At 69.8% G+C, this 113,563-nt stretch carries 100 protein-coding genes, 4 pseudogenes and 1 riboswitch (1 of these 105 cut by a window edge); of the genes and pseudogenes, 54 read left to right on the forward strand and 50 right to left on the reverse strand.

The window, feature by feature from the left end; translation table 11 throughout:
• Positions 1-137: 137 nt before the first annotated feature.
• Together NMN56_RS21935 and NMN56_RS21940 are read right to left on the reverse strand one after the other, a co-directional pair.
• A complete protein-coding gene (locus tag NMN56_RS21935) occupies positions 138-776 on the reverse strand; it encodes a TetR/AcrR family transcriptional regulator (RefSeq protein ID WP_274041015.1) in 639 nt (212 codons plus the stop codon).
• A 5-nt stretch (positions 777-781) separates the two neighbouring features.
• A complete protein-coding gene (locus NMN56_RS21940; RefSeq protein WP_274041014.1) occupies positions 782-2,686 on the reverse strand; it encodes an MDR family MFS transporter in 1,905 nt (634 codons plus the stop codon).
• A gap of 275 nt (positions 2,687-2,961) precedes the next feature.
• On the opposite strand from NMN56_RS21940, the gene NMN56_RS21945 reads away from it, so the two are divergent.
• Positions 2,962-4,173, forward strand: coding sequence for a pyridoxal phosphate-dependent aminotransferase (locus NMN56_RS21945; protein WP_274041013.1), 1,212 nt, complete (start codon positions 2,962-2,964; stop codon positions 4,171-4,173).
• Between the two features lie 96 nt (positions 4,174-4,269).
• Positions 4,270-4,680: an SCO4983 family protein gene (locus NMN56_RS21950; protein WP_274041012.1), complete on the forward strand. Its 411-nt coding sequence runs from the start codon at positions 4,270-4,272 to the stop codon at positions 4,678-4,680.
• A gap of 87 nt (positions 4,681-4,767) precedes the next feature.
• Here NMN56_RS21950 and NMN56_RS21955 read toward each other — a convergent pair whose 3' ends face one another.
• The gene (locus tag NMN56_RS21955) at positions 4,768-6,618 is read right to left on the reverse strand and encodes a phosphoenolpyruvate carboxykinase (GTP) (RefSeq protein WP_274041010.1); all 1,851 of its coding nucleotides are present in this window, start codon (positions 6,616-6,618) and stop codon (positions 4,768-4,770) included.
• Positions 6,619-6,979: 361 nt separating this feature from the next.
• Between NMN56_RS21955 and trhA the strand changes: the two genes are divergently transcribed.
• Positions 6,980-7,744: a PAQR family membrane homeostasis protein TrhA gene (trhA, locus tag NMN56_RS21960; protein ID WP_274041009.1), complete on the forward strand. Its 765-nt coding sequence runs from the start codon at positions 6,980-6,982 to the stop codon at positions 7,742-7,744.
• Between the two features lie 49 nt (positions 7,745-7,793).
• On the opposite strand, the gene NMN56_RS21965 is transcribed toward trhA, so the two are convergent.
• The 6 genes from NMN56_RS21965 to NMN56_RS21990 form a co-directional block, all read right to left on the reverse strand.
• Positions 7,794-8,465, reverse strand: a complete 672-nt coding sequence (locus NMN56_RS21965) for a response regulator (protein ID WP_274041008.1) — start codon at positions 8,463-8,465, stop codon at positions 7,794-7,796.
• Entirely contained in the window at positions 8,371-9,798 is a 1,428-nt protein-coding gene (locus tag NMN56_RS21970; RefSeq protein WP_274041007.1) for a sensor histidine kinase, read from the reverse strand. The genes NMN56_RS21965 and NMN56_RS21970 overlap by 95 nt, the downstream gene beginning before the upstream one ends.
• Positions 9,799-9,842: 44 nt before the next feature.
• Entirely contained in the window at positions 9,843-10,622 is a 780-nt protein-coding gene (locus NMN56_RS21975; RefSeq protein ID WP_274041006.1) for an ABC transporter permease, read from the reverse strand.
• Positions 10,619-11,539 carry an ATP-binding cassette domain-containing protein gene (locus NMN56_RS21980; protein ID WP_274041005.1) on the reverse strand — a complete coding sequence of 307 codons (921 nt, stop codon included), beginning with the start codon at positions 11,537-11,539 and terminating at the stop codon, positions 10,619-10,621. Before NMN56_RS21980 ends, NMN56_RS21975 begins: the two co-directional genes overlap by 4 nt.
• A 92-nt stretch (positions 11,540-11,631) precedes the next feature.
• Positions 11,632-13,572, reverse strand: coding sequence for an N-acyl-D-amino-acid deacylase family protein (locus NMN56_RS21985; protein WP_347178633.1), 1,941 nt, complete (start codon positions 13,570-13,572; stop codon positions 11,632-11,634).
• On the reverse strand, positions 13,506-14,960 hold the full coding sequence (locus NMN56_RS21990; protein WP_274041003.1) for a type III PLP-dependent enzyme domain-containing protein: 1,455 nt from the start codon (positions 14,958-14,960) through the stop codon (positions 13,506-13,508). Before NMN56_RS21990 ends, NMN56_RS21985 begins: the two co-directional genes overlap by 67 nt.
• Before the next feature lie 184 nt (positions 14,961-15,144).
• Here NMN56_RS21990 and NMN56_RS21995 point away from each other — a divergent pair, with 184 nt between their 5' ends.
• From NMN56_RS21995 to NMN56_RS22020, 6 genes are all read left to right on the forward strand, one after another.
• Complete coding sequence (locus NMN56_RS21995) at positions 15,145-16,404, forward strand: sugar kinase (protein WP_274041002.1); 1,260 nt, start codon at positions 15,145-15,147, stop codon at positions 16,402-16,404.
• A 37-nt stretch (positions 16,405-16,441) separates the two neighbouring features.
• Positions 16,442-17,215 carry an IclR family transcriptional regulator gene (locus tag NMN56_RS22000; RefSeq protein ID WP_274041001.1) on the forward strand — a complete coding sequence of 258 codons (774 nt, stop codon included), beginning with the start codon at positions 16,442-16,444 and terminating at the stop codon, positions 17,213-17,215.
• Positions 17,212-17,625, forward strand: a complete 414-nt coding sequence (locus NMN56_RS22005) for a RidA family protein (RefSeq protein WP_274041000.1) — start codon at positions 17,212-17,214, stop codon at positions 17,623-17,625. The genes NMN56_RS22000 and NMN56_RS22005 overlap by 4 nt, the downstream gene beginning before the upstream one ends.
• 291 nt (positions 17,626-17,916) lie before the next feature.
• Complete coding sequence (locus NMN56_RS22010; protein ID WP_274040999.1) at positions 17,917-19,377, forward strand: GntP family permease; 1,461 nt, start codon at positions 17,917-17,919, stop codon at positions 19,375-19,377.
• Positions 19,378-19,526: 149 nt separating this feature from the next.
• Positions 19,527-20,441 carry a S1 family peptidase gene (locus NMN56_RS22015; RefSeq protein WP_274040998.1) on the forward strand — a complete coding sequence of 305 codons (915 nt, stop codon included), beginning with the start codon at positions 19,527-19,529 and terminating at the stop codon, positions 20,439-20,441.
• Positions 20,442-20,561: 120 nt separating this feature from the next.
• On the forward strand, positions 20,562-21,437 hold the full coding sequence (locus tag NMN56_RS22020; protein WP_274040997.1) for a S1 family peptidase: 876 nt from the start codon (positions 20,562-20,564) through the stop codon (positions 21,435-21,437).
• Between the two features lie 241 nt (positions 21,438-21,678).
• Here the strand turns inward: NMN56_RS22020 and NMN56_RS22025 are convergent, their stop codons facing one another.
• Positions 21,679-22,734, reverse strand: coding sequence for a chitinase (locus NMN56_RS22025; RefSeq protein WP_274040996.1), 1,056 nt, complete (start codon positions 22,732-22,734; stop codon positions 21,679-21,681).
• A gap of 229 nt (positions 22,735-22,963) precedes the next feature.
• On the opposite strand from NMN56_RS22025, the gene NMN56_RS22030 reads away from it, so the two are divergent.
• Complete coding sequence (locus NMN56_RS22030; protein WP_274040995.1) at positions 22,964-24,271, forward strand: Nramp family divalent metal transporter; 1,308 nt, start codon at positions 22,964-22,966, stop codon at positions 24,269-24,271.
• A gap of 138 nt (positions 24,272-24,409) precedes the next feature.
• Here the strand turns inward: NMN56_RS22030 and NMN56_RS22035 are convergent, their stop codons facing one another.
• Both NMN56_RS22035 and NMN56_RS22040 read right to left on the reverse strand, forming a co-directional pair.
• Complete coding sequence (locus NMN56_RS22035; protein WP_274040994.1) at positions 24,410-24,715, reverse strand: Rossmann-fold NAD(P)-binding domain-containing protein; 306 nt, start codon at positions 24,713-24,715, stop codon at positions 24,410-24,412.
• Positions 24,712-25,707: a hypothetical protein gene (locus tag NMN56_RS22040; RefSeq protein WP_274040993.1), complete on the reverse strand. Its 996-nt coding sequence runs from the start codon at positions 25,705-25,707 to the stop codon at positions 24,712-24,714. The genes NMN56_RS22035 and NMN56_RS22040 overlap by 4 nt, the downstream gene beginning before the upstream one ends.
• 508 nt (positions 25,708-26,215) lie before the next feature.
• On the opposite strand from NMN56_RS22040, the gene NMN56_RS22045 reads away from it, so the two are divergent.
• From NMN56_RS22045 to NMN56_RS22075, 7 genes are all read left to right on the forward strand, one after another.
• On the forward strand, positions 26,216-27,463 hold the full coding sequence (locus NMN56_RS22045) for a hypothetical protein (RefSeq protein ID WP_347178634.1): 1,248 nt from the start codon (positions 26,216-26,218) through the stop codon (positions 27,461-27,463).
• The gene (gene cpaB / locus NMN56_RS22050) at positions 27,460-28,200 is read left to right on the forward strand and encodes a Flp pilus assembly protein CpaB (RefSeq protein ID WP_274040992.1); all 741 of its coding nucleotides are present in this window, start codon (positions 27,460-27,462) and stop codon (positions 28,198-28,200) included. The genes NMN56_RS22045 and cpaB overlap by 4 nt, the downstream gene beginning before the upstream one ends.
• Positions 28,201-28,218: 18 nt before the next feature.
• Positions 28,219-30,045, forward strand: coding sequence for a CpaE/TadZ family protein (locus NMN56_RS22055; RefSeq protein ID WP_274041086.1), 1,827 nt, complete (start codon positions 28,219-28,221; stop codon positions 30,043-30,045).
• Positions 30,046-30,048: 3 nt separating this feature from the next.
• Positions 30,049-30,591: a TadE/TadG family type IV pilus assembly protein gene (locus tag NMN56_RS43050; RefSeq protein WP_274040991.1), complete on the forward strand. Its 543-nt coding sequence runs from the start codon at positions 30,049-30,051 to the stop codon at positions 30,589-30,591.
• A gap of 196 nt (positions 30,592-30,787) precedes the next feature.
• On the forward strand, positions 30,788-32,140 hold the full coding sequence (locus tag NMN56_RS22065) for a TadA family conjugal transfer-associated ATPase (RefSeq protein ID WP_274040990.1): 1,353 nt from the start codon (positions 30,788-30,790) through the stop codon (positions 32,138-32,140).
• Positions 32,141-32,142: 2 nt separating this feature from the next.
• The gene (locus NMN56_RS22070; protein ID WP_274040989.1) at positions 32,143-33,093 is read left to right on the forward strand and encodes a type II secretion system F family protein; all 951 of its coding nucleotides are present in this window, start codon (positions 32,143-32,145) and stop codon (positions 33,091-33,093) included.
• A 3-nt stretch (positions 33,094-33,096) separates the two neighbouring features.
• Positions 33,097-33,987: a DUF5936 domain-containing protein gene (locus tag NMN56_RS22075; RefSeq protein WP_274040988.1), complete on the forward strand. Its 891-nt coding sequence runs from the start codon at positions 33,097-33,099 to the stop codon at positions 33,985-33,987.
• Positions 33,988-34,003: 16 nt separating this feature from the next.
• Here NMN56_RS22075 and NMN56_RS22080 read toward each other — a convergent pair whose 3' ends face one another.
• Genes NMN56_RS22080 through NMN56_RS22090 form a run of 3 tightly spaced genes read right to left on the reverse strand, consistent with a single transcriptional unit; the run spans position 34,004 to position 37,491 of the window.
• Positions 34,004-34,669, reverse strand: coding sequence for a hypothetical protein (locus NMN56_RS22080; protein ID WP_274040987.1), 666 nt, complete (start codon positions 34,667-34,669; stop codon positions 34,004-34,006).
• Positions 34,666-36,954: a DUF6571 family protein gene (locus tag NMN56_RS22085; protein ID WP_274040986.1), complete on the reverse strand. Its 2,289-nt coding sequence runs from the start codon at positions 36,952-36,954 to the stop codon at positions 34,666-34,668. The genes NMN56_RS22080 and NMN56_RS22085 overlap by 4 nt, the downstream gene beginning before the upstream one ends.
• Positions 36,955-36,990: 36 nt before the next feature.
• On the reverse strand, positions 36,991-37,491 hold the full coding sequence (locus NMN56_RS22090; RefSeq protein WP_274040985.1) for a hypothetical protein: 501 nt from the start codon (positions 37,489-37,491) through the stop codon (positions 36,991-36,993).
• A gap of 307 nt (positions 37,492-37,798) precedes the next feature.
• Here NMN56_RS22090 and NMN56_RS22095 point away from each other — a divergent pair, with 307 nt between their 5' ends.
• Positions 37,799-38,401: a DJ-1/PfpI family protein gene (locus tag NMN56_RS22095; RefSeq protein WP_274040984.1), complete on the forward strand. Its 603-nt coding sequence runs from the start codon at positions 37,799-37,801 to the stop codon at positions 38,399-38,401.
• A gap of 192 nt (positions 38,402-38,593) precedes the next feature.
• On the opposite strand, the gene NMN56_RS22100 is transcribed toward NMN56_RS22095, so the two are convergent.
• Entirely contained in the window at positions 38,594-39,853 is a 1,260-nt protein-coding gene (locus tag NMN56_RS22100) for a peptidoglycan DD-metalloendopeptidase family protein (protein ID WP_274040983.1), read from the reverse strand.
• 5 nt (positions 39,854-39,858) lie between these two features.
• A riboswitch (cyclic di-AMP (ydaO/yuaA leader) is annotated at positions 39,859-40,065 on the reverse strand.
• A gap of 1,261 nt (positions 40,066-41,326) precedes the next feature.
• On the opposite strand from NMN56_RS22100, the gene NMN56_RS22105 reads away from it, so the two are divergent.
• The 5 genes from NMN56_RS22105 (at position 41,327) to NMN56_RS22125 (ending at position 43,864) form a co-directional block, all read left to right on the forward strand.
• Entirely contained in the window at positions 41,327-41,500 is a 174-nt protein-coding gene (locus tag NMN56_RS22105) for a hypothetical protein (protein ID WP_280842680.1), read from the forward strand.
• Between the two features lie 197 nt (positions 41,501-41,697).
• The gene (locus tag NMN56_RS22110) at positions 41,698-41,901 is read left to right on the forward strand and encodes a hypothetical protein (protein ID WP_274040981.1); all 204 of its coding nucleotides are present in this window, start codon (positions 41,698-41,700) and stop codon (positions 41,899-41,901) included.
• 35 nt (positions 41,902-41,936) lie between these two features.
• A complete protein-coding gene (locus NMN56_RS22115) occupies positions 41,937-42,488 on the forward strand; it encodes a pilus assembly protein TadG-related protein (protein WP_274040980.1) in 552 nt (183 codons plus the stop codon).
• Positions 42,489-42,555: 67 nt separating this feature from the next.
• Positions 42,556-43,107, forward strand: a complete 552-nt coding sequence (locus NMN56_RS22120; protein ID WP_347178635.1) for a hypothetical protein — start codon at positions 42,556-42,558, stop codon at positions 43,105-43,107.
• Between the two features lie 28 nt (positions 43,108-43,135).
• Positions 43,136-43,864 carry an OmpA family protein gene (locus tag NMN56_RS22125; protein WP_280842679.1) on the forward strand — a complete coding sequence of 243 codons (729 nt, stop codon included), beginning with the start codon at positions 43,136-43,138 and terminating at the stop codon, positions 43,862-43,864.
• 15 nt (positions 43,865-43,879) lie between these two features.
• On the opposite strand, the gene NMN56_RS22130 is transcribed toward NMN56_RS22125, so the two are convergent.
• Together NMN56_RS22130 and NMN56_RS22135 are read right to left on the reverse strand one after the other, a co-directional pair.
• A complete protein-coding gene (locus NMN56_RS22130; RefSeq protein ID WP_274040977.1) occupies positions 43,880-44,074 on the reverse strand; it encodes a hypothetical protein in 195 nt (64 codons plus the stop codon).
• A complete protein-coding gene (locus tag NMN56_RS22135) occupies positions 44,064-44,876 on the reverse strand; it encodes a DUF5753 domain-containing protein (RefSeq protein WP_430542673.1) in 813 nt (270 codons plus the stop codon). Before NMN56_RS22135 ends, NMN56_RS22130 begins: the two co-directional genes overlap by 11 nt.
• 365 nt (positions 44,877-45,241) lie before the next feature.
• Between NMN56_RS22135 and NMN56_RS22140 the strand changes: the two genes are divergently transcribed.
• A complete protein-coding gene (locus tag NMN56_RS22140) occupies positions 45,242-45,793 on the forward strand; it encodes an ATP-binding protein (protein ID WP_274040976.1) in 552 nt (183 codons plus the stop codon).
• Here NMN56_RS22140 and NMN56_RS22145 read toward each other — a convergent pair.
• From NMN56_RS22145 to NMN56_RS22155, 3 genes are all read right to left on the reverse strand, one after another.
• Entirely contained in the window at positions 45,771-45,944 is a 174-nt protein-coding gene (locus NMN56_RS22145) for a DUF6126 family protein (RefSeq protein WP_274040975.1), read from the reverse strand. The two genes, NMN56_RS22140 and NMN56_RS22145, sit on opposite strands and share 23 nt — an antisense overlap.
• The gene (locus tag NMN56_RS22150; RefSeq protein WP_430542675.1) at positions 45,941-46,666 is read right to left on the reverse strand and encodes a helix-turn-helix domain-containing protein; all 726 of its coding nucleotides are present in this window, start codon (positions 46,664-46,666) and stop codon (positions 45,941-45,943) included. The genes NMN56_RS22145 and NMN56_RS22150 overlap by 4 nt, the downstream gene beginning before the upstream one ends.
• A gap of 256 nt (positions 46,667-46,922) precedes the next feature.
• A complete protein-coding gene (locus tag NMN56_RS22155; RefSeq protein ID WP_274040974.1) occupies positions 46,923-48,140 on the reverse strand; it encodes a winged helix DNA-binding domain-containing protein in 1,218 nt (405 codons plus the stop codon).
• A 163-nt stretch (positions 48,141-48,303) separates the two neighbouring features.
• Between NMN56_RS22155 and NMN56_RS22160 the strand changes: the two genes are divergently transcribed.
• Positions 48,304-49,065, forward strand: coding sequence for a hypothetical protein (locus tag NMN56_RS22160; RefSeq protein WP_280842678.1), 762 nt, complete (start codon positions 48,304-48,306; stop codon positions 49,063-49,065).
• On the opposite strand, the gene NMN56_RS22165 is transcribed toward NMN56_RS22160, so the two are convergent.
• The 3 genes from NMN56_RS22165 to NMN56_RS22175 all read right to left on the reverse strand — a co-directional run bounded on the left by NMN56_RS22165 (position 49,062) and on the right by NMN56_RS22175 (position 51,004).
• A complete protein-coding gene (locus tag NMN56_RS22165) occupies positions 49,062-50,048 on the reverse strand; it encodes an LppU/SCO3897 family protein (RefSeq protein WP_280842677.1) in 987 nt (328 codons plus the stop codon). The genes NMN56_RS22160 and NMN56_RS22165 overlap by 4 nt on opposite strands.
• A gap of 382 nt (positions 50,049-50,430) precedes the next feature.
• Positions 50,431-50,667 (reverse strand): hypothetical protein, encoded by a 237-nt coding sequence (locus NMN56_RS22170; protein WP_274040971.1) that lies wholly within the window; start codon positions 50,665-50,667, stop codon positions 50,431-50,433.
• 40 nt (positions 50,668-50,707) lie between these two features.
• Entirely contained in the window at positions 50,708-51,004 is a 297-nt protein-coding gene (locus tag NMN56_RS22175) for a hypothetical protein (RefSeq protein ID WP_274040970.1), read from the reverse strand.
• Between the two features lie 83 nt (positions 51,005-51,087).
• On the opposite strand from NMN56_RS22175, the gene NMN56_RS22180 reads away from it, so the two are divergent.
• Together NMN56_RS22180 and NMN56_RS22185 are read left to right on the forward strand one after the other, a co-directional pair.
• The gene (locus NMN56_RS22180) at positions 51,088-52,059 is read left to right on the forward strand and encodes a helix-turn-helix domain-containing protein (protein ID WP_274040969.1); all 972 of its coding nucleotides are present in this window, start codon (positions 51,088-51,090) and stop codon (positions 52,057-52,059) included.
• Positions 52,060-52,074: 15 nt separating this feature from the next.
• The gene (locus NMN56_RS22185) at positions 52,075-52,827 is read left to right on the forward strand and encodes a prepilin peptidase (RefSeq protein ID WP_274041083.1); all 753 of its coding nucleotides are present in this window, start codon (positions 52,075-52,077) and stop codon (positions 52,825-52,827) included.
• A 184-nt stretch (positions 52,828-53,011) separates the two neighbouring features.
• On the opposite strand, the gene mgrA is transcribed toward NMN56_RS22185, so the two are convergent.
• Positions 53,012-54,097, reverse strand: a complete 1,086-nt coding sequence (gene mgrA / locus NMN56_RS22190; RefSeq protein WP_274040967.1) for an L-glyceraldehyde 3-phosphate reductase — start codon at positions 54,095-54,097, stop codon at positions 53,012-53,014.
• Between the two features lie 105 nt (positions 54,098-54,202).
• On the opposite strand from mgrA, the gene NMN56_RS22195 reads away from it, so the two are divergent.
• The 4 genes from NMN56_RS22195 to NMN56_RS22210 all read left to right on the forward strand — a co-directional run bounded on the left by NMN56_RS22195 (position 54,203) and on the right by NMN56_RS22210 (position 59,470).
• Positions 54,203-54,964 carry an isoprenyl transferase gene (locus NMN56_RS22195; RefSeq protein WP_274040965.1) on the forward strand — a complete coding sequence of 254 codons (762 nt, stop codon included), beginning with the start codon at positions 54,203-54,205 and terminating at the stop codon, positions 54,962-54,964.
• Between the two features lie 330 nt (positions 54,965-55,294).
• Entirely contained in the window at positions 55,295-56,620 is a 1,326-nt protein-coding gene (gene phoH2, locus NMN56_RS22200) for an RNA 5'-3' helicase PhoH2 (protein WP_274040964.1), read from the forward strand.
• A gap of 441 nt (positions 56,621-57,061) precedes the next feature.
• A complete protein-coding gene (locus NMN56_RS22205; RefSeq protein ID WP_274041082.1) occupies positions 57,062-57,805 on the forward strand; it encodes an aggregation-promoting factor C-terminal-like domain-containing protein in 744 nt (247 codons plus the stop codon).
• Positions 57,806-58,036: 231 nt separating this feature from the next.
• Positions 58,037-59,470 carry an AI-2E family transporter gene (locus NMN56_RS22210; RefSeq protein ID WP_274040963.1) on the forward strand — a complete coding sequence of 478 codons (1,434 nt, stop codon included), beginning with the start codon at positions 58,037-58,039 and terminating at the stop codon, positions 59,468-59,470.
• Between the two features lie 132 nt (positions 59,471-59,602).
• On the opposite strand, the gene NMN56_RS22215 is transcribed toward NMN56_RS22210, so the two are convergent.
• The gene (locus NMN56_RS22215) at positions 59,603-61,411 is read right to left on the reverse strand and encodes an alpha/beta hydrolase (protein ID WP_274040962.1); all 1,809 of its coding nucleotides are present in this window, start codon (positions 61,409-61,411) and stop codon (positions 59,603-59,605) included.
• Between the two features lie 230 nt (positions 61,412-61,641).
• Between NMN56_RS22215 and NMN56_RS22220 the strand changes: the two genes are divergently transcribed.
• From NMN56_RS22220 to NMN56_RS22245, 6 genes are all read left to right on the forward strand, one after another.
• Positions 61,642-63,087, forward strand: a complete 1,446-nt coding sequence (locus tag NMN56_RS22220) for a catalase (RefSeq protein ID WP_274040961.1) — start codon at positions 61,642-61,644, stop codon at positions 63,085-63,087.
• Positions 63,088-63,362: 275 nt separating this feature from the next.
• Positions 63,363-63,887 carry a PadR family transcriptional regulator gene (locus tag NMN56_RS22225; protein ID WP_274040960.1) on the forward strand — a complete coding sequence of 175 codons (525 nt, stop codon included), beginning with the start codon at positions 63,363-63,365 and terminating at the stop codon, positions 63,885-63,887.
• Positions 63,884-64,630 (forward strand): ABC transporter ATP-binding protein, encoded by a 747-nt coding sequence (locus tag NMN56_RS22230; protein WP_274040959.1) that lies wholly within the window; start codon positions 63,884-63,886, stop codon positions 64,628-64,630. The genes NMN56_RS22225 and NMN56_RS22230 overlap by 4 nt, the downstream gene beginning before the upstream one ends.
• Complete coding sequence (locus NMN56_RS22235; protein ID WP_274040957.1) at positions 64,627-66,963, forward strand: FtsX-like permease family protein; 2,337 nt, start codon at positions 64,627-64,629, stop codon at positions 66,961-66,963. The genes NMN56_RS22230 and NMN56_RS22235 overlap by 4 nt, the downstream gene beginning before the upstream one ends.
• A 226-nt stretch (positions 66,964-67,189) precedes the next feature.
• Complete coding sequence (locus tag NMN56_RS22240) at positions 67,190-68,149, forward strand: SPFH domain-containing protein (protein WP_274040956.1); 960 nt, start codon at positions 67,190-67,192, stop codon at positions 68,147-68,149.
• Positions 68,146-68,385 carry a type II toxin-antitoxin system antitoxin gene (locus tag NMN56_RS22245; RefSeq protein ID WP_274040955.1) on the forward strand — a complete coding sequence of 80 codons (240 nt, stop codon included), beginning with the start codon at positions 68,146-68,148 and terminating at the stop codon, positions 68,383-68,385. Before NMN56_RS22240 ends, NMN56_RS22245 begins: the two co-directional genes overlap by 4 nt.
• A gap of 147 nt (positions 68,386-68,532) precedes the next feature.
• Here the strand turns inward: NMN56_RS22245 and NMN56_RS22250 are convergent, their stop codons facing one another.
• Positions 68,533-69,498: a LysR substrate-binding domain-containing protein gene (locus NMN56_RS22250; RefSeq protein WP_274040954.1), complete on the reverse strand. Its 966-nt coding sequence runs from the start codon at positions 69,496-69,498 to the stop codon at positions 68,533-68,535.
• A 131-nt stretch (positions 69,499-69,629) separates the two neighbouring features.
• Here NMN56_RS22250 and NMN56_RS22255 point away from each other — a divergent pair, with 131 nt between their 5' ends.
• From NMN56_RS22255 to NMN56_RS22280, 6 genes are all read left to right on the forward strand, one after another.
• Positions 69,630-70,184, forward strand: a complete 555-nt coding sequence (locus NMN56_RS22255) for a peroxiredoxin (protein ID WP_274040953.1) — start codon at positions 69,630-69,632, stop codon at positions 70,182-70,184.
• A gap of 6 nt (positions 70,185-70,190) precedes the next feature.
• Complete coding sequence (locus NMN56_RS22260; RefSeq protein ID WP_274040952.1) at positions 70,191-70,721, forward strand: alkyl hydroperoxide reductase; 531 nt, start codon at positions 70,191-70,193, stop codon at positions 70,719-70,721.
• A 265-nt stretch (positions 70,722-70,986) separates the two neighbouring features.
• Positions 70,987-72,510: a GntP family permease gene (locus tag NMN56_RS22265; RefSeq protein WP_274040951.1), complete on the forward strand. Its 1,524-nt coding sequence runs from the start codon at positions 70,987-70,989 to the stop codon at positions 72,508-72,510.
• Positions 72,511-72,569: 59 nt separating this feature from the next.
• Positions 72,570-73,907, forward strand: coding sequence for a four-carbon acid sugar kinase family protein (locus NMN56_RS22270; protein WP_274040950.1), 1,338 nt, complete (start codon positions 72,570-72,572; stop codon positions 73,905-73,907).
• Positions 73,908-74,253: 346 nt separating this feature from the next.
• Positions 74,254-75,294, forward strand: a complete 1,041-nt coding sequence (pdxA, locus tag NMN56_RS22275) for a 4-hydroxythreonine-4-phosphate dehydrogenase PdxA (RefSeq protein ID WP_274040949.1) — start codon at positions 74,254-74,256, stop codon at positions 75,292-75,294.
• Positions 75,284-76,141, forward strand: a complete 858-nt coding sequence (locus tag NMN56_RS22280) for a DeoR/GlpR family DNA-binding transcription regulator (protein WP_274040948.1) — start codon at positions 75,284-75,286, stop codon at positions 76,139-76,141. Before pdxA ends, NMN56_RS22280 begins: the two co-directional genes overlap by 11 nt.
• Before the next feature lie 87 nt (positions 76,142-76,228).
• Here the strand turns inward: NMN56_RS22280 and NMN56_RS22285 are convergent, their stop codons facing one another.
• From NMN56_RS22285 to NMN56_RS22320, 8 genes are all read right to left on the reverse strand, one after another.
• The gene (locus NMN56_RS22285; RefSeq protein WP_274040947.1) at positions 76,229-78,661 is read right to left on the reverse strand and encodes a SpoIIE family protein phosphatase; all 2,433 of its coding nucleotides are present in this window, start codon (positions 78,659-78,661) and stop codon (positions 76,229-76,231) included.
• Positions 78,662-78,710: 49 nt separating this feature from the next.
• Entirely contained in the window at positions 78,711-79,409 is a 699-nt protein-coding gene (locus NMN56_RS22290) for a class I SAM-dependent DNA methyltransferase (RefSeq protein WP_274040946.1), read from the reverse strand.
• 106 nt (positions 79,410-79,515) lie between these two features.
• A complete protein-coding gene (gene fomD, locus NMN56_RS22295) occupies positions 79,516-80,211 on the reverse strand; it encodes a cytidylyl-2-hydroxypropylphosphonate hydrolase (protein WP_274040945.1) in 696 nt (231 codons plus the stop codon).
• A gap of 104 nt (positions 80,212-80,315) precedes the next feature.
• Complete coding sequence (locus NMN56_RS22300; RefSeq protein WP_274040944.1) at positions 80,316-81,719, reverse strand: class II fumarate hydratase; 1,404 nt, start codon at positions 81,717-81,719, stop codon at positions 80,316-80,318.
• 61 nt (positions 81,720-81,780) lie between these two features.
• Positions 81,781-82,101: a hypothetical protein gene (locus NMN56_RS22305; protein WP_274040943.1), complete on the reverse strand. Its 321-nt coding sequence runs from the start codon at positions 82,099-82,101 to the stop codon at positions 81,781-81,783.
• Between the two features lie 24 nt (positions 82,102-82,125).
• Positions 82,126-83,115 carry an RpnC/YadD family protein gene (locus tag NMN56_RS22310; protein ID WP_274040942.1) on the reverse strand — a complete coding sequence of 330 codons (990 nt, stop codon included), beginning with the start codon at positions 83,113-83,115 and terminating at the stop codon, positions 82,126-82,128.
• A gap of 158 nt (positions 83,116-83,273) precedes the next feature.
• Positions 83,274-86,822: an NACHT domain-containing protein gene (locus NMN56_RS22315; protein WP_274040941.1), complete on the reverse strand. Its 3,549-nt coding sequence runs from the start codon at positions 86,820-86,822 to the stop codon at positions 83,274-83,276.
• A 181-nt stretch (positions 86,823-87,003) separates the two neighbouring features.
• Positions 87,004-88,704, reverse strand: coding sequence for a fumarate hydratase (locus NMN56_RS22320; protein WP_274040940.1), 1,701 nt, complete (start codon positions 88,702-88,704; stop codon positions 87,004-87,006).
• A 168-nt stretch (positions 88,705-88,872) separates the two neighbouring features.
• Here NMN56_RS22320 and NMN56_RS22325 point away from each other — a divergent pair, with 168 nt between their 5' ends.
• Together NMN56_RS22325 and NMN56_RS22330 are read left to right on the forward strand one after the other, a co-directional pair.
• Positions 88,873-89,628, forward strand: a complete 756-nt coding sequence (locus NMN56_RS22325) for a DUF1707 SHOCT-like domain-containing protein (protein ID WP_274040939.1) — start codon at positions 88,873-88,875, stop codon at positions 89,626-89,628.
• 234 nt (positions 89,629-89,862) lie between these two features.
• Positions 89,863-90,222: a WhiB family transcriptional regulator gene (locus NMN56_RS22330; RefSeq protein WP_274040938.1), complete on the forward strand. Its 360-nt coding sequence runs from the start codon at positions 89,863-89,865 to the stop codon at positions 90,220-90,222.
• Positions 90,223-90,517: 295 nt separating this feature from the next.
• Here NMN56_RS22330 and glpX read toward each other — a convergent pair whose 3' ends face one another.
• Positions 90,518-91,552, reverse strand: a complete 1,035-nt coding sequence (glpX, locus tag NMN56_RS22335; protein WP_274040937.1) for a class II fructose-bisphosphatase — start codon at positions 91,550-91,552, stop codon at positions 90,518-90,520.
• A gap of 204 nt (positions 91,553-91,756) precedes the next feature.
• On the opposite strand from glpX, the gene NMN56_RS22340 reads away from it, so the two are divergent.
• Positions 91,757-92,362, forward strand: coding sequence for a DUF4245 domain-containing protein (locus NMN56_RS22340; RefSeq protein ID WP_274040936.1), 606 nt, complete (start codon positions 91,757-91,759; stop codon positions 92,360-92,362).
• A gap of 299 nt (positions 92,363-92,661) precedes the next feature.
• Here NMN56_RS22340 and NMN56_RS22345 read toward each other — a convergent pair whose 3' ends face one another.
• The 4 genes from NMN56_RS22345 to NMN56_RS22360 form a co-directional block, all read right to left on the reverse strand.
• Positions 92,662-93,255: a malonic semialdehyde reductase gene (locus NMN56_RS22345; RefSeq protein WP_274040935.1), complete on the reverse strand. Its 594-nt coding sequence runs from the start codon at positions 93,253-93,255 to the stop codon at positions 92,662-92,664.
• A 160-nt stretch (positions 93,256-93,415) separates the two neighbouring features.
• On the reverse strand, positions 93,416-93,673 hold the full coding sequence (locus NMN56_RS22350) for an exodeoxyribonuclease VII small subunit (RefSeq protein WP_274040934.1): 258 nt from the start codon (positions 93,671-93,673) through the stop codon (positions 93,416-93,418).
• 9 nt (positions 93,674-93,682) lie between these two features.
• Positions 93,683-94,897 (reverse strand): exodeoxyribonuclease VII large subunit, encoded by a 1,215-nt coding sequence (gene xseA / locus NMN56_RS22355; protein ID WP_274040933.1) that lies wholly within the window; start codon positions 94,895-94,897, stop codon positions 93,683-93,685.
• A 47-nt stretch (positions 94,898-94,944) separates the two neighbouring features.
• Positions 94,945-96,351: an APC family permease gene (locus NMN56_RS22360; RefSeq protein ID WP_274040932.1), complete on the reverse strand. Its 1,407-nt coding sequence runs from the start codon at positions 96,349-96,351 to the stop codon at positions 94,945-94,947.
• Between the two features lie 171 nt (positions 96,352-96,522).
• Here NMN56_RS22360 and NMN56_RS22365 point away from each other — a divergent pair, with 171 nt between their 5' ends.
• Positions 96,523-97,539 carry a 4-hydroxy-3-methylbut-2-enyl diphosphate reductase gene (locus tag NMN56_RS22365; RefSeq protein ID WP_274040931.1) on the forward strand — a complete coding sequence of 339 codons (1,017 nt, stop codon included), beginning with the start codon at positions 96,523-96,525 and terminating at the stop codon, positions 97,537-97,539.
• Between the two features lie 134 nt (positions 97,540-97,673).
• On the opposite strand, the gene NMN56_RS22370 is transcribed toward NMN56_RS22365, so the two are convergent.
• Positions 97,674-98,390 carry a DUF6542 domain-containing protein gene (locus NMN56_RS22370; protein ID WP_274040930.1) on the reverse strand — a complete coding sequence of 239 codons (717 nt, stop codon included), beginning with the start codon at positions 98,388-98,390 and terminating at the stop codon, positions 97,674-97,676.
• Between the two features lie 197 nt (positions 98,391-98,587).
• Between NMN56_RS22370 and ychF the strand changes: the two genes are divergently transcribed.
• Positions 98,588-99,676, forward strand: a complete 1,089-nt coding sequence (gene ychF, locus NMN56_RS22375; protein WP_274040929.1) for a redox-regulated ATPase YchF — start codon at positions 98,588-98,590, stop codon at positions 99,674-99,676.
• 559 nt (positions 99,677-100,235) lie between these two features.
• Positions 100,236-100,627, forward strand: a pseudogene (locus NMN56_RS22380) (transposase); the annotation flags it as partial.
• Between the two features lie 546 nt (positions 100,628-101,173).
• Here the strand turns inward: NMN56_RS22380 and NMN56_RS22385 are convergent.
• The gene (locus NMN56_RS22385; protein WP_274040928.1) at positions 101,174-102,139 is read right to left on the reverse strand and encodes a helix-turn-helix transcriptional regulator; all 966 of its coding nucleotides are present in this window, start codon (positions 102,137-102,139) and stop codon (positions 101,174-101,176) included.
• Positions 102,140-102,235: 96 nt separating this feature from the next.
• Between NMN56_RS22385 and NMN56_RS22390 the strand changes: the two genes are divergently transcribed.
• Both NMN56_RS22390 and NMN56_RS22395 read left to right on the forward strand, forming a co-directional pair.
• Positions 102,236-102,601, forward strand: a complete 366-nt coding sequence (locus tag NMN56_RS22390) for a VOC family protein (RefSeq protein ID WP_274040927.1) — start codon at positions 102,236-102,238, stop codon at positions 102,599-102,601.
• Between the two features lie 85 nt (positions 102,602-102,686).
• Positions 102,687-103,498, forward strand: a pseudogene (locus NMN56_RS22395) (IS481 family transposase); the annotation flags it as partial.
• Between the two features lie 612 nt (positions 103,499-104,110).
• Here the strand turns inward: NMN56_RS22395 and NMN56_RS22400 are convergent.
• The 3 genes from NMN56_RS22400 to NMN56_RS22405 form a co-directional block, all read right to left on the reverse strand.
• The gene (locus tag NMN56_RS22400) at positions 104,111-104,968 is read right to left on the reverse strand and encodes an IS630 family transposase (protein WP_430542677.1); all 858 of its coding nucleotides are present in this window, start codon (positions 104,966-104,968) and stop codon (positions 104,111-104,113) included.
• Between the two features lie 33 nt (positions 104,969-105,001).
• A complete protein-coding gene (locus tag NMN56_RS43300) occupies positions 105,002-105,154 on the reverse strand; it encodes a hypothetical protein (protein ID WP_430542678.1) in 153 nt (50 codons plus the stop codon).
• A gap of 92 nt (positions 105,155-105,246) precedes the next feature.
• Positions 105,247-106,455, reverse strand: a complete 1,209-nt coding sequence (locus tag NMN56_RS22405; protein ID WP_274040926.1) for an amidohydrolase family protein — start codon at positions 106,453-106,455, stop codon at positions 105,247-105,249.
• A 108-nt stretch (positions 106,456-106,563) separates the two neighbouring features.
• On the opposite strand from NMN56_RS22405, the gene NMN56_RS22410 reads away from it, so the two are divergent.
• The gene (locus tag NMN56_RS22410; protein WP_274040925.1) at positions 106,564-107,178 is read left to right on the forward strand and encodes a TetR/AcrR family transcriptional regulator; all 615 of its coding nucleotides are present in this window, start codon (positions 106,564-106,566) and stop codon (positions 107,176-107,178) included.
• A gap of 602 nt (positions 107,179-107,780) precedes the next feature.
• Here the strand turns inward: NMN56_RS22410 and NMN56_RS22415 are convergent.
• The 3 genes and pseudogenes from NMN56_RS22415 to NMN56_RS22425 form a co-directional block, all read right to left on the reverse strand.
• Positions 107,781-107,936: pseudogene (locus NMN56_RS22415) on the reverse strand (ISKra4 family transposase); the annotation flags it as partial.
• Positions 107,937-108,208: 272 nt separating this feature from the next.
• A complete protein-coding gene (locus NMN56_RS22420; RefSeq protein WP_274040923.1) occupies positions 108,209-108,913 on the reverse strand; it encodes a TMEM175 family protein in 705 nt (234 codons plus the stop codon).
• Between the two features lie 350 nt (positions 108,914-109,263).
• Entirely contained in the window at positions 109,264-109,668 is a 405-nt protein-coding gene (locus tag NMN56_RS22425) for a hypothetical protein (RefSeq protein WP_274040922.1), read from the reverse strand.
• Between the two features lie 602 nt (positions 109,669-110,270).
• On the opposite strand from NMN56_RS22425, the gene NMN56_RS22430 reads away from it, so the two are divergent.
• Positions 110,271-110,657 (forward strand): hypothetical protein, encoded by a 387-nt coding sequence (locus NMN56_RS22430; RefSeq protein WP_274040921.1) that lies wholly within the window; start codon positions 110,271-110,273, stop codon positions 110,655-110,657.
• 86 nt (positions 110,658-110,743) lie between these two features.
• Here NMN56_RS22430 and NMN56_RS22435 read toward each other — a convergent pair whose 3' ends face one another.
• Positions 110,744-111,271 (reverse strand): hypothetical protein, encoded by a 528-nt coding sequence (locus tag NMN56_RS22435; protein ID WP_274040920.1) that lies wholly within the window; start codon positions 111,269-111,271, stop codon positions 110,744-110,746.
• A 384-nt stretch (positions 111,272-111,655) separates the two neighbouring features.
• Between NMN56_RS22435 and NMN56_RS22440 the strand changes: the two are divergent.
• Positions 111,656-111,871 (forward strand): annotated as a pseudogene (locus tag NMN56_RS22440) (non-canonical purine NTP pyrophosphatase); the annotation flags it as partial.
• Between the two features lie 1,659 nt (positions 111,872-113,530).
• Here NMN56_RS22440 and NMN56_RS22445 read toward each other — a convergent pair.
• Positions 113,531-113,563, reverse strand: partial view of a hypothetical protein gene (locus NMN56_RS22445; RefSeq protein ID WP_274040918.1) — the 3' end only. 498 nt of this gene lie beyond the right edge of the window; the window shows 33 of its 531 coding nt (coding positions 499-531); the start codon falls outside the window, past its right edge; it ends in the stop codon at positions 113,531-113,533.

Consider the following 113,563-nt stretch of genomic DNA (forward strand, 5'->3'; position numbering starts at 1 on the left):
TTGCCGGGGGGCGGAGCCCCCCGACGCCCGGCCGGCGAGGCCAACGGGGAAAGGGGCGAAGCCCCATATACAAGACAACAGCAACCTGGGGTGAAACCACAGAAACCACAACGGGGCACGGGGCGAAGCCCCAACAATCAAAGAGTGAGCCCGCGTTCGAGAACACCCAGCGCACGAGCAACCAACGCCCGCAAATCCTCAAGGTCCCCCGACATCCCACTGTCGACCCAAGAGAACATCGCCTCGGTGAGCGCCCCCAGCATCGCCGCGGTGACGATCCGCAGTTCGAGATCGTCGACGGCCCTCCCCGTCCGCTCGGACAGCGCATTCATCAAGACCTGCGCGGTATCGGCTGAGTGCTCACTCATGCGTCCACGCAGCGCCGGCACCTCCCGAATAAGCCGAATACGCTGAAACGTCTCGGCCGCGTCGGTCTCGTAGACCCGCGACAGCGACGAGGAGAGCGCTTCACGCAACGCCGTCACGGGTGACTCACCGGGCGGCCGGTCGCGCAGCGACTGTTCGACCATCGGGTCGTACTCGTCGGTGAGCACGATGTCTTCCTTGGTGGGGAAATACCGGAAAACGGTACTGGGAGAGACCTCCGCCTCTTCCGCGATCTGGTCGACAGGGGTCGCGTCATACCCCTGGGCCTCGAAAAGGCGGTAAGCGGTCCGCCGGATGGCCTGACGGGTCTGAATCTTCTTCCGCTCGCGCAGGCCAAGCTTCGCTGTGGGGACGGCTGCGTCGGCGGATTCTGTAGGTGCGGGGGCCATGGATGTCATTGTCGGGCATCCCCCTCGCGCGAGGCCATGTCCGCGTCACCCTCCCGCCGTACTGAGCTGGGGCGGTTGGCATCGGCGGAAGGAACATCGGCGGACCCCGCGTCAGCGGGTGGGGCACCGCCGGAGGGAACATCGGCGGACCCCGCGTCAGCGGGTGGGGCACCGCCGGAGGGAACATCAGCGGATCCCGCGCCAGCGGGCGGGACATCGGCGGATCCCGCGTCAGCGGAAGGGACATCGGCGGGAGGAAGACCAGCGAACCCCGCATCAGCCGAAGAGCCATCGGCGGAAGGAACATCAGCGGGCGGGCCATCAGCGAACCCTGTACCACCGGAAGGAACATCGGCGGACCCCGTACCCACACCAGCGCCCCCACCCACACCAGCACCCCGCCCCACACCCCGCAACAACGCCCCCACAACCACAGCCCCCACCAACGCCCCACCCCCACACACCATCAACACCTGGCTCATGCCGTCGAGGAAGGCCGCGTCGGCCGAAGCGGCGAGGCGGGGCGCGTCGAACTTGTCGGCGAGGAGATGCGCGGCGACCACCGAGTCGCCGGCGGAGTCCGCAGCACGCGCGGGCAGCCCATCGGGAAGCGCCCCGAGATCCAACCGCGACCCGTACACCTGCGAGAGCAGGCTCCCGAGCAGCGCGATCCCCAGCGCCGTCCCCATCTGCCGCACGGTCATCAGCAGCCCGGACCCGCTGCCCGTACGGTCGGCGGGCAGCGAGGTCAGCGCGGCATCCATGCCAGGGACCATGGCGAGCCCGGTGCCCAGCCCCGTGATGGTGAGCCACGTAGCGGCGAGGGCGTAGCCGTCGCCGGGTTCGGTACGGGCGCCGAGGAACGCGGCGAAGGCGAGCACGACGAGCCCGGCGCTGATGACGAGCCGGGCGCCGAACCGCCCGGAGAGCGGCGGCGCCACGCGGGCCGCGACCACGACCCCGGCCATCAGCGGCAGCAGCCGCAACCCCGTACCGAGGGCGTCATGGCCGAGGACGGCCTGAAGGTACTGCGGCACGATGAACAGCAGTCCGGACAGCACCAGCGTGACGAGGGTGACGGACAGACAGCTCCAGCGGAAGCCGGGGGAGCGCAGCAGGTCGAGGTCGAGCATGGGGCGCGTGCCGCGCTTGCGCCCCGCCCTGCGTTCGCGCAGTACGAGGGCCGCCATGAGCAGTACGGAGGCAGGGAAGAGGCCGACGACGAGCGGGTCGCTCCAGCCGCGCACGGGGCCCTCGATGATGGCGTAGACGAGCGAGCCCAGACCGGCGATGCCCAGCAGCGTGCCGAGCGGGTCGACGCGGGGCGCCGCGGGGTCGCGGGACTCGGGCAGGAGCAGCACGCAGGCGAGGATGCCGAGGGCCGCGAGCGGCACGTTGATGAGGAAGACCGAGCCCCACCAGTAGTGGTCGAGCAGCCAGCCGCCGACGATCGGGCCGAGCGGCATGCCTCCGGCGACGGCGGCCGTCACGGCGCCGATGGCCTTGGTGCGCTCCTTCTCGTCGGGGAAGAGCGACGGCAGTACGGACAGTACGAGCGGCGAGATGAGCGCGGCGCCCAGGCCCATTCCGGCGCGTGCGGCGATGACCCAGGCGGGGCTGTCGGCGAGCGTGCCGAGCAGGGAGCCGACGAAGAAGACGCCGAGCCCGGCGACCAGCATGCGCCGGCGTCCGTAACGGTCGCCGAGGAGACCGGCGGGGAGCATCGTCGCGGCGAAGACGACGACGTACGCGTCGACGATCCACTGCATGTCGCCGGTGTCGGCGTGGAGTTGGCCCGCCATCTCGGGCAGCGCGACGTTCAGGATCGTCAGATCGAAGCCGAGGGTGAGCATGCAGGCGCCGAGCGCCACGAGCGCCCACCAGCGGCGCGGGTCCTGGGTTCCGGGCATGGCGCTGCCTCCGCTTCGTCACCGTCACATCACGCCGCGTCCGTCTCTCTCACGGCGATGACAGTAACTCTCAAAAGAAAGTAACCGTCAATAGCGCGACCGGCTCGCACACCACAGACGGCACCCACACCGGCCGGCCCCGGCACCAAGGGCGGCTCCGGCGCCGAGGGGCAGGCCCGCCACCAGGGCCGGGCCCGCCAGCGGCGGAGCCCCTGGCCGCCCGGGGTGAGGGAAAACACGGGGCGCCCCGCGAGGCCCCCGCTTAGGGTGGCGACATGCAGGTGATCCAGTCGACGAAGCTCGCCAATGTCTGTTACGAGATCCGGGGCCCGGTCCTGGAGGAGGCGATGCGGCTGGAGGCGGCGGGGCACCAGATCCTGAAGCTCAACACCGGCAACCCGGCAGCCTTCGGCTTCGACTGCCCTCCCGAGATCCTGGAGGACATGCTCCGCAACGTCGGTACGGCGCACGGCTACGGCGACGCCAAGGGCCTGCTCTCGGCACGCCGCGCGGTCATGCAGCACTACCAGACGCGGGGCATCGAGCTGTCCGTCGAGGACATCTACCTCGGCAACGGCGTCTCCGAGCTGATCCAGATGTCCATGCAGGCGCTGCTGGACGACGGGGACGAGGTGCTCGTCCCCGCACCCGACTACCCGCTGTGGACCGCCTCGGTGTCCCTCGCCGGCGGCACAGCCGTCCACTACAGGTGCGACGAGCAGTCCGACTGGATGCCCGATCTGGCCGACGTCGAGCGCAAGGTCACCGACCGCACCAAGGCGCTCGTCATCATCAACCCGAACAACCCCACGGGTGCGGTCTACGACGACGAGATGCTGCGCGGCCTCACGGACATCGCGCGCCGCCACAACCTCGTGGTCTGCTCCGACGAGATCTACGACCGCATCCTGTACGACGGCGCCACCCACACGCCGACCACGGTCATCGCGCCCGACCTGCTGACCCTCACCTTCAACGGCCTCTCGAAGTCGTACCGGGTCGCCGGATACCGCAGCGGCTGGCTGGCGGTCTGCGGGCCCAAGGCGCACGCCGGGAGCTACATCGAGGGCCTCACCATCCTCGCCAACATGCGCCTGTGTGCGAACGTGCCGGCGCAGCACGCCGTCGCCGCCGCGCTGGGCGGGCGCCAGACCATCGAGGATCTCGTCCTGCCGGGCGGCCGTCTGCGCGAGCAGCGGGACACGGCGTACGAGCTGCTCACGCAGATTCCGGGGGTGAGCTGTGTGAAGCCGAAGGGCGCCATCTACGCTTTCCCCCGGCTCGACCCGAAGGTCTACAAGATCAAGGACGACCGGCAGATGGTGATCGATCTGCTGCGCGCCGAGAAGATCATGATCGTGCACGGCACCGGGTTCAACTGGCCCGAGCCCGACCACTTCCGCATCGTCAATCTGCCGGGCGTCGCCGAACTCACCGAAGCGGTGACCCGCATCGGCCGCTTCCTGGACGGTTACGGGCAGCCGTGACGCCGTGCGCGTGCCGTGCGCTCTGAATTCCGGACAACTTTAGACTGCGTCTAAGTTAGGATGGCTTCCTGCACGCACGAGCCAGGAGGCACATCCATGTACGAACCGATCCGCACCAAGTCGGTCCACAGCCTGGCCGACCGCAGTGCACAGGACGTTCCTGGGCGCTCGCGCGAGGAAGAGCTCGACATCCGGCTCGCCGGGCATCTGACGGCGCTCCTGACGGTGACCGACGAACTGCGCGTTCTGCTGCCTGAGCCGGCGCTCGACGACGCGGCGCGTGATCTCGCCGCGCACGTCGCGCGGCTCGCGGGGCGTGCCCCGCTGAGGGCGGAGCCCACCGCGCGCAGCGCGGAGCCTTCGCATGTCGCCTCGCTCCACGCGCGGGCCCGCATGCTCGCGGGGAACGCACTGTCCGTCGCGCTCTCGCGGGGCGACGAAGCGGCGGCTGCGCTCGCAGCGGCGCGCATGGACGCGCACGAGGCGGCGTCCCCGGTCCCCGCCTGAGACCGCCGCCCGGACCACAGGACAGCGGCCCGCCCCGGACCCCCGCTCGGGGGCCCGGGGCGCTGTCGTACGCGGGGCCGGGAGGGGCTAGCCCAGGCGCTTCACCAGGGACCTGTACTCGTCCCAGAGCGCGGTGGGCGTGTGGTCGCCGAAGGTGTTGAGGTGCTCGGGGATGAGCGCGGCCTCGTCGCGCCAGACGTCCTTGTCGACGGCCAGGATGAAGTCCAGCTCCGCGTCGGTGAGGCCGAGCCCCTCCGTGTCGAGTGCTTCCTTGGGCGGGACGACGCCGATGGGCGTCTCGACGCCCTTCGCCTCGCCGTTGAGGCGCTCGACGACCCACTTGAGGACGCGGCTGTTCTCACCGAAGCCGGGCCAGACGAACTTGCCCTCGTCGTTCTTCTTGAACCAGTTGACGTAGTAGATCTTCGGCAGCTTCGAGGCGTCGGCCGCGTTCTGTCCGACCTTGAGCCAGTGGCCGAAGTAGTCGCCCATGTTGTAGCCGCAGAAGGGCAGCATCGCGAAGGGGTCGCGGCGCAGTTCGCCGACCTTGCCCTCGGCGGCTGCCGTCTTCTCGCTGGCGACGTTGGCGCCGAGGAAGACGCCGTGCTGCCAGTCGAAGGACTCGGTGACCAGCGGTACGGCGGTGGCCCTGCGTCCGCCGAAGAGGATCGCCGAGATCGGCACGCCGCGCGGGTCCTCCCACTCGGGCGCGATGATGGGGCACTGCCCGGCGGGCACGGTGAAGCGCGCGTTGGGGTGCGCTGCCGGGGTGCCGGACTCGGGCGTCCAGGCGTTGCCCTTCCAGTCGGTCAGGCGTGCGGGCGTCTCCTCGGTCATGCCCTCCCACCACACGTCGTCGTCCTCGGTGAGCGCGACGTTGGTGAAGACCGAGTTGCCCCAAAGGGTCTTCATGGCATTGGCGTTGGTGTCCTCGCCGGTGCCGGGCGCGACACCGAAGAAGCCGGCCTCGGGGTTGATGGCGTAGAGGCGGCCGTCGTCGCCGTACCGCATCCAGGCGATGTCGTCGCCGATCGTCTCCACCGTCCAGCCCGGGATCGTCGGCTGGAGCATCGCGAGGTTGGTCTTGCCGCAGGCCGAAGGGAACGCCGCGGCAACGTACTTGACGGCCTCGGTCCCGCCGCGCGGCGGCGTCAGCTTCAGGATGAGCATGTGTTCGGCGAGCCAGCCCTCGTCGCGCGCCATCACGGAGGCGATGCGCAGCGCGTAACACTTCTTGCCGAGCAGCGCGTTGCCGCCGTAGCCGGACCCGAAGGACCAGATCTCCCGGGTCTCCGGGAAGTGTGAGATGTACTTCGTCGAGTTGCAGGGCCACGGCACGTCCTGCTCGCCCTCGGCCAGCGGGGCGCCGAGGGTGTGCACCGCCTTGACGAAGAAGCCGTCGTCGCCCAGCTCGTCCAGCACATCCTGGCCCATACGGGTCATGGTGCGCATGGAGACGGCGACATAGGCGGAGTCGGTGATCTCGACGCCGAGCGCGGAGAGCGGGGAGCCGAGCGGGCCCATGCAGAAGGGGACGACGTACATCGTGCGTCCGCGCATCGCACCGCGGAAGACGCCGTTCTCACCGGTGAAGACGGCGCGCATCTCCGCCGGGTCCTTCCAGTGGTTGGTCGGGCCCGCGTCCTCCTCCTTCTCGGAACAGATGAACGTGCGGTCCTCGACGCGTGCCACATCGGAGGGATCCGAGGCCGCGTAGTACGAGTTGGGCCGCTTGACCGGGTCGAGCTTCTTGAAGGTGCCCTTTGCCACCAGCTCTTCGGCCAGGCGCTCGTACTCCGCTTCCGAGCCGTCGCACCAGACGACGGCGTCGGGCTCGGTGAGGGCGGCGATCTCGTTCACCCAGGAGATCAGCTCCTGGTGACGGGTGGGAAGGGTCGAAGGGGACGAAGAAGAGGGAGCCGCAGAACTGCGCGCCACGATCGCTCCAGACGGTTGAGGGTTTTGGTGCGGATACAGGCACCTATATCCGCTTCTGCTTGCTGTCTCTCAGTGCCGCCCCTTGGGGGCCGCGACCCGGATGCTGTCGTGGCAGGTGACTCGTTCGCTCATCCGGTGCCGCTTGTGCTCATCTGATCATGCGAGCCTAGAGGCTATCTGTCCAGATGTGAATCGTGTGTCCGTCACCACGTCGGCACGGGTGTGCACGGCGGGTGAACACGCGGGCGTGCGCCGGGTACCCGCATGGCGCGGACGTACGACAGGTTCCCGGCCGCGTGGTGGCGGGTGTCACCGTCGACGGGGCAACGGACACCTGCGGCACCGTAGATACGATGGCGTGATGACAGCCTCCGAGCCCTCGCCCCCGGAGCGGCTCCCGTCCCCGGAGCAGCATGTGACCACGGAGCAGCACGCGCCCCCCTCAGCGGCTGCCGGGAGGCTCTCCGCCTCGGCAGCCAGTGCCGCCCAGGTCATCAAGCCGAAGCTGCGCGGTTGGCTGCACGCCGGGATGTTCCCCGCCGTGCTCTTCTCCGGCGTCTTCCTGACCGCTCTCGCCGGCAGCACACGCGGGCGCATCGCCTGTGCCGTCTTCACGCTCTCCGCCTGCCTGCTCTTCGGCATCAGCGCGCTCTACCACAGGGGCGACTGGAGTCCGCGGGTCAACGCGGTGCTGCGCCGCCTCGACCACGCCAACATCTTCCTGATCATCGCGGGCACCTACACACCGCTGACGATCCTGCTGCTGCCCGACGGCAGACGCGATCTGCTGCTGTGGGGGATCTGGGCGGCGGCGGCCGTCGGGATCGCCTTCCGTGTGCTGTGGGTCGGAGCACCGCGCTGGCTCTATACGCCGTGCTACATCGCAATGGGCTGGGCCGCCGTCTTCTTCCTGCCCGACTTCATGCGCCAGGGCGGCATCGCGGTGTTCGTCTGCGTGATCGTCGGCGGGCTGCTCTACAGCGTCGGCGGCGTCATCTACGGCATCAAGAAGCCGAACCCGTCCCCGCGTTGGTTCGGCTTCCACGAGGTCTTCCACTCCTTCACGCTGGCCGCCTTCGCCGTGCACTACGTGGGCATCTCCCTGGTGGCCTACCAGCACACGTGAGCGCAGGCGTACGTGCGCCCCTCAGGCTGAACGGCCCGGCCGACCACGGTCATTCGGGCCGGACCAGCCCGGTGTTGTAGGCGAGGATGACCGCCTGCACGCGGTCGCGGACGCCGGTCTTGGCCAGGACGCGGCCCACATGGGTCTTGACCGTCGACTCGGCGAGGGACAGCCGCGCGGCGATCTCGGCGTTGTTCCAGCCGCGTCCCACGGCGACGAGTACCTCGCGCTCGCGCTCCGTGAGGACGGTGAGGCGCGGGTCCTGGCGCGGGGGAGCGGAGCCCGGTTCCCTGGCCGGGAGCCGGTCGGCGAAGGCGTCGAGCAGCCGGCGGGTCAGCGCGGGCGCCACCACGGCGTCCCCGCTCGCCACGGCGCGGATGCCGGAGAGCAGGTCGCCGGGCTGGGCGTCCTTGACGAGGAACCCGCTGGCCCCCGCGCGCAGCCCCGCGTACGCGTACTCGTCCAGGTCGAACGTCGTGAGGATCAGCACCCGCGAACGGCCGCCCGTCGCGACGATGCGGCGGGTCGCCTCGATACCGTCCAGGCCCGGCATCCGCACATCCATCAGCACGACGTCCGGCTGGAGTTCGGCGGCCATCCGTACGGCCTCGGTACCGTTCGCCGCCTCACCGAGGAGCGTCAGGTCGTCCTGGCTCTCCAGGAGCATCCGGAAGCCGAAGCGCTGGAGCGCCTGGTCGTCCGCGATCACCACTGTCGTCACTGGCCCCGTCCGTCACTGTCGTTGCGCCCGCCGCCGAGCGCGGCAGCCACAGGTGGACCCGCCAGCCGCCCGCGGGCAGCGGGCCCGCTTCGAGTGTGCCGCCGTACGCGCGTGCGCGCTCCCGCATCCCGCCGATCCCCTGTCCCGCGCCCGTTCCGGACGGCGCCCCGTGCCCGGAGGTGCCCGTGTCCACGACGTCCACGCCGATGCCGTCCGCCGCGTGGGTCACCGTGACGGTGGCGCGCGCTTCGGGGCCACCGTGCTTGAGGACGTTGGTGAGCGCCTCCTGCACGACGCGGTAGACGACGAGCTGCCGCCCCGCCGACTGCTCCCCGCCCTCTCCGGGTGACCCGTCCACCGCCGTACGGACCGTCAGCCCGGCGGCACGCACCCGGTCCAGGAGCGGTGCCAGCTCCACCAGGCCGGGTTGCGGGCTGAGTTCAGCTCCCTGAACGCCCTCGCGCAGTACGCCGAGCAGGCCGCGCAGATCGCCGAGTGCCTGGCGGCTGGTGGCCGCGATGACCTCAAGTGCCTCCCGCGCCCGCTCGGGCGACCGCTGCGCCGCGTACGAGCCGCCGTCGGCCAGCCCGGTGATCACCGACAGGTTGTGGGCCACGATGTCGTGCATCTCCCGCGCGATCCTGGCCCGTTCGGCCGCCGTGGCCAGCCGGGCCCGCTGGTCACGCTCGACCTCCAGGCGCGCGGCCCGCTCCAGCAGCGAGGCCAGGTACTCGCGGCGGGTACGGACCGCGATGCCCAGCGCCGTGATGGCGACCACGATGGCGACCACGGGAACGTAGGCGGTGAACGGGTCCGAAGGCGGCCGATACGCCAGTTCGGCCACGACCGAGACGGCGATCACCGCGCCCGCCCACGCCAGCCGGGACAGCGGCGCGCGCAGCGCCACCCCGTACAGCGCGACGCCGATCGCGGCCGAGGCCGGCAGGCCGAGCCCCAGCAGACCGGCCACGAACAGCGGCACGGACACGGCGCAGAACACCGGGAAGGGCCGCCTGCGCCGCCACAGCAGCGGCAGCACCAGCCCCGCGGTCAGCAGCCATCCGACGGCCTCCGGCATCGCCCACGGGGGCGGCCCGAACCGCCCCTGCTCCAGGTCGTCCCGCCAGCTGCCGTCCACGAGTTGGCCCAGTCCGGGCAGCGCCACGAGCACCGGCAGCAGCAGGTCCCAGAGCCAAGGATGACGTGCCTCGAAGGACCGCACGCGCCGCAGGGCGAGGTGGATCTGCCGCGTCTGCGGCTGCCCGCCGTCCGACCCCTCGTCCAGCCCCATGCCCCACCTCTCCCCGCCCTGCGACGATGCTGCCGCATCCACGGCACGCCTTCCTCCCGTACGCCGTCCTTCCGTACACCGTCCCCTCATACGTCGCGCCGCTTCAGCAGCAGCCCTGCCGCGCCCAGCGCAGCCGCCGTCCACGCCGTCAGGGTGGCCAGCCCGGTCAGCGGGCTGAGGGAGTCGGGCTGTGGCAGCGCGGCCATCAGCCCCTGGCCCGCCGGCAGCGGCGTGCAGCGCACCACCGTGTCCACCCACTCGTACGGCAGGGTGCCCGCGAGCTGCGGCAGCACCGTCAGCAGGACGACGAACGCGCCGATACCCGCGGGAACACCCCGCGTCAGCGCCCCCAGCGCGAGCCCCAGCACGCCGAGCAGCGCGAGGACGGCGGCCGACCCGAACAGTGCCCGCAGCACGCCCGGATCCCCGTACGAGGCGGCGAGGGCGGTCCCGGACAGGAACAGCTGCGCCAGCCCGAACACCCCGAAGGCCGTGACCAGTACGGTCCCGAAGACGACCGCACCGAACACCGCCGCCTTGGACCACAGCACGGGCAGCCGGCGCGGCACGGCGGTCATGCTGGCGCGGATCATGCCGGTCGAGTACTCGCCCGCCGTCACCAGCACGCCCAGTATCGGCAGCACGAGCTGCGCGAAGTTGAGCCCGAACAGGCTGAGTTCGACCGGATCGGAGGGCCCGCGCGGCCCGTCGCCCGCCGAGACGGCGATGACCACGCCGACGACGGCGGTCAGCACCACACAACCGCCCAGCGCGTACCACGTCGAGCGCAGCGTCCACAGCTTCGACCACTCGGCGCGCACCACCCGGAACGGCGTGATCCGGCAGTCCGCCCCTACGGCGCTCATACCGCGACCCCCTGCGCGGCGGCCGGGTACTCGACCGACTCCCGGGTCAGCTCCATGAACGCGTCCTCCAACGAGGCCGCGTGCGGGGTCAGTTCGTACACCGGGATGCCGTGCCGCGCGGCCGTCGTACCGATCAGCTCGGCGTCGGCCCCCGCCACCTGCAGCGTGCCGTGGCCCTCACCGGTGATCTCGACGCCGGGTCCCCGCAGCAGTTCGGCCAGCAGGGCCGCCCCGGGGGAGACGACCTTGACGGTGCCGAGCCCCGCCTCCCGTACGAACCTGTCCACCGTCGTGTCCGCCAGCAGCCTGCCCCGGCCGATGATCACCAGGTGCTCGGCCGTCTGCGCCATCTCGCTCATCAGATGCGAGGAGAGCAGGACCGTACGCCCCTCGGCCGCCAGGGACGTGAGCAGGCGGCGCACCCACAGCACGCCCTCGGGGTCGAGGCCGTTGACGGGCTCGTCGAGCAGAACGGTGGCCGGGTCGGCCAGCAGCGCGACCGCGATGCCGAGCCGCTGGCCCATACCCAGCGAGAACTTCCCCGCCCGCTGCCGCGCCACCTCCCGCAGCCCCACCATCCCGATCACCTCGTCCACCCGGCTGCGCGGTATGCCATGGGTGTGGGCCAGTGCCCTCAGATGGTGGTGCGCCGAACGCCCGGCGTGCACGGCCCTGGCCTCCAGCAGCACCCCGACCTCGCGCAGCGGCGCGGCGAAGTCGGCGTACCGCTTGCCGTTGACACGCGCGTGACCCGCCGTGGGCGAGTCCAGGCCGGTGATCAGCCGCATCGTGGTCGACTTCCCGGCACCGTTGGGCCCCAGGAACCCGGTGACCGTCCCCGGCTCGACCGTGAAGGTCAAGCCGTCGACAGCGGTTTTGTCTCCGTAGCGCTTCGTGAGCTGATGAACCTCGATCATGCGACCGACGCTACGGAGCCCAGCGCCCACGGGCGTCCGCCCGCAGCCGCATGTGCCGGCACCCGGGTGGTACCCGGGTACGACACGGCCCGCTACGGCTCCCGGCGCACCGCCCGTCCGGCCAGCACATCCGTGCGCGCCCCGTCCTCGATGACAGGGCGCCCGTCGATGAGGACATGGGGGATACCGGTCGGCAGCGTGCGGGGCTTCTCGAACGTGGAACCCGCCGCCACCGTCTCCGGATCGAAGACGACCAGATCGGCCCGGTACCCCTCGCGCACCAGACCGCGGTCCTTGAGCCGCAGCCGCGCCGCCGCGCGCCCCGTCAGATGCGCGACACACTCCTCCAGGCTGAGCACGCCCAACTCCCGTACATAGCGCCCCAGATACTGCGGAAACGTCCCATACGCACGCGGGTGCGGCTTGTCGCCCTGGAGGATGCCGTCGCTGCCGCCCGTGTGCACCCGGTGCCGCATGATCGCCTGGACGTTCTCCTCGTGCCCCACGTGCTGGAGGATCGTCGACCCGAGCCGGTCCTCGACCAGCAGCCGGTGCGCCGTCGTGAACGGCTCCTCACCCCGCAGCGCGGCCGAAGCGGCCACCGTACGGCCCACGTACTCCGCCAGCGACGGATCGCTCACGCCCGAGATCTCGATCGCGTCCCACTCGATCGGCACACCGTGACAGCCGTCAGCGCCCTCGACCTCCATCACCTGCCGGATACGGGCCGTCGTCACCGGATCCGCCAGCCGGGCCAGCGCCGCCTCGGGCCCGCCCTCGTTCGCCCAGCTCGGCAGCATCGCCGCGAGGGTCGTACAGCCCGGCGTGTACGGATACGTGTCCAGACTGATGTCGGCCCCACCGGCCAGCGCCCTGTCCAGAAGCGCCAACAGATCGGGCCCCTTGCCCTTGTTCACCCCGAAGTTCATGGTGGCGTGCGCGAGATGCAGCGCACAGCCCGCCTCATGGGTGAGCGTGACCATCTCCTCGTACGCCTCCAGCGCGCCCGCGCCGTACGAACGGTGGTGCGGGCAGTAGTACCCGTCGTAAGCGGCCACCACCCGGCACAGCTCCGTCAGTTCGGAGTCCGAGGCGTACATGCCCGGCGTGTACGTCAGCCCCGACGACATGCCGACGGCCCCCTGCTCCATGCCCTCGGCGACCAGCCGCTTCATGTGCGCGACCTCGTCCCCGGTCGCGGGCCGGTCGGCCCACCCCATCGCGAGCATGCGTACCGAGCCTTGCGGAATGAGGTATGCGGCGTTCAACGCCGTGCCCTGCCGGTCGATACGGTCCAGATACCCGCCGACCGTGCTCCAGTCGAAGTCGATGTCACCCCCGTCCCCGTTCCACCCGGTGATGGCGCTCCGGATCGCCTCCCGCGTCGCATCGTCCACCGGCGCATACGACAGCCCGTCCTGCCCCAGCACCTCCAACGTCACACCCTGCGCGGCCTTCGCCTCGTGCGACGGATCCCGGAGCACGGCCAGATCCGAATGCGCATGCATATCAATGAACCCGGGCGCCACCACATGCCCGTCCCCCTCAATGACCCGCGCACCCCCCAGCCGCTCTCCACCCTCGCGGGCGATCCCGGCGATACGGCCGTCTTCGATGCCGACATCCGCCTTGTACGCGGGGCCGCCCGTCCCATCGACGACGGTCGCCTCACGAATTACCAGGTCCATATCCGGTTCACCTTTCGGGTGGTGGAGCTCCCCTGCAGCCCCGTCCAATGCGCTAGTTCCGCCCTCCCCCACCCCCCGGCCGGGAGGCCCCCTCAGGACGGCCTCGAACGTGCCCTCCCTCGGGAATGACTTCAGGGTGGGCCCGGATACGGGCGGGGGAGTCCAGAGGGGGCGGAGCCCCTTTTGGCGGGGGGCAGTTGGGGGGCGGAGCCGCCCCAACGCCCGGCCGGCGAGGCCAACGGGGAAAGGGGCGAAGCCCCATATAAAAAAAGCGGGAGTTAAAAATAGGTGCGGACGAAATCCACAACAACCCCATCCCCGGAAACAACCGGCAAAACCTGCCACTTGTCAAACATCGTGCAGGGATGGGACATCCCAAGTCCGACCCATTCCCCCACCTCCAGGTCGACGCCCTCCCCCGTCCGCACCCACATGTGCTGATCACTCATCGACGTCACGTCGACACCCGCACCGGACCGCACAGAACCATCGAGCCCACGCACGGCGTGGGCGACCGGCATCTGAAGGTCGTACGCCGCATCCCGCTTACCGGCGTTGAGAAACGCCTGCCCCGCCTCGGGCCGCGAAACAACCTGCGCCCACAAGGTGAAAGCGGCCCGCAACCCACCCTCATCGGGCACCCGGTTGAACGGCGTCAACTCCCGGTAATGACCGTCGTCATGAGAGACATACGCACCGGACCGCAACAACTTCAGCACCGGCTTAGACAGCGCGGGAATCTCCGCGAACACCGTGGCGACCGCGTCGAACCAGGCACTGCCCCCCGCACTGACCAAGATCTCGTCGGGCCCCTCGGCCGAACCGGGCCCCTCGGCCGAACCGGACCCCTCGGCCGAACCGGACCCCTCGGCCGAACCGGACCCCTCGGCCGAACCGGGCGAACCGAACCGCCCGGCGAACCGCCCGGCCTCGTCAAACGCAACGGCGAGAGCGACAAGCCGCCGCAGCCAAGCGGTAACCGTCTCCAGCGAGGCCCCAGGAACCTCACCCTCGTACCCGGCAACGCCGACAAGCCGCAACGTACCGGCATCGGCAACCGCGTCAGCGACGGCGGCGCACTCGGCCTCCGAACGCGCCCCGGTACGGGCGCCGTCCCCGGCGCCCAGCTCCACCACGACATCGACGGGCCGCACGGCGCCGGCCGCACGCAGCGCCTCGTCCATGAGCCGCACGCCGGCCACGGAATCGACGTAGCAGGCGAAGCGGAACGCCGGGTCCCGGTCCAACTCGCCCGCGAGCCACCGCAGCGCCGCCGCGTCGACCAGCTCGTTGGCCAGGAAGATGCGGGGGATGCCGAAGGCACGCGCGACCCGTACCTGGTGCGGCACCGCGAGGGTGATCCCCCACGCGCCGTGCTCCAGCTGGCGCGCGAAGAGCTGCGGCGCCATGGACGTCTTGCCGTGCGGCGCGAACGCGAGCCCGTGCCGCGCGGAGTAGCTCTCCATCGCCGCGAGATTGTGGTCGAGGCGCTCGGCGGACAGGGCGAGGACGGGCGTGGTGAAGCCACCGGAGAAGAGGTCACGCCGCTCGGCCGCGAGGCTGCCCAGCGTGGCGCCGGGGCCCGTGTCAGCGGGCAGGCCCTTGAAGCGGTGGTCGGCGGGCTCGTCCGCGATGCGGGCGACGGCCGCTTCGACGGTGGCGAGGGCTTCAGCGGGAACGGCAGCGACGGCTCTGTCGGCGGCGGGGTCGACGGCGTTGTCGGGGGCGGCCATGCGGGCTCCGTGGAAGTTTGTGTTGCAGACATTGCAACGGCCATTGCGTATAACGCTTAATGCTGTCTAGCATCCCGGCGAACGGCCGGTCAATGGAGTCGACGGCCGGTCAAGGGAGCCGACGGCCAAGGGACACCGGTCGTCCCGGTCGGCGGCGCAGCGGATTTGAGGAGCGGTACGGATCGTGACCATCACCCCCGACATCGACGTCGTCTGCCTGGGCGAGTCCATGGTCACCTTCCTCCCCTCACGCTCCGGGCCACTCGCCGACGTGCCCTCGTTCGACCGGTCGATAGGCGGCGCCGAGTCCAACGTGGCGTGCACGCTGGCCCGTGCCGGACACCGGGCACGCTGGGTCAGCCGCGTGGGCGCCGACGGCTTCGGCGACCACCTGGTGCGGACGATCGCCGCGCACGGCGTCGACACGGCGGCGGTGGAACGCGACCCGCACCGCCCCACCGGCATCTACTTCCGCACGGACGGCGAACGCGCGGTGGGAGCCGCCGCCGACGAGCCCGGGCAGCAGCGGAACAACCCCGTACGGGCACAAGCCGAACGCCCACTCTCGGAAGTGCTCTACTACCGCGCGGGTTCGGCCGCCTCGGCCATGTCCCCGACCAACGTGGCCCTGGAAGCGCTCGCCTCGGGCCAGGTCCTCCACCTGACCGGCATCACCGCGGCACTCTCCGACGACTGCCGCGCCCTCATGCGCGCCCTCACCGGCGCACGCGGCGGCGGCAGGCCGGGCCCGCTGGTCTCGTTCGACGTGAACTACCGCGTAGACCTATGGCGCACCCACAGCGCTGAACGCGCTGACAGCACCGACACCGCTCACCGCCCCCACGCCACCCACAGCGCCGACGCCACCGACAGCGCCGGCGCCACCCACAGCGCCCACGCCACCCACAGCGCCGACACCCGCAGCGCTGGCGCCACCGCCAGCGCTGACCGCACAGGCCCGGCCCTCCTCCTCGAACTGGCCCGGCACAGCGACATCGTCTTCGTGGGCGAGGACGAGGCGCAGGCGGTCTGGGGCGTCGGGGGCGGCCCGACCGCCGTACGGGACGCGCTGCCCGAACCCTCCGTGCTCGTCGTCAAGCAGGGCAGCACAGGCGCGACGGCCTTCGTCACGGGAGAGCCCGCCGTGTTCGCGCCGGCGCTCAGCGTCGATGTCGTCTCGCCCGTCGGCGCGGGCGACGCGTTCGCCGCCGGGTTCCTCGCCGGGACCCTGCGCGGGCTGCCGATGAGGGACCGGCTGCGTCACGGCCATTTGATGGCCGCGGCAGCACTCACCGTCCCCGGCGACCTCGCAGCTCCGCCGGCCCCCGCGCACGCCGACCGCCTCGTGGCACTCGGGGCCGAGGCGTGGGAGACACTGCGGCTGGGCCCGGGCTGGACATCGCCGGGACCGGAGCAAGAGGAGCCGGAGGTGCGTTCCGCATGAGGGAGAACAACCAGGCGACCCGTACGGGGGCCGACCAGTGAGCCAGACCGTCGACCGGGCGCTGAGCATCCTGCCGCTGCTCGCCGAGGGGCCCGCGAATCTCGAACAGGTCGCCTCCCGCCTGGACGTGCACAAGTCGACGGCCCTGCGCCTGCTGCGCACGCTGCACGAGCACGGCATCGTCTACCGCCAGCCCGACCAGCGTTACCGCCTGGGCGCCCGGCTGTTCGCGCTCGCGCAGGAGGCCGTCGAGAACCTCGACGTGCGCGAGATCGCCCACCCGCACCTGGCGGAACTGAACGCCGCCTGCGGGCACACCGTTCACCTCGCGGTCTACGAGGAGGACGAGGTCCTCTACATCGACAAGGTGGAGAGCCGCTACCCGGTGCGGATGTACTCCCGTATCGGCAAGCCCGTCGCGATCACCGTCGCCGCCGTGGCCAAGCTGCTCCTCGCCGACCTGCCGGAGCCGGAGCGCCGCGCCGTAGCGGAACGGCTCGACTACCCCCCTTACACGGCCCGTTCGACCCCGAACGCCTCCGCCTTCCTCACCGAACTGGCGAAGGTACGGGACCAGGGCTGGGCCACCGATCTCGGTGGCCATGAGGAGTCCATCAACTGTGTCGCGGCGCCCATCAGGGGCGCCGAGGGCAGGGTCGTGGCGGCGATGTCGGTCTCAGCGCCGAACGTCGTCGTCTCGGCCGACGAACTCCTCACCCTCCTCCCGCGCGTACGCAGGACCGCTGACGCCATCAGCGCCGAGTACGCGGGGAGACCTTCCACCCCTCCAGCCAAGAGAGCAGCACCATGAGCGAGAAGCTGACGAAGACCGCCCTCACCCCCTCGACGCACACCACCCCGCCCGCGAAGTTCTCGCACGGCGTGCGCAAGGGGAACATCCTCCAGGTCGCGGGGCAGGTCGGGTTCGGGCCCGCCGTCGAAGGACAGGCACCGAAGCCGGTGGGCCCCGGCCTGCGCGAGCAGACCCTCCAGACGCTGGCCAACGTCCAGGCGATCCTGGAGGAGGGCGGCGCCTCCTGGGAGGACGTCATGATGCTCCGCGTCTTCCTGACGGACACCGGGCACTTCGCCGAGTTCAACGAGATCTACAACGAGTTCTTCGCCGACCTGGTGGAGGCGCCCTCAGCCCGTACGACCGTGTACGTCGGTCTCCCCGCCGGTCTCCTCGTCGAGATCGACGCGCTCGCCGTCCTCGGCTGAGCACTCCCACCCTTCCCCCAGCCTTCGGCCGGGAGGTGCCCCCACCTCCCGGGCCCGGGCGCGTTCCGGGCTGCGGGTCCGGGCGCGTTCCGGCCCCCGGCCTGGAGCCGCTCCGGACCCCACGTCCGGTCCCGCTCCGGACCCCGCTCCACAAGGGCCGGACCGGGCTGTTCTCCAGCCCGGTCCGGCAACTGAAGAGCGACGGCGCCCGAACGGAAGCTTGGGGACATCTCCGTCCCGCGCACAGCGCGGACAGGGGCTCAATCCGGCTTGGAAACAACGAGGTTCCCCATGCTGCTTGCCGCTGAAACGCCGCCCCACACGGGCGGCCTGCTCGCGCTCATACCCGGGACCGGGGGTCTGCTGACCGTCGCCGCCCTCGGGATCGTTCTGCTGCTGGTCCTGATCATCAAGGTCCGCATCCAGCCCTTCGTCGCACTGCTCGCGGTGTCGATCGCGGTGGGGCTGGGTGCGGGCCTCTCCGTCACCGAACTGTTCGGCACCGTCCAGAAGTCCGACGCCGTCTCCATGATCGAGTCGGGCATGGGCGGGATTCTCGGCCACGTCGCGATCATCATCGGCCTGGGCACCATGCTCGGCGCGATCCTGGAGGTCAGCGGTGGCGCCGAGGCGCTTTCGGCGCGGCTGCTGAACCTGTTCGGCGAGAAGCGCGCCCCGCTCGCGATGGGCCTTACGGGCCTGATCTTCGGTATCCCGGTCTTCTTCGACGTCGGCATCTTCGTGCTGGCCCCGATCGTGTACGCGGCTGCCAAGCGCAGCGGCAAGTCGGTGCTGCTGTACTGCATGCCGATGCTCGCGGGTCTGTCGATGACCCACGCGTTCCTGCCGCCGCACCCAGGACCCGTCGCGGCTGCCGGGTTGCTGAAGGTGGACCTGGGCTGGGTCATCCTCATGGGCATCGTCTGTGGCGTTCCCGCCGTGCTGGCCGGCTGGGCGTACGCGGCGTGGATCGGCAAGCGGATCTTCGTCGCGGTGCCGCAGGAGATGCTGGAGGCCGTCGAGGAGTCCAGGAAGGCGGTCGTCGCCGAGCAGCGGGCCAGCGGGATCGAGGGCGAGGAGAAGCCCGTCGCCGTCGGCACGGTGCTGGCCATCATCGGTACGCCGCTGGTGCTGATCCTGGCGGCCACGTTCTCCTCGATCGCGCTCGACCCTTCCACCACGCGGTCCGTCATCGAGTTCATCGGCCACCCCTTTGTCGCACTGACGGTGGCCCTGCTGCTGTCGTACTACCTGTTGGGGCTGCGCAGGGGCTGGAGCCGCAAGTCGCTGGAGACGGTCTCGACGGCCTCGCTCAAGCCGGTCGGCAACATCCTGCTGGTGGTCGGCGCCGGCGGGATCTTCGGCGCCGTGCTCCAGGGCTCCGGCGTCGCGCAGGCGCTCGCCGACGTGTTCGGGGACGCGGGCCTTCCGGTGATCGTGCTCGCGTATCTGATCTCCGTGGTGCTGCGGGTCGCGCAGGGTTCGGCGACGGTGGCCATCGTGACGACGGCGGGCATCGTGGCGCCGCTGCTGGCGGCGAGCGACCCCTCGCAGGCGCATGTCGCGCTGGTCATCATGGCGATCTCGGCGGGCTCGATCTTCGCCTCGCATGTGAACGACGGCGGATTCTGGATGGTCGCGAAGTACTTCGGCATCTCCGAGCGGGACACCCTGAAGTCCTGGACGGTGCTGGAGTCCGTGCTCTCGGTCGCCGGCTTCGCGGTGGCGGCGCTGGTGAGCATCGTCGTCTAGGCCATCAAGCGGAACCAAAAGCTCCAACTCCCGCCCCCGGAATCGCACTTGCCGATTCCGGGGGCGCTCTTGTGGCTGAACCTCATCTGGCCCAAGAATGCACGGCGTCAGACCGAAAAGACCTTCGGTAACAAGAGAGGAACCCCCACATGAAAAGACCTCTCGTCGGCTCTCTCGCCACGGCGCTCTTCGGAGCCGCCGCGCTCGCGGGCATCGCCGCCGCTCCCGCCGCAGCCGCCACCAGCGGTACGGCCACAGCCGCCACCAGCAACGCGGTCACCGCAGGCGGTACGGCCGCCGGCACGACGGCGCCGAACAAGGCGCCCGCTGCGGCGCCCTCGTTCGAGGGCACGGTCGCGCTGAGCAACTGCTCCGGCTCCGTGGTCAAGATGCCCGAGTCGCAGCCGGGCGACCCGGCACTGGTGCTCTCGAACGGTCACTGTCTCGAAGAGGGCATGCCCGAGCCCGGCAAGGTCATCACCGACCAGCCGTCCAACCGCAGCTTCACGGTGCTGAAGGCGGACGGCAGCAACGCGGGCACCGTGCGGGCCACGAAGATCGCCTACGCGACGATGACCGACACCGACGTCTCGCTCTACGAGGTCGGCTCGACCTACGAGCAGATCGAGTCGAAGTTCGGCGTCAAGGCGCTGGAGGTCGAGGCTGCCCACCCCACGCAGGGCAACGCCATCACCGTCGTCTCCGGCTACTGGAAGGAGACGTACGGCTGCGCCATAGACGGCTTCGCGCACCAGCTGAAGGAAGACGGCTGGACGATGAAGGACTCGATCCGCTACACCGCCGACTGCCGGACCAAGGGCGGTACTTCGGGCTCGCCGGTCGTCGATGACGCCTCCGGCAAGGTCGTCGGTGTGAACAACACGCGGAACGAGAACGGCGAGGAATGCACCCTGAACAACCCTTGTGAGGTGGACGAGAACGGCAACACCACCGTTCACGAGGGCATCGGCTACGGCCAGCAGACCTACATCATCACGCCGTGCGTGGGAGCGGGCAGCAAGATCGACCTCAGCCGTGAGGGCTGCACTCTCCCCAAGCCGTAACGGCCCGTAAGGGCGGTTGGGCAGCGCTGTAGGGATGCAGCGCCGCGGCGTCGGCACCGTACCGCTGTATCTCCGCAGCCTGTGGCTCCACAGGCTGTATCTCCACAGAATGAGGAGTCCATGAGAAAGCCCCTCGTCAGTACGCTCGCCGCCGCGCTCTTCGGCGCGGCGGCGCTGGCCGGCATAGCAGCGAGCCCGGCGGCAGCCGCACCCGCGAAGCCGGCCGCCCCGGCCGCGCAGTCGGCCGCTCACCACAAGACGCCGAGCTTCGAGGGGACGGTGGCGCTCAGCAACTGTTCGGGCTCCGTCGTCAAGCTCAGGAACTCGAAGGAGACCGACCCCGCCCTGGTGCTCTCCAACGGGCACTGCCTCCAGGAGGGCATGCCGGGCGCGGGCGAGGTCATCGTCAACAAGAAGACCAGCCGCGACTTCACGCTGCTCAACGCCGACGGCAGCGACGCCGGGAAGATCCACTCCGACAAGATCGCCTACGCGACGATGACGGACACCGACATCTCGCTGTACGAGGCCACCTCCACGTACAAGGAGATCAAGCAGAAGCACGGCATCAAGGCGCTGAAGCTGGACGCGCAGCACCCGCGCCAGGGCCGGGACATCACCGTCGTCTCCGGCTACTGGAAGGAGAAGTTCGGCTGCTCGGTCGACGGCTTCGCGTACCAGCTGAAGGAGGCGGACTGGACCTGGAAGGACTCCATCCGCTACACGATGGACTGCCAGACCAAGGGCGGCACCTCCGGCTCCCCGGTCATCGACAACCGCACCGGCAAGGTCGTGGGTGTGAACAACACCCACAACGAGGACGGCGAGAAGTGCACGCTGAACAACCCGTGTGAGGTGGACAAGAAGGGCAACGTCAGCGTCCGCCACCTGAACGCCTACGGCCAGCAGACCTACCTGATCACCTCCTGCTTCGGCAAGGGCAACCAGGTCAACCTCAAGGCGTACGGCTGCGTGCTGCCGCGCCCCAAGGTGTGACCCGGTAACGGCGCGCCCCCCAGGGCGCGTTGAGACGTGAGGGCACGCACAACGACGGACGCCCCCGGACGGCGTGAGCCGCTTCCGGGGGCGTCCTGCTCGTACGGGGCGGTGGGGTAGGTACCCCGCACGGGTCCGCGTCGGTCGCCGGTGACGTCCGCCACGTCCGCCGCAGTGCGTGCGGCGTGCGCGGCGTACGGGACGTACGCGGTGTACGGGAACCGCGGGCCTGCGGCGGCCTCTACGGGAGGCCGTGCACGTGGGGTCCCACGGTGCCGGACCACTTGTCGCCGCCGGCAGCGTCCCAGGCTGTTGACCAGGCCATCGCGCCGCGGATGCCGGGCCACTTCTCCTCGGGTGTGAAGCTGCCGCAGCTCTCGCCCTTGGCCAGGCAGTCGAGCGCGTTGTTGACCACGCCAGGGTCGACGTATCCGGAACCGGCCGCCTGCGGGGACGCGGGGGTGCCCAGGCCGACCTGTGAGGGGTCGAGGCCGCCCTTGATCTGGGTGCAGGCGAGCGCCGTGAGGAAGTCGACGGTGCCGGAGGAGTAGACCTTCCCGTCGCAGCCGTTCATCGAACCGCTGTTGTAGTACTGCATGTTGACGACCGTCAGAAAGCTCTTGATGTTGAGGGCCGTCTTGAAGTACTCGTTCTGCGGCGACTGCATGTCCACGGTCTGCGGCGCCATCGTCACCACGACATCGCTCTTCGCCGCGTGGATGGCCTCCAGGGCCTTGGTCATGTAGGTCGCGTCGAGGCCGTTCTCCAGGTCGATGTCGACGCCGTCGAAGCCGTACTCGTCCATCAGGCCGACGATGGACTTGGCGAAGGCGTCGGCCGAGGCGTCGTCGCTGACGGAGACCGCGCCCTTCTCACCGCCGACCGAGATGATCACGGACTTGCCCGCTGCCTGCTTGGCCGCGACATCCTTCTTGAACTGCTCCTCGGTGTAGTTGAGGGCCGGGTCGACGGTGAAGTCCACCTGACCTGGCGATCCGGTGGCGTCGGCGAAGGCGACCGCGATGATGTCGTAGTCGTCCTGGACCTCGGCGACCGTCTGGACCTTGGCGCCGTTGTCGAAGTTCTGCCAGTACCCGGTGACCGCGTGCGCCGGCACCTGTGAGGCGCCCACACGGGGTCCGGGGCTCTGCCGCTCGGCCACGGCGCCGCTCTCCGGCGTACCGGCGTTCGCCGTTCCGAAGGCGAACAGGCCCGAGGCCGCCAAGGCACCGGCGGCCAGGCCGACGAGTGCGCGGGCGCGGAAGGTGCGGGGGGATCGGGATCTTTCACGTGCCACAACTGCCTCCGATGTGGGGGGACAAGGGGAGGTGGGTGGTGCCTGTGCGTCGTACAACGTGGTCCAGACCAATCGGGTTGTCAAGACCTCTGACGGTCCCGGCGCCCCCACGGGCGCGCTTCCCGGCGATGCGCGCCCTCTTGTGCTGATCGGGTCCAGGCGGTTACATGCCCGGGCGGTGCACACCGCGTGAACTGCGTATCCCTGCGTACGGCGGAGGCACCACGGCATGTCAGCGGAGAACGCCACACCCGACCGGGCCGACGGATTCAACCCGCCCACCCGCAAGCCCAGTTGGAAGATGATCGGCCCCGGCATGGTCGTCGCGGCGACGGGCGTAGGCGCCGGGGACCTCGTCGCGACGCTCATCGCGGGCAGCAAGTTCGGCTACACCCTGCTGTGGGCGGCCGTCATCGGATGCATCGTCAAGATCGCACTCGCCGAGGCCACCGGGCGCTGGCACCTGGCGACGGGCCGCACCATATTCGACGGCTGGCGCAGCCTCGGCCCCTGGACGACGGTCTACTTCGCGATCTACGTCGTCATCTGGGGTTTCGTCTACGGCGCCACCGCCATGTCCTCCTCCGCCCTGCCGCTCCAGGCGCTCTTCCCCGAGGTGATGCCGCTCAAGGTGTGGGCGATCATCACCGGGCTCATCGGGCTGCTGTTCGTATGGACCAACCGGTACGCCATCGTCGAGAAGATCATGATGGTCTTCGTCGGCGTCATGTTCGTGGTCGTCGTCTACGTCGCCGTTCGCGTCTCGCCCGACCTCGGCAACGCGTTCGCCGGGCTGCTGCCCACGCTCCCGGCCGGCTCGATGATCTACACGCTCGGCCTCATCGGCGGCGTCGGCGGCACCATCACCATGGCGGCCTACGGGTACTGGATCAACGCCAAGGGATGGACCGACAGCGGCTGGATGAAGATGATGCGGCTCGACAACCGCGTCGCCTACGCCACCACCGGCATCTTCGTGATCGCCATGCTCATCGTCGGCGCCGAGATGCTGCACTCCTCGCAGATGGCGCTGGCCAGCGGCGACAAGGGGCTCCTCGACCTCGACAAGGTGCTGGAGAAGCGCTTCGGTGAGTTCACGGCCAAGCTCTTCCTCATCGGCTTCTTCTCCGCCTCCTTCTCCTCCCTGGTGGGCGTCTGGCACGGCGTGAGCCTGATGTTCGCCGACTTCGTCGAACGGATCAGGGCCGCGCGGGTGGGCGCTTCCGACGCGGGAGCGCTGGAGGTCGCACGGGGCGACCGCGAACGCTCCGCCCCCTTCCGGGGCTACCTCCTGTGGCTCACCTTCCCGCCCATGGCCCTCCTCTGGCTCGACGAACCCTTCGGCCTCGTCATCGCCTACGGAGTCCTCGGCGCCTTCTTCATGCCCTTCCTCGCCACCACCCTCGTCTGGCTCCTCAACACCTCCCGCACACCCCGCGAATGGCGCAACGGCTGGATCAGCAACACCCTGCTCATCACCTCCGGCGTCCTGTTCCTCGTCCTGTGCATCGAGGAACTACGCGACCTCCCCTGGTGACCCCGGCACCGGCGCGCCCCGGCACCCCGGGAGCGAGTGAGCCCGCCTTTCGGCGGGCTCATGGTCAGTCCTCGGCGAGCGTCTCGACGCCCCCTTCACCGAAGAGGCCGTCGGGGAGTGCGAGGGATCCCGCTTGCTTCATCCACTGGTCGAGTTGCCGGCCTCCGTCTTATCCGCACCGTCCAACAATTCGTCGGCGTGCGTGACGGTCATGGCGCGCTTGACCCAGTGGTCGAGTTGGTCTGGGTCGGTGCAGGCCGTGATGCGGACGCGCTGACTTTCGGTGAGAGGGATCTCCCGGTTGTCCAGGACCAGGAGCACGAACCGCGCCCGTTCTTCGGTGATGCCCTGAGCGATGCCCTTGGCGATGCCCTTGGCCTCGCCCTTGAGGAAGGTCTCTTCGACGAGCGTGCCGCGTCCGGGGAAGTAGCTTCCGTTCTTCACGCGTGTTCTCCGGTGTGGAGCGGGTGGTTGTGACCGTTGGGCTGCTGGGCCGGGGTCGGGTTGCCGGCCTCCGTCTCATCCGCACCGTCCCACAACTCGTCGGTGCGGGTGACGGTCATGGCGCGTTCCACCCAGCAGGCGAGGAGGTCCAGGTCGCGGCATTCCATGATGCGGGAATGTTGGGCATCGGTGAGGGGGATGTCGCGCAGCCTGAGAATGGCCAGAACGGCTTTCGCCTGACCTTCCGCCACGCCGCTCGCCTTGCCTTTCGCCTCGCCACTCGCTTCGCCCTTGAGGAAGGTCTCTTCGACGAGCGTGCCGCGTCCGGGGAAGTAGCTTCCGTTCTTCATGAGCGCTCTCCAGGTTTGCCGGTTCGGGGTCGGGCCGAGGCCGGATTCCAGTAGTTCGGAGTAGTACGTGAGGGACTCGTCGTCGGCTCTGCCGAGCGCGTGGGCCAGGGCCTTCAGTATGGCCGTTGCGTCCGGGTTCTTGCCATGAGTGATGGCCGCGAAGGTGGCCATCGGCAGGTCGGCCGCCGCCTCCTCCGGGTCGATGATCATCGGGACGTTTCCGGGGCCGAGGACCAGGGGGCGCACGGTGAGGGACTGCCAGTCGTCCGGTCCCAGATGGAAGGGGCCCATGGCCCACTCGGCCGTTTCCTTGTCCTGGCAGACGATCACGAGCAGGGCCGGACACTTGTTCTTTGCCTTGAGGAACGCGAGATAGTAAGCCCAGCTCGCGGCCTTGTCGCCGTCGGGGCGGCCCTGGGCCTCGATGGCGAGCATGGTGGGGGTGCCGCCGTCGCACGGGGTGAGGCGTAGGACGCTGTCGAGGCGTCGTTCGATGGGTTTGAGTTCTGTGGCGTCCGGGGTGAGGACCTCGACGCTCGACTCTTCCGGCAGGTGGACGCCCAGCAGCCGGAAGGTGGGGGCGAGGAGCGCGGGCCGTTCCTGGAAGATCCGGTGCGCCGCCTCGTGACGGGAAGTGACCATGCGAAGAACGTACGGTCGGCGCGGGCGCCAGGTGCACCTGTGCGGGGAGCGACCATCAGATCGGGTGAACTGGTGTGCGCAGGCCGCGTGTTGACAGGTCGCACGTGCTGGTGGGTGGTTTCGGGGCGCTGCGATGGGCCGGTGGCCGGCAGGGAAAGGGTGAGCGGCGTGAAGGGACGTGAAGAGAGGGGGCGCGGGCAGGGGCAACGGGGCCCGGTGCTGGTTCACTTGGCAGCGATGGCGGGCTGGTCTCCTCGAAGGTGCTTAGTCCGGCGGGGGGCGCGGGTAGGGCTGGGGGAGCGGCGGGGACCGAGTTCGGAGAATGGTTCTCTGGCAAGTGCTCCGCCGATAAGGTGTTATGTCGTCAGGTACACAGCGAGCAGGTACACAGCGAGATCGACAAGGCATCAACCAGCCATCGACAGACGGGGCACATGGGGCGGAACGCTGCGCAGCCGCGCCGGAGCCCGTTGGGGGCCACCGTGGTGGGGACCCGGGGGAGGCGGATGTGTCTACGGCGTTAGCGGTCACCAGCCACGACCACATGCTGGCCCCGCCCGACCGGCACACTCCGGGCGCCCATGTGTTCACGCCGCCGCAGGAGCAGTCGCTGGAGGCCGCGCTGGCCGAGACGCACGCGCTGCTGGAGCAGCACGGCTATCTCGTCGCCGTCTACCCGGCGACCCTGCCCACCCCGTACCTCCACCGCCTGCACACCATCAGGGCGTTGCTGGAGAGCCAGCGGATCGCGCTGATGCCGGTGGCGCTGCCGCCGCTGGCCACGGGCGTGCTCGTACGGCAGTTGCGGCAGCTGTCGCTGTGCGACTTCACCCCGGGGGTGCTGGGCGCGGCGGCCCGGCTGCTGACGCACTACTTGTACGCGGGCGCCGTCCTCAACTCCGTGGCCAAGCTCGACCGCGTGCCCGTTTCACTCGGCTCGCACGCCAAGTCGTGGATGCCGGGCGCCCAGTTCGCCGTGCTCGCCGCCCCCACCCCGGAACTGGTACGGCTGGGCGGTGAGGGGGCGCCGGGGCTGACGGGGCCGCAGTTCGCCACTCATCTCACCGTCGCGACCGGTCAGTTGGCCACCGACTGGGTCACCGGGACGCTCGGTCCCCGCTGGCAGGTGGGTGAGGTTCACGAGGCGTACCTGCCGGAGGACTCGCCGGCCTGGTGGGGCACGGGAAAGCTGGTGGAGTTCGTCGCCGCGATCCCCGACGTATCCGTGCTCTACCAGTTGGTGTCCTCGGTACGCCGCGACGAGTGCCACTGGTGCGGGCTCGAACTCATCGGCGACCGCTGCGCGTTCTGCGCGGCCCCGGCGCCTCCCGTAACGCCCGCGCCCGCCCCTCCCGCCTCGTCGGCGGGCGCCGCTTCCACGGCCCTGTCGCACACCGCGCCGTCATACGCGCCCACGGCCCAGCAATTCGACGGCTCCCACGGCCAGGAGCCAGCCCCCGACCGCGACACCGGCGCCGGACACGACCGTGACCGTGACCGCGACCGCGACACCGACCTTGGCCCTGACCGCGACCCCGACACCGACGCCGGGCCGGGTTCCGGTTCCAGTTCCGGTTCTGGCCCCGGCCTCGATCCGGATGCCGGCACCGGTGCTCACGCCGCCCATGGGTCAGGCTCCCCCAACGGTTCCGGCGCCGCCACCGGCGCCGCTTCCGCTTCAGCGCCCGAAACATCCCCCGCTTCCCGTACGGGCGAAGCACCCGTCGTCGCCGACCCCCGAGGAATCCGTCGATGAACTCACGCCAGCGCCGCGGCGTCATACTGCTGGTCATTTCGCTGCTGTGCGCGTTCGGCGCGTTCGCCGGAGTGCTCGCGGTGATCAGGAACGTGGAGTCCAAGGTGGGCAACGAGACGACGGCCTACGAGCTGAAGGAGGACGTGCCCGCCTACCGGGCGCTGGACGAGTCGCAGTTCACCAAGGTGTCCATGCCCGAGCGCTGGCTGCCGGAGACGGCCGTCACCGATCTGTCCGACATCCGCCGCAAGATCGCCATCAATCCGCTGAAGAAGGGGTCGCTCCTCCAGTCCGACATGATGGCCAAGCGGCCCGAACTGGGCCCCGGCGAGCAGGAGATCGCCATCATGATCGACGCCGAGACCGGAGTCGCCGGCAAGATCAACCCCGGCAACAGGGTCAACATCTACGCCACCTTCGAGAGCGAGCAGCGTCCCGGTGCCAAGGGGGGCGGCGGCAAGACACCTTCCGAGTCCCGGGTCATCGTCAGCCAGGCCAAGGTCATCGACGTCGGCAAGCTCACCCCGCTCAAGGGCGACGACGAGCGCGATGAGCGCGCCCGGCAGCGCGAGCGCGACGGTGTGCCCATCACCTTCGCGCTCAGCACGGTCGACGCGCAGCGTGTCGCCTACGCCGAGTCCTTCGCCGAACACGTACGTCTCGCACTCGTCGCGCCCGGCGACGACGCCGAGATCCCCGAGGACGACCGCACCTACACCCTCACCGGAGACAAGTGAGGACAAGTGAGGCAGCCGATGGTCACCCGCATCCAGCCAGCCGTCAGCGACCCTGACGCGGCACGTTCGGTCGTCACGCTGCTCAGCCAGCTCCCCGACTGCGAGCCCGTCCCGCCCGCCATCGACTCCACGCAGCTGCTCGACACCCTCACGCAGCAGGCCGCCGAATCCCTCGCCGACCTGCCCGAGGTCGTGCTCGTCCACGAACTGATCGGACCGCTGCCCGCGCTGGAGCTGATCCGCGAGGTGGCCCTCCGCTTCCCCGCCGTCGGCGTCATCCTCGCCACCCAGGACACCAGCCCGAGCCTGTTCTCCGCCGCCATGGACGCGGGAGCACGCGGTGTCGCCGGGCTGCCCCTGTCCTACGACGAGCTGGCTGCCCGCGTCGGAGCCGCCTCGGGGTGGAGTTCGGGCGTGCGCCGCCACCTCGAAGGGTTCGGCGGATACGGCGAAGGCGCGGCAGGGGCCGCCAGGAACGGAGCCGCGGCAGCGGGCAACGGCCTCGTGGTCGCGGTCACCGGGGCCAAGGGCGGCGTCGGCGTCACGCTCACAGCCGTCCAGCTCGCGCTCGCCGCCCGTGCCTCGGGCCGCAACGCCGCGCTGGTCGACATGGACCTCCAGGCGGGGGACGTCGCCTCCTACCTCGACGTACAGTTCCGCAGGTCCGTAGCCGATCTCGCGGGTATCAGGGACATCTCGCCGCGCGTACTCCAGGACGCGGTCTACACCCATGAATCCGGCCTCGGGCTGCTCCTCGCACCGGGTGAGGGCGAGCGTGGCGAGGAGGTGGACGAGCGCGCGGCGCGGCAGATCATCAACGCCATGCGAGCGCGCTTCGAGGTCGTCGTCATCGACTGCGGCACCCAGATGCACTCAGCGAACGCCGCCGTGGTCGAAATGGCGGACAGCGCCCTGTTGTTGACCACGCCCGACGTGGTGTCCGTACGGGGTGCGAAGCGCATGGTGCGGCTGTGGGAACGACTCCAGGTGCGTAAGGCGGAGGAGACGCTCACGGTCGTCAACCGGGCCTCCCGGCACACCGAGATCCAGCCGCAGCTCATCGCCCGTATCACCGGCACACTCGTCGCCGGCACCACCGTGCCCGCGAACTTCAAGGAGTTGCAGTCCGCCGTGGACGCGGGCCGCATGCAGGACCTCGACCCGAAGGGCACGGTGCGGCAGGCCCTGTGGTCGCTCGCCGGTGAACTGGGGCTCGTCGCGCCCGGCGAGAACGGAGCGGGCGGCAGAGGCCGGCGCGGGAGGCAGGCCAAGGCGGGCAAGGGCGGGGGCGACCCGGCTGCCGGCCCCAAGTCGCTGCCCGAGGGCGGCTCGACCAGCGGTCCCCAGCACGCGGCGCTGCCCCCCGGCCCTTCGTCGCACCGCGCGGGCCCGCCGTCGCACCGCGCGGGAGCGCGTTTCGGGTCGGACCGTGGCGCGGTCGCCTTCGTACGCCGCCGGCTGGCGCCACCCCCGCAGGAGGGCGGAGACAGGGGCTCACTCTCCGTGGAGTTCGCCGGGATGGCGCCTCTCGTGCTCGTCGTGCTCACGCTGCTGTGGCAGTGCGTGCTGATCGGCTACACGTTCTCCCTCGCGGGCAACGCCGCCGACGAGGCAGCACGCGCCGCGACCGGCGCCGCCGCCTACGGGGACCCGCAGGGCGCCTGCGAGTCGGCGGCCCGCGAGCACCTGCCCGCCAAGTGGCGCGACGGCTCCACGGTGAGCTGCGCGCTCGGCGGCAACGTATGGAAGGCGGACGTCGACCTGAAGACCCCGATCCTCTTCCCGGGCGCCGCGGGCCTCCCGTTCACGGTGAACGGCGAAGCGGGCGCGGCGGAGGAGGGGTGAGCGATGCGCGGCGAGCGGAAGCGGACACGTGCCGGACGCCTGGGCGTATGTGCCGGACGCCTCGGCTTACGTGCCGGGCGCCCGGGCTCAGGTGCCGGGCGGCTGGACAAGGGTGGGGACAGAGGCGGCGGCAGAGGCGGGGGCGGGCATCCGGCCAGATGTACGGACGGACGGCGGCCGTCCCGGGAGGGGGACAGGGACAGGGACAGGGGATCGAGCGCGCTCGAATTCGCCGGGATGCTGCCGCTCCTGCTGCTGGTCGCCGTCGCGGCCATCCAGCTCGGGATCGCCGGCTACGCCGTGCAGCAGGCGGGTACGGGTGCCCGCGCGGCGGCGCGGGTGGCCTCGCAGGAGGACATCGCGGGGGAGTACGCGGCGAGCGGCAGGGCGGCCATGTCCAACTGGACGGCGGCGCGCAGCAGTTTCGCGCTGGGCGGCGGTGGCGAGGAGGTGGAGGTGACCACGACCGTGACGATCCCGTCCCTCGTCCCCGGCATCGACAGCTTCGGCGAGGCGTCGCGCTCCGCGACGATGCCCCGCGACTGACCCCGATTCCGGGCCCGTTTCCCGGGGCGTTTCCCAGGCCGGGCCTCTGTCCGGGCCCCGTACAGGGCCTCGGCCCGTCCCCCGGACCGCCCTCCGGCCCGTCCCCAGGACAGGCCCCAGGGGAGGCCGCACCGACAGGCCCCCGCCATCCGTACACCGACCCGGCACTCTGGCCCCACCCGAGAGGAGGCCGACCATGAGCCTGCGCTCCCGTATCACCGCGCACGAAAGCGCCGCCCAGAACACCGGAGGCCCCACCGACAGCACCAGCCATCTCGTGTCGGCCTACCGCTCCAAGCTGCTGGAGGAGATCGACCTCGCGGAGATGTCGGCGCTCAGCCCCTCCGAGCGCCGCGCCCGGCTCGAACGGGTACTGGGCCACATCATCAGCCGCGAGGGTCCGGTCCTGGCGACCCAGGACCGTACGCTCCTCATCCGGCGCGTGGTCGACGAGGCCCTCGGGCTCGGGGTGCTCGAACCGCTTCTCGAAGACGGTTCCATCACCGAGATCATGGTCAACGGGCCCGACCAGATCTTCGTCGAGCGCGGCGGCAGGGTCGAACAGGTCCCCGTACGCTTCGCGTCCAACGAGCAGTTGATGCAGACCATCGAGCGCATCGTCTCCACCGTCAACCGCCGCGTGGACGAGTCGAATCCGATGGTCGACGCGCGGCTGCCCTCGGGCGAGCGCGTCAACGTCATCATCCCGCCGCTCTCCCTGACCGGCGCCACCCTCACCATCCGGCGCTTCCCGCGCGCCTACACGCTGCGCGAGCTGATCGCGCTGGGCACGCTCGACGAGCACATGCTCTCGCTGCTGTCCGGCCTGATCAGGGCCCGTTTCAACCTGATCGTCTCGGGCGGTACCGGCAGCGGCAAGACGACGCTGCTCAACGCGCTGTCCGCGCTGATCCCGGAGACCGAGCGCATCATCACCGTCGAGGACGCCGCCGAACTCCAGCTCCAGCAGCAGCACGTCATCCGGCTGGAGACGCGTCCTGCGAACGTCGAGGGCAAGGGGCAGATCACCGTACGCGATCTCGTACGCAACTCCCTGCGCATGCGCCCCGACCGCATCATCGTCGGCGAGGTGCGCGGCGGCGAGACCCTCGACATGCTCCAGGCCATGTCCACAGGGCACGACGGCTCGCTGGCCACCGTGCACGCCAACAGCGCCGAGGACGCGCTGATGCGGCTCCAGACGCTCGCCTCCATGTCGGAGGTCGAGGTGCCGTTCGCCGCGCTCCAGGACCAGATCAACTCCGCCGTCGACGTCATCATCCAGCTCGCGCGGCTCGCCGACGGCTCCCGCAAGATCGTGGAGATCACGATCCTCGCCTCGCACGGGCGCGAGACCTTCCAGATCGCCACCGTTTCGCGCTTCGCGGCCCGGCCGATGTCGGCCGACGGGCGCGTGCACGGCACGTTCGAACACCTGCCCCTGCCCCGTCGTATCGCCGACCGGCTCTACATGGCCAGTGAGCCCGTGCCCCCGGCGTTCGGCGTCGCGCACTCGGCCGATGAGCTGGCCACCAGAGAGGCGGTCTGACGTTGGGAACCACCGCACAGTTCGCCCTCGGCGCCACCCTGGTGACCGGCGCGCTCGCCACCCTCGGCGTGCTGACGTACGCCTCAGGACGTGCGCGCCGCCAGGCTCTCATCGACCGGCTCAGCGGACTTGAGGGCACCGGTGTCGAACTCGCCGGCGGCACCTCACGCCGCCGCTTCGCCGGCATCGACCGCCGGCTGCGCGCCACAGGGCCAGGGCGGCGCCTCCAGGCGAAGCTGGCCGCGACGGGGCTCGACGTGTCGGCGGGCGAGTTCTTCGTCTACATGGCGGGGCTCGTCGCCGTGCTGTGGATGCTGGCCTCGTCCGTGCTCGCGCCGTTCTTCGGGCCCATCGCCGGGCTCGTCGGCGTCTTCGCCGCCAACGCGTTCCTCAACTACCAGCGCCAGCGCCGCACCGAACAGTTCATCAACCAGCTCCCCGAGCTGTCCCGCATCCTCGCCAACGCCACCTCCGCCGGCCTCGCGCTCCGCACGGCGTTGGGCATGGCAGCGGAGGAACTGGAGGCACCGGCGGGGGACGAGCTGACGATCGTCACGAATCAGCTCGCCGTCGGCCGCTCGATCGACGACGCGCTGAACGAGCTGGCCGAACGGCTGCCCTCGCGCGAACTGGTCGTCCTCGTCACCACCCTCGTACTCTCCAACCGCGCGGGCGGCACCATCGTCGGTTCCCTGCGCAACCTCACCTCCACGCTGGAGGAGCGCAAGGAGACCCGGCGCGAGGTCCGCACCATGCTCGCGGAGGTCAACGCCACCGCGTTCACCATCCCGCTGCTCGGGCTCGGCGCGATGCTCATGATGAACTCGATGATGCCCGGCGCCCTCGCCCGCGTCACCGGATCCCCCATAGGACAGGTCGCCATGGTGATCGCCGTGGGCCTCTTCGCCACCGGCTTCCTCGTCATCAGGCGCCTCGGCAGAATCGAGGTGTGAGCCGTGGTCGCTCTGGGACTCGCCGCGCTGTTCGGCTTCGCCGTCTACGGCATCTTCGCGGGCGTCCGCATGTACCGGGCCGAGACCAGGCTCCCGCCCGACCTCGCCGTCGCCCTGGAGGTCGGCGCCACCCGCACCACCGGCGCCGACGCCGCCGTCGACCGCCTCGGCATGCGCCTCGCACCGCTGGTGCTGCGGCTCATGGGCCCCAAGCAGGTCGACAGGAAACGCCGCAAGATCGACCAGGCCGGCAACCCCGGCGGCCTGACCCTCCAGCGCTACGCCGCACGCCGCGCCGTCTTCGGCGCCTTCGGCCTCCTCATGGCCCTCGTCGGCCTCTCAGCGGACAGCCTCTTCTTCACCGCGCTGGTGCTCGCCTTCGGCTGGTTCGCCGCCGACCTCGGCATCTGGCAGGCCATCAAGGACCGCAAACGCGTCATCGAACGCACCCTGCCCGACTTCCTCGACGTCCTCGCCGTCGTCGTCTCGGCCGGCCTCGGCTTCCGCCAGGCCCTCGAACGCGTAGCCGACCGCTACCAGGGCCCCTGGGCCGACGAACTCCGCATCACCCTGCGTCAGATGGACATGGGCGTCAGCCGCCGCCAGGCATTCGACGAACTGCGCAAACGCAACGCCAGCGAACAGGTCGACCAGTTCGTCACCGCACTCCAACAGGGCGAGGAACTCGGCGCCCCCATCGCCGACACCCTCATCCAAATCGCCACCGACATGCGCCGCACCGACGCCCAGAACGCCCGCCGCAAAGCCGCCAAAACAGTCCCCAAGGCCACCATGACCACCATCGCCTTCCTCCTCCCCGGCACGCTGATCCTTATCGTGGCGACGTTTATTCTGGGGTCGGACACGGATTTGGGGTCGGTGTTGGGGGGCTAGCTGTGCGGCCCGCTTCTTACGATGTGTGGCCGAGCGGCGGAGAGATCCGCAGGGTGCCTTTGGGGAGGGTGTTGGCGCCTTTGCACTTGAAGTGCTTCTGAGAGAGCTTCCTGGTCACCTGTGCGGTGAGGTCGACTAGGTCTTGTGTCGCCTGATCGACGGTATTGGCTGGCGCATACTCTCGGTTGGCGGTGTCCGCGCTCGTCACGACGGAAACCGTCGCATCGGGGTCTTCCTTGCCAGGGCAAGGGACATAAAGGAGGACTGAGCCTTCGTCCTTGAGCCTGCCGAACGCGTTACCCCAAGTGACCCTGCGGTCCGCATTCTCAAGGATCTCGTCTCGCTGAGCGCCCCCTCCGCTCGGGTACCTTGTGCCGACCACAACGGTGTCGTCCCCCAACCGGATCTCGCACGTCGCAGACCGGGACGGCGGAGTTGGCTTCGGGAAATCTCGGGAATCCTCACGGAATTCGCCCTCACGAGAGGACATAAGCCCCTGAACGCGGTCCCCCTCGACGTATCCTCCACACAAGGTTTCCGGAACTTTCGTCTCCACATCGAAGACGCCTTGGCCCCAGAGGACTGTGCCGGTGACAGCGATGGCGACCACGCCGATCGTGATATACGCATTGCGACGTGGCATGTGATTCTCTTCGGTTGTCCGGTGGATTTCCATCTTCAACGGATACCTTTGTAGCCGTTACGAACATTCTGCGCTACATAGTCGGCAGCGGCTTTGCCCTCGGGGCTATTCGGATCGACCCCGGCTTTCCGTGCAGCCTCTTCGGTGACCAGCTTCATTGATTTGGCATGGTCACTGCGCTCGCCACTCAGGAACTCTTCCCGGTTATCTGCCACCTTTTCTGCAGCTTCCTCGGGGTCCTTCTTGAAGCTGTCGAACACGGCCTCGTTCACCATCCCGACCGCATCTCCGACGGGGCCTGGGGCGCGCTCCAGGCCAGCGGATGCGATGGTTCCGACCCATTCCTTCTTCTGGTCCAGGGCTTCGTTGTACTTCTCAGCAGCTCCCACTCTGTCGGCAGCGTTATCAATTCCATCTGCACGGCCCTGTGCGGCGAAGGCTGCCACTTCCGCCCCCGGGTACGCAGCTTGTGAAGACACCTCCGCCAGGCTAGTTCTATCGGGGGGATCGGCCAATCCCCTGGCGATGGCACCCGAAGATGTTTCGTGCTGTGCATGGATAATGGATGCGTAGCCGTCTGGGTCCTGGGAGCCCGCGTTGATGAAACGCCTCACGTGCGAACTCCCTTCTTGCTCTTGAAGCTCTGCGGTTTCTCCCCGGATTTGGATCAACCCGCTTTCATCGCCCATTGCGATAGCCTTTTGGATATCCGGCATGTAGTCGCCAGCCATGGCACCCATATTGTCCGCGATGGGCGACAACTTCCCCCCATGCTCGACCAACGCGAACCCCTCTTGCGTGCCGAGCCTGCTGACCACTTTCTCGAACAGATCCGCCTGGGCCCGCGTGTGCTCCAGGCGGGGCCCCTCGTCCCCGGCGGGGCGGCCCGTTGTGGCGGATTGCAGAGCGTCGCCCAGGGCGTCTCTTCCTGGGGAGTTGGACGGGGATCCGTCGCCGGGCCAGGTCCGTACGTTGTCGCCATTCCCGTCGCCCAGGAAGTAGTCGAAATTGCTGGTCTCCTTGAGGCTCGTACCCGCGCCGCCCGTTGAGCCGTCGAAGAAATCTGTCGCGGCCTCCGGGCTGTGATTGAGTCCCCGCATCAGCCCCTCCATCGGGTCGTACCCCGCCCCGCCCTTCCTGTCCAGATTCAGCACGGCATCGTTCAGAGTCGTCTCTCCGGGAGATGGCCAAGCCGAGGACCCACCATGCTCGCGTTCGTAGGCGACGATGTCGTTGCCGACATTGTTCAGGAACTTCGTGTCGTAGGTGCCGTGGCGCAGGATGTTGCCGAGCACTTGGTAGCCGATTGTCTTTTGGGTGCCGCCCATCCGGCCGAGAGGAAGTTCGCTGCGGCCGGCGGCCTTGAGCGCGTTGACCCATGTGCTGCCCAGGTGGGTCGCGTCGCCGTTCGGTGGCACTTTGGCGAAGGCGGGGGGATCGGTCGCGGTGGCGAGTCCTGTGCCCATGGAGTTCTGGACGACGCGGGCGAGTTCGAGGCGTTCCTTGCTGCCGTCGCTGGAGGCGTCGATGCCGAGTTGGGCGTGGAGGAGCAGGGCGTTTTTGGGGCCGAGGTCCCGGTAGAAGGAGGTGGCGAACTCCGGGTCCCTGGCGTTGTGTTTGGTGAGGGCCGCGAAGGATTCGAGGTCCTTGGTGGAGAGTTCCTTTCCCTGCTCGTACAGCTTGAGCTGTTTACGTGCGTAGGCGGTGGCCTGTTCGGCCTGGGCGTCGTCCAGGGAGGTGTAGGTGGCGTGGCCCGCGTTGTGCGGGTCGTTTCCGTGGGCGCGGAGCAGGGCGCCGCGAACGGACTGGTCGACCATGCGGGCTTCGGCGACAAGCGTATTGATGCGCCCCTGAATGTCGTTCTTGGTCTCGAACTCGGCGGCTTTGTGTTCACCTTTGGTGACGGACGCCTGCGAGATGGGCCCGGAAGCGGCAGTGGAGTCCTGGAACTCGCACGTCACGGTCCCGTCGCCGTTGTCCTGGATCCGGATGCCGTTGTTTCCCGCGCGTTCCTGCTGGGCCTTGAGCTTGGTCTGGATGGAGACGAGGTCGCTGTGCGCGCCGTCCAGCAGGTTCCAGATGGTCTGGGCTTCGGAGTGGAGGTCTCCGACCTCGTTGGCGATCTTGCGTACGAAGCGTTTGCCCAGGCCCGCGTTGATGCCCTCCCAACGGGCGGCGTCCGCCTTGGCGCGCATGCCCCTGTCGGCCTCGTTCGAGAGGTCGAGGAGTGCCGACTGTGCGCTCTTCCAGTCGCCGACGGCCGTACCGAGGCTGCCGAGGTTGACGTCGACGATGTCGGTGAAGGTGATGCGGGATTCAGGCATGGGGGCACCCTCCAGCGCTGCCGATGGCTGGACGGGTCACTTGAGGTACCGGTAGATCTGCGAGGGGGAGACCGCGCTGCCGTCACGGCGTTCCAGCTCGGCGCCGATCTTCACGTCGTCCGTGTGGTGGGACTTCTTCGTGTAGTCCAGGTGGTTGGAGATGTGGGCGCAGCCCTGGAGGACGGTCTTGAGCTGGGTTCCCCACACCTCGACCGCCTTGCTCAACGCGTCGCCGAGGAGGAAGGAGTGGCTGGCGAGACTCTGTGCGGCACGCATGCTCGCGCCCGCGCCCTCACTGTTGGCGTGCGCGCCCGCGATGTCACCGGACTTCTTGAGCTTGCCGTGGAGTGTGAACGCGTCGCTGCCGATGGCTCCCACGTCGTCCTGGGCGACGACCAGATCGGATTTCCCGGCTCCGCCACCGCCTTCATCGCCAGCCGAGGGGCCGTTGTCCGCGGGTCGGCCGTTGAGCTGCATGCTGACGGACTGGCTCTCGGCCGCTGCCTTGTGCTGTGCCCACTCGTCCTCGAAGGACATGAGTCACCCCCCGAAGGTGTGCGCCGGGGGAGCGCGTCAGCGCGGGGGCCGGGAACACCTTGCGTATTCGGCTGTCGCTTCGTCTGCTACGTCGTGTGATCGCGTGGGCCACGATAGTAACGGCCGTCCCATCTCGCCCTGAACAGCCGTGAGTTGTCACCAGAAGGAGACGTTCCGGCTCTTGCGGCCCGACCCGCCGCCGTATGGGCGCGACCCTCTGGGGCCCGTATGGGCGCGACCCCCAGGGGAGGACGGCGGCGCCGAAACCGTGTGGCTCCGGGCCGTACAGGCGTGCTGGGATCACGGGATGGCTGCTGAAGACACGCGCAAGATCGGGATTCTGTTGTTCCCCGGAGTCGAGGAACTCGATGCCATCGGTCCGTGGGAAGTGCTCTCGTACTGGACGCACAACTACGCCGAGGACGGGTGGGAGGTGTCCTGCTTCTCGGTCGATGGCAAGCCCGTGAACTGCGCGAAAGGGCTCACCGTCGAGGCGCACCACTCGATGTCGTCGATGCCGGCGCTCGATGTCCTGCTGCATCCCGGAGGTCAGGGCACCCGCCCTCAACTCACCGACGAACCGCACCTGGAGTGGGTCCGTTCCCAGCGCCGGTCGGTGCCTCTGATGACGAGCGTGTGTACGGGCTCGCTGGTCTACGCGGCGGCCGGGGTGCTGCGCGGACGGCCGGCGACCACGCATTGGGCGTCGCTGGACAAGCTCGCCGAACTGGACCCGACGATCGAGGTACGTGCGGACGAACGCTTCGTCGACGACGGAGACGTGCTGACCGCGGCAGGCGTCTCCGCGGGTATCGACATGGCCCTTCATCTGGTGGCCCGGCTGACGTCGGCGGAGCGGGCGCGTCAGGTACGGCGCGGAATCCAGTACGACCCGCAGCCGCCCGTCTGAGGTCACGGGCCGACCGCCCCCGCACACACCTGTGGGGCGGCACCGGAGAGGTGCCGCCCCACAGGGCCGATGCCGACGTGCCGGAGCGTTACGCCGCGTGAAACCGGTCAGGTACGGGGCGTGGCGCGCGCATGGTCCGGACCGGATTCAACGGCCGGGGTCCCGGGTGTTCCGCGCGTCCGGGCCCGGCGCTCAGAGCGAGACGCCGTGGCCGCGCAGGTACGCGACGGGGTCGATGTCGGTGCCGTAGTCCGCACCGGTACGCGCCTCGAAGTGGAGGTGCGGTCCCGTCGCGTTGCCGGTGGCGCCGGACAGGCCGATCTGCGTGCCGGCGTCGACCTGCTGGCCGGTCTGGACCTTGAGCGACGACAGGTGGCCGTACTGGGTGTACTTGCCGTCGGCGTGCTTGATCACGACCTGGTTGCCGTACGCACCGCCGTCGCCCGCCGCGACGACCTGCCCGGCCGCGACGGCCTTCACCGGGGTGCCGGTGGCGGCGGAGAAGTCGACACCGGTGTGGCTGCCGCTGGACCAGCTACCGCCTGCGGCCTTGTACGGGGTGCTCGTGCCGCCGGGAACCGGGGCGACGTAACCACCGTTCGAGGACTCGCTCGACGACTGGCTGGACGAGGACGCTGAGGACGAAGACGCCGAGGAGGAGGACGCCGAGGCGCCGCTGTCTGACTTGGCCTCACCGCTGCTCTGCGGCTTGGCACCACCCTGCGGCTTGGCGCCGCTGTCGGAGGAGCCGCCGTCCTTGCCGCCGGAGAGGGACAGCTTCTGGCCGGGGAAGATCACGTTCGGGTCGCCGCCGACCTCTTCGCGGTTGGCGTCGTAGACGGTCTTCCAGCCGCCGGAGACCCGGTGCTCGGTGGCGATCGTATGGAGCGTGTCGCCACCGCGGACCGTGTACGAGGCCGAGTGCGACGGGGCGCCCTGCTGCGGGGCCTTGGGCGCGGCCTTCTTCGGCGCCGACTCCTGCTGCGGACGCGGCTGCTGCTGCGCCTGGCTGTGGGAGCCGCTGTCGTTCTGGGCGCCGCTGTCGCTGCCGCCGTCGGGGTTCACGTCGGCGGCGGGGCCGCCGGACGTCAGACCGCCCGCGCCGGCGCAGGCCCAGGCACCCGGGCCCTGCATGGCGAGCAGCTTCTCGGCCGTGGCGATCTGCTGCTCCTTGGTGGCCTGGTCGGCGCGCGGTGCGTACTTCGTACCACCGGCTGCGGCCCAGCTGGAGTTGTTGAACTGGAGGCCGCCGTAGTAGCCGTTGCCGGTGTTCGCCGACCAGTTGCCCGTCGACTCACACTGGGCGACCTTCTCCCAGGTGTCGACGGAAGCGGCCTGCGCGTTACCAGCTGTGAACAGTGGAAGAACGATGCTGGCCCCACCCGCCGTCAGCGCGAGCGTGGCCGCCTGCCTGAGCCGGCGGCGGGGCTTTCGAGCATGGGTTCCGGACATAGGGGAATTCCTCTCCTACGCCTACGAGGTGAGCTGTCGGATTCGGGCCGGAGTTCATAGCCCGGCCGTACGGCGGCACGCGGTGCGCTCCCGTACGGCTTCACCCCAAGCCCCGCCGGATCACTGATCCACCGGGGCACTTACCTGGTTCCCCCGCTCCTGCCAACGGTGAGGTCTTCGCAGCCAGCGGCAGGATTCGGCGTCCGACTGCGAACTGTCGCGCTTCTGCGGCGACAGCTCGGGCACCCTAAGCACACATATTTCCCACGGACAAGGAAAAGATCGTTTCTGTCCCATCCTGGGAATGCGACCCAATTCACGTCCGAGCCTCCTTTCTTGATCGCATCCCTGCCATGCCCTGGGGAAACGCAGCCGGCACGCTCAATGCCCCCTACGGAACGCGTCTCGCGCCCCGCCCCGATTCTGTGAGCCGACTCACGGGGCGACGGATCCTGGCGCTCCGATTCCCGCCCGCGAACACCCGCCCCAGAGCGGGAAGTCGGGCATCCATACGTACCTATATGCCCGACTTGATGCGCCTTGTGCTCTCATGGGAGATGGGGGTGAGGGCGCTGAAGCTTTGCCGCGCCCTTCTTCTCCGGGTTCTGCTTCGGATCCACGTGCGGCTCACGTGCGGCTCACGTGCGGCCCACTTGGGGCCCGGAAAACGGGCACGGCCGAGGGGCCCGCCGTGTGGGGATGGGGCATATAGGTGGGGCATATAGGGGTCAATGCCGGCCGCATCTCGCTATGGTGAGTGCGGCTGTTCGTCGCCCCACCGCACCTCCGTCCCATCGCACCGCACCGCACCGCTTGAAGCACTGCTCGACGCGTCGCTGTATGCACTGCTTGAGGCACCGCTTGAGGCATTGCTCGACGCACCGTTCAACGCACAGGCCACACCGGTCAGTTACCGCACCCGCGTACCGCTCCGCGTCATCGTCGCCCCTTGCCGAGAGGAGGCGGTGTCAGGCCATGGCCGGCTTACCGCCCGCTCCTCAGCACGCCCCGCCAACGGGTCGCCCGCCGCACCCCGGGACCGTTGGCGCCGTCGCTGTCCCCGTCGCCGCGCTTCGCGGCGTCACCGGCGGGGCATTTCGTGCGCTGCCGTCGGATGTGGCGTCGGCCGGGAACGGCCACGCGGTTCCTCGATGTGAACGCGACTGGGTGCGGTCGTACGCGCGGCCAGAAGAATCGCCGCGCGCGGAGCGACGGAGCCGGCCGGACGCACTCGGTACGGCGACAGATGCTTTCCGGCCGTCGAACCCCGTAATCGCGTCCCGGATTTCGTACAGCCCTTCGCCCCCGCAACCAGTTGTGGCACAGTCTGCATCCGTACAGCAACCGTGCGCGACGGTGGCGCGGCACGGTAAGAGGCGGAATGCTCCGCATGGGCTGAATGAGCGCGGGCTGAGCGACAGGGAGGGCGACGCCATGGGCCTCGTTGCCTTGGGTATCGCATTGTGCGCTGCCTTGAGTGTGGTCAACTCCCGTATCGCCACTGCCTGTTTCGTCGGTGGAAAGTTCGTCAAGAACCACAGCGAACGCGTCTTCACCACACTCCACGCGAGTAGCCGCAGCGAGGCCAACGCCCTCTGGCTCGGCACGGCGCACGCCACGGAAGGGGGCACACGTCACGATGTCTGACCGCAACGCCCGCCCCCTCCCCACGCGCGCCCGGGCCCTCCCCTGGGCCCGCGGCCCCATGCGGCCCCGCCCTTCCCCCACGTATGCCTCCCGCGACAGGGCCCGCCCCTGGATGCGGTCGGGCAGGTGGTGGCGGGCGCGTGCGAAGGCGCATCCCACGGGGGATATCGAGTCAGTCACCAACGGAGGAGAAGCCGATGTCGAAAGCCATGCGGAGCTGGCGGGAGCGTGTGATCGCTCGAATCCGTGGGAGCGCCGGCGACCGGGGCGCGAACTCGATCGAGTACGCGGGAATTGTGATTCTTGTGGCGGGGATCATTCTGGCGGTCCGTGCACTGAACCTGGATGTGGCCATCGCCACGGCGATCTCAACCGGGGTTCAGAGCGTACTGGGCGGCTGACCTCTGAGGGCCTGAACCGCGACAGCGGACAGACCGTGATCCTCTATGGAGTAGTGATCACGGGCCTGCTCTTTCTCGCGTTCGCCTTCTTCGCGGTTGCGCAGGCGAGCACAGTTCGCAACGGTGGCCAAACGGCTGCCGACGCTGCCGCGCTCGCAGCAGCACAGGATGACCGCGACGAACTCTTCGACGGTTTTCTGGAGGCGTTGGATGACGGTGCAGCGTGGCAGGACTGGCTGAACGGCATCGCAGCCATCGCCGGCGATGGCTGCGGAGAAGCCGACGACTTTGCTGCTCAGAACGAATCCGACGTGCTGAGCTGTGATGAGGTCACGCGTAACGGCGACAACGGCTACACCGTGAAAATCGAGACGCGCTTTGACACCGGAAAGACGTTCGTCCCCGGAGCGGACAACAAGAAGGCGCGAGCGACCGCGACGGCTGTGATCAAGCCCCTGTGCGACTTCGATGAAGGCGCCGAAGAGATCGAAATCACCTGTGACGGTGAGGATTTCAGTATCGATCCAGAAGACGAGGACATTGACCTGAAGCCGGCCGATCTCTTCTCGGTGGTGTTGGTCGACTGATGACGGAACAACGACCAGGGGACGACAACCCATGAGTATTCGGCGCACTCTGACAGCCCGAGGGGGCATGGCGACTGTTGCCGTGACGGCGGGCCTGCTGCTCACGGTCTCGGGCTGTGGCGGCGGTGACGATGGCAAGGATGACGGAAAGAAGCCCGCCGCCTCGGATCAGGGTGACGGCGACCAGAAGGTTAACGAAAAGCCTTCCGGTACGGATGGTGAGGTTCTCGCTGAAGTCAGGGGCAGCGACAGCATCACGCTGACCATCACCTCCGCAGTGCGCGAAGAGGGAGGATTCGTCACGGTGAGCGGAAAGGTTGCCAACGGCGGCAGCAAGCCGTGGGTAGCCCCCGGCTGGCAGGGTGACGAAGCGGAACTCTCGAAGAACAGCGCTTCATTGGCCGGGGCCAAACTCGTGGACAAAGCGGGAAAGAAGCGCTACTACATTCTGCGTGACACGGAGGGGCGTTGCCTGTGCACCAAGTTCTCCGTCGGAGTCTCGCCTGGCAACTCGAAGACTTGGTACGCCCAGTTCCCAGCCCCGCCGGAATCGACCAAGAAGGTCGACTTCCAAGTAGGCGATATGCCGAGCGCTTCGGTCGAACTCTCGGGGGAGTGACAGGATGAAGCAGGGCCACGCCTACGCGATGCGGACGCTCGCCTGCGGCTCTTTCACGGCGGCACTCATCACTGGCCTCACTGCCGCCCCGGCGGTAGCCGAAGATCCCACCCCTGTGCCAACGGTCTCCGTCCCCAACGGCCCCTCCACCCTCCCCACAGACGACCCCACAACCATCCCCACAGGCGGAGCCCCCTCCCTCCCAGGGGAGACGGGGCCGGGGGACAAGGGGTTCAGTGAGCCGCCGGACAATATCGGGGATTCGGAGGTGCCGGTGAAGCTGGATACGCAGGCCGCGGGGCTGAGGCTCGCGGACGGGGCGAAACTGGCGGAGCCGAAGGTGCTGGACATCAAGTTCGTGACGGAGGACCTGGGCGGCGAGGAGCGCCGCGAGGACAGTACGGAGAAGACGAAGTTCACGTTGCAGGCCGAGGTGCTGTTCCCCAAGGACAGCCCGAAGCTGAACAGCGGCGCGAAGTCGCGTATCAACTCCATCGCCGACGAGGTGAAGAAGCAGGACGGCGCGAAGGTGAACGTCTTCGGCTTCACGGACGACCTCGGCTCCTACGAGCACGGTAAGACGCTGTCGAGAAAGCGGGCAGCGGCCGTACAGACGGAGCTGGCCAAGCACCTGGACTCGAATGTGAGCTTCAACGTCCGTGGCTACAGCGAGGATTACCCCGTGGCCGACAACGGTACGGAGGAGGGCCGCGAGAAGAACCGCCGGGTTGAGGTCTCCTTCCCGAGGAAGGAGTGAACCTCCTCGCTCCGGCTAGAGCAGGTGGTCGGCCTTACCGGCTTTGATGTCCCGGATGAGGTTGCGGAGTGCGTCCTGGGTGTCGGTGACATAGTGGTTTTCGGCGCCGGATACGGCGATGTAGGCGTTGCCGCTGTCGTCGGTCCCTATGCGGAAACAGTTGGCGCCTTCGCCGCAGAGTGGCGCTTCCCAGCTGATGTCAGGAGACATGTCGTTCCTCCAGTAGCTCATTGATGATGTCGAGGACGAGGGTTTGTGACCGTTGCCGGGACAAGGCGACGGAGCGCATGGCGCCCAATTGGGCGCGGTACTTGCGGAGTTGCTGCTCGGAGTCGAGGAATTCCGGCCCGTGCGTGCTGTCCAGCTCAACTGTGTCGAGAGCGGGCACTGCCGCGGCGGCATAGGTGACGGACTGTCCCGCGCCGGGAAACCCTCCGGCGGAGAAGGGGATGACGCGTAGTTCGACGGTCCCTCTCCGCGCGATGTCCAGCAGGCGGAGGAGCTGCTGTCGAGCCGCCTCCCGGCCGCCGAACCGCATGCGCAATGCGGCTTCGTGAAGGATGAGTTCCACCTCTGGCGGGTCCGGCCGGTCCAGTGCGCGCTGGCGATCCATGCGATGAGCGACGCGTTGCGCAACGTCGGCCTCGGCGGGGTCGGGGATGACGTGCTGGAAGACCGCGCGTGCGTGTTCACGGGTCTGGACGAGGCCCGGGAGGTGAACCGTCACCGCGATGTGCAGCCGCCGCGCGTGCCACTCCATCTCGGCGATGTCGGCAAAGGCGTCGGGCAGTTCGCCGCGATACCGTTCCCACCAGCCCTTGGGCTGGGTGCCTGTCATCTCGGCCAGCGCGTTGACCAGCGGCTTTTCCGTGCAGCCGTAGATGTCCGCAAGGGCGTGGACGCGCTCCCGACTGATGCCGGAGCGTCCCGACTCCATGTTGGGGATGTTGGTACGGGGCACTCCCAGTTGCCGGGCAGCCGCGTCGGCGCTCATGTTCGCGGCGTTCCGCATTTTTCGAAGCTCCGACCCCAACCGTCGCTGACGTTGAGTAGGTCTGGCTCTTGGCGGCATGCGCTCCCCCACGGCGGTGTCTGTAGTGCAGGTCAGTGTGCCGCTGAAGCGGCGAAGCGGTCCACCGGGGCAGGGGAGTTGTCCATCGGAAGGGGATTCCCACACTCGGTAGTACATGTACTCCGAGTCGCGTACAGTAAGTAGCGCACCGACTACCCACAGGAAGTGCATCGCGCGGGCCTGCCCGGGTTTCCGTTCCCGGGTGGGGCCGTGCCGGGGGGACAGGCCACCGGTGGGGCGTCGTCGTTCGTGTGGGCGTGGACAGGACGGTTCACGCATGGTCCGGCTCAGTAAGGGAGTTCCGCATGTCTCTCGTCGCCTCACTGCTGTGCAACGCGCCCGCCGCCGGGTGCCCCGCGTCCGTGGACGGAGCGCCGCCAGGCCCGGAAACGCTGGGTTACACGTTCGCGTTGCCGGGCGCGCTCGCCACTCCCCGTATCGCGCGCGGACTGGTCGGCGTGGTGCTGGAGGCGCACCAACTGGGCGGAATGGGGGAGGCGGCGCTACAGGTGGTGGGCGAACTCGCGGCGTGTGCGTGCCGTTTCGCGGCGGGTGGCGAGGTGTCGCTCGCGCTGCGGTACCGGGACGAGGAACTCTGGATCGTGCTGGGTGACGGCCACCGCCCGCACCGTAATCCCCGTATCGCAGCGCTCTGCGACGCCCGCCGCGAGGACGCGCTACGGGTGCTCGACCTCGTGGTGGTGAGGTGCGAGGGGGAGTGGGGTTACGGGGACGTGCTGGAACCGGGCGCTGGGGCGCGGGTGTGGGCCGCGCTGCCGAAGGAGGGTGCGGAGTCCTACGGGAGGGGCACATCCGGAGGCAGTGCCCGGAGTGTTACTCCGCGCCGCCGATCTTGAACAGCAGGAACAGGAAACCGGCGAGCAGGTGGCCCGCAACGACGTAGACGAACACGCGGAGGGCCAGCCCCCGGGGGAAACGGCCGTCGCCGCGTTCGGCGCCGGGTTCGTCCCTCGGCTTCCGCTGGGGCTTGGGTGCGGGGACCGTCATGGCGAGGGCCTCTCTGCTCGATGGAGGTCGCGCGTGGTGGGCGCGTGCCTGGTCAGTCCGCTGATGCACAGGTCGGCGACGGGGGACTGGAGGAGGGTGTGGACGAAGAGAAGGTCAGCGCCCTCGGGTGCGGCGGCCTCCAGGCGGTGCGGGGTGAGCGAGTCGAAATGCGCCGAGTCGCCGGGCTGGAGTACCTCCACCACCCCGCCGAGCGTCAGGCGCAGCTCACCGTTCTGCACGTGGATCCACTCCTCACCGGGGTGGACGCGTACGAGATCACGCTGAGGTCCGCGCGGCACGTGCACCCGCAGGGCCTGCATGGCCCGGCCCGCGAGGCCGGCCTGCCGGTAGCGCCAGCCGCCCGCGTCGACGGGCTCCATGTCGGCCCCGCGTACGACGGGGTCGGCGGCCTCGTGGCTCTCGCCGAGCAGTTCACCGACGGTGGTGCCGTAGACGCGTGCGAGAGTGAGGAGAAGCGGCAGGGACGGCTGCCGCTTCCCGTTCTCCAGGCGGGACAGGTGCGCGGGGGAGAGCCCGGCCCGGCGTGCCGACGCCTCCAGGCTCAGCCCGCCGCGCCGCCGGAGCTGGCGCATCCGGGCCGCGAAGCCGGGCGACGCGGAAACGGGCGGCTCCGAACCGGCCGACGCGGAGCCGGGCGGCTCCGAACCGGGCTCAGCGTCGAGCGCGTCGGCAGCCTCGCGCTGGTGCGGGTCTGGGCTCATATCGCCGATTAAGGCACAGGCTTACCTAGAAGGCAAAAGTCCTTGCCTTTGAGGCAAAGACTGGCAGAGGCCCCACCGCGTGCCGCACGCCCGAAGCCCTCGGCGTCACGTGCCTCACGCCCGACGCGCCCCCGACATCGCATGCCGCGCGCCCGACGCCCCCGGCGTCACGTGCCTGGCACCCGGTCCATGGGGTGCCGGCACCCGCACGCCGCGTCTCCCACGGCTTCCTCCCGCGGTGCGTCCCCGCTCCGCCTCACGCATGCGCCCCCACGGTGACGGGCCCCACCGTCAGCTCGGCGCGTGCCTCCTGGATGTGGGCGAGCCGTTCCACCTCCGTCTCCAGCGCGGTGCGCCGGTCGGGCGTGAGGGGGCGCAGCGGCTCCACCGTCACCTGGAGGCGGCGGCCGGAGCGGCGCTGGTGCCAGACGCCGCCGACGGTGCCGTCGAGGAGCAGTACGGGGTAGTTGCCCGCCTGCCCGCCCGCGAGCGCCCGCTCGTACGCACGGCCGGGGAAGAGCAGCTCGCGAGGCTGGCTCGCCACGGTGAACGCGTCGAAGTACGGCAGCAGCCGTACGGCGGGAACAGGCGCCGCCGTATCGCGGGCCTCAACCGCCTCGCCCGCCACACGCCAAGCCTCGCTGCGCTCGCCGCCCGCTTCCAGCACGACCCGTTCCACCTCACCCTCGCCCTCCAGTGAGGCGAACAGCGCGGCGGCCCAACCGGTGGGCGCCGCCAGCCACTTCGCGAAGTGCGCCGGGTGGGCGGGCCCGTAGGTGTACAGGTAGCGGCGAACGAGTCGGGTGAGGGCAACCTCGGGAGCGAGGGGGCGGAAGCCGGGCAGCCAGCGGTGCGGGTTGGTGTAGGTGACCTTCCGGCCTCTGTTGTGGCCGAAACACAGCACGCCCGCGTGTGCGGCGTGCGCCGTGGCGGCCCGCCAGCGTGGCCAGCCGTCCTGGAACGCCTCCATCACCGGGTCCGCCGCCCACGCCCCGGCCCGTTCGGCGACCGCGTCCGTCAGCTCGTCAACGGTCAGTTCGGCGTCTGCCAGCGCGTCTCCGACGGCGGCGACGACCGCGTCGAGCCGGTCGGGCGTGAGAAGCGGTGAACCGTCGCGCGCCTTGGCCGGTATCCCGGTCGGCCGGGGAATCGCGGACAACGCCCCGGTCCACAGCGGCAGTTCGTGTGTGGGCAGCAGATGTACGGTGCCACGCGGTCCGTACGTCTTGACCAGCGCGTGCTCCGTCCACAGCGCCTCGCGTACGTCCTGGCGGGTCGTACCCGGTTCCATCCTGGTCGCCAGGGACACCTCGGCGGCCGACATCACCTGCGCATGCGCCCCGAGCATCGCGCTCGCCACGCTCGCCGGGTCGTGGCCGGTGGCGGATGCGGAGAGGTGGTTACGGGCCAGCCGCGCGGCGTTGACATCGGTCCAGGCGAGCTGCGGGAGTGAGGCGTCGGGCTGCGTCGTCATACCAGGAGGCTAGAAGCCCTTGCGGTCAGCTTCTGTCCGTGAGGCGGCGCGTGACGACCCCCGGTCGGGTTCGCCGACTGATGGCTCCCGGCTCTCGACCTGGCGGCGGTTTCAACTGATCATGGACAGGCGGTGGTGGGTGGGCGATCGGGGGGTACGGGTGATGAGTGTGGCGGCGGACACGAGGGCGGAAGCGGGCGTGGGCGGCGAGCCGGGTGCGGGAGACGCACCGGTGGCCGGCGACGGAGCGAGCCCGGACGTGGGCGCCGACCGGAGCGCCGGCCCGGCCGCCGACCGGGGCGGGCACAAGGGTCCAGCGCGCACACGGCTGCGTGGCTGGACGGTCAGCTGGACGGCGGGCGTCGCACAGGCGCTCGGTGGAGCACTGCTGCTGATCACCGAGTTCGTACGCGAGGACGTCGCCGGCCTCGGCCAGAAGGTGCGGGACGCCTCCCAACTGCCCGGCTACGCCGACGGGTTCCCCCGTATGCAGGCGTCGCTCGGCGAGCAGTGGTGGTTCCGGCTGGCCGGTGACCTGCGCGACGCGCTCAGCTTCGACGAGCCGCGTGCCGCGCTGTGGGCGGCGGTCTGCGCGGCACTCGTCGTACGCCTCAACAGGGAGGGCCCGCCCCGTACCCAGTGCTTCCTGTCCCTCATGGGCGCCCTGTACTGCCTCGTGGCGACCGCCTCGGCCGTCCCCTACCTCGCTCTCGCGGGCGCGGCGCTCCCCTTCGCCCTGGTCCTCGCGGCGGTCACGCTCGCGGTCGCCACCCGCGTCGGCCAGCACGGCCTGACCGGGGAGCCACTGACCGGGGATTCCCTGCCCGGGGATTCCCTGGGCGAGGAGCCCTTGAGTGCACCGGGCGAGGGCCCCGCGCCCACAGGGGGCGAGGACCCCTCACCCGAGCCGGACAAGGCGCCTTAGCCCGCGCCCTTGCCGCCGTCCTTCTTGGCCCCGGCCGCCCCGGTCGCCTCGGTCGCGCACAGGACGCGTTCGCCGCCGTCGACCTTCCAGGTCCAGTACGGCGTACGGTCGCCGCTGTCCCGGCGGCAGGGGGTGTCGTCGTCGTGGACCCCTGTGATGGTGAGCAGGCGGTCGTACCGGCCGGAGGGGCGCTTCGTCGAACACGCGGGCGCCGACATGAGGGCGGCGCGCACCTCGCCCGACGCGGTCTCGGCGAGCAGGCACTGGTCGGTGCGGAACTGCCGTGTCAGGCACAGGTCTTTGCCGCCGCCGGACCAGGTGGCACGCCCGTTGCCCGAGGGGCAGGTGCCTCCGGTCTCGCGTACGGCGGTGACGCGAACGTACGCCCGGTCGCTCCCGCAGTCGACCCGTGTGGCCGCGCTCGGCGCCGGCCGGCTCCAGCTCCGGCCGTTGCTGTGCACGGTCAGGCACTGCCCTGCCTCGACGGAGCGGAACGCGGCACCTTTCGGATCGCCGGTGGCGCCGGCGCCGGGCGCCGGTTCGGAAGGCGGGCTCGGCAGCTCGCTGGACGTCGGGAGCGGCGAGGTGGGCGACGAGGGGAGCGTGGGCCCGCCGGAGGGCCCGCCTGACGGGCTGGTGGTCGGGTAGCTGGGGACGCCGGTGGCGTAGCTGCCACTGGGGGAGGGCTGGGCCGCCGCGGGGTCGGTGTAGTCGGCCGAGCTGATCACCTTGGGCAGGATCAACGTCGCGAACAGGGCCCCCGCGACCACCAGCCGCCAACGCCCGCGCCGCGCCCGCTCCTTGGGGCTGTCCGGGTCGAGCCCCTCCCCTTCGGCACGCCCACCCGGCCCGCTGGCCCCGCCGGCCGCTCCGGACCCGCTGGTCCCGCCGACTTCGGTGTCCCCGGTGCAGCGGATGTCCCCGGCGTTCCCTGTGTCTTCCGCGCCTCCCGAGCCCTCGCCGACGGGCACAGGCACAGGCACGGGCTCCGACGCGAGGGCGGTGTCCCGTTCACGCGCGGCATGGTCATGCGCGGGCCGTCCACCCGCGGGCCGTTCAGGCACGGCTTGTTCACCCGCGGCACGCCCACGCGTCGAGCGCTGCCGCGCCCACTGTCCCAACTTCTTCACCTAGCACTCCGTCTCCCCATGACGCATGGCCACCGCGGATCCCGCGTCCTCGTACATGTTTGCGGATCAAGGAGCGGGTGGCGAGACCCCGTTCAGGACAACGGGCCTCCACGGGCTGCACACGGACCCACATGGGCCCTACCCCGACGCGACAGGGATCAGCGGAGACAGGGAGGGAGAAGGCGAGGGAGAAAGGAACGAGGGAGAGAGAGGGGGATGGTCAAGGCGGCGGCCCTCACGCCGCCTTGACCATCTCGGCCCGCACGGCACGCTGCCACTGCCCGCGCAGGCGGTCCAGCTCGGCGAGGGCTTCCTTGGACCAGAGCGTCCGGCCGGCGACGAACCGCCGGATCGCCTCGTTCGCCGCATCCGCCGTAGGCACAGAGGGCACAGAGGGCTCGGGGAGCCCGGCGTCCTCGCCGGACTCCCCGGTCGCGCCGGATGCTCCGGGCCCGCTGGGAGTCGTCTTCATGGGCTCCACAGTACGGGCCCGCACTGACAGCGGCAGGTGGTTAACGTGCCTGCTGTGGCCCCTGATTCAGGCTGCGGTGCAGGTGGCGGCGCTGCCGCGTTCCGGGGGTATCGCGCGATGTGAGATGAATCGCGACGAGGTCTTCCCTACGACCGTTGCCCGAGCCGCCCCCGGGCGCGGGGTCGTACGCGCCGCGCTCGGCGTCCCGCAGCTGCCGGTCGACGCGCCACTCGCGGCGCTGGCCGAGCAGCGCGGGGAGTGCCAGCAGCGTGGTGAGGCCCACCAGCACGAGGACGGTCAGGGTGATGTCCGCTGTGTTTGCGAGGAGGTGTTCCATGCCTTCCAGGCTGGCCGGGTCGTCCATTTCCCGGCAGTGGCAGCACAGTCCACTGTCGTCGAATTGCTGCCACACTGGGCAGCATGCTGAAGAACGTGGCAGCCGTGCTGCTTCACGAGGTGAACGCGTTCGAACTCGGCGTCCTCTGTGAGGTGTTCGGCGCCGACCGCAGCGACCAGGGGCTGCCCGTCCAGGACTTCGCGCTCGTCGCGGCCGAACCCCAGCCGCTGCGGGTCAATCCGGGCGTGACCATGAACACCCCGTACGGCCTCGAACGTCTCGCGGAGGCCGACCTGATCGCGGTGCCCGCTGGGCGCGACTACGCCACGCGCGACGGCTTTCCCGAACCGCTCCTCCAGGCGCTTCGGGACGCCGTCGACAGGGGAGCGCGCGTACTCAGCGTCTGCACGGGGGCTTTCGTGCTGGGAGCCGCAGGGCTGCTGGACGGGCGCCGGTGCACGACACACTGGATGCACGTCGACAACCTCGCCCTTCGCCATCCCACGGCATGTATCGAGCCCGATGTGCTGTACGTCGACGCGGGCCCCGTCATCACCTCGGCCGGCACGGCAGCCGGGATCGACGCGTGCCTGCATCTCCTGCGCGAGGCGGAGGGCAGCAAGGTCGCCAACGCCGTCGCACGGCGCATGGTCGTACCGCCGCACCGCGACGGCGGCCAGGCGCAGTACATCGAGCACCCGTTGCCCGCCGTGCGCGGGGAAGACGCCATCGGCACGGCGCTGACGTGGATGCAGGAGCACCTCGACGAGGAGATGACCGTCGAACTCCTCGCCGCGCACGTGCACTTGGCGCCCCGTACGTTCGCGCGCCGCTTCCATCAGGAGACCGGTACGACGCCGTACCAGTGGATGCTCGGCCAGCGGCTGCTGCTCGCGCAGCATCTGCTGGAGGACACGGCGCTGACCGTCGACGCGGTGGCGGCGCGCGCCGGATTCGGCAACGCGGCAGCGCTGCGGCACCACTTCCTGCGGCGGCTCGATACGACTCCGCAGGCGTACCGCCGCACGTTCCGGGGCTCCGGTACGGCCCCGTAGGCTCACCGCGTGTCGCTGCCATGGGTACTGCTTACGGGCGCCGCCGCGTACGGAGCCGCGGCGGGTGCGCTGTTGCCGCGTGCCGTGTACCGCCTCGCCGTCGAACCCGACGAGCCCTGGCGGCGTACGTGCCCCGAAGGGCACCCGCTGCGCCGGGGGTTACGCGGCAGCCTCGGGCCCGCACGGTGTCCCGAGTGCGCCGTACACCAGGGCCGTACGGGGGCGTACGGGAGCGGCGGGAGTGCTCTTGTCCTTGTGGGCGCACTTGTGTGCGCCGCACTGGCCGCCGCCGTCGGCCTCCGTCCCGAACTGGCCGTATGGCTGCTGGCGGCCCCGTGCGCGCTGCTGCTCGCCGCCGTCGACCTCCGCGTGCGGCGGCTGCCCGACCTCCTCACCCTCCCCCTCGCAGGCGGAACGGCCGCACTGCTCGGGCTCGCGGCGCTGCTGCCTGCCGCCGGGGGCAGTTGGCGGGGCGCGCTCCTGGGGGGCGTGGTGCTGGCGGGGTCCTTCTATGTGCTCCACCTCGTCCACCCGCGCGGCATGGGCTTCGGGGACGTCAAGCTCGCGCTCACGCTCGGGGTAGCCCTTGGGTGGTACGGCTGGGGGGTGCTCTTCGCCGGAGCCTTCCTCGGCTTTCTGCTGTTGGCCCTGTATGGCGTCGCGCTGATGCTGGCCGGGCGTGCCGCGCGCGGCACGGATCTGGCCTTCGGCCCGTTCATGGTGCTCGGGGCTCTGGGGGGCGCCGTACTGGGTGGTCTCGCCGTCTGAACGGCGCCGATCCGCTTGCACGACACGGTCGTTCGTGTGCGGATCATCGTGTGTGAGGGGCTAAGGTGGAAACCCCCCCTCGGGCCGGTCCGTATCCCCCCACGGACCGGCCCGCTTTTACGTTCTGAGGGGCTCGCGCTCCTCCGGGGCCCGGCTCCACGGGCCCCTTCTCGTTCCCTTCCCGTCAGGCGGAGCTGCTCGCCGACCAGATGTTGGTGCCGGGCTCGCTCACGGCGAGTTCGTCGATCTCGCGCAGCTCGGCGTCGTCGAGCGGCGCGGCGCGCAACGCGGCGACGTTGGTGTCGAGTTGGGCCACGCTGCTCGCGCCGATGAGCGCCGAGGTCATACGGGGATCGCGCAGCACCCAGCGCAGTGCGAGTTGGGCGAGGGACTGGCCGCGGCGCTCGGCGAGGGCGTGCAGGCCGCGCAGGCGCCGTACGACCTCGTCGGTGAGGAGGGCGGGGTCCAGGGACTTGCCCTGGGAGGCCCGGGAGCCCTCGGGGACCCCGGCGAGGTACTTGTCGGTGAGCAGCCCCTGCGCGAGTGGCGCGAACGAGATGCAGCCCATGCCCTCGTCCTCCAGCGCGTCGAGGAGCCCGTCGTCCTCGGTCCACCTGTTGATCATCGAGTAGGAGGGCTGGTGGATGAGCGCGGGCACTCCCATCTCCCGTAGCAGCCTGGCCGCTTCGCGGGTGCGTGCGGCGTTGTAGGAGGAGATGCCGGCGTACAGGGCCTTGCCCTGCTGGACGGCGGTGGCGAGGGCCCCCATCGTCTCTTCCAGCGGGGTGTCGGGGTCGAAGCGGTGCGAGTAGAAGATGTCGACGTGGTCGAGGCCCATGCGGCTGAGCGACGCGTCGAGGGAGGACAGCAGGTACTTGCGCGAGCCCCACTCTCCGTAGGGTCCCGGGTGCATCAGATAGCCGGCCTTGGTGGATATGACCAATTCATCACGATAAGGGCGAAAGTCCTGCGCGAACAGCCGGCCGAAGTTCAGCTCGGCTGAGCCGGGCGGCGGGCCGTAGTTGTTGGCGAGGTCGAAGTGGGTGATGCCCAGGTCGAAAGCGCGGCGCAGGATGGCGCGCTGGGTCTCCAGGGCGCGGTCGTCGCCGAAGTTGTGCCACAGGCCGAGCGAGATGGCCGGGAGCTTCAGCCCCGAGCGGCCCGTACGGCGGTACTCCATCGTGTCGTAGCGCGTTCCTTCGGCCCGGTAGAGCGTGTCCGAGGGGACCGCCGAAGGGATCGGCGTGGGGTATGAGGTGCCGTGAGTCATATGCCTTTTCCTATCACCACCCCTGACCGGCCCGGCTTCGTACGTCAGCCCGAACGGCAGTAAGGTTCTGGAATTCCGACTCGGCACGGAGGGGCTGGCATTCCCATGAAGCTGCGCGACCTGGTGTACAAGCTCTATGCGCGCCGGGTTGAGGACCGTCTCGACCACGCACAGGTGCCCAAGCACATCGGCGTCATCCTCGACGGGAACCGGCGCTGGGCACGCGCTTCCGGCGGTACGGCCGAGCAGGGCCACCAGGCAGGTGCCGAGAAGATCCAGGAGCTGCTCGGCTGGTGCTCGGAGACCGATGTCGAGGTCGTCACACTCTGGCTCCTGTCGACGGACAACCTCCACCGCCCCGACAGCGAGCTGCTGCCCCTCGTCGGCATCATCGAGGACACCGTCCGCGACCTGGCGGCCGACGGCCGCTGGCGCGTCCACCACGTGGGCCAGCTGGACCTGCTGCCCGACAGCACCCAGCAGGTGCTCAAGGAGGCCGAGCAGAAGGCGGGGGACGTCGACGGGATACTCGTGAACGTCGCCGTCGGCTACGGCGGACGACAGGAGATCACCGACGCCGTCCGCTCCCTCCTCATGGACCGTGCGGCGCACGGGGTGAGCCTGGACGACTGCGCGGAGAACCTCACGGTCGAGGACATCTCCAAGCACCTCTACACCCGGGGCCAGCCCGACCCCGACCTCATCATCCGTACCAGCGGTGAGCAGCGCCTCTCGGGCTTCATGCTCTGGCAGAGCGCGCACTCCGAGTACTACTTCTGCGAAGTCTTCTGGCCCGGCTTCCGCAAGGTCGACTTCCTGCGCGCGCTGCGTGACTACGGGGAGCGCCACCGCCGCTACGGGAACTGATCTCCCGGCGGAGAGCGAACGCACGGAGAGCGAGAAGCAAGCTTTGGCCCGGTATGCCCGCTGAGTGCGGGCATACCGGGCCGTTGCATGCTCCACCACTCCCGGGGGAATATCCCCTCAAGACCGCACCCCTTCTATGGGTGGCGGTCACCGGGAGGCCCGATTGCACACCACGGACGCCCGCCGGGACCGCGTGCAGCACCTCGCGCGCGTGGTCCGGACGGAGGACGCGGAGGGCCGGTACCCGGCCCGTGCCATACGGGTCAGGTCCGGTCTCTTCCCCCGCGACGCCGTCGCTCCCCGACCTCATCCGAGGGGGTACGTCCAACCGTGGTGATCAGCAAGAAGCGCAGCGAGTCCGACCGGCGCACGTATGTCATCGACACCAGCGTGCTGCTCGCGGACCCGGCGGCCATGGACCGTTTTGAAGAGCACGAGGTTGTGCTCCCCGTGGTCGTCGTCACCGAGCTGGAGGCCAAACGCCAGCATCCGGAGCTAGGTTATTTCGCCCGGCAGGCTCTCCGCCGCCTCGACGAGTACCGCATCAGGTACGGAAGGCTCGACGCGCCCATCCCACTCAGCGACCAGGGCGGCACGCTCAGGGTCGAGCTGAACCATTCGGACACCACGGTGTTGCCGGCCGGCTTCAGACTGGGGGACAACGACTCACGGATCCTGGCCGTCGCCAGGAACCTCCAGGCCGAGGGGTTCGACGTCACCGTCGTCTCCAAGGACCTGCCCCTGCGCATCAAGGCGTCCTCGGTCGGCCTGCTGGCCGAGGAGTACCGCGCCGAGCTGGCCATCACCGACTCCGGCTGGACCGGCATGGCCGAACTCACCCTCCCCGGCGAGGACATCGACGAGCTGTTCGCCGCCGAGAGCGTGCCCGTACCCCTGGACGCGCCCGAACTGCCCGTGCACACGGGCCTGGTGCTCCAGTCGGAGAAGGGCAAGGCGCTGGGCAGGGTCACGGCCGACGGGCGCATCAAGCTGGTGCGCGGCGACCGCGAGGCGTTCGGCATCAAGGGCAGGAGCGCCGAACAGCGCATCGCACTCGATCTGCTGCTCGACCCCGAGGTCGGCATCCTGTCGATGGGCGGGCGCGCGGGCACGGGCAAGAGCGCGCTCGCACTCTGCGCGGGCCTGGAGGCCGTCCTGGAGCGCGGGCAGCACAGCAAGGTGATGGTCTTCAGGCCGCTGTACGCGGTGGGCGGACAGGACCTGGGGTACCTGCCGGGCACCGAGGCCGAGAAGATGAACCCGTGGGCGCAGGCGGTGTTCGACACCCTGTCGGCCGTCACGAGCCGTGAGGTCATCGACGAGGTCGTCGGGCGCGGAATGCTGGAGGTGCTGCCGCTCACCCACATCAGGGGCCGTTCGCTGCACGATGCCTTCGTCATCGTCGACGAGGCGCAGTCGCTGGAGCGGAACGTACTGCTGACCGTGCTCTCGCGGATCGGTACCGGGTCACGGGTGGTGCTCACGCACGACGTGGCGCAGCGCGACAACCTGAGGGTGGGGCGCTACGACGGAGTGGTGGCCGTGGTCGAGCGGCTGAAGGGGCATCCCCTCTTCTCCCACATCACCCTGACCCGCTCGGAGCGTTCGCCCATTGCCGCGCTGGTCACCGAAATGCTCGAAGAGGGCCGCGTATGACGCGAAGAGCGCCCCATACGATAGGCGAAAGAGCGTCAACCAGGGGCGCATAGCGGGAATTGAGCAGACCGGTGTAGCCGGGTCTCTCGTGGGAGGGCGGAGCAGCCTAACCGCAGGAGGTCCGGCTACGCCCGTGTTTCCGCGAAACCTCAGCCCCAAACGCCCTGTGAGCTTTCCCACTCAACATGGAATTGCTTCTGTGCGTCCGCGTCCGGCAGGGTGTGGTTTCTGTCAGGCCCCGCATACGGCACCGCCGCACCCCCAAGGGCGCGGCACCGCAAGGCAGTACAGAACTGAACAGCAGCAACGCCGTATGCCGCCCGAAGTACCACGCGGGCTCCCCACCCGGGGTGCCCAACCGGGCCAGTACCTCTCGTGGCCATGTACGAGGGAGGTCAGCGCCAGGGGCACGATTGCGCCCGCGAGGTCACCCCAGCGGGCATGTTGGAAGGAAACCGTGTGACTGCTCGGATTTCGGTCCGGGGATTCGCCGTGGCGTCCGCCACCGCGGTCACCACCGTCGGCGCCGTCGTCGGGGTTGCCGCAGGCAGCGACCAGGGCCAGACGTCGAACGATGTCGAGGCCACAGCCGCTGAGGCGACGCTCCTAGAGGACATACCGGCGGGCCAACAGGCCCAGGTGCAGACGGCGTCCCTGACGCAGCAGGCGGACACAGCGTCCTCGGCTGCTGATGCCGAGGCGAAGAAGTCCGCCGAGGAAGCCGCCCGCAAGCAGGCCGCCAAGGACGCAGCGGACAAGAAGGCCCAGGCAGAGAAGGAAGCCGCGGCCAAGAAGGCGGCGAAGAAGGCCAAGGAGCGGGAGAAGATCAAGACGGCGTCCAGCCGTTCTGAGTCCCGGTCCGACCCCGGTGACTTCGCCCAGAAGTCCTCGTACTCCACGTCCGAAGTCCAGGCGATGGCCAAGCAGATCGTCGGCGGCGGGCAGTACCAGTGCTTCTCGGAGATCGTCGAGCGCGAGTCCGGCTGGAACTACCAGGCGACCAACGCTTCTTCCGGTGCCTACGGTCTTGTCCAGGCGCTGCCCGGTACGAAGATGGCCTCGGCCGGCGCCGACTGGAAGACCAACCCCGCCACTCAGATCAAGTGGGGCCTGAACTACATGAACGACCGCTACGACAGCCCCTGTGGCGCGTGGCAGTTCTGGCAGGCGAACCACTGGTACTGAGCCATACCCCATAGCTTTGCGAGCCGTCACGGCTCAGTGCGATGCCCCTCGCGGTCCGGCCCGTCCGGTTCAGCGGGGGGCATTCGTGCGTCACGGTCCCCCGACGCCTCACCTGGCCGCCTCACCGTGACGGGCGCCCCCCGTCGCGTCCGGTGAAGAAGCAACCATGAGCGCGGGTAACGTCGTCCCTCACACGGCGAAGCCAATGGCCAGGGGGGCGGAGGAAGCGGAATGACGAGCAGAATGGACAGGCTCAGGTCGGCCGTGGGTCGCTGGGCCGCGAAGGCGGCCGAGCGGCGCGCTGAGGAGGGCGAGCCAGGGGCACCCGACGGGCCCGCGGGGCCGGATGTCGATCCGCAGGTGTCCAACGAGGCGGCGGGGCGTGCCCAGGCCGACGCCGAGGCGGACGTCGGGGCACGTAAGTCGGCCCGTGCGCGCGACTATGTGCCCCCGCCGCCGAAGTACGCCCCCGCCATAGCGGCCAAGCCCGAGCCCGCGGCAGCCGTGCCGTGGGGGATGCGGGTCGCCGCCGAGGCCGGGTGGCGGCTGCTGGTGCTCGCCGGTGTCATCTGGGTGCTGATGAAGGTCGTCAGCACCATAAGCCTGCTGATCATCGCGTTCTCCGCCGGACTGCTGATCACCGCGCTGCTCCAGCCGACCGTCGCGCGGCTGCGGCGCGTCGGGCTGGCACGCGGACTCGCCACCGCGATCACGTTCATCGGCGGCTTCATCGTGATGGGCCTGGTCGGCTGGTTCGTGGTGTGGCAGGTCATGGAGAACCTCGACACCCTCACCGACAAGGTGCAGGACGGTATCCAGGAGCTGAAGAGCTGGGCGCTGAACGGTCCGTTCCATGTCTCCGAGGACCAGATCAACGACATCGCCAAGAACCTCAGCGACTGGCTCGGTGACAACAGCAAGGAAGTCACCACCGCCGGTATCGAGGGCGTCACCGTCGTCGTCGAGTTCCTCTCCGGCGCGCTGCTGACGATGTTCGTGACCCTCTTCCTGCTCTACGACGGCCGCCGTATCTGGAACTGGGCGCTCAAGTTCGTCCCCTACACGGCGCGTGACGGCGTCGCGGGTGCGGGGCCGCGCGCCTGGGCCACGCTCACCGGCTATGTGCGGGGCACGGTGATAGTGGCCCTCATCGACGCCGTCTTCATCGGGATCGGCCTCTACTTCCTCGAAGTGCCGATGGCCGTGCCACTGGCCGTCTTCATCTTCCTGTTCGCGTTCATCCCCATCGTGGGCGCGGTGATCTCCGGAGCGCTGGCCGTCGTCGTCGCGCTCGTCACCAACGGCCCGTTCACCGCGCTGCTCGCGCTGGCCGTCGTCCTGGTCGTCCAGCAGATCGAGAGCCACATCCTCCAGCCGTTCATCCTGGGCCGCCTCGTGCGGGTGCACCCGCTGGCCGTGGTGCTGTCCGTGACGGGCGGCGGTCTGATCGCCGGCATCCCCGGCGCCGTCGTCTCCGTCCCGCTGGTCGCCGTCCTCAACACCGTGGTCGGCTATCTGAAGGGGTACGCGCAGGAACAGGCCATGCGCCAACTGCGGGAGGCCGAGGCGCAGAGAGAGGACGACGGGACGGAAGGACCGGGGGAGCAGGACGCGGGCACGCCCCCGGCTGAGGGGAACGGGCCGGAGGACGCGGCCCGTAAGTGATCCCGCCGGAGGACGCGGCTCCTGCGCGCTGAGCACGCGGCTCGTAACGGGGGACAGCGAGAACGGGGCCGGGAGCGCGTACCGGCCCGCTGGGAGGCACCGTGCGCGGGAGGCGCACGGTGCCTCCGTACGTCAGTACGGCGCTTCTCTGCTGTCCATGTGGCGCTGGAGGCGGGCCGTGTCCGCCTCGGTCCAGCCCTCGGCGGGGGCGACGGCCGCCCACCCGGTCACGGAGCCGTTGCCGTAGCGGTGGCCGTGGGGGGCTCCGACGGCGTAGGAGACGGCCATGTCCACGCTGGTCTGCCAGAAGGTGACCAGCGGGAACCAGTTGACCGAGTCGGTCACGTCGGGGCCCACGGGAGGGCGCAGCCACTCGGGCCGGGTGAAGGCGAGGTCGGGCGACCACCACACGATCGCGTCCGAGGCGTTCTGGAGATAGGCGACGCGGGGCCGCTTCCACTCCGAGAGCGGCCCGGCGCGCACGAAGTCCTTTTCCGGCCACTGCGCGAAGCGGAAGTTGCGCCCTTCTCTGTACTCCGGGCGCCATACCGGACTGCCGGGGTCCCTGTGGTCGGTGAGGTCCTCGCGGATGGGCGAGAAGTTCGGCGATCCGGCCAGCAGCGCACCGTCGACCTTGGCCAGCATGTCGTCGGGACCGTCGAACGAGGCTTCGATGCCATAGGCGCCCAGGCTCTCGCCGAAGACGACGAGTTGAGGCCGCCGCTCCGGAGGCTGCTGGAGCCGGCGCTCGCGCACCGCCTCGACCAGGGCGCGGGTGGCGCGGCCGGCCTGCTCCTTGTCGACGAGGAACGAGACCCAGCTGGGCAGGTAGGAGTACTGCACGGCGACGATCGCGGTGTCACCGCCGTGCATGTACTCCAGCGGCTCGGCGTCGGTCGAGTTGACCCAGCCCCTGCCCGTGGTCCCCGCGATGGCCAGCACCTCGCGGTCGAAGGCGCCCGTGCGCTCCAGCTCGTCCACTGCGAGCCGTGCGCGTTCCCTGAACCCTTCGGCCGACTCCTGACCGACGTAGACCCGGATCGGCTGGATGGCGGGCTTGCCGGTGACGCGGGTGATCTGGCGGGCGCTGAGCGAGGACCCGGTGAAGTTGCGGCCCTCGTAGCCCAGGTCGTCCCAGGCGACCAGTGAGTCGGGGCTGCCGGAGACATAGCGCGAACCGGACTGCACGATGCCGTCCTTGGTGTCCTTGTCCGTGCTCTCCGCGAGGCGCGCGGCGATGTCGATGACGCCCCGGTCGAAGACCACGTCCCTGGCACCGAAGACGACGACCGTGGCGCTGATCGCCAGCCCCGCCGCGATGGCAACGGGCCGCGGCACATAGCGGCCCAGCAGCCGGATCAGCTTGCGGGTCGCCAGGCGTATCGCGCGGGCGACGGCCAGCAGGAACCAGCAGATGCCGATGGCCATCAGCGCGATCATCATCGAGTGCCAGGTCAGGGTCTCCGGCATCTCCTGAAGGGCCCTCAGCGTGCGCTGCGCGTCCGCGCTCCAGGACAGCGCGGCGATGGTGAGGACGACGCTCAGCACGTAGTACGCCAGCCAGGCACGGGCACGCGCACGCTGCCCGGGTCTCCAGCGCGCGTACCGCCACAGCCCGGGCGGGCGGCGTACGGGCGGCAGCCGGCGCAGCCCCCGGTGCGCGAGCCGCACCAGCCAGTCGAGCAGGGCACCGACGGCGTAGCCCATGGCGGCGGTGATGCCGCCGATGACGCCCTGGAGCGCCCACGGCCGCGGTACGAGCGAGGGGGTGAGCGAGAGCCAGAAGAAGAGGGTCGCGCCGCACATCGCGGTGAGCCCTGGCCAGCGGCGTACGACCCAGGAGGCGTCGGGCGGGTCCCAGTAGGGGTGCCGGGCGAGGGCGCGCAGCCGCTGCCACGTGCGGCGCGGGCGCGCCGGGCCGCCGTCCGCTGCCAGTCCCATTACTCACTTTCCTACGTGCGCGTCCGAGAACCGCCGTTCGGTCTCGGCCGTCCAGTATCTGCCTTCCCGGATCGCTGACGCAGGTCGGGGTGGGGAGGTTGCCCGGCGCTGTACGTGCTCCAGAAATGGACCCTGTCCAATGCTTGCCGACAGAGCGTCGGAGCGTTTTCCTGGGGGGACGCGGTTCCGGATCCCGTACTCACCCTCGTCAGTTCGCGGGAGGACGCTCCATGACCGACTACACCACCAACAACGTCGGCATCCCGGTGGAGAGCGACGAGCACTCGCTCACCGTAGGAGCCGACGGACCGATCCTGCTCCAGGACCATTACGCCATCGAGAAGATGGCGCAGTTCAACCGTGAGCGCGTCCCCGAGCGCGTGGTTCACGCCAAAGGGAGCGGCGCCTACGGTGTCTTCGAGGTCACCAACGACGTCAGCCAGTTCACCAGGGCCGACCTCTTCCAGCCCGGCAAGCGCACCGAGATGCTGGCCCGCTTCTCCACCGTCGCGGGGGAGCAGGGCAGCCCGGACACCTGGCGGGACCCGCGCGGCTTCGCGCTGAAGTTCTACACCGAGCACGGCAACTACGACATGGTCGGGAACAACACCCCGGTCTTCTTCGTACGCGACACCATCAAGTTCCAGGACTTCATCCGCAGCCAGAAGCGGCACATCGGCAGCGGGCTGCGCGACAACGACATGCAGTGGGACTTCTGGACCCTCTCGCCCGAGTCGGCGCACCAGGTCACCTGGCTGATGGGCGACCGCGGAATCCCGCGCACCTACCGGCACATGAACGGGTACAGCTCGCACACCTACATGTGGATCAACGCGGGGGGCGAGAAGTTCTGGGTCAAGTACCACTTCAAGACCGACCAGGGCATCGAGTTCCTCACCCAGGAGGACGCCGACCGGATCGCGGGCGACGACGCCGACAGCCACCGCAGGGACCTGTGGCAGGCCATCGAGCGCGGCGACCACCCGTCCTGGACGCTGAAGGTCCAGGTCATGCCGTTCGACGACGCGCCCGACTACCGCTTCAACCCCTTCGATCTCACCAAGGTGTGGCCGCACAGCGACTACCCCGAGATCGAGGTCGGCCGCATGACGCTCAACAAGAACCCCGAGGATTTCTTCATCCACATCGAGCAGGCCGCGTTCGAGCCCTCGAACCTGGTCCCCGGTATCGCGCCGTCACCGGACAAGATGCTCCTCGGGCGCCTCTTCTCGTACCCGGACACCCACCGCTACCGGATCGGGCCCAACTACGCGCAACTGCCGCCCAACAGGCCGCACGCGCCTGTGCACTCGTACGCCAAGGACGGACCGATGCGCTACGTCACACCGAACGTGGCCAGGCCGTACGCGCCCAACTCCTACGGTGGCCCCGCCGCCGACCCGAACAGGGCGCCCGTCGCGGGCTGGAGCGTGGAGGAGAGCGAGATGGTCCGCCACGCGTACACGCTGCGCCGGGACGACGACGACTGGGGCCAGCCCGGCACGATGGTCCGGCACGTCCTGGACGACGACGCCCGTGACCGGCTCGTCCGCAATGTCTCGGGCCATCTGCTGAACGGGGTCAGCAAGCCGGTGCTCGACCGGGCCGTGCAGTACTGGCGCAACGTCGACAAGGCGCTGGGCGACCGGATCGCCGCCGAGGTCAACGGCGGCTGACCGGCAGCCAGGGCCCGACCCGTACTCCACCGCCGCCCCCGGGGTCTCCTCGGGGGCGGCGGCGCGCTGAGGGGAGGGCCCGGACTGGAGGGGGAGGGGCTGGTGTGGAGGGGGCCGGGTGCTCGGGCCTGAATCCTGGCTCTGGCTCTGGCTCTGGCTCTGGCTCTGGCCCTGGATCGGGAGCGGTCGCTGAGCGCGCTGCTTCACCCGTCGTGTGCTGCTTCACCCTTCTCAGCTATACACGTCGTGTATACGCATGGGGTAGAGTGCTCCGCATGTCCATCAGTCACACGTTGCTCGGCCTCCTGGAGACCGGGCCACGTCACGGTTACGACCTCAAGCGGACCTTCGACGAGAAGTTCGGCCACGACCGGCCGCTCCACTACGGCCAGGTCTACTCGACCATGTCCCGTCTCCTGAAGAACGGACTGGTGGAGGTCGACGGCATAGAGGCGGGCGGCGGTCCCGAGCGGAAGCGGTACGCCATCACGGACGCCGGGATCACCGATGTCGAGGGATGGCTCGCGACGCCGGAGAAGCCGGAGCCGTACCTGCAGAGCACCCTCTACACCAAGCTCGTCCTCGCCCTGCTCACCGGCCGCGACGGCCAGGGGCTGCTGGACACCCAGCGCTCCGAGCACCTGCGCCTGATGCGGGAACTGACCCGCCGCAAGACCATGGGCGATCTCGCCGACCAGCTCATCTGTGACCACGCGCTCTTCCACCTCGAAGCGGATCTGCGCTGGCTGGAGACGGCGGCTGCCCGTCTCGACAAGCTCGCCAAGGAGGTCCGTGCATGACTGCGGTCGCCCACACCGCATCCGCCCACGCCGACAGCACAGGCGCCGGCAGTGGCGCAGGGGTGCTGCTCCAGGCCGAGGGGTTGCACAAGGTCTACGGCACGACCGTCGCGCTCGACGGCGCGGACTTCCGCATCAACGCGGGCGAGGTCGTGGCCGTGATGGGGCCCTCGGGCTCCGGCAAGTCCACGCTGCTGCACTGCCTGGCCGGGATCGTGCCCCCTGACTCGGGGACGGTCACCTACCGGGACCAGCAGGTCTCCTCCATGTCCGACGCACAGCGCAGCGCGCTGCGCAGGGGGGACTTCGGGTTCGTGTTCCAGTTCGGCCAGTTGGTGCCCGAGCTGACCTGCCTGGAGAACGCGGCGCTGCCCATGCGCCTCGCGGGAGCCGGGCGCAAGGACGCCGAGGCAGGCGCCAAGAAGTGGCTGGAGCGCCTGGAGGTCGACGACGTACGCCACCACAGGCCGGGGCAGGTCTCCGGCGGTCAGGGCCAGCGCGTGGCGATAGCCCGCGCGCTCGCGGGCAACCCGCGCGTCGTCTTCGCCGACGAGCCGACCGGAGCCCTGGACTCCCTCAACGGCGAACGTGTGATGGAGCTGCTGACCCAGGCGGCCCGCGAGACCCAGGCGGCCGTCGTGCTCGTCACCCACGAGTCCCGCGTCGCCGCGTACTCCGACCGCGAGGTCGTCGTCCGCGACGGCAAGGCCCGCGACATGACCATGTTGGCGGGCGCCGTATGACCGACCCACAGCGTTCCGGGGGGACGCGTGTGTGGGCGCGGGACCTGGCGATGGGCGCGCGCTTCGCGCTCACGGGCAGACAGAGCGTGGCGCGTACGGTCCTCACCGGGCTCGGCGTAGGGCTGGGCGTGGTGATGCTGCTGCTGGCGGCTTCGGTGCCGCACATGATCGACGAGCGGCAGGCACGTACGGACGCACGCGAGCTGGGCCCCGGCCAGGACCACCAGCTGAAGGCGCCCAGCGACACCTCGGTGCTCACGGGCGACGCCAACACCGACTACCACGGCATGGAGCTTTACGGGAGGACGCTCCAGGCCGAGGGCCGGCACCCGGCCACCCCGCCGGGGATGGACCGGGTCCCGAAGCCGGGCGAGGTCGTCGTCTCACCCCGGCTCCAGGAACTGCTGGACTCCGACGAGGGCCGGGAGGTGGCCAGACGGCTCGATGCGCGCGTCGTCGGCACCATCGCACCCGAGGGGCTCTCGGGCCCAGCCGATCTCGCCTTCTACCTGGGCAGCGACGACCTGAAGGCCGGCCATGCCGCGATGCGGGTGGACGCCTTCGGCAATACGCGGGAACGCCAGGCCATGGAACCCGTCGTCGTGTTGCTCGGGGTGGTGGCCTGTGCGGTGCTGGCGATGCCGATCGCCGTCCTGATCGGGGCGGCGGCGCGTTTCGGAGGTGAACGGCGGGACCGGCGGTTGGCCGCACTGCGGCTGATCGGCGCCGACACCGCCATGGCGCGCAGGATCGCGGCCGGCGAGTCCCTGGTGGGCGCGCTGCTGGGGCTGGCGTTCGGAGGCGCGTTCTTCGTGCTGGCCAGGGAACTCGCCGCCGGGATAGAGCTGTTCAAACTGAGCGTCTTCCCCTCCGACATCGTGCCCTCGCCCGGACTCGGCGCGCTCGTGCTCCTCGGGGTGCCCGCCGTCGCCGTCGCGGTCACGCTCTTCGCCCTGCGAGGCGTCACGATCGAGCCGCTGGGCGTCGTCAGGGAGAGCGAGACGCGCCCCCGGAGGCTGTGGTGGCGGCTGGTGGCGCCCGCCGTCGGCATGCTGCTGCTGCTTCCGCTCGCCGACTCGGTGGAGGAGGGAGGGGCCAACGAGTTCCAGGTCGCCAGCGGTGTCGTGCTGTTGCTCAGCGGGGTGGCGCTGCTGCTGCCCTGGCTGGTGGAGCGGCTCATGGCCCGGATGCGCGGCGGCTCCCTGTCCTGGCAGCTCGCCGTGCGGCGCCTCCAGCTCAGCAGCGGCACCGCGACCCGCGCCGTCAGCGGGATCACCATCGCGGTGGCCGGGGCCATAGCGCTCCAGATGCTGTTCGCGGGGGTGCAGGCCGAGAGCACCAGAACGGTGGACAACGGGCTGAACAGCGACGAGGCACAGGTCCAGGTCACCGCGTACAAGAGCTCGGTGACCGCGGGCGAGACGATGACCCGCTCGCTGCGCAACACCGAGGGCGTCAGGAAGACGACGGGGTACGTCGAGGCGTATCCCGAGGTGGTGGGGCCGGACAAGCCCGAGGACGGAATGGTCTCGGTCGTGGTCGGCAGCTGCGCCACGCTGCGCGAGATGGCGAAGATCGGCTCCTGTCACGAGGGACAGTCCTTCCTCGCCCGGGGGCCGGGGAAGGGCAAGAGCGACCTCGTGCCGCCCCGGGGCACCGGCCTCAAGGTCAAGAAGCCGTCGGGCAAGGGCACGGCCACCTGGAAGATCCCCCGCTCGGCGCGGGACGTCACCTCCACCCGCCAGGTCTGGGGAGACCCCTATGAAGGCGTCCTGCTGACCCCTTCGCTGATGAAGACCGAGCAGCTGGACTCGGTGTACGTCGCATGGCTCGACACCGACCGCCAGAACCCGGAGGCGCTGGAGAACGTACGGACGACGGTCTTCCGCAACGACCCCGGGGTGAGCGTGATGCCGATGCGGCAGACCGAGGTCTCCAGCGAGTTCACCGGTGTGGGACGCGCCGTATTCGCCGGGGCCACGGGGGTGATGCTGCTGATAGGGGCGAGCATGATCGTCTCGATGATGGAGCAACTGCGCGAGCGCAGGCGGCAGTTGGCGGTGCTCGTGGCCTTCGGGACACGCCGGACCACGCTGGGCGCCTCGGTGCTGTGGCAGTCCGCCGTGCCCGTCGTGCTCGGGCTCGCGCTGGCCTCCGTCTTCGGCCTCGGCCTCGGCTGGACGCTGCTGCGGGTGATAGGGAGGCCGGTCAGCGACTGGACGGTGTTCCTGCCGATGGCGGGGGTCGGCGCCGGGCTGATCGCCCTCGTGACCCTGCTGAGCATGCCGCCGCTGTGGCGGATGATGCGCCCGGAGGGACTGCGCACGGAGTGAGGGGCGGCTCCCGTGGCGCGTGCGGGGGCAGCGCCCGTACGGCGGGCGGAGTACGGCGCCCGTACGGCGACGGTGTGAACGGGGCTCTCTCCAGGGGGAGTCGGTGAGACGCGCGGCCCTGGCTGGCCCCCCGTGCTGGCCAGGGCCGCGCTTCACGGTTAATGTGTTATCACATTGCTAGCGACGAGTAAGCATGAAACCAACTGGAAGGAACGGGGGAGCACTCATGAGCGTCAACGACGCGGCAGGCGCACCGGGCGGAGCCCAGCCGGAGGGGCCCGAGATGCCCAAGCCGGAGGTGCGGGAGGTCACGGCGCACAGCATCGCCGGGGGCCTCGCGCTGCTGCTGGGCCTGATCGGTTTCCTCATCGGCGTCGGAGCCGTGGTCGGCGGCGGCGGAGTCTCCTCCGGTGGCAGCTCGGTCGGCGGCGCCGTACTGATCGTCATCGGCGTGGTGCTGCTGATCGGTTCGGTGTTCGCCATGGCGGGCCTCAACATGGTCGCGCCGGGCGAGGCCCGCGTCGTCCAGCTCTTCGGCCGCTACACCGGCACCATCCGCACGGACGGCCTCCGCTGGGTCAACCCGCTCACCAGCCGCACCAAGATCTCCACCCGCGTCCGCAACCACGAGACGGCCGTACTCAAGGTCAACGACGCCTACGGCAACCCCATCGAGCTGGCAGCCGTGGTGGTGTGGCAGGTGGAGGACACCGCGCAGGCCACGTTCTCCGTGGATGACTACATCGAGTTCGTCTCCACGCAGACCGAGGCGGCCGTGCGGCACATCGCGATCGAGTACCCGTATGACGCGCACGAGGAAGGCGGCCTCTCGCTGCGGGGCAACGCCGAGGAGATCACCGAGAAGCTCGCGGCCGAGCTGACGCTCCGCGTCCAGGCCGCCGGTGTCACCATCATCGAGTCCCGCTTCACCCATCTCGCGTACGCTCCCGAGATCGCCTCGGCGATGCTCCAGCGCCAGCAGGCTGGTGCTGTGATCGCGGCCCGCAAGAAGATCGTCGAAGGTGCGTGCGGAATGGTGGAGGACGCGCTGACGCGCATCACCGAGCAGGACTTCGTTCGGCTGGACGAGGAGAGGAAGGCCGCGATGGTGAGCAATCTGCTGATCGTGCTGTGCGGCGACCGTTCGCCCCAGCCGGTGCTGAACACGGGCTCGCTCTACCAGTGACGGAGGAGCGCGACGGCGGCGCGGTCCCGCCGCCACGGGCGCGGCAGCGCAAGCAGGTGCTGCTGCGGCTCGATCCGGCGATGCACGACGCGCTGGCGCGCTGGGCCGGGGACGAACTGCGCTCCACCAACGCGCAGATCGACTACATCCTGCGCCGCGCCCTCCAGGAAGCGGGCCGCCTCCCCAAGGAGACACGCCCCCACCCCCGCAGAGGCCGCCCGCCGCGCGAGGAGTAACTCCCGCGCGGCGCACGCGAGCCCACCCGGGCACCACGGGGGCGCGGCACTCGCGGCGGCCACGTGAGCCCACGCGCACGCATGACTCGCCCGGCTCGCACCGGGAGCGGCAGGGCGTGCCGGGGCGGGGACGAGGACGAGGACGGGTCAGGGCCGTATGACGCGTACGGGCAGCGCCCGCATCGCTTCGCGCAGTGCGTCGGCGAAGGCGGTGAACTCGCCCTCGCGCGCGGCACCGGCGCGCATCGCGAGCGCGACGCGCCGCAGCGGCGCCGGCTCGGCGAAGTACGCGGTACGCAGCGACTCGTTGCGTCCGGTCTCCACGCGCACGGCGGTACGCGGCAGCAGCGTGACGCCCATGCCGCCCGCGACGAGCTGTACCAGCGTCGAGAGCCCGGCGGCGCTCGTGGAACCGGACGTACCGCCCGTGCGCCCGGCCTCGCGGCACACATCGAGCGCCTGGTCGCGCAGACAGTGCCCCTCGTCCAGCAGCAGCAGATCCAGTTCGCGCAGTGCGGAACGCGGCAGATCCCGGCGACCGGCGTGTTCATGGTCACAGGGCGTGACGAGCACGAAGTCCTCTTCGAAAAGGGGCACTTCACGCACTCCGGACGCGCCCAGCGGAACGGCGAGCAGCAGCAGATCGAGCCGCCCCTGCCCCAGTCCGTCCAGCAGCGAGGCCGTCTGCTCCTCGTGCACCTGGAGATCCAGCTCGGGATAGCGCGCCCGTACGAGCCCGAGCACGGTCGGCAGCAGATACGGCGCGACCGTCGGAATCACCCCGAGCCGCAGCACTCCGGTGAACGGCGCCTGCGCGGCCTCGGCCTCCTTCATCAGCTCGCCGACGGCCCGCAGTACCGTCTTGGCTCGGACGGCCATGCGTTCACCCGCAGGTGAGAGCAGTACCTTTCGAGTGGTTCTCTCCAGCAGCCGCACTCCCAGCGTCTCCTCCAGAGCGGAGACGGCTCCCGAGAGCGCGGGCTGGCTCATGCCTATCGCGCCGGCCGCCTCCCGGAAGTGGAGGTGCTCGGCGACGGCGGCGAAGGCCCGCAACTGGGCAATGCTGGGCTGGCGCGCACGGGAGGCGACGGGGGTCTGCGTGGGTACCGACACTGATAAGTCACTCCAATCAACGCGACCAACCTTAGCTATTTCTGCGATCAATGCCGTCTGTGGGAGGGTGGTTTTGTCCAACCCCTAGGAATGCCCGCAAGTAGGGCATTCCGCCTCGCAAGGAGTGCGCGTTGCTCACTGTCGGTGACAAGTTCCCCGAGTTCGATCTGACCGCCTGCGTCTCGCTGGAGAAGGGCAAGGAGTTCGAGCAGATCGATCACAAGACCTACGAAGGCAAGTGGAAGGTCGTCTTCGCATGGCCGAAGGACTTCACCTTCGTCTGCCCGACCGAGATCGCCGCGTTCGGCAAGCTGAACGGCGAGTTCGCCGACCGTGACGCGCAGATCCTCGGCTTCTCCGGCGACAGCGAGTTCGTGCACCACGCCTGGCGCAAGGACCACCCGGACCTGACCGACCTGCCCTTCCCGATGATGGCCGACTCGAAGCACGAGCTGATGCGGGAGCTGGGCATCGAGGGCGAGGACGGCTTCGCGCAGCGTGCCGTGTTCATCGTCGACCAGAACAACGAGATCCAGTTCACGATGGTGACCGCCGGTTCCGTCGGCCGTAACCCCAAGGAGGTCCTGCGGGTCCTCGACGCGCTGCAGACCGACGAGCTGTGCCCCTGCAACTGGACCCAGGGCGAGGACACCCTCGACCCGGTCGCGCTGCTGGCCGGTGAGTGATCCTTCATGGCGCTCGATGATCTGAAGCAGGCCCTTCCGGATTACGCGAAGGACCTCAAGCTCAACCTCGGTTCTGTCATAGGCAACTCGGAGCTGCCCAAGCAGCAGCTCTGGGGCACCGTTCTGGCCTGCGCCATCGCGTCCCGTTCGGGCATCGCGCTGCGCGCGCTGGAGCCGGAGGCCCGCGAGAACCTGAGCGACGAGGCGTACGGCGCCGCCAAGTCGGCCGCCGCCGTCATGGCGATGAACAACGTCTTCTACCGCACCCGGCACCTGCTGTCGGACCCGGAGTACGGCACCATGCGCGCCGGTCTCCGGATGAACGTCATCGGCAACCCCGGTGTCGAGAAGGCGGACTTCGAGCTGTGGTCGCTCGCCGTCTCCGCGATCAACGGCTGCGGCCAGTGCCTCGACTCCCACGAGCAGGTGCTGCGCAAGGCCGGCGTCGACCGCGAGACGATCCAGGAGGCGTTCAAGATCGCCGCCGTCGTCCAGGCGGTCGGCACCACGGTTGAGGCGGAAGCCCAGCTCGCCTGACATCTCACTGCACCTGAGGCGGAATCCCGGCCCGGCAACGGCCCGTGAGGCGGAAGCCCGGTACGGCGAAGGCCCGCACCCCGCGACGGTGCGTCGCCCCTTCCCTGGGGCGGCGGTCGTCCGGGGTGCGGGCCTTTGTGCTGCCGGTTCCGGGGCTGCGCTGAGCGCGCTACTTGCGCGGAACGCGCGAGAAATGTTGTGCCTAGTGGTTGTTCCGCGCAACTCGGGCCGTCCATGATGGCCCTCCGCATGGAGGAGGGTCAGCGTGGATCTTCAGCTACTGGCAGCACTCGTACTCGGTATCGCCACGATCGTCGTGATCGTGTTGCGTACGCGCCTCGACGCGTTCTTCGCGCTGCTCGTGGCGGCCCTGGTCACAGGCTTTGTGGCGGGCACGCCCGCGACCAAGGTGATGGAGGCGATCACCGAGGGGTTCGGCAGTACGCTCGGCTCGATCGGCATCGTCATCGGGCTCGGGGTGGGGCTGGGCAAGATCCTCGAAGTCTCCGGCGCTGCCGACGCGTTGGCCAAGGCGTTTGTCCGTGCCCTGGGCAAGGGCCGCGAACCATGGGCCATGGGTGCGACGGGCGCCGTCGTCTCCATCCCGGTGTTCTGCGACTCCGGTTACGTGATCATGAACCCGCTCGCCCGCTCCATAGCCCGGCGCAAGGGCTTCGGCTACGTCACCCTCGCCCTGGCGCTCGGCTGCGGCATGACCCTCACCCACCACCTCGTCCCGCCCACCCCGGGACCCCTCGGGGTTGCGGGCATCCTCGGCGCCGACCTGGGCGGACTCGTCCTCGCCGGGCTGGTCTTCGCGCTCCTGCTGCTCCCCGTCGTCGTCGGCTACGCGCGCTGGATCGGGCCCCGGCTGGAGGACCAGCTGCTCCCCGAGGTGCGCGAGGAGATCTACGGGCCGCGCGCGAGCGCCACCGTGGGGGGAGGGGGCGCCACCGTGCCGGGCGGGGGCGCCACCGTCCCGGGAGGGGGAACGGGTGAGGGAACGGGCGAGGGAACTCCCGCCCCCGGAGCGCCACTTGACGAGCCCAACCCGGCCGCCGCACTCGGTGAGCCGCCGGAGGGGGCCAAGCCGCACCGGATGACCGCCTTCACGGCGTTTCTCCCGCTGCTCGTACCGCTGCTGCTCATCGTCGCCAACACCGTTGCCACCGCCGTTGACCAGAACGCGCAGAAAGCGCTGGGAAGTGACGACTACGATCCCGCACCCGTCGCCGAGGCGCTGGCGTTCGTCGGCAACCCGGTGGTCGCGCTGCTGATCGGCCTCGTCCTCGCCGTCTACGTTCTCCTCCCGCGCTGGACGACCCGTACGCAGGTCGGCGGCTGGCTCTCGCAGGCCGCTGCCTCGGCCGGGCTGATCATTCTCATCACCGGTGCCGGCGGCGCGCTCGGGCAGGTGCTGCGCTCCACCGGGGTCGGCGACGAACTCGCCGAGGTCATCGCCTCCTGGAGCCTGCCCGGGGTACTCGTACCGTCCCTGATCGCCACGCTCGTACGCGTCGCCCAGGGCTCCGGGACCGTCGCCATGATCACTGCGGCCTCCGTGAGCGCGCCGCTCGTCCCGGGCCTGGGCATCTCGCCGCTGCTCGCCGCGCTCGGCTGCTGTGCGGGATCGATGGTCTTCAGCTACTTCAACGACTCCTACTTCTGGGTCGTGACCCGCTTCACAGGGCTCGACGGCGTCGCGGCGCTGCGCGGCTGGTCCGGTATCACCACCGCCGTCTGGCTCGGCTCGCTCCCGCTGCTCCTCCTCGCGAGCGTCGTCCTGTGACCGCCGCACAGGGTCCTGCCAGGGCCGCACGTGGTCCTGCCGGAGCCGCGCATGGTCCTGTGAGCGCGGCACCGCGCACGGGTGTGCTCGTCGTCGCGGACGATCTGACCGGTGCCAACGCGACGGCAGCCGGCTTCGCCCGCACCGGCATGCGCGCCGTGACCCTCGGTGCCGACCAGGGTCCCGGCAGGGCGGCCGAGTTCGCACGGCGCTTCGACGCGGTCGTCGTCAGCACCGACAGCCGGCACAGTCCGCCGGCTGAGGCGGCGGCCCTGATGCGCGCCGCCATCGCCGCCGCCGGACCGACCGCACTGGTGTGCAACCGCGTCGACTCGACCCTGCGCGGCAACCTCGGAGCCACCACGGCGGCTGCCCTCGACGCCGTACGGGAGCGCACCGGACGGCGGGCCGTCGCGCTCTGCGCCCCTGCCCATCCCGAAGCGGGGCGGCAGACCGTACAGGGCCGTCAACTCCTCGGCGGTGTACGGCTGGAGGAGACCGAGCTGGCCCGCGACCCGCGCTCACCCCTGCCCACCTCCGACGTCGCGGCCCTACTGGGTCGGCAGGCGGCCCTGCGTACGGCGCATCTGCCGCTGGCAGCCGTCACCGGGGAGCCCGCCGAACTGCGTGCCCTGGTCGCCACGTCGCTCGCCGGGGGCGCCGAGGTGCTCATCGCCGACGCGCTCACCACCGAACACCTCGACCGCATCGCCAGGGCGGCCGTCACCGCTGCCCCGGCCGAGGCCGTATGGCTCGGCGTCGACCCCGGGCCCGCTTCCGTCGCACTCGCGCGCGCCCTCGGCCTCGCCGACCAGCCCGAGGGCGCCCCCGTACTCGCCGTCTCGGGGTCGGCCACCCGGCTCACCCGCCTCCAACTGGCACGCCTGCGCGCCGAACACCCCGTCACGGCCGTCCGTATGCCCGCCTCACCGGGGCAGGACGACACCGAGAAGGCGGCGCTGGAGCTGGCAGAAGCGCTGGGCCGGGCACGCCCGGGAGAGGTGGTGCTGCTGGCGACCGTCCTGGACGACACCGACGTGGTCGAACGCATCGGCCCGGACGCGGCGGAACGGCTCCCCGGCGCCCTCGCCCGTACCGTACGGCGTGCACTCGAACGGCACGCTGTGGACGGCCTGTTCGCGACCGGCGGCGACGTGTCCGCCGCGCTCTTCGCGGAACTCGGCGCACATGGCCTCGACGTGGAGGAGGAACTGGTTCCGCTCGCCGTCGCTGGCACCTTCGTCGGCGGCCCGTGGGCCGGACTGCCGGTCGTCACCAAGGGTGGACTCGTCGGCGACGCCGGTACGACGTCCGCCTGCGTGACGCACCTGTGGCGGGCCGCTTCCGCGGCACGCAGACAGGTGCGCGCCGCTGATACGGGCGGGGCGCCACCCTGAGCGGGCGCCTTCGGCCTGAGCGGGGTTCGGTCGGTGCGCTCGGGTGGCTTTCGTATGCCGGATACGTGGTTCGTATGCCGTACACACGGCTCGTATCCCGGATACGTGGCTCGTGTCCGGTATCTCGTACGCACGGAGGCGGGGGGCCCGTATCCGGTATCCCGTATCCGGTACACGCGGTCCGTATCCGGTATCCCGCACACACAGACCACAACCCGTGCCCGGAATCCCGCCTCCTGCCTCCCGCATCCCGAATTCCGCATCCCGTATACACAATCCGTATCCCGTACACACGCACCCGGCGACCGCCGGGAAAGCGGAACCCTCAACACGCAGGAGGAAGAACGTGGTTCGTCCCGTACTTGCCGTCACCCTCGGAGACCCCGTCGGTATCGGCCCTGAGATCACCGCCCGTACCCTCGCAGCGCAGGCGGGGGAGGAGGGGCATCACGGTGTCGCCGTGGGCGACGCGGCGGCGTTGCGGCGCGGCGCGCGGGCGGCGGGAGTTGAGGCCGAGGTGCGCGAAGTGGACGACTTCGCGACGCCGCCCGCGGGCCCCGGAGTCATCGACATCTTCGACACCGGTGTCCTCGGCAGGGACGTGCCGGACTGGGGAACCGTCGACGCACGCGCCGGGCAGGCAGCGGTCACGGCCATCGAGGTCGCCACGCGCGCCGCACTCGCAGGCCAGGTCAGCGGCATCGTGACGGGCCCGGTCAACAAGGAGGCCATCTGGCAGACCGGTACAAAGCACCTCGGGCACACGGAGATGCTCGGAGAGCTGACCGGTGTCACGCGCCAGGACACGATGTTCGTGGTGCGCAACACCGGGGTGCCGGGCCACCACCTGCGCATCTTCTTCACCACCAGGCACGTCGCGCTGCGGAAGGCCCTCGACCAGCTCACCGAGGAGCGCGTCGCGCACTCGATCAGGGAGGCGGTCACCGCGCTGAAGGTCTTCGGCACGGAGAGCCCGCGTCTCGCCGTCGCCGCCGTCAACCCGCACGGTGGAGAGAACGGCGCCTTCGGTGACGAGGAGATCCTGCACCTCGCGCCCGCCTGCGAGCGCACCCGCGCCGAGGGCCTCGATGTGTCGGGTCCCATCCCTGCCGACTCCGTCTTCCACCAGGGCCTCACCGGCCGTTACGACGGCGTCCTCTCGCACTTCCACGACCAGGGCCATATCCCCGCCAAGACCTACGACTTCGACGGCACCATCTCCGTCACGGTCGGTCTGCCCATCCTCCGTACGTCCGTCGACCACGGCACCGCCTTCGACATCGCGGGCAGCGGCAAGGCCGACCACGCCACGATGCTCTCCGCGTACCTCGCCGCCGTCGACTACGCCCCGTTCGCACCTCTGATCCGTGAGACATATGCACCCTGAGACCTCAGAGACTCCCGGGACCCCGGGGACCCAAGCACCCCGGAACGCCCAGATTCCCCAGACTCCCCAGACCCGGCGCGGCACCCGGCAGCGGCATGACGCGCTGCTCGGGCTGCTGCGCGAGGGCGTCACACACGTCGACGAACTCTCCGAGGCGCTCGGCGTCTCGCCCTCCACCGTCCGCCGCGACCTCGGCCGCCTCACCGAGGATCGCAAGGTCGCGAGGACGTACGGCGGTGCCGTCGTTCCCGAGGCGTTCCAGGAACGGCCCGTCGCCGAGAGCGCGCGCGTGCGCCAGGCCGCGAAGGCGGCCGTCGCCGCCGCTGCGCTGCCTCTGGTGCCGGCCACAGGCGCGGTCTTCATCGACGCGGGGACGACGTGCGCCGCGTTCGCCCGGCGTCTCGCCGACGAGGCGACAGGGGAGACACGCGCCCTCGTCGTCACGCGCGGCCTGGAGACCGCGGCGCTCCTCGCCGACGCGCCGGGCATCGACGTCCTCATGCTCGGGGGCTCCGTGCGGCCCCTCAGCCACGGACTCGTCGGGCCGCTGACCGAACTGGCCCTCGACCGGCTCTCCTTCGCCGTCGCCTTCCTCGGCGCCGACGCGGTCGACCCGGCGCGCGGTGTCGGCGAGCCCACGCTGGAGGAGACGGCCGTGAAGGAACGGGTCGCCGCGCGGTCCTCGCGCGTCGTCGTCCTGGCCGACTCCACGAAGCTCGCCGTCGAGGACGCGCCCGCCTGGGCCTGGCCCGGTGACGCCTGGACCCTGGTCACCGACACCGACGCGCCTTCCGGCCTCGCGGCCGGCTGCGCGGCCAACGGGGTCTCGCTGTTGCTCGCCGAGTGACCGAGTGACCGTTGCCCCGCCCTCTGCCCCGGCCCCCGGCCTCGGCCCCGGGTCCCCGCTCCCGGTCTCCGTTCAGGGGCCGCCGGCTCAGGGGAGGGACAGTTCGAACCAGACGACCTTGCCCGTCGACAGGCGGGTGGCGCCCCAGCGGCGGGCGAGCCGGTTGACGAGGTACAGGCCGCGCCCGCCCTCGTCCGTCGCGCGCGCCTGCCGCAGGCGGGGGAGTTGGGGCACGTCGTCCCCGACCTCGCAGCGCAGCGTGTCGGTCCGCAGCAGCCGCAGCGTGATCGGCCGCTCCGCGTACCGTACGGCGTTGGTCACGACCTCGCTCACCAACAGCTCGACGGGCTCGGTGAGTTCTTCGAGCCCCCACCGGGCCAGCGCACGCCGGGCGAGCCGCCTGGCCTGGCCCGCGGTCTGCGCGCGGGGGTCGAGGAACCAGTACGCGACATCACTGGGCGCGATCCCGTCGAACCGGGCGGCGAGCAGCGCGATGTCGTCGTCGCGGTCGCCGGGCCCGAGGATGTCCAGGACCTCGTCGCACAGGGGCTCCAGCGGAGCGGCGGCGCCCGGCCGTGTCAGCCGGGCCGTGGCGGCGAGCTTTTCGCGCAGGTGTTCGATGCCGGTCCATACGTCCCGCTGCCGGGACTCGACGAGCCCGTCGGTGTAGAGGAGCAGCGTGGCGCCCGCCGGCGCGTCGAGTTCGACGGCTTCGAAGTCGACGCCACCGACGCCGATGGGCGCACCGGCCGGTATCCGCAGAACCTCGGCACGCCCGCTGCGGTGGAGCATGACGGGCGGCGGGTGCCCCGCGTTGGCGACGACGATGCGGTGTGCGACGGGGTCGTAGACGGCGTACAGGCAGGTGGCCATGCGGTCGCTGCCCAGGCGTTGTGCCTGCTCGTCGAGGTGGTGCAGGACTTCCTGCGGCGGCAGGTCGAGACCCGCGAGGGTCTGTGCCGTGGTGCGGAGCTGGCCCATGATCGCGGCGGAGGTCATGGAGTGGCCCATGACGTCGCCCACGACGAGCGCGACGCGCGAGCCCGGCAGCGGGATGGCGTCGTACCAGTCGCCGCCGACGCGCGCGGTCTCGGCCGCCGGCAGATAGCGGCTGGCGAGCTGGACGCCGGTGGGCTGGGGGAGTTCGTCGGGCAGCATCGTGCGCTGCAGCTCGTCGGCGATGTACGCCTCACGCCCGTAGAGCACGGCCTTGTCGACGCCGAGCGCGGTGTGGGTGGCCAGCTGCGCCGCGATCAGCAGGTCATCGGGTTCGAACGCGGGACGGTCGGGCCGGCGCAGGAAGACGGCGGCGCCGATCACCCTGCGGCGCCCGCGCAGCGGCGCGAGGATGGCGCGGTGTCCCGGGGGCACGTCCCGGTCGGGACCGATGAGTTCGGGCAGTGCGGCGCTGGCCGAGGGCGAGTCGGCGAAGACGGGACGTACGCCGCGCAGCACCTCGGCGAGGGGCCCGCCGGGCCGTACCTCTGCCAGTTCGGCCGCCGTCGCTCCTGTCTGGCCCCTCGCGCCGGTCTGACTCTGCTGGCCCTGCCCCGTGCCGGAACCGACGACCGGCAGCGCGGGGGCCGCACCCGGAGCCGCGCCGACGCTCTGGCCGGCGGCCTGTGCCGCCAGCAGCGCCTGGGCTGCCAGCGGGTCCTCGGGAATACGGTCGCTGCGCCGCAGCCGCAGGACCACGGGCCCTGTCGGACGCTCGTCACCGACGGGCAGCGGGTCGCGCAAGTAGACGAGGATGGCGTCGGAGTACGCGGGCACGCTGGCCCTGCACAGCCCGAGCACGGTCTCGTCGAGGTCGACGCCGCGTGCGATACGACGGGTCGCGGCGCCGACGAAGCGCAGCCTGTCGCCGCCCCTGCGCTCCCGCTCGGAACGCTCGCTTCCACCGGCCTGTTCGGGCACGGGCGGCACGGGCGGCACGGGCGGCACGGGCGGCACGGGCGGCGGTGCGGACGCGGGCCCTGGCCCTGGTGTCGGTTCGTTGTGCGCGCGGGCTCCCGGGGGCTCCCGGTCGGGCTCGGCGCCCTGCGGCCCCGAGGCGCCTGACGCGGGGGCTCCGGGCGTGCCGGATGCGGGAGTTCCTGAGGTGGGGTTGCCAGGGGCCGGTGTGCCGGGCGCCGGGGTCTGACTGCCGCCTCTGTCGGGGCTCTTGCCCCTGGGCGCTCGTGGACCCTTGGTGCTCCCGGGCTTCTTTGGGCTCTTGCCCCTGTTTCCCCCACCGTTGGCGTCCTTTCCCGCGCCGCCGGCCGCAGCGCCACTGGCCGCCGGACCGCCGGCTCCACCGCCGGTGTTGCCGGTGCCGCCCTCGGCTCTGCGCCGTTCCGCCGTCTCCCCCGAAGGGCCGGGGGTCTGCGGGCGCGCAGCGGGGATCGCGTCGCGGCCGTGGGGAGACGGCGTGCCGTCTCCGTGGTCGCGCCTGGCCTCCCCCGTGGGCTGGGGCTGCGTCGGCTCGGTCGTACTGCTCGCCGCAGGCTTTTCGTGCTCCGTCACGCGTTCGGTTTCCATCCATCCGGGGCTGCGCGTCGGCGCACGCCCTGCGCTGGGTGCTCGCGGTCTATGGGCGTCGTCGGCACTGGAGAAAGAGCTGGATCTCTGGGGGTACGTCTGTGCTGGCAGGAGCGTACGCGTAGGCGTCCTCCCCGACGATCTCGAATCCCGCGTCGCGGACCACCTGCCGCAAATCGTCCCGCAGATAGCCGGATACCCGGATCGTGTTGCCCAAGAACGGAATGGAGAAATCGTTCACGTCGGCTTCCACCATGCCCAGGGCCAGCGGGCCTGCACCGCGGATCTGGCCGTGCAGCATCCGCAGGGCGAAGGGGATCTCAGCGCGCGGCAGCATCAGCAACGAGAAGAACGCGACGGCCCCGTCGAAGGGCCCCAGGCCCGATGCCTCCAGATCGGCCAGATCGAGGCGGTGGTACTCACCCTCCGGAACGTTGTCCCGGCACAGCTTCAGCATCGCGGGCGACAGGTCGACGCCGACGATTCCGTGCCCCTCGTCCGTGAGCTGCCGCGCTGTGGGCAGTCCCGTGCCGCAACCGACGTCCAACACGCGGGAGCCCGGCGGGAGCTGGGCTCCGAGCCAGGCCGCCGAGGCGATCTGGCCTTCCTTGTGCGGAAACGCCTCGTCGTAGCGGTCCCCGATGGCGTCGAATGCCTCGGACTGCCCCGCCCTGTCGATGCTCGTACGGTCAAATCCGTCGTATGCCCCGCGCGTTCCGTTTCCCCCAAATCCGGCAGAGCTGCTCACGGCTGGGCTCCTCTCTGGCTGCCTGCCAATTCCCCGGAGGATGAGGGGAGTTGTCGTGGCAGTGCGCTTACGGACGTTGATCCTACGTTTGCAGTATGGGGGCGTATCAAGGGGCACCGGGAGGTGGGTGCAGGCACGTGTTGAATGGCGGCCTGTCCCAGTCGGACGGCAGTTCGGGGACCGTCCACGCCGGGTCGGGCCGCCACCGGTCCCAGCCGTCGGCGAACGGCGAGCCCCACGCCCTGACCGCCGCTACGGCCGACTCCCCTGCCCTGCGCACCCGTTCGGCCTGCGCGGAGTCCATGAGTCCCGCGTGCTGTGCCGCCGCGAACTCGTCCTCGTCGCGCCACTCCCAGCTTCCGTCAGGTTGCACGGCGATGTCGAGGAAATGGTCCTCGGAGTCGACCCCTCCGCTCCAGCGTTCCAGGGGGTCTTCGAGGTTCACGTAGAAGTTCTTGAACCTCCACTCCCTGTCCCAGAACAGCCATACCGACCACGGCTCACCCGGCCGCGCCAGCTTCAGGACGCCCGTACCGAACCAGCGGGAGAGCGCCGTCTTCCGGGGCTTGGTGTAGCGCGTGACCAAGGGCTCCCTGTGCAGGGGCGTACCGTCGGTGAGTTCAGGTCTGACGCAGACCGTGCCCGGCGCCACCCACGCGGCCAGTAGATCGGGTTCGTCCCGCACCACGGTGACGGGGCGGCAGATGTGAGGGTGCGCGGCGCCGTTGGCGCGGTAGCGCCACAGGATGTGGGCGCCCCGTGGCCAGTGGGGGAGGGGCGCCGCCGTGGGTTCCGCTGTCATGGGCGGATACTAGGTGCACGCGCCGCCCCTCCGCCGTGAGCTGCGCCGCAACCCACCCCTCCGGGGGTCCCCGCGGCCCGTGGACAGGTCAGGACCGCGACGCCTCAGGGACGCGTCATGCTCAGCACGTCCAGCGCCTCGTCCAGCTGCTCGACCGTCAGATCGCCACGCTCGACATGGCCGCTCTCCAGCACGGCGTCCCTGATCGTCAGCCGCTCCGCCATCGCCTTCTTGGCGACGGCCGCCGCGTTCTCGTACCCGATGTACTTGTTGAGCGGCGTGACGACAGAGGGTGACGACTCGGCGAACTCCCGGGCCCGCTCCACATTCGCGGTGATCCCGTCGACCGTACGATCGGCCAGCAGGCGGGTGGCGTTCGCCAGCAGCCGCACCGACTCCAGCAGGTTCTTCGCCATGACGGGCAGCATCACGTTCAGCTCGAAGTTGCCTGCCGCTCCCGCCGTGGCCACCGTCGCGTCGTTCCCCGTGACCTGCGCGGCGACCATCAGAACGGCCTCGGGGATGACGGGGTTGACCTTGCCAGGCATGATCGAGGAACCCGGCTGGAGATCGGGCAGCGCGATCTCACCCAGTCCCGTACGCGGCCCCGAGGCCATCCAGCGCAGGTCGTTGGAGATCTTGGTGAGGCCGACGGCGATCGTCCTGAGCTGGCCCGAGGTCTCCACGAGCCCGTCCCGCGCGCCCTGCGCCTCGAAGTGGTCCCGCGCCTCGGTCAGCGGCAGCCCCGTCGTACGGGCCACCTCCTCGATGACGGCGCCCGAGAAGCCGGCCGGGGTGTTGATGCCGGTCCCCACCGCCGTTCCCCCCAACGGGAGTTCGGCCAGCCGCGGCAACGAGGCCCGCAGCCGCTCCGCGCCGTACCGCACCTGCGCCGCGTAGCCCCCGAACTCCTGGCCCAGCGTGACGGGCGTCGCGTCCATCAGATGCGTACGCCCCGACTTGACCACATCGGCGAACTCCTCCGCCTTGCGGCCCAGGGCCTCCGCGAGGTGGTCGAGCGCCGGGATCAGGTCGGCGGTGACGGCCGCAGTCGCCGCGATGTGGATGGACGACGGGAAGACGTCGTTGGACGACTGCGAGGCGTTGACGTGGTCGTTCGGGTGCACATCGGCGCCCAGCCGCTCGCTCGCGAGGGAGGCGACGACCTCGTTCATGTTCATGTTCGACGACGTGCCCGAACCGGTCTGGAACACGTCGACGGGGAAGTGCTCGTCCCACCGCCCCGTCGCCACGTCCTCCGCCGCCTCGCGCACGGCCTCGGCCAGGTCCTTGTCGAGCACACCCAGCCGCCCGTTCACCACCGCGGCAGCGGCCTTGATCCGCGCCAGCGCCTCGATGTGCGCCCGCTCCAGCCGCTGCCCGCTGACGGGAAAGTTCTCCACGGCCCGCTGCGTCTGCGCCCGCCACTTCGCGTACGCGGGCACCCGCACCTCCCCCATCGAGTCGTGCTCGGTCCTGTACTCCGTGCTGTCACTCTTCTCGGTCATCCGAACTGCACCTCCGTGATGATCAGCGTCGCGTACAGGACCGCGCATTCCCCACCCCCTGTCAATCCTCGCTTGCGGCGGGTTCGCCGAAGACCTCGGCGGCCGTGGCGGCTGTGGTCGCGCGCCGAAGCCAGAGATCGAGAAGCTCGCTGTCGTTGCAGAAGAAGATGCGCTCCTTCTCCTCCCTGGACAGATTCAACCCGCGCCTGTCCAGCATGGCGCGCAATACCTCTCTCCGGCCGTCCAGGCGTCCATGCTTCAGCCCCACCTTCAGCCCGGCGCGCATTCCTTCAGCAAGCCCTTGCTTGTGCCCTTCCGCGCGGCCTTCGTCGCGCAATCCCTCGGCGACGAAGCCGCGGAGTTCGAAAAGTCCAGGTGCCATGAGATTCCTGCCAGGGGGTCCGGGTCAGTCTTGGAGTGGGTTCTCGTCTGCCGTGGGATCGGCGAAGATCTCGTCGGCCGTGGTGGCCGTGACCGCGCGGACGAGCCAGAGGCCGAGGAGCTCGCTGTCTTTGCAGGAGGTGATGCGCCCCTTCTCCTCATCGGAGATTTCCAACCCGCGCTTCTCCAGCACGGTGCACAACATTTCGATCCGGCCTTCTTGGCGGCCTTCCTGGAGCCCTCGTTGGCGCCCTTGTTCCAGCCCTTGTTCCAGCCCTTCCGTGTGGCCTACCTGGCGGCCTTCCTCGCGTCCTTCGTCGCGCAATCCTTCCGCGACGAAGCCGCGGAGGTCGAAGAGGCCCTGTCCCACGAGTTTCCTCCAGAGTTCAGCTGCCGGGGAGTCGCCCAGCCCGTTCGCGGTGAGATCGGCGTAGAGGGTGATCATGTCCCTGTCGGTGGTCTGTTTCAGGGCCATGGCGAGGACTTCCAGTATTTCACCGATGCGGTCGTCGGCACTGTGCGTCAGTGCCGAGAACACGGTGAGGGGAAGGTCCGCAGCCGCCCGGTTCGCGTCCATGATCACGGGCACGTTGTGCGGGCCCAGGACGAGGGGCGACACCATGAGGTTCGGCCGGCTGGGGGGCCCGATCGTGAAGGGCCCCCGTGCCCAGTCCGCCGTCACCTTGTCCCGGCAGACGACGAGCAGCGTCGGGTGGTGGGTCTTGTACTTGCTGGCCAGGAAGCTGAGGTAATAGGCCCAGCTCAGCGCCTTTTCGGGGTCCTTCTTGGACTGGGCCTCGATGATCAGCGGGTACGCGCGTCCGTCGGGGCACTTCACGTTCAGCAGTGTGTCCACCCGCCGTTCGACGGGCTGGATCTCGGTGACGTCGCAGTTGAGGACCGTCACCTCGGCGTCGCCAGGGTCGGGCAGGTCCAGGAGAGCGAAGGCCCGCCTGACGAGCTGGGGGACCTCCTGGAACACCCGGTGGTGCGCCTCGTGTGGGGAGTTGACCATGACCGAAGCCAAGCGCGTCCGGCGCGAGTACGGCGGTCGTATGAACGTGCTTCACCCGTACGAGGTCCTACGGGGTCCTACGAGGTCCTACGGGGTCCTACGGGGTCCTACGAGGCCGTTTGCGGGCGTACGACGTCGCAGGGTGCCGGGGCCGGGCATCAGCCGCCCTTGCCGCCGACCTGCGTGTACGCGCTGTTGACGATCTTCTGGGCCAGTGCGGCGTCCCGGCGGGGCACGCGGACGCTGACCCAGAGCTGGCGGGGTTCACCGATGGCGTTGCGGAACTGGCCGAACAGGGACAGTTCGTAGGTCCCGGCGGTGCGCCGCACCGCGTAGTACGGGCTGCGTTCGCGGTCCCGGCGCCACGGCAGGTGGACGGTGCCGGGGCGGCTCTTCAAGAAGGTGAGGCTCTCCTTCGTCGAGCACCGCTTCCCGCAGTCCAACTCGGCGGCGTGCAGGCGTATCCGGGGCCGGGGCCGGAGGGTGGGGTCCTGCTGGCGGGCGGGGCCCGGTGCGCCGGCGGTCACGTTGCGGCACTCGTAGGCGTCAACGGCATCCGGCTCCTTGTACCGCCTGTCGCACACCAGATCCTTCGGTGCGCGCACCGCGAAGGTCAGCGGGGTGAGGTCCCAGACGAACGAGCGCTCGTCCGCACCCCACACCCTGCCGTGCAGGCGCTGTTCGGTGCGGCGGTAGTACCCGAGCCTGGACGTCTCGGGAAGGGGCCGGGAGCGGGGGACGGACGCCAGGTCACGCGCGTCGCTGCGGCCCAGCGCCCGGCGCAGCAGTGACTCCGCGACGGCGGCTGCCCGGGGCAGCGAGGCGGACTCCTCGGCGTACTTGACGGTGATCAACTGGTTGGCGTCGCGCGCGAGGTACTCGGCCACCCGCAGACTGGGTCTGCCGGTCACGGGCAGGTGCACGTCGGACACGACGCGGACGGTTTCGTCGGCCCCACGGACCGGGGAGTCGTCGAAGGCCATCGAACCCTTGGGCGCCCCTTTCCGGCTGACCTTCCACCACTGTCTTTTGGCGCGCAGCCACTGCCCGAACTCCTCGGCCGCGCGAGCCGGTCCGCTGCTCATCAGGTCGCCTGCCAGGGTCCGTACCTGGACGCTCACCTGGACCTCGGGCCGGAAGGGTGCCTGTTCGTCCGCGAAGCACGTCTCGTCACCGGCCACGCGGTCGGGGTCCGGCCGCGGCTCGGTGCGGGTGATCCGGCGCGGGTCCTCCATGAGGGCGCCGAGGGCGTCCCGGGTGAGGGGCGCGCAGACCGAGGCGGGTGTGTGGTGCGGGCCGGGCGCGGGGCTCGCGTTCAGCATGCCGAACACGAGGGTGGCCAGGAGCAGTCCGCTCAGGCCGGCGACACCTCCCGTGGTCTGCTCGCGCAGGAGGGCGGCCCAGCGGCGGGGCTCGGGCGCCGGGTGCGTGTCGGCGGCCAGCCGGTTGCGCAGCTCGATGTGGCGGAAGCGGTAGACGCCGCCCGACTGGCGCAGGACGCCTTTGCTGTGGGCCTCGCGCAGGAAGTCCATGAGCTGCCAGGGCAGCCGTCCCGTCGCCGCGAACCAGAGGCGCGCGAGGGTGTAGCGGCCCCAGGCCGAGGTGGCGTTCTCGTACAGCCAGCCGCTCAGCAGGACTCCGGCGACGGTGCCCAGCCACGTTCCGGTCGTGACGACGTCCCGTCCCGCGGTGAGGTGCCACACGCCCAGAAGCAGCGCGGGCAGCGGCCATACGAGGGCGAACTCGTCCTCCTTGGAGGTGGGCGCGAAACCGAGTGCGAGGGTCGCGCGCCGGTCCCGGTGCAGCAGCCGGGCCGGCTCGGCCGCCGTCTCCGGATCGGCTGGCGGCCGGGCGCGTGCGAGCAGCCAACGGGCAGCGGAGCGTGCCCCGAAGAGGGCGACGAGCAGCACCCCGAGTGCCGCGTGGTCCAGATCGCCGACCGAGCCCGGGGGGAAGGCCACGCAGCCGGCCAGGGCGGTCCAGCCGGCCAGTTTCCCCAGCGCCCTCCAGCGGGACACCTGCCGCATGTCGGCCGGGCGCGGCAGCCGTAACTGCTGGGGAGCGCGTGCCGGGAGGCCCCCGTACGCGCCCCCTACGTATGCGCAGAGTGCCAGTCCGAATCCGGCCCACAGCGGCACCGGCACCCAGCGGTCCCACCAGGCCGTGCCGAGGCCGGCGTGGTGGACGGTGAGCGTGGCCACGGCGACGGCGGGCAGCACGCTCAGTCGCCGCAGCGGTCCTGGCAGCGCCTCCTCCAGGCGCCACCAGGCGATCTCAAGACCGCCGAAGCGGCGGGTGTGCCCGGCGAGGAACGAGGCCCAGCCGCGCGCCTGTTCGGCGCGCTCGCGCCCGGTGTCCGCGTAGGCGGCGGTCAGGAACGCGTCGTACAGGTGGCGTTCGACGGCCTGCCGCGTGGTGAAGCGCCCGGCGCCGAGCAGCTCTGCGGGGTCCCCGTCCGTCTCGCTGTAGGCGACGCGGGCGAGCGCCACCATCAGCGGGGTGCTCAGCACGCGGCGCAGGACGCGGGTCTCGCGCGCGGTGTCGGCGGGGTCGGCCAGCCGGGCCAGCACGTACGACCACTTGGTGTGGGAGGGGTCGCTGCGGCTGGTGCGACGGCTGGTACGGGGCAGATAGCGGGCGAGGTCGTCCGTGGTGAGCGGGCGCAGCTCGATGGCGACGGCGCCGGGCAGCGGCAGCGCCGCGCCGTCAACGGCGCGGCCGTACTCGGCAGTACGGCTCGTCAGGACGCAGCGTGCGTGCTCGGTGAGGCTCGCACGCAGCTCCCGGAGCGCGTGCGGCTGCGCGGGGCGCGGGAGTTCGTCGAAGCCGTCGAGTACGGGCAGGACGCGGCCCGAGGCGATCAGGTCGAGCGCCGCCTCCGGTGTGGGCAGCGCCACGGGATGCTCGGCGCACAGCCGTTCGGCCGCCCACTGCCACAGGCCCTGGCCACCGCCCGGGTTCCATGAGGCCAGCGGCAGCATCACGGGTACGGGCGCTCCCGAGGCCGGCCCGCGTGCCTCCAGGAGCGTGCGCGCGAGCCGTTGCGCGAGCACGGTCTTGCCCGCGCCGGGCTCGCCCAGGATGACCAGTCGCTGCCTGGGGAGTGAGGCGAAGAACGCGGCTGCGCCCGCGAACTCGCCCGCCACCTCCAGCGATACGCCGCGGGGGCCGGCCGCGTGCGCGGCGGGGTCGCCGAGCACGTTCGGCTCGTGGTCCGTCACCAGCGGGTCGGCCGCGTGCCACCGTACGGGGATGGGCGTGGGGGTGCTCACCGGCGAGAGCGCGAGCTGGTCCTCTCCGCCGTACTGGCGGGTCAGCGCGTCGGCCAGCCCCTCGGCCGCCCGGTCGAGCCGGTGTGCGGGCAGCGGCGTACGGGGCCGCGCCCGGCGGCGCCGCTCCAGCACCCGGCCGGCCCCCGCTGTTGCCGCGAGCGCCGCTGCGGCCAGCACGGCCAGCCCCGGAAGCCGCTCCCCTGCGGGGGCCAGGTCAAGCAGGGCAGGGGGCGCGAGGACCAGCACGGCCCCGGTGCAGGCCAGGAGCACGGCGAGCGCGAAGAGGCGGTGGGCGGGCCGGGGCGGGGCCACCTGCTCCTCGTGCACATGGATGTGTACGGCGTCGACGCGCTCCGCCTGGATGACGGTGCCGAACGTGCCGCCGGTGATCCGGTTCTCCCAACGGGCCGTTCCGCCCGTCCCGCCCCCGTCCACCGGTCACCCCCACCCGCCCCACGAGCCGTCAGGAGCAGGATCCTAGCCCCGGACTCCCTTGCACAGGGCGGGCGTTGGGGCCGTGCGGGCAGGGACGGGCACGGGGGCACGGGCGGGGAGGGCGGCTACGGGAGCAGTGGAGCCCGCCCGTGATCCGGAAGCCGGCCGGTCCGGTGCGGCGTCAGTTCCGGGCGCGTACGGGGATCGAGGTCACGAACGTCTGCTCGGGCGCGGGGTCGGCGAAGAAGTCGTTGCCCTTGTCGTCCACGACGATGAACGCGGGGAAGTCCTCGACCTCGATGCGCCAGACGGCCTCCATGCCCAACTCCTCGTACTCCAGGACCTCGACCTTCTTGATGCAGTCCTGGGCGAGGCGCGCGGCAGGGCCGCCGATGGAGCCGAGGTAGAAGCCGCCGTGCGTGGCGCACGCGTCGGTGACCTGCTTGCTGCGGTTGCCCTTGGCGAGCATCACCTTGGACCCGCCCGCCGCCTGGAACTGCTCGACGTAGGCGTCCATACGCCCTGCCGTAGTGGGCCCGAAGGAGCCGGAGGCGTAACCCTCGGGGGTCTTGGCGGGGCCCGCGTAGTAGACGGGGTGGTCCTTGAGGTACTGCGGCATCTCCTCGCCCGCGTCCAGGCGTTCCTTGATCTTCGCGTGGGCGATGTCCCGCGCGACGACCAGCGTGCCGGTCAGCGAGAGCCGCGTCTTCACCGGGTGCCTGCCCAGCTCGGCGAGGATCTCGTCCATGGGGCGTGCCAGGTCGATCCGCACGGCGTCCAGGTCGGGGCCCGCGCCCTCGGTCAGCTCCGTCTCGGTGGTCTCCGGCAGGAAGCGCGCCGGGTCGGTCTCCAACTGCTCCAGGAAGACGCCCTCCGCGGTGATCTTCGCCTTGGCCTGCCGGTCGGCGGAACAGGAGACGGCGATGGCGACGGGGCAGGAGGCGCCGTGCCGGGGGAGGCGGACGACGCGTACGTCGTGGCAGAAGTACTTGCCGCCGAACTGGGCGCCGATGCCGATCTTCTGGGTCAGCTCGAAGACCTTCTCCTCCAGCTCCTTGTCCCGGAAGCCGTGGCCGCTGGGCGACCCCTCTGCGGGCAGCTCGTCGAGGTAGTGCGCCGAGGCGTACTTCGCGGTCTTCAGCGCGTACTCGGCGCTGGTACCGCCCACGACGATCGCCAGGTGGTACGGCGGGCAGGCGGCGGTACCGAGCGAGCGGATCTTCTGCTCCAGGAACGCCATCATGGAGGACTCGTTCAGCACCGCCTTCGTCTCCTGGTAGAGGAAGGACTTGTTGGCACTGCCGCCGCCCTTGGCCATGAACAGGAACTTGTACGCGTCACCGTCGGTCGCGTACAGCTCGATCTGGGCCGGCAGGTTGGTGCCCGTGTTCTTCTCGTCCCACATGGTGAGCGGGGCCATCTGCGAGTAGCGCAGGTTGAGCTGGGTGTAGGCGTCGTGGATGCCGAGCGAGAGCGCTTCTTCGTCGCCGCCCCCGGTCAGCACCTCCTGGCCGCGCTTGCCCATCACGATCGCGGTACCGGTGTCCTGGCACATCGGCAGGACGCCCGCCGCCGCGATGTTGGCGTTCTTGAGCAGGTCCAGCGCGACGAACTTGTCGTTGCCGCTGGCCTCGGGGTCGTCGAGGATACGGCGCAGCTGCGCGAGGTGTTCGGGGCGCAGGTAGTGCTGGATGTCGTGGATCGCCTCGGCGGCGAGTGCACGCAGGGCCTCCGGCTCGAGCTTGAGGAACGTGCGCCCGTCCGCCTCGAAGGTGCTCACGCCCTCGCTGGTGACCAGGCGGTACGGCGTCGGGTCGGCTCCTGTGGGGAGCAGGTCCGTGTACGAGAACGCAGGGCTGGCCGGGCGCGGGTTGGCAGACATACGGCGACTCTTTCCTCTCACTGCTGCGGCTCTCGGCGATGGGAGCGCGCCACACAGCGTAGAACGTCGCGAAACGGCGGAGGACGGCGGAGCAGCCGGGGAAACCCGGCCCGGAAGACAGGCTGCTGGGGGTAGTCGCGATCTATCGCGTTTGGGTACGCTGGCGGCGTGAATGAAGACTCTGCGCGCACCTCGCTCGAAAAGCAGCCGACCGCAGCACGTCCGCAGGCCCCGGCCGCCGAGGCGGACGTGCGTGCCTCGGACGCCGACCGTGACCGGGTCGCCGACATCCTCCGCGAGGCCCTCGCCGAGGGGCGGCTCGACGCGGAGGAGCACGGTGAGCGGGTCGGCGCGGTCTACGCAGCCAAGACCGTCGGCGAGCTGGAGCCCATCGTCAGGGACTTGCCAGCGGGCCGGGAGGACGAGCGCAAGCGGGAGCAGCCACGCGCCGAGCCGGACTCGTACGCGGCGGCGTTCTCCACCTTCGCGGCCTCCTACGCCTCCTCGCACACCTCGGTACACGGGAGGTGCCCCTGGAGCGGGCCCAAGGAGAACATGGTCGCGATCTTCAGCAGCTCGGCCCGCAAGGGCCGCTGGCGCGTACCGCGGAAGATCAACGCGTTCGCGTGCTTCGGCAGCGTCGAGATCGACCTGACCCAGGCACTGTTCGACCACCAGCACGTGCACATCAACGCCACCTCGGTCTTCGGCAGCATCGACATCCGTGTCCCCGAGAACATCACGCTCCAGCAGAAGGGCGCCGGGATCTTCGGCGGCTTCGACGTCCACGTCGCCGATTCACCGGAAGCGGACGCTCCTGTCGTGCTCGTACAGGGTGCCGCCGTGTTCGGCAGCGTGGAGGCGAAACCCAAGCGCGGCAAGCTCATCCACGACCTCAGGGAGCGCTTCCGCAAGGAGCGGTAGAACCCGGTCACAAGGCGCCGTGAAGGCCGCTCGCGGGCGGGCTCCGGCGCTCTGAGCGGGGCGGGGAGCGCCACAGAGCGCGCCAGGAGCGCGTTCAGGGGGCGCCACGGTATGCATACCGCCGCGCACAGCGGGTAGGGCTCGGGCATCGTCTCTCGTACGGTTGCCTCGCGAACTGCCGTGCGTAGCAAGACGGATGAAGGGGAACCTCCGTCGTCTCGTCAGGAGCAGACCGTGCTGCAACCGCCGCATCAGACCCTGCAGGCAGCCGCCACCGTCCCCGTACAGCGCACGCCAGCGCGGGAGGACCAAGCGGGGCCCTGGCACGCGGACGCCGTCTGCCGCCGTGATGAGGCCGGTCTCTTCTTCGCCCCGTCCAAGGAGCCGACCGCGGCCCGGCTTTCGCGCGAACAGGCCGCCAAGCGCGTGTGCGCCCGGTGCCCCGTACTGGTCGAGTGCCGCGAACACGCCCTGCTCATGCCCGAGCCCTACGGCGTCTGGGGCGGCCTCACAGCAGCCGAACGCCGGGTAGTCCTCTCCCGCCGCCGCCGAGCCACCACCCCAGACCCCACCGACGTCCCCCGCATCGCCTAGCCCCTCCCCGAACACCGCGGGAGAGGGCACCAAAAGAGGGGGCGCGGGGAACGGCGCGCCAAGCGCCAACGCACGCAGGGCCCGCGACGCACCGAGGGGGCACCCCCTCATCGGAAGCTGCGGGAGAGGGCGCCGAAAGAGGGGGCGCGGGGAACGGCGCGCCAAGCGCCAACGCACGCAGGGCCCGCGACGCACCGAGGGGGCACCCCCTCATCGGAAGGGGGCACCCCCTCATCGGACGGCGTCCGAGAGGGAGCCCCCACCTCTTGAGTCGGACGGCACCCCGCGAGGGGCCCTAGCGGGCGCGATCGAAGTCGACAGCGCTGTAAGCGCGCAGCTTGGACAGCTGGTGCACGGACTCGATCTGGCGGATCGTCCCCGACTTGGACCGCATCACGAGTGACTGTGTATAGGCGCGCTCGCCGCGGAAGTGGACGCCGCGGAGCAGATCGCCGTCGGTGATGCCGGTGGCGACGAAGAAGACGTTCTCGCCGCTGACCAGGTCCTCGGTCTGCAGGACCCGGTCCAGATCGTGCCCGGCGTCGAGGGCGCGGGCGCGCTCCTCGTCGTCCTTGGGCCACAGCCTGCCCTGTATGGTCCCGCCGAGGCACTTGATCGCGCAGGCCGCGATGATGCCTTCGGGCGTGCCGCCGACGCCGAGGAGCAGGTCGACGCCGGTCTCCTCGCGCACGGTCATGACGGCGCCGGCGACATCGCCGTCCGAGATGAACTTGACGCGCGCGCCCGCCTCCCTGACCTCCTGCACCAGGCCCTCGTGGCGCGGCCTGTCCAGGACGACGACGGTGACATCGCCGACGGCGCAGCCCTTGGACTTGGCGATGCGGCGGATGTTCACGGCAGGCGGCGCCGTGATGTCCACGAACTCCGCGGCTTCGGGGCCCGTCACCAGCTTGTCCATGTAGAAGACGGCGCTCGGGTCGAACATCGTGCCCCGCTCGGCGACCGCCAGTACGGAGACGGCGTTGCCCATGCCCTTGGCGGTGAGCGTGGTGCCGTCCACCGGATCGACGGCGACATCGCACTCGGCGCCCGTACCGTCCCCGACGCGCTCGCCGTTGAAGAGCATCGGCGCCTCGTCCTTCTCGCCCTCGCCGATCACCACGACGCCGTTCATGGAGACGGTGGAGACGAGGGTGCGCATGGCCTTGACGGCGGCGCCGTCCGCGCCGTTCTTGTCGCCCCGGCCGACCCAGCGGCCCGATGCCATGGCCCCGGCCTCGGTGACCCGGACGAGTTCCAGGGCGAGGTTGCGGTCGGGCGCCTCCGGGCTGACTTCGAGCGGGGACGGAAGATGGTGGTGTTCGTTCATCGGAACACACCTTTCTGTACGGCGTCATGGGCCGTGCTGAGCTGGCGAGGGTGTCTGAGACTCTACCGGGCTGCGGCAGACTGAGCAGGGGTGCCCACGTATGAGCGGTTACCTGCGTAGGTGTGGAATCGGCCGGTATGGGACTTCCGATTCGGACGTGGCCCCTGGCGGAGGCGCCTGGCCCGCATAAGGGACGATGGTGGCATGGCAGCAGACAAGAAGCGCGGCGCGCAGGCGGTGCGGGACATGATCATCTCGCTGGCGGTCATCGTGCTGGCCGCCTGGGTGATCTACCTGTTCATCCCGCACGATGACAAGAAGGACCCGGTCAAGCCCGTCAGTTACACCGTGGAGCTGAACTCGGCACGGCGCGCCGCGCCGTACCCGGTCGCGGCACCCGAGGGCCTGTCCAAGAACTGGCGCGCCACCTCCGTCCGTTACGCGGCCGACAGCCCCAAGGGCTCTGCCTGGCACCTGGGCTTCATGACGCCCGACAACGAGTACGCCACCGTCGAACAGACCGACAAGCCGCGTCCTCAGAAGTTCATCGAGGACGTCACGCAGGGCGCCGAGAAGACGGCGAAGACCCAGCGCGTCGGCGGCGACGAGTGGACGCGCTACGAGGGGGAGAAGTACGACGCCCTCGTACGGACGTTCAAGAACGGCAAGAAGGGCACGTCCGTGACCGTGGTCACCGGGACCGCGTCCTTCAAGCAGCTCGGCCAACTCGCCGGCGCGCTGCAGGCCAAGAACGTGAAGGTCGAAACCGGCTCGCCCGCGCCCCAGAAGGCCACGGCGGCCGACGGCTGAGAAGGGCCGTGTCCGGCGACGGCTGAGAGAAGGCCACGACCGGTGACAGGCTCACGACCGGTGACAGGCTGACGATCGGCTGCCGGGCACTGTGCCGGGCAGCCGGTGCGTGCCTTGCCGACCAGCCGGTGTGTGGCTCGCGGTGATGTGCCGCGCGCGGCAGATGACTGCCGCGCAGCCGGCTTCCACCGTCCGGCCGGACAACGGAATGCCCCCCGCGCGAGGGGGGGAGAACGCGCGGGGGGCTGCTCACTGCCGGTGGCGTCCGGTGCTGTCGCACGGCGCCCTTCCCGGCTGGATCAGAGGACGGTCACCACGTCGTCGTAGGACAGCCGCGGGGAGCGGGGGAACCACGCGTCCGGGCCCGGCTTGCCGATGTTGACCACCATCAGCACGCGCTGGCGGCCGTCGCCGAAGAACTCCTTGTTGACGCCGTCGGCGTCGAAGCCGGTCATCGGGCCCGCGGCGAGCCCGGCGGCGCGCACGCCGATGAGGAAGTAGGCGGCCTGGAGGGTGGCGTTGAGGCTGCCCGCCGACTCGCGTACCGACTCCTCCGAGAAGACCGCGTCCTTGATGTGCGGAGCGTGCGGAAGCAGCTCGGGCAGGCGCTCGTGGAAGTCCAGGTGGTACGAGAGGACGGCGACGAGCGGTGCGGTACGGGTCTTGGGCTGGTTGCCCTCGGCCATGTGGCCGCACAGGCGTTCGCGGGCCTCGTCGCTGCGGATGAGGGTCACGCGCAGCGGGGACTGGTTGAACGCGGTGGGGCCGTACTTGACCAGGTCGTATATCGCCTGGACCTGCTCGTCGGAGACCGGCTCTTCGGTGAAGGTGTTGGCGGTGCGTGCCTCGCGGAAGAGGAGATCCTGGGCAGCGGAGTCGAGGACAAGAGCCATGGGGGATGGTGCCTTTTCTTGCGAGACATTCGTAGTGGTGCCACGTATAAGTGTAGCTACCACTTGTTCAAGGTTGAACCATGGCGGTAGGTGGCGTACGTCCCACTCGGCCCATGTGTCACCCCGGCTCCCCGTCGTCCGCTTCGTCCCCCTTATCCCCCTAGTCTTCTTCGTCCTCGTCCGCTTCGCCGTCGTCCCCCGCTTCCTCCTCCAGCACCGCGTCCAGCCGAGCACGCGCGCCCTCCAGCCAGGCGCGGCAGACGGCCGCCAGTTCCTCGCCGCGCTCCCACAGCTCCAGCGACTCCTCCAGCGTGGAGCCGCCGGCCTCCAGCCGCTGCACGACCTCGACCAGCTCGGCCCTCGCCTGCTCGTAGCTGAGGGAGGAGTCGGCGGGCGCGGCTTCCGTTTCCGTCGTCATACGCTCAGCCTACGCACGGGGAGTGACAGTGACGCCGAACTCTCCTTCGGCCACCCGCGCCCGCAGCGCCTCGCCCCCGGCGACCTCCTCCGCGTCCCGCACGACCCCGCCGTCCTCGCGCTGGAGCACCGCGTACCCGCGCTTCAGCGTCGCCGCCGGCGACAGCGCGACGACGCGCGCGTGGGTGTGTGCCAGCTCGTCCTCCGCGCGCGCCAACCTGTGGTCGAGCACCCGCCGCGTACGGTCCAGCAGCGCCGCCACGTCGTCCTCCCTGTCCTCGACCATCGTGTGCGGATCGGCCATCACCGGGCGGCTCATCACCTCGACCAGCCCCCGCTCCTCGCGCTCCAGCCTGCCGCTGATCACCCGCCAGGCCCGCTCCCGCAGCACCCGCACGCGCTCGTGCTCCTCGCCCACATCAGGAACGGTGTCCTTCGCCGCGTGCGTGGGTGTGCGGGCACGCAGATCGGCCACCAGATCGAGCAGCGGCGCGTCCGCCTCGTGCCCGATCGCGGACACCACAGGTGTGCGGGCAGCTGCGACGGCGCGCACCAGCCGCTCGTCCGAGAACGGCAGTAGATCCTCCATCCCGCCGCCGCCCCGCGTCACGATGATCACGTCCACATCCGTGCGCGCGTCCAGCTCATGCAGCGCCTCGATGATCTGCGGCACGGCGTACGCCCCCTGCACCGCCGTGTTGCGCACCTCGAAGCGCACCGCAGGCCAGCGCTCCCGCGCGGTGTGCAGCACGTCCCGCTCAGCGTCCGAGGCCCGCCCGGTGATCAGCCCTATGCGCTGCGGCAGGAACGGCAGCCGCTTCTTGCGTTCGGCCGCGAACAGTCCCTCAGCCGCCAGCGCCTTCTTCAACCGCTCAAGACGCGCGAGGAGTTCGCCCACCCCCACGGGCCGGATCTCGGCGGCGCGCAGGGAGAGCCGTCCCGTCTTCTCGTACCACTCCGGTTTCGCGTGCACCACCACGCGCGTGCCCTCGCCGATCACGTCCTTGACCTGCTCGTAGACGGGACGGAAGCAGGTGACGCTCAGGGAGACCTCACGGGACGGGTCACGCAGCGTCAGGAAGACCACCCCCGCGCCGGGGCGCGGGGACAGCTGGATGATCTGCCCCTCGACCCAGACGGCCCCGAGCCTGTCGATCCATCCACGGATCAGCCGTGAGACCTCGCTGACGGGGATCGGTGCCTCTGCGGACGTGGTGAGAGCCATACGGGAAGGCTAGGCCCTGCCACCGACAGCCCGTTCCGGCGCCGGGCTCACACGCCCTTGACGTGGCGCTTGCGCAGGACGACCAGTACCACGAGGGCGATCACCAGCCAGCCCAGGCCGATCCAGTGGGCCTCGGAGTTGGCGGTGACGATCACCGCCACGATGATCGCGAGCCCGGCCAGCGGCAGCACCCAGTCCCGCAGGACGCTCACCCGGTGCCCGCTGTCGCCCCTGCGCAGCCCGTAGTAGCCGACGACCGACAGGTGCAGCATGCCGAACGCCGTCAGCGCGCCCATGTCGACGATCGACACCAGCCGGTCCAGCCCGTCCGCCGCTCGCGCCGCCCACACGGCGGCGCACAGCGTGAGCACGGCGCTCACCAGCAGTGCCCTGCTCGGCACCTTCGTGTGCGGGCTCGTCCGGCCCAGCACGCGCGGCAGCCGTCCGTCGCGGGCCATCGCGAACAGCAGCCGGGAGGCAGCGGCCTGCCCCGCCAGCGCCGCGAAGGCCGCGCCGATCGCCTTGCTCACCGCCACCGTCGTCTCCAGCCAACTGCCGACGGCCGCATTGACGGCCACATAGAAGGCCGATCCCTGCGCCGCCGGGTCCTTCGCCAGCTCGCGTGAGGAGTCGGCCGAGAGCAGCGCGGCCAGGTACGTCTGGACGAAGAAGAGGACGCCCGTCACGAGCAGGCACCACACCAGGGCACGCGCGACCTTCGTGGCGCGCTCTCCCCTGCCGCCGAGCGCCTCCTCGGCGAAGTTCGCGATGGCGTCGAAGCCGAGAAAGGAGAGCACGGCGACCGAGACGGCACCGAGCAGCGCCGTCATCGAGAAGGCCCGGTCCCCGGTCAGCGGGCTGAGCCAGTCCCGCTCGGGCCCCTCCTGCACCAGCACCACCACTGCGGCACCGATGAACACCAGGAGCACCACGATTTCCATCGCCAGCACGAGGAAGCCGACGACCGCCGCCCTGCGCACCCCCGACAGATTGAGCGCCGTGGTGAGCACCACCGCGATCGCCGTCCAGATCCACTGGTCGACGGAGGGCACCAGCTGCGCCATGGCGATGCCGGAGAACAAGTAGGCGACCGCCGGGATGAGCAGGTAGTCGAGCATCATCATCCAGCCGGCCACGAACCCCGCGCCGTCCCCGAGCCCCGCACGCGCGTACGCGTAGACGGAGCCCGCCTGCGGCACCGTACGGATCATGCGTGCGTACGAGTACGCCGTGAACGACATGGCCACCGTCGCCACCGCGTACACCAGCGGCACCACGCCGTGACTCCGCGCGTCGAGCGCGCCGTAGATACCGACGGGGGCCATCGGGGCGATGAACAGCAGACCGTAGACGATCAGGTCGCGCAGGCTGAGGCTGGGCCTCAGACCGCCGTCCTCGGGACCCTCGGGACCGTCTCCTGCGAATGCCGATGTGCGTGCGCGAGCTCCAGGCATGCCGACCAGCTTGCCGCAAAGTACGGCCCCACCAGTGGACCGCCGTGAACCGGCGCACACGGGCACAGGAACGAACCGGCGCACGCGCCGACCCGTGCCGTACGCCGTGTCGCGTGTCCTTCGCCCGAAGGTGGCTCTCGTGCCGCTCGCCCGCGCCCTTACGATGGACGCATGACTGCAACGCCCGCCCGCCGAGTCCTCCTCGCCGCCCCGCGCGGCTACTGCGCCGGTGTGGACCGAGCCGTGATCGCCGTCGAGAAGGCGCTGGAGCAGTACGGCGCCCCGATCTACGTTCGCCACGAGATCGTGCACAACAAGTACGTGGTCAAGACCCTGGAGAAAAAGGGCGCGATCTTCGTCGAGGAGACGGAGGAGGTGCCCGAGGGGGAGATCGTCATCTTCTCCGCACACGGCGTGGCCCCCGTCGTCCACGAGGAAGCCGAACGCGGCAAACTCGCCACCATCGACGCCACCTGCCCCCTTGTCACCAAGGTCCACAAGGAGGCGGTCCGCTACGCCAACGAGGACTACGACATCCTCCTGATCGGCCACGAGGGCCACGAGGAGGTCGTCGGAACCAGCGGCGAGGCGCCCGAGCACATCACCCTCGTCGACGGCCCCGACGACGTGAAGAACGTCGAGGTCCGCGACCCCGACAAGGTGGTCTGGCTCTCCCAGACCACCCTCTCCGTGGACGAGACCATGGAGACGGTCGACGCCATCAAGGGCCGCTACCCCAACCTCCTCTCGCCGCCCAGCGACGACATCTGCTACGCCACCCAGAACCGCCAGACCGCCATCAAGCAGGTGGCGGCCGATGCCGACCTCGTGCTGGTCGTGGGCTCCAAGAACTCCTCCAACTCCGTCCGGCTGGTCGAGACGGCCCTCACCCATGGGGCCGACGCCGGGCACCTGATCGACTCGGCCGACGAGATCGACGAGGCATGGCTGGAGGGCGTCGGGACGATCGGCCTCTCCTCCGGTGCCTCCGTGCCCGAGGTGCTGGTCGACGGCGTCCTGGAGTGGCTCGCGCAGCGCGGCTGGGAGGACGTCGAGATCGTCAAGCCGGTCGACGAGCACATGCAGTTCTCGCTCCCCAAGGAGCTGCGCCGCGACCTGCGCGCCGAGGCGGCCAAGGCCACGGACCGCACCGAGGCGGCCCAGGCGACGGACCCGGCACACGCCTGACCGGTCACGCGCCCGGCGGTCGGCATGCGTGACCGGTCAACCGGTCACGCACACCAACTGGCCGCGCGCCCGGTGGTGTTCCGGCCGTACGGGGTACGGGCCATGAGCTGCCGGGGGCTACGGCTTCCGGGCGGCTAAGGGTTCCTGGGGCGGTGCTGGGCGTTCTTCGCTCTTCTGCGGAGGACGCCCAGCACCGCCTTTCGTGTGAGCACGAGCAGTGCTGCCGTCAGGGTGCCCGCGTAGAGCCAGACGGCGTGCAGGGCGAGGCTGGTGAAGACGTTCTGGAGCACCCCGCTCACCCCGTCCCCGGGCCCGCCGGCGAAGAACTGGCCGATCGTGTACGCCAGCGGCGCGGCGACAGGTGCCGCGAACAGTTCCCTGGGGCGTACCCACAGCGCGGAGGCGACGCAGACCAGCACGAAGACGGTGCCGTAGAAGGCGGGAGCCCCGTCGAACAGCAGTCCCTCAAGGCCGCCCGCGGCGATCATCAGCAGCGTCGCGAAGACTCCGGTGCCCAGCCCGGTCAGCCGGGGGGCCGGCAGCCGGGACAGCGACGGGCCCGTCGTTCGCACCGGACGCCGCTTTCCGGGCCCTGGATCGCGCGCGCCCTCCGAGGCGCGGGGTCTGTTCCCCCGGTCACGCCGGTCGCGCCGGTCGCTCGGGTCACGTCCGTCCGGCCTGTCGCCGCCGCCGCGGCGGCGGCCCGGGTCCGGAGCGCCGGCTGTCCGTGCGGGCGCCGGCAGCCGCGGCTCGCCGTCCGGTCTCTCCGGCCTGCGTGCCGCCCTGACCTGCCCGGCCTCCCGGGCACCCCGCTGGTCCTGTTCGGTCGTGCGCGCGCTGCGTTGCTCCACCGGGCCACGGTAGGCCGTACGCGGGACCACCCGGCGTCATGGACACGCGACATCCCCCCATCACGCCCCTGGTCTCCACCGGGCGCCCCCGTCCCGTCACCGGCGGAGAGGAGCGCGAAGGGCCGCCCGTAGACTGGGGTGCGACGGAAAACGCCGTCGCATCGCCCCCTCTACGGGAAACGGGAAGTAGTCGCCACGTGTCGCTCACGATCGGAATCGTCGGCCTGCCGAACGTCGGCAAGTCGACTTTGTTCAACGCCCTGACCAAGAACGAGGTGCTGGCGGCCAACTACCCGTTCGCCACCATCGAGCCGAACGTCGGCGTCGTGGGCGTGCCCGACCCCCGCCTGGACAAGCTCGCGGAGATCTTCCAGTCGCAGCGCGTCCTCCCCGCCACCGTCGACTTCGTCGACATCGCGGGCATCGTGCGCGGGGCGAGCGAGGGCGAGGGACTGGGCAACAAGTTCCTCGCGAACATCCGGGAGTCCGACGCGATCTGCCAGGTCATCCGCGCGTTCAAGGACGACAACGTCGTCCACGTCGACGGAAAGATCTCGCCCGGGGACGACATCGAGACGATCAACACCGAGCTGATCCTCGCCGACATCCAGACCATCGAGAAGGTCCTTCCCCGCCTTGAGAAGGAGGCGCGGGTCAAGAAGGACAAGCAGCCGCAGCTGAAGGCCGTCCAGGCGGCGAAGGACATCCTCGACGAGGGCCGCACCCTCTTCTCCGCCGGCCTCGCCCAGGGTACGGAGGAGGCAGCCCCGCTGCACGAGCTCCACCTCCTGACGACCAAGCCCTTCATCTACGTCTTCAACGTGGACGAGGACGAGCTGACCGACGAGTCCTTCAAGGACGAGCAGCGCGCCCTCATCGCCCCCGCCGAGGCGGTCTTCCTCAACGCCAAGCTGGAGGCCGACCTCGCCGAACTGGACGAGGCCGAAGCGCTCGAACTCCTCCACACCGTCGGCCAGGAGCAGCCTGGCCTCGCCACCCTCGCCCACGTCGGCTTCACCACCCTCGGCCTTCAGACCTACCTCACCGCAGGTCCCAAGGAAGCCCGCGCCTGGACGATCCCCCGCGGCGCCACGGCCCCCGAGGCGGCCGGCGTCATCCACACCGACTTCCAGCGCGGCTTCATCAAGGCGGAGGTCATCTCCTACGACGACCTCGTCACCACCGGCTCGGTCCCCGAAGCCCGCGCAGCGGGCAAGGCCCGCATGGAGGGCAAGGACTATGTGATGCGGGACGGGGACGTGGTGGAGTTCCGCTTCAATGTGTAGCGGGCGCGGATAGCGGACCATCCGCGGCTAGTCAAACCAGCAGGTCAAGCGGGGTGATCCCATTTCGGGGCTCACCCCGCTGCGGTTCCGGTCGCTGGTTGGGCGCTGGTGAAACTGATACGTCGTCACCTCTGGTCACCCGTCGTTATCCGTACGGTTGCTGGTTGTGCGCTGGTTCGAATTGACGGGGCGTCAGTTTTGGGCGGGTAGCCAGCCCCGGAATCCGCCGTCATAAGCCCCTCGTCGGCCGCGGTTCCCGCACCCCGCAGAAACGGCGTCCCGGGGCCGCTGTCGGCCCCGTAGTCGTGTTGCCGTCGGGCATGCCCGGCCCCCGCCCCGTCGGCATGCGCGCGGGGGTGCACGGCGTACGGCTCCATGTGAGCGATTCCCGTGGCCGCAGGTTCGAGTCCCCGGCGGGGCGCGCCGCAGATGGGAACGGCCCGGGACGGGGCACGGCCGGGTGGTTGGTTGTAATCGAGGAAAACTACGATCTTGTTTGATCTGCAGGTCAGGAGTGTGACGGGGTGGTGCTGCACGGTCGGCCGGATCTGGCGGAAAGTTCCTGCTCAAGCCACACCTTGCGGACACCTTCAAGCTGTGCACGGACCCGTTGCCCGTGGAGAAGGTCTACGAGTCGTCGGCCTGTACTTCAACCCGCCCGAAGGCGCGGTGGTTCTTTCAGCGGACGAGAAATCCCAGATCCAGGCCCTGGACCGGTCACAGCCCGTACTGCCGATAATGCCCGAACGGCGCACCAACGACTACGTCCGCAACGGCCTGACCAGCTTGTTCGCCGCGTTCGATGTCGCCACCGGCGAGGTCATCGCCACCCTGCACCGCCGGCACCGGGCAGCGGAGTTCAAGAAGTTCCTGGTCCGGATCGACAAGGAGGTTCCCGCGCATCCCCAGGTCCACCTGATCATGGACAACTACGGCACCCACAAAGACCCCCCGCGATCCGGGCGATTCCGAGAGGCCACTGCGGTCCGCCATCGACTTGCGCGGCCAGTGGGTGGCGTTCTTGGGAAGCTCCCCTCCGGCGTGGCGACCACGACCGTCTCCACCTGGTCCACCTTGACGGTGGGCGGTCGGCCCTGCCTGGGCTCGTCGGCCAGACCGTCCAGCCAGTCGGCGAGGAACCGCCGCCGCCACTTGCGGACCGTGTCTGCGGAAAACCGCAGATGCCGTGCCCCCTCGACCACAGGGTGGAACGTCACGTCTCTCACACTCCAGCACGGTCCGCGCCCGCAACGCCAACGCCTGGGCGAAGTTGGCCCGCTGGGTCCAGCGCTCCAGCACAGCGCGCTCGTCATCGTCCAGCAGCAGTGGTTCCAGCCTCGGACCACGAGGCGGCACCGGAACCCCGGCAGAAGAACTTAAGCAAGATCCATCGACGGACTACCGGCGGAGGACACGTAGTCAGTGGCTCGTCCTGGTGCGGCGGCCACTAGGTGTACTGACCGGGGACGTTGATTGCGATCTGGGCTCGGATCGCAATCACGATGCGGGGGTTGAGTGTCTGTCAGCCAGGTCCCTGGCGAGCTGACTGATGCGCGCGCGGGCCGCCTCCGGGGCGAGCACCTCGATGTGATCGCCGAACTGGAGGAGTTGACGCACCGACTCGATGTCGGGGTAGCGCACGACGACGACGCACAAGCAGTTCTTCGGGTCGGAGACGTGGTGGATGCGGGTGCCGAGGATGCGCCGAGCCAGGTCGAGGCCCTTTGCCGGCAGGCGGATGGTCACGCTCACGCGATCTTGCCCCTCGGTGCGATTCCTCAACGCGGTCCATCTGGTGCGGAGAGTCTCGTCCGGTTGGAGCACTGCTGGTGCCTCGAGCTGTTCGAAGGCCGACAGACGCTCCAGAGCGAGCAGCCGGCTTTCGCCTTGGTCATCAGCGACGAGATACCAGCGACCTGATTTCGCCACGAGTCCGTACGGGTCGACCACCCGTATCGAGGCCTGGCTCTCGGCACCGCGCCGGTACTGGATCCGAAGGCGTCGTCGGTGTCGCAGCGCCGAAGCCAGATCCGATACATCTACCGCTGCCTCGGGAGCCGCGAACCACCCGGTGCTGTCGACAAGCACGAGGTCTGCCAGCCGCAGCGGACCCAGCGACTCGGGTGCCGCAGCTTGGCGGGCGGCGATCTTGCGCCCGGCCGACTCCCACACTGCAGAAAGGCCCATTCGCTCACGTTGTGCACTGTCCAACCCGGCAACCGACAGGGCCTCCAGCTCTGACGGTTCCAGAAGGGATGCGTTGAGCCGTGCACCGGGCAGCAGTACGATCCCGCCGTTCCGCCCGCGTTCGGCATAGACGGGCACACCTGCTGTCGACAGCGCCTCGACATCCCGCAGCACTGTCCGCCGAGACACCTCAAGACGCGCGGCGAGCTCCGTGGTCGTGAGGCGCTGACGGGTCTGCAGGAGCAGCAGGAGCTGCAGGAGCCGTGACGCCTTCATGCTGACCCATGTTCGCAGAAAAGGTGACAGGTTCTGTCGCGATGGGGCGATCCACTAGGTGCTGGCACGAGAAATCAACGAGTAGAGGAGCGCTCCATGCCCGCACCGAACCTGTTCCTGATCGGCGTCCGCGACGCCAAGGCCGCCACCGCCTTCTACGGCGACCTGTTTGAGATCGAACCGACCTTCACCAGTCCCCACTACGTCGCCTTCGAAGCTGCCCCCGGTGTCCTGTTCGCGTTGTGGACGGGCTATGGCGAAGACGCGGTCCCAAGCCTCCCTCGTACGACCGAGGTTGGGCTTATGGTGCCGGGGCCACCGGAGGCGGTCGACGAGATCTTCACGAGGTGGGTCTCGAAGGGAGTCGACGTTGTGCAGGAGCCGCATGATGCTGTCTTCGGCCGGACCTTCGTCATCACCGACCCCGACGGCAATCTCATCCGGGTATCCCCGGTCGACTGACCTGAACGGACCCCTCCCACCATGTTCCCCCGAAGGGCCGGCCACACGCGATGGCCGGCCCTTCAGCCTGCCCAGGAGCTCAGTCCTGTCACACCCGAATGCCACCCTTACCCCGCGCCACCGGCTGAAAGTAGCTCGACTCGTCGTTGACGACGGCTGGTCAATCAGCGAAGTCGCGGCCCGATTCCAGGTGTCCTGGCCAACCGTAAAGCGCTGGACCGACCGCTACCTTGGAGGCGAGCCAATGCAGGATCGGTCCTCGCGCCCCCGGAGGTCTCCGACCAAGACACCCAAGACTGTGACGAAGCGGTGCGTTAGCCTGCGACTGCGCCTGCGCGAAGGGCCGGTCCAACTCGCCGCGAGACTCGGCATCGCCCCGTCGACCGTGCACCGAATCTTGCGATCGGCCCGATTGAACCGGCTCGCCTACGTCGATCGCGCGACTGGTGAGCCCGTCCGCCGGTACGAGCATGACCATCCCGGGTCGCTCGTGCACGTAGATGTGAAGAAGCTCGGGAACATCCCTCACGGCGGCGGCTGGCGCTATGTCGGTCGCCGCCAAGGCGAGAAGCACCGCGTCGCGACTCCGGGCAAGTCACGCAACGCCTACGGCAGCCCGAAGCTCGGATACGCGTTCGTGCACACCGTCATCGACGACTACTCCCGCGTCGCCTGCACCGAGGTCCATGATGACGAGACGGCCGTGACTGCAGTCAGTGTGCTGCATCGCGCGGTGGAATGGTTCGCCGCGCGCGGCGTCACGATCAAGAGGGTGCTCTCGGACAACGGAAGTGCCTACCGGTCCTACCTGTGGCGCGACACGTGCGAAACCCTCTCTATCGCGCGCAGTTCACGCGCCCTTATCGTCCGCAGACCAACGGGAAGGTCGAGCGCTTCCAGTGCGCCACGAGGCGCTCGTGCGCCGTGAGGCGCGGTGAATCGAAGGAGGTGCAAGACCTCCTCGCCAGGCTGTCGCAGCAGTCTGGTGGGACCTGAGCGCAGTCTGACCCGGGAGACGCCGGGGAGGGCGGGAAGCAGCGCTGACAAAGCCGGGACGGCTCGGAACTACCAGACGGGCCGGGTCCGGCGAGCGAGATCAGAGGGCATACGAGAGGAACCAGTGGCAAAGCTCCGTAAGCGTGGCACCGGCTCAAATCTGGTGGATATGGGCCGGGTTGCAGTGCACAGTCCGCTCCCGGAACGGACTGACTCCGTAGCCGACTTGGCGTGTCGGTGGGGAGGTCACGGTGAAAGCCTGCGGCGTAACCGTGGCGATGCTGCCGGGGCAAAGCGGGATGCCGGACTGATCGATCGATTCACCGTGAACACGGGAACCGTCCCACGTCGCTCCCTGGATCCGGAATCCATCCGGGTCGGTGGGATAGATGCGTCGTCTGTCGAAGGCGTGGGATGGGGCGGAGGCTCCGTAGTAGTCCGAGCGGACGAGAGGTCCGTGCATGGCGAAGGGAGCCAGCAAGTCGGCAGTATTGATCAGAAACTCAAAGAGTTCTATTCGAGGGTGTAGCGGACGTGTGGGCCGTCGAAGTAGCCGCGGATGATGTGTGGCTGGCGTTGGCGGCGGTGGAAGAACCTGCGGGTCTCGGTGGCGAGTTGGGCCTGGTCGCGGGCCCGGCTGTGCATCGGAAGGCTCCGGTTGAGGTCGGCGTTGACCAGCTCGTCGGGGTTCAGCTCCGGTGAGTACGACGGCAGGAAGTGCAGCTCGATGCGGTCGGGGTGATCGGCCAGCCAGGCGCGGACCTTGCGGGAACGGTGCGCGGAGTGGCCGTCCACGACGAGGTGCACCTTGCGGTCGAAGTGGCCCGCGAGACGGTCCAGGAAGCGGCACATGACCTCGGCGTCGAAGATCTCCGTGAACACCATGAAGTGCATACGGCCCTTCGTGCTGATCGCGGACATCGCGTTGACCGAGAACCGGTTGCCCGAGCGGCGCACGACGGGGGTACACCCCTTGGCGCCCCAGGTGCGGCCGGTGACCTGGTCGGAACGGATGCCGACCTGGTCGGCGAAGAGCACCTCATCACCCTCGGCCCTCGCCTGCGCGCGGATCGCCGGCCAGGTCTCCTCCCGCCAGACGCGGACCGCTTCCGCGGCCTGCTCGACGGCACGCTTGTCCGGGCGCTGGAACGACAGCCCCCACCGGCGCAGGTACTTGCCCACTCCCTGCTCGGTCAGCCGCACCCGGTACAGCTTCGCGATCAGGTCCCCCACGCCGGCGCGCGTCCACAGCTGCCCCGCCAGCCCCAGGTCACAGGGACGGTGATCCAGTACAGCCTGCCGGATCGCCTGCTGCTCGACCGCATCGAGAACCTGATGCTCGCCGACCCGGCGTCCACGCGGCTGGGCCACGAGCGCTTCGCGCCCGCCGGACAGCCACTTCGCTCACCAGTTGTCCACCGCCTTCAGCGACCCCCCGAACACCGCCGCCACATCCTCACGGTCCCGCCCCGCCACCAACGCGGCCACCGCCCGCAGCCGCAGGGCCTCCTGCGCCGACGGCGAAAGGCGCCGCGCATCCCCCACCAGATCGCTCACACCCCTCCAACGGCCCAGAACCTGAACCGCTCCTGATCAAATAGATGTAGTGCGAGGTGGTGAAGCGGGCATGGACGTCAACCAGCGAGCGCTCAGGCATCATGCCCTCCCGTCACGTCGGCCGGTGCCAGGCGGTGCCCCCGACGCCACACCGCGCGGGTGTTGAGCGTCGAGGAGAGCTGCGAGGTCGGGTCACCGTCCACGAGCACCAGGTCCGCCGAGGCGCCTGGCTCGATCCGCCCGCGGTCGGTCAGGCCGAACCGGTCAGCGGTACGCCGTGTCGCCGCAGTGAGCGCCTCGACCGGACTCAGCCCGCCGGCCTCGAGCAGGCGTAGCTCGTCGTGCAGGCTGGCGCCGTGAGCGAGGCCCGGGGCACCGAGGTGGGCCGCATCAGTACCGGCCAGGACCTCGACGCCGGCGGCGTGGAGCAGCCCGACCGAACGCAGGGCGTTGGGCAAGTGGGCGTTCCAGGCGAACTCGCGCCCCAAGTTGTCGCGCCACGCCGCGTTCAGGCGGGATGCCACACGCAGGTCGGCGGCCAGGCGTGGGCCGGCGCCGTCGGAGGCGCCGGAGGCGGTGACGGCCAGGGTGGTGATGACGAACATGCCCTGTTCGCGCATCCGGGTGATCAGATCGTCGCTGATGACCTCGTCATAGTGCAGATGGGTCACGCCGTCCGCGCCCGCCTCGACGGCCACCCGTGCAGCCGCGGCGCTGAGAGTGTGGACCAGGGCCATCACCCCGCGCTCATGAGCCGCCTCGACAGTCGCGGCGACCACTTCGGGCGGCACCACGGGCAGCGACGTGCCGAACGCGGTGCCGTCCTCGACCATGATCTTGATGTAGCCCGCACCTTCGGACAGGCGCCCCTCAACGAAGGCAGGCGCCTCGCTCGGGACGGTGGCGGTGGGCCACACCGGGTCGTCCAGGCCGCGCCGCAGTTGGTGAGGATGTCCGTCGGGGTGGGCGAGGCCCCACGAGGCGGTGCGGACGTCGGCCAGATCGAACTCGGTCTGCACCTTCTTCCGCACCGGGTCCATCACGTCCGGCACCGACATCATGTCCAGCTCGGTTGTCACGCCGAAGCGCAGGGCCGTGCGCAGACCGTCTTCGTCTGTGTGGGTGTGGGCGTCGATCAGACCCGGCAGCAGGGTCCCGCCCCCGCCGTCGAGCTTCTCCACACCCTCGGGGACCTGGTGGCCGACCGCGGCGATCGTCCCGTCCTCGACGACGACCACCGAGGCGTCGGCTATGTGCGTCCCGGTGAAGACTCGTGTGTTCGTAACCGCGAACCGACTCACAGTTCCTCCTCGCGGACTGTATTGCTCAGTACAGAGTGGCCTGCGTCAGACTGTATCAGCGAGTACAAAAATCTGTGTACCGTGAGGTACGGAACATGGAGGAGGGGCATGGGACACACACCGACCACCGCACGGGGTCGCGCGACCCGAGAGCGCATCCTCGATTCGGCAGCAGACCTCATCCAGCGGCGCGGCGTCGCGGCGGTGACGCTGGACGATGTCGAACGCGCCGCGGGGGTCGGCCGCAGCCAGCTCTACCACTACTTCGACGACCGGGACGACCTCGTCCGCTCCGTGGTTCATTCCACCGTGGACACGGTGTTGGCCGCGCAGGAACCGCTGCTCCTGGAGGTCGACTCGCTGGCCGACATCGACCGCTGGTTCGACGCGATCGTGGCCAACGGGACGCGGCAGGACGCGGTGGGCGGCTGCGCGATCGGTTCGTTGGCCGGCCAGCTGAGCGGCCGGGACGACCTCACCCGACAGGCGTTCGTGGACGCCTTCGCGCGCTGGGAGGCCCCCCTCATCGCGGGCCTGCGCCGGATGCAGGAGTCGGGCGAGCTGCGCCCGGACGCCGACGTGACGGAGCTGGCCGACCTCACCATGGCCGCAATCCAAGGCGGCCTCCTGCTGGCCCAAGTCCGCCGTGCACCGGACCAGATCCGTCTCGCCCTGCGCGGCGCGCGGGCGGCGCTGGAGGACGCGCTCGCCCCCCGGCCCTGAACGCGGTCCACCTGCCGCTCAGCGCGGGCGACCCACCACGCCGTCCCGGGTCCGATCGGTCGGCACCGACCCCGCCCAGGCCTGCTCGACGATTCGGGTCACGGCCCCGAGGCCGACGGGACGCGGATTCGTGTACGCCGCGGCACATCTCGTCACGCCCTGAACGAGAACCCCATGAGTTTCTGATCAATAGGGCTTCCGACGTGCCGCTCAAGCCGGATAGGTTCCCGGCGAATGAGGGAACACGGCCAGGTCCGAAAGGTGCCGACTTTGGCTTGTGAGCCAGCACCTTCTGGATGCAGCCTGCCCGCACCTGTCTGTATCGGCAAACATACTTGCTGAAATGTCAAGTTGGTTGGTTGGTGCGGTCCGATAAGCCGTCGGCGGATCGGGTGACCGCCACTGGCTCAGCCGGGGCGCCGCGTCAGCCGCAAACGCAGGACGCGTCCGTGATGAGCACTGGTGGACGTGGAGCTGTTCGCCGCTGGTGGAGTACAGGGCCAGGACTTCGGCTGCCGCGTCGTGGGCGGCGCTGGTCAGGGCGTGGGGGATGCGGGTGTCGAATTCGGCGGCTTCGCCGACGCTCCGAGTACGTGGATTCCGAGTACGTGGATCAGGTCGACGATGATGTGGATGTCCGCGCCGCGCTGCTCCGCTTCGGCCTTGATGAGGTCGATCTGGTGGCGGGCTCCGTCGACGAGGACGACCCAGGTGCGGCGGTGTCCTGGGTCGCGGTGCTCGGCCTGGTCGAACACGGCACGAGGACGTCGTAGAAGGCGTCGAAGTCCGCGGCGGCGTCGAGGGCGAGTTCCTGGACCTGCCGGTGCCCGACTCCGGCGCCGGTGACGGGGTTGTCCGCTCGCAGGTGTCGGCGAAGCTGATCGAGGACCGGGGCGCGGGTAGCGGTGAGGCCGGGCAGGTGGCGTCCTGCCCGGCCTCACCGCGTGCCTCGTGCCCGCCGCATCCCCGGGCTGCGGAGCGCCAGTCCCCAGGGCTCAGTCGGGTGTCCGGGCGCTGGCCGCTCCAGTGGTCAGCGGGCGGCGCGCCGGCGTCGGAGACGCTCCAGCCTCGGCAGGACGGCGAGCAGCAGCAGGCTGTAGTACTGCAGGACGGGTACGGCGAGCGCGATGACCAGTGCGATGGCCACGGCGAGGACGTTGAGGTAGCTCTCGGTATACAAATCCTCGATCCTCCGGCGGCCCCCTGCGCTGTCCCCCTCAACCAGCCCCGGGGTGGTTTTCAGGATCCTCAGCATCGCCAGCCGGCACACCATGCTGGCCAGGAGGGTCGAGTAGTAGAACATCCCCACGAACCGGTCGTGGCCGCCGAAGGCACCGATCATCTCCGTCGGGAGGGGGAGCACGACGACGGAGAGCAACCATCCCATGTTCCATGCCGTCAGGGAGCGGGTGAGCATCGTGACCGACGAGAAGGCCCGGTGGTGCTCCCGCCAGATGCTCGCGATGACCGCGAAGCTGAGCAGGAAGCTCCAGATCTGGCTGAGGTGACCGGTGATCACCTCGCTGGAGCCCTCGTGAGCGGACGCGACTTCCGGGACGAGGTCCACCAGCGGAAGGATCAGCAGGGTGATGGAGATCGCGGTCACCGCGTCGGTGAAGAGCACCAAGCGCTCCCCCGGGACGCCCCCCTCGATCCTGTCCGACGGACCCGAGGACTCCGCCGGGTCGGCCCCTCCCGTCCCGGTCTCGTCGTCGATGACGCCACTGGTACCCATGCGTGTGCACCTTTCCTTGTCATGCCCGCCGCGCCTGCCGTCGCTACCGGACTCTGATAATCATGTACGTTACAACGATCCGCGCAGACTCTACTCATGGCGACAGCGGGACATTGACGGGGCCGCTGGTCCTGCACACAGGGCCGTCTTGTCGCGGCGCGGCAGGAGGCGGCGGCATGGAGGAGCTGCCGGACGTCCTCCGCCGGTAAGGGCTGCCCGATGCGTTGCCACTACGAGCAGCGCGGCCATACGTTCGCGGGCCGCCCGGCAAAGACCGCCCCGACCCTCCCCCGCCATTTCTCCACACTCAAGCCTTGGACCAGCACTGACGGGTAAGTCCGGATGACGTGCTAGACCAGTGGCTTGCGTTCGGGCCACCACCGCCGGACGGCCTCGGCGGTTGTCGATGGGCTCACGTTGAAACAGAGCTTCGCGCCGGGTGCCAGTTCGCGGGTGGTGTCGACCAGGACCTCGAAAAGCGGGGTCAGCGCGGGGTCCAGCCGGACGCCGGCGCCGATCACCACGATGTCGTAGTCCTTCCCGGACAGCGCGGCGCGGTAGACCGCCTCGGCCGTGCGGCCGTAGTCGAGCAGGCAGACGTCGAGAGTGAAGCCGAGCTCCCCGAGCCGGGCCCGCCCGGCGGCCACGCCGGCCCGGACCACTTCGGCGTCGACCTCCGGGAACGCCGCCCGCGACGAGGGCGCGTCGTCCACCAGCGCGGGATCAAGCCCGAGGGTGAGCATGGACGGAGACATGCCGCGATACCTCCTGTGCCTCTGCCTTCCGTTTCCGGACCGAGGGTAGGCATCCGGGCAGCCGCCCGGCCCTCCCACACTTCTGGGATACCGTTCGGCCGGTGAGTTCCCCGGTGGCCCAGCGCGAGACCGTACGAGGCATCGAGGATATGTAGCCGAGCGTGGTGCCCAGGCGGCGGGTTGCTGTGGGGCAGAGGAAGACCTGGGCTTCAGGTCTCGCCGGTCGTCACGGCTTGCTTTGCCACACAGTCGGTGGTGCGACCTGGAGGTGTGCTGCGAGGCTCCAGCCCGTTGCGTGCGCCAGACGGCGGAAGAGTTTCAGGCATCGCTCCGCATCGGTCAGCCGCAGTCCGGGGTCTGCGGAGGATTCTTCGCGTTCCGAACGGCTTCCTGACAGCGGCCAGCAGGAATTCCCCACGTACGGCCAGTTAAGAACGTAACTCTCGGTGGCGGTCGACATGGCCTGGGGTCCACGCATCGCGCGCTTCTGCCCCCGCTTCTCGGCAGATCATTGAGGAGCGACGCGGGGCCAACGCTGACTTGCGTCCTCGTCGCGGGTGGCGAGCGGAATAGTCACGGCTCATCATGCCTTGCTGGTAAGCATGCGCATTTTTCGTACCTACGCCCGCGTCTACGCCACCGAGCTGGATGCGGTGCTGGCACCGCTCAGCACCGTTACCGATGAGCCGATCACCAGTCGCTTCACGATGCCGAACGGCCTGGAGCTGGCCGCCGTCGGCCAAGTCCTGGTAGTGGCGGGGGACGAGCGGGCACTAGAGCCGTACACGGCCACGGCGGCGACGCTGATCGTGGACGACCTCGATGAGTGTCAAGTACGTCTCAACCAGACGGGAGCACAGATCGTGCGTGGCCCGCAGGCCGTTCCCACCGGGAGGAACCTGACCGCCAAGCTGCCTGGTGGCGTTCAGCTCGAATATGTCGAATGGGACGAGGCGCAGTGGGAACGTGCCGGAGGCCGACCTGCATAGGGTCTCGCCTCCCGCAGAGTGTGTCGCCGCTGTCCGGACTGCTCCCTGCGGCGTCAGCCCGGTTTGCGCTCGCTCGCGTTCTCGCGTCACACGATCGAGTCGAGATGACAGCCTGTGAAATCCGCGGCCAGATAGCTCCCCGCCAAGTGGCCGCGAGCGGGGAATCGGAACTGGCCACCGACAGCTTCCAGCACCGACTTCGCCGCCAGGGACTGGTCGCCGTGAGCGATGGCGTGTCTGATCGCGAGCCACTCGCTGATCTGGGCCCTGGCTTGTGCGGGTGTGACCGTCCGGGGACCCGCCTTCCCCCACGCCTGCCTCCAGGTCCAGTAGGGCCATGAATCGTGGCCAACGGCCACCAGAAGCTTCCGGGTGTTCTCCGCGTTCGGGGTGCCGAAGTTGTTGACCTCATCCAGTAGGCGCCCCCTGAGCAGTCCGTAAGCCCCTGGCGGCAACGGGCCGTCATCTGATGGTTTGGACAAGTCGATGCATGCCCGGACGAGATCTTGCATGACGGCTTGCCAACTCGCGACAGCCAGCACGACGACAGCCCGGTTGAGAGATGGCTCCTTCGTCCGGAACCCTCGCTTGTTCTTGCCGTGCGCGTGGTGCACCTGGATCAGGTTGTCGCAATGGCGGGGCGCGACGCAGATGGGAAGCACCCGGGAACGTGTGACGTCAGCGGGAGCGTCGTGATTGAGGAGACCTATGGGATCGCGTGATGCCGGGCTCAACGCCGGGTGCGCTATCCCGTCGGAGGCACGTGAGGTGAGGCTCAGCGCCGCTTAGGGCTTGCAGATCTTTAACTCGTGGCTCTTCGCTCGGTAATCCGTTGATCTGGCATGAGTGGGTTGGAAGGGCAGGTGCTGCTTTCGTAGCCGAGTTCGGGGCGATTCTGCTGTACCTCGACGAGCGACAGCGTCGCCTGCGTGTTGCAGGCGCTGGTGGCGCTGCTGCCGGAGGACTGACCTCTCTCAGCCTGCTCATGGTGAGTAAAGGGCGCCGAGCGTGTGGTCAACGGCCGGCTGCGCGGCACCCTCCGGCGCGCGCCCTCGGGCAACGGCGGCTTCGGTTACGACGCGATCCTCCAGCCCGAGGGGGAGACCCGGACCTGCGCCGAGCTGACCGCCGGGGAGAAGAACGCGATCAGCCACCGCGGCAAGGCGTTCCGCGCCCTGGTGCCCGCCGTACGGGAGCTGCTGGACCTGCGCTGACCCCGCCTCGGCCGGACGTTCCGGATGCCGGGCCCTGTCCCCGAGCCGACATCCCGTGAGCCTCTCGCTCCTTGTGCCCCGGCGAGAACGTAGTTGGTGTCCGAGTACGCGTCATCGGTTCCCGGCATGCACGGCAACGCCGAACAGCTCGGTGGCGCTCCCTACCGGAGTGGAGCGTTCCGTGGCACCGGTGCCGGGTGCCGGGTGCCGTCTCGCGCGGCGCCCGACCTGGCCTGTCAGGTCTCCCGCGTATCGGTCACCCGTGCCTGCGCCCTAACTACCCCATCGGAGAGGGGGAGTTGGATGTCCGGCCGCGCCTTCTTACGCGCGGCGGCCTCACCTCGCTGTGCCGCAGCGCCGGGCAGCGCTGCCATGACGGCCACCTCAGCGGCCCGGAGGCACAAGAGGCAAGAAGTACCTGACCGGCGTCCACCGGCACCCGCACCCCCGTGCCCGGCCACGCCATCACCCTCGACGGGACGGACCGACCGGAGCGCGTGACGGTGTACGTGACGTCCGTACCCGTGTGAGGGGCCGTCTCCGCCGGGACCAGAGGATCCGCAGTGCGCGAGGGGGGGACTCGAACCCGGCAGGCGCGTCGTTATATGACCTAGTTCACCTGCAGTGAGTTCTAAAAATTGACGCATATTAGGGCAACCATCCCTCGTTGCCTCCAGTGTGGTCCGGCTCTGCCGACTTCGGTGCGCGTGCGGGGCCGACATCTCCTCGGAGGTCTTCTGTGGCGGCCGGTTCGGACGATCCCCGCGCGTGCGGGGCCGACCAGGAGATCAACATGATGCCCCGACTGCGAGCGGGACGATCCCCGCGCGGGTGGGGCGAACCCGTGCGATCGGGGATTCGAGGCTGGGCCCGGCGGAGCACCCCACGCTGGTGGGGCAAACAGTGACGAGCCGTTCACAAAGTTCGTGCACGGCGGAGCACCCCCACGCTGGTGGGGCGAACTATGACGAGGAGGTCAACGACGCCGATTGGTACGGAGCACCCCCACGCTGGTAGGGCGAACACTTCGCGACCTGGGGTTTAGTAGGCGATTTGCCGTCTCTTTGCCTGGCCTGTGGCGGGTCCGGAGCTTGGGTCGGAGTGCATGGGGTGACTGTATCGCCGGTGTGTGTCAGTGCTGTGTGCTCGGGTTCGGAACGCTTACGGCTACTCGCTACTGATGTTGAATGCTGGATGCCGTCTGGTGGGCGAGGACGGGGGCGGTGCAGCGGCGCGGCGACTCGAATTCAGCGCGGTCCGTAACGACGCCAGCTCTGTAGTGTGCGGATATCCGGCCGAAGGTCGCACCAACTCGCCGGTGTCCGTTCACCGGTGGCTTCCCGGACGCGGAGGAACTTCGCTCCAACGACCGACGGTTGCTGGTTCCACGCTGGTCGGCGTCCGATGTTGGCGCGTTTTCGCAGGTGACTGCGGCGCCGTGGACGTTCCGCTTCAACGTGTGAGTTGTTCGAACGGGAACCTCTGGCCTGCTTCGGGGCAGGTCGGAGGGTTTCTTATGTGCGGACGTGGTGGCACTCCGCCGGAATGCCGAGTGGGGCGTTCTGAGGTATGACGATTCTCGCCGGCGGTCTCGGTCAACGGTGCCGCGTCCCCGGACAACCACGGCTTCTGGCAGGTGCGTTGGCGCATTGCTGTTGGTCAGAAATCCTCGGACAGCAAACTGCGCCAAGT

This window comes from Streptomyces iconiensis (assembly GCF_028657195.3).
GTDB classification, from domain to species: domain Bacteria; phylum Actinomycetota; class Actinomycetes; order Streptomycetales; family Streptomycetaceae; genus Streptomyces; species Streptomyces iconiensis.

What these genes read in the sequence shown, in the direction of transcription:
- NMN56_RS21935 (WP_274041015.1), bottom strand. Translation starts at nt 776, where the DNA reads ATGGCCCCCGCACCTACAGAATCCGCCGACGCAGCCGTCCCCACAGCG.
- NMN56_RS21940 (WP_274041014.1), bottom strand. Translation starts at nt 2,686, where the DNA reads ATGCCCGGAACCCAGGACCCGCGCCGCTGGTGGGCGCTCGTGGCGCTC.
- NMN56_RS21945 (WP_274041013.1), top strand. Translation starts at nt 2,962, where the DNA reads ATGCAGGTGATCCAGTCGACGAAGCTCGCCAATGTCTGTTACGAGATC.
- NMN56_RS21950 (WP_274041012.1), top strand. Translation starts at nt 4,270, where the DNA reads ATGTACGAACCGATCCGCACCAAGTCGGTCCACAGCCTGGCCGACCGC.
- trhA (WP_274041009.1), top strand. Translation starts at nt 6,980, where the DNA reads ATGACAGCCTCCGAGCCCTCGCCCCCGGAGCGGCTCCCGTCCCCGGAG.
- NMN56_RS21975 (WP_274041006.1), bottom strand. Translation starts at nt 10,622, where the DNA reads ATGAGCGCCGTAGGGGCGGACTGCCGGATCACGCCGTTCCGGGTGGTG.
- NMN56_RS21980 (WP_274041005.1), bottom strand. Translation starts at nt 11,539, where the DNA reads ATGATCGAGGTTCATCAGCTCACGAAGCGCTACGGAGACAAAACCGCT.
- NMN56_RS21990 (WP_274041003.1), bottom strand. Translation starts at nt 14,960, where the DNA reads ATGGCCGCCCCCGACAACGCCGTCGACCCCGCCGCCGACAGAGCCGTC.
- NMN56_RS22005 (WP_274041000.1), top strand. Translation starts at nt 17,212, where the DNA reads ATGAGCGAGAAGCTGACGAAGACCGCCCTCACCCCCTCGACGCACACC.
- NMN56_RS22010 (WP_274040999.1), top strand. Translation starts at nt 17,917, where the DNA reads ATGCTGCTTGCCGCTGAAACGCCGCCCCACACGGGCGGCCTGCTCGCG.
- NMN56_RS22015 (WP_274040998.1), top strand. Translation starts at nt 19,527, where the DNA reads ATGAAAAGACCTCTCGTCGGCTCTCTCGCCACGGCGCTCTTCGGAGCC.
- NMN56_RS22020 (WP_274040997.1), top strand. Translation starts at nt 20,562, where the DNA reads ATGAGAAAGCCCCTCGTCAGTACGCTCGCCGCCGCGCTCTTCGGCGCG.
- NMN56_RS22030 (WP_274040995.1), top strand. Translation starts at nt 22,964, where the DNA reads ATGTCAGCGGAGAACGCCACACCCGACCGGGCCGACGGATTCAACCCG.
- NMN56_RS22040 (WP_274040993.1), bottom strand. Translation starts at nt 25,707, where the DNA reads ATGGTCACTTCCCGTCACGAGGCGGCGCACCGGATCTTCCAGGAACGG.
- cpaB (WP_274040992.1), top strand. Translation starts at nt 27,460, where the DNA reads ATGAACTCACGCCAGCGCCGCGGCGTCATACTGCTGGTCATTTCGCTG.
- NMN56_RS22055 (WP_274041086.1), top strand. Translation starts at nt 28,219, where the DNA reads ATGGTCACCCGCATCCAGCCAGCCGTCAGCGACCCTGACGCGGCACGT.
- NMN56_RS43050 (WP_274040991.1), top strand. Translation starts at nt 30,049, where the DNA reads ATGCGCGGCGAGCGGAAGCGGACACGTGCCGGACGCCTGGGCGTATGT.
- NMN56_RS22065 (WP_274040990.1), top strand. Translation starts at nt 30,788, where the DNA reads ATGAGCCTGCGCTCCCGTATCACCGCGCACGAAAGCGCCGCCCAGAAC.
- NMN56_RS22085 (WP_274040986.1), bottom strand. Translation starts at nt 36,954, where the DNA reads ATGCCTGAATCCCGCATCACCTTCACCGACATCGTCGACGTCAACCTC.
- NMN56_RS22090 (WP_274040985.1), bottom strand. Translation starts at nt 37,491, where the DNA reads ATGTCCTTCGAGGACGAGTGGGCACAGCACAAGGCAGCGGCCGAGAGC.
- NMN56_RS22095 (WP_274040984.1), top strand. Translation starts at nt 37,799, where the DNA reads ATGGCTGCTGAAGACACGCGCAAGATCGGGATTCTGTTGTTCCCCGGA.
- NMN56_RS22100 (WP_274040983.1), bottom strand. Translation starts at nt 39,853, where the DNA reads ATGTCCGGAACCCATGCTCGAAAGCCCCGCCGCCGGCTCAGGCAGGCG.
- NMN56_RS22110 (WP_274040981.1), top strand. Translation starts at nt 41,698, where the DNA reads ATGTCGAAAGCCATGCGGAGCTGGCGGGAGCGTGTGATCGCTCGAATC.
- NMN56_RS22120 (WP_347178635.1), top strand. Translation starts at nt 42,556, where the DNA reads ATGGCGACTGTTGCCGTGACGGCGGGCCTGCTGCTCACGGTCTCGGGC.
- NMN56_RS22125 (WP_280842679.1), top strand. Translation starts at nt 43,136, where the DNA reads ATGCGGACGCTCGCCTGCGGCTCTTTCACGGCGGCACTCATCACTGGC.
- NMN56_RS22130 (WP_274040977.1), bottom strand. Translation starts at nt 44,074, where the DNA reads ATGTCTCCTGACATCAGCTGGGAAGCGCCACTCTGCGGCGAAGGCGCC.
- NMN56_RS22135 (WP_430542673.1), bottom strand. Translation starts at nt 44,876, where the DNA reads ATGCGGAACGCCGCGAACATGAGCGCCGACGCGGCTGCCCGGCAACTG.
- NMN56_RS22140 (WP_274040976.1), top strand. Translation starts at nt 45,242, where the DNA reads ATGTCTCTCGTCGCCTCACTGCTGTGCAACGCGCCCGCCGCCGGGTGC.
- NMN56_RS22145 (WP_274040975.1), bottom strand. Translation starts at nt 45,944, where the DNA reads ATGACGGTCCCCGCACCCAAGCCCCAGCGGAAGCCGAGGGACGAACCC.
- NMN56_RS22150 (WP_430542675.1), bottom strand. Translation starts at nt 46,666, where the DNA reads ATGAGCCCAGACCCGCACCAGCGCGAGGCTGCCGACGCGCTCGACGCT.
- NMN56_RS22155 (WP_274040974.1), bottom strand. Translation starts at nt 48,140, where the DNA reads ATGACGACGCAGCCCGACGCCTCACTCCCGCAGCTCGCCTGGACCGAT.
- NMN56_RS22160 (WP_280842678.1), top strand. Translation starts at nt 48,304, where the DNA reads ATGAGTGTGGCGGCGGACACGAGGGCGGAAGCGGGCGTGGGCGGCGAG.
- NMN56_RS22170 (WP_274040971.1), bottom strand. Translation starts at nt 50,667, where the DNA reads ATGAAGACGACTCCCAGCGGGCCCGGAGCATCCGGCGCGACCGGGGAG.
- NMN56_RS22175 (WP_274040970.1), bottom strand. Translation starts at nt 51,004, where the DNA reads ATGGAACACCTCCTCGCAAACACAGCGGACATCACCCTGACCGTCCTC.
- NMN56_RS22180 (WP_274040969.1), top strand. Translation starts at nt 51,088, where the DNA reads ATGCTGAAGAACGTGGCAGCCGTGCTGCTTCACGAGGTGAACGCGTTC.
- mgrA (WP_274040967.1), bottom strand. Translation starts at nt 54,097, where the DNA reads ATGACTCACGGCACCTCATACCCCACGCCGATCCCTTCGGCGGTCCCC.
- NMN56_RS22195 (WP_274040965.1), top strand. Translation starts at nt 54,203, where the DNA reads ATGAAGCTGCGCGACCTGGTGTACAAGCTCTATGCGCGCCGGGTTGAG.
- NMN56_RS22205 (WP_274041082.1), top strand. Translation starts at nt 57,062, where the DNA reads ATGTTGGAAGGAAACCGTGTGACTGCTCGGATTTCGGTCCGGGGATTC.
- NMN56_RS22210 (WP_274040963.1), top strand. Translation starts at nt 58,037, where the DNA reads ATGACGAGCAGAATGGACAGGCTCAGGTCGGCCGTGGGTCGCTGGGCC.
- NMN56_RS22215 (WP_274040962.1), bottom strand. Translation starts at nt 61,411, where the DNA reads ATGGGACTGGCAGCGGACGGCGGCCCGGCGCGCCCGCGCCGCACGTGG.
- NMN56_RS22220 (WP_274040961.1), top strand. Translation starts at nt 61,642, where the DNA reads ATGACCGACTACACCACCAACAACGTCGGCATCCCGGTGGAGAGCGAC.
- NMN56_RS22225 (WP_274040960.1), top strand. Translation starts at nt 63,363, where the DNA reads ATGTCCATCAGTCACACGTTGCTCGGCCTCCTGGAGACCGGGCCACGT.
- NMN56_RS22230 (WP_274040959.1), top strand. Translation starts at nt 63,884, where the DNA reads ATGACTGCGGTCGCCCACACCGCATCCGCCCACGCCGACAGCACAGGC.
- NMN56_RS22235 (WP_274040957.1), top strand. Translation starts at nt 64,627, where the DNA reads ATGACCGACCCACAGCGTTCCGGGGGGACGCGTGTGTGGGCGCGGGAC.
- NMN56_RS22240 (WP_274040956.1), top strand. Translation starts at nt 67,190, where the DNA reads ATGAGCGTCAACGACGCGGCAGGCGCACCGGGCGGAGCCCAGCCGGAG.
- NMN56_RS22260 (WP_274040952.1), top strand. Translation starts at nt 70,191, where the DNA reads ATGGCGCTCGATGATCTGAAGCAGGCCCTTCCGGATTACGCGAAGGAC.
- NMN56_RS22280 (WP_274040948.1), top strand. Translation starts at nt 75,284, where the DNA reads ATGCACCCTGAGACCTCAGAGACTCCCGGGACCCCGGGGACCCAAGCA.
- NMN56_RS22285 (WP_274040947.1), bottom strand. Translation starts at nt 78,661, where the DNA reads ATGGAAACCGAACGCGTGACGGAGCACGAAAAGCCTGCGGCGAGCAGT.
- fomD (WP_274040945.1), bottom strand. Translation starts at nt 80,211, where the DNA reads ATGACAGCGGAACCCACGGCGGCGCCCCTCCCCCACTGGCCACGGGGC.
- NMN56_RS22300 (WP_274040944.1), bottom strand. Translation starts at nt 81,719, where the DNA reads ATGACCGAGAAGAGTGACAGCACGGAGTACAGGACCGAGCACGACTCG.
- NMN56_RS22305 (WP_274040943.1), bottom strand. Translation starts at nt 82,101, where the DNA reads ATGGCACCTGGACTTTTCGAACTCCGCGGCTTCGTCGCCGAGGGATTG.
- NMN56_RS22310 (WP_274040942.1), bottom strand. Translation starts at nt 83,115, where the DNA reads ATGGTCAACTCCCCACACGAGGCGCACCACCGGGTGTTCCAGGAGGTC.
- NMN56_RS22320 (WP_274040940.1), bottom strand. Translation starts at nt 88,704, where the DNA reads ATGTCTGCCAACCCGCGCCCGGCCAGCCCTGCGTTCTCGTACACGGAC.
- glpX (WP_274040937.1), bottom strand. Translation starts at nt 91,552, where the DNA reads ATGAACGAACACCACCATCTTCCGTCCCCGCTCGAAGTCAGCCCGGAG.
- NMN56_RS22340 (WP_274040936.1), top strand. Translation starts at nt 91,757, where the DNA reads ATGGCAGCAGACAAGAAGCGCGGCGCGCAGGCGGTGCGGGACATGATC.
- NMN56_RS22345 (WP_274040935.1), bottom strand. Translation starts at nt 93,255, where the DNA reads ATGGCTCTTGTCCTCGACTCCGCTGCCCAGGATCTCCTCTTCCGCGAG.
- NMN56_RS22350 (WP_274040934.1), bottom strand. Translation starts at nt 93,673, where the DNA reads ATGACGACGGAAACGGAAGCCGCGCCCGCCGACTCCTCCCTCAGCTAC.
- xseA (WP_274040933.1), bottom strand. Translation starts at nt 94,897, where the DNA reads ATGGCTCTCACCACGTCCGCAGAGGCACCGATCCCCGTCAGCGAGGTC.
- NMN56_RS22360 (WP_274040932.1), bottom strand. Translation starts at nt 96,351, where the DNA reads ATGCCTGGAGCTCGCGCACGCACATCGGCATTCGCAGGAGACGGTCCC.
- NMN56_RS22365 (WP_274040931.1), top strand. Translation starts at nt 96,523, where the DNA reads ATGACTGCAACGCCCGCCCGCCGAGTCCTCCTCGCCGCCCCGCGCGGC.
- NMN56_RS22385 (WP_274040928.1), bottom strand. Translation starts at nt 102,139, where the DNA reads ATGAAGGCGTCACGGCTCCTGCAGCTCCTGCTGCTCCTGCAGACCCGT.
- NMN56_RS22390 (WP_274040927.1), top strand. Translation starts at nt 102,236, where the DNA reads ATGCCCGCACCGAACCTGTTCCTGATCGGCGTCCGCGACGCCAAGGCC.
- NMN56_RS22410 (WP_274040925.1), top strand. Translation starts at nt 106,564, where the DNA reads ATGGGACACACACCGACCACCGCACGGGGTCGCGCGACCCGAGAGCGC.
- NMN56_RS22420 (WP_274040923.1), bottom strand. Translation starts at nt 108,913, where the DNA reads ATGGGTACCAGTGGCGTCATCGACGACGAGACCGGGACGGGAGGGGCC.
- NMN56_RS22425 (WP_274040922.1), bottom strand. Translation starts at nt 109,668, where the DNA reads ATGTCTCCGTCCATGCTCACCCTCGGGCTTGATCCCGCGCTGGTGGAC.
- NMN56_RS22430 (WP_274040921.1), top strand. Translation starts at nt 110,271, where the DNA reads ATGCGCATTTTTCGTACCTACGCCCGCGTCTACGCCACCGAGCTGGAT.